General features: G+C 73.1%; 97 protein-coding genes and 1 tRNA gene (1 of these 98 running past the window's edge). 16 read left to right on the top strand and 82 right to left on the bottom strand.

The window, feature by feature from the left end; genetic code table 11:
• A protein-coding gene (locus tag HGA03_RS15585) for a hypothetical protein (RefSeq protein WP_168631210.1) crosses the window boundary here: on the top strand, nt 1-649 show its final stretch. It extends 1,751 nt beyond the left edge of the window; the window shows 649 of its 2,400 coding nt (coding positions 1,752-2,400); its start codon lies off the left edge, out of view; its stop codon occupies nt 647-649.
• Complete coding sequence (locus tag HGA03_RS15580; RefSeq protein WP_168631209.1) at nt 646-1,068, top strand: hypothetical protein; 423 nt, start codon at nt 646-648, stop codon at nt 1,066-1,068. Before HGA03_RS15585 ends, HGA03_RS15580 begins: the two co-directional genes overlap by 4 nt.
• 11 nt (nt 1,069-1,079) lie before the next feature.
• Here HGA03_RS15580 and HGA03_RS15575 read toward each other — a convergent pair whose 3' ends face one another.
• The 4 genes from HGA03_RS15575 to HGA03_RS15560 form a co-directional block, all read right to left on the bottom strand.
• Nucleotides 1,080-1,844 carry an alpha/beta fold hydrolase gene (locus HGA03_RS15575; protein WP_168631208.1) on the bottom strand — a complete coding sequence of 255 codons (765 nt, stop codon included), beginning with the start codon at nt 1,842-1,844 and terminating at the stop codon, nt 1,080-1,082.
• Nucleotides 1,841-2,620: an alpha/beta hydrolase gene (locus tag HGA03_RS15570; protein ID WP_168631207.1), complete on the bottom strand. Its 780-nt coding sequence runs from the start codon at nt 2,618-2,620 to the stop codon at nt 1,841-1,843. The genes HGA03_RS15575 and HGA03_RS15570 overlap by 4 nt, the downstream gene beginning before the upstream one ends.
• 40 nt (nt 2,621-2,660) lie before the next feature.
• Nucleotides 2,661-2,969, bottom strand: a complete 309-nt coding sequence (locus HGA03_RS15565) for a hypothetical protein (RefSeq protein ID WP_168631206.1) — start codon at nt 2,967-2,969, stop codon at nt 2,661-2,663.
• An 82-nt stretch (nt 2,970-3,051) separates the two neighbouring features.
• The gene (locus tag HGA03_RS15560) at nt 3,052-4,506 is read right to left on the bottom strand and encodes a GH1 family beta-glucosidase (protein WP_168631205.1); all 1,455 of its coding nucleotides are present in this window, start codon (nt 4,504-4,506) and stop codon (nt 3,052-3,054) included.
• Nucleotides 4,507-4,745: 239 nt separating this feature from the next.
• On the opposite strand from HGA03_RS15560, the gene HGA03_RS15555 reads away from it, so the two are divergent.
• Entirely contained in the window at nt 4,746-5,750 is a 1,005-nt protein-coding gene (locus HGA03_RS15555) for a LacI family DNA-binding transcriptional regulator (protein ID WP_168631204.1), read from the top strand.
• Between the two features lie 98 nt (nt 5,751-5,848).
• Here the strand turns inward: HGA03_RS15555 and yicI are convergent, their stop codons facing one another.
• The 29 genes from yicI to rpmE all read right to left on the bottom strand — a co-directional run bounded on the left by yicI (nt 5,849) and on the right by rpmE (nt 37,961).
• Entirely contained in the window at nt 5,849-8,092 is a 2,244-nt protein-coding gene (yicI, locus tag HGA03_RS15550) for an alpha-xylosidase (RefSeq protein WP_168631203.1), read from the bottom strand.
• Entirely contained in the window at nt 8,089-10,146 is a 2,058-nt protein-coding gene (locus tag HGA03_RS15545; RefSeq protein WP_168631202.1) for a beta-galactosidase, read from the bottom strand. The genes yicI and HGA03_RS15545 overlap by 4 nt, the downstream gene beginning before the upstream one ends.
• 135 nt (nt 10,147-10,281) lie before the next feature.
• Nucleotides 10,282-12,636, bottom strand: coding sequence for a glycosyl hydrolase family 95 catalytic domain-containing protein (locus tag HGA03_RS15540; protein WP_168631201.1), 2,355 nt, complete (start codon nt 12,634-12,636; stop codon nt 10,282-10,284).
• A gap of 1 nt (nt 12,637) precedes the next feature.
• Nucleotides 12,638-13,564 carry a carbohydrate ABC transporter permease gene (locus tag HGA03_RS15535; RefSeq protein ID WP_168631200.1) on the bottom strand — a complete coding sequence of 309 codons (927 nt, stop codon included), beginning with the start codon at nt 13,562-13,564 and terminating at the stop codon, nt 12,638-12,640.
• Entirely contained in the window at nt 13,561-14,508 is a 948-nt protein-coding gene (locus HGA03_RS19645; RefSeq protein WP_168631199.1) for a carbohydrate ABC transporter permease, read from the bottom strand. The genes HGA03_RS15535 and HGA03_RS19645 overlap by 4 nt, the downstream gene beginning before the upstream one ends.
• On the bottom strand, nt 14,505-15,809 hold the full coding sequence (locus HGA03_RS19130) for an ABC transporter substrate-binding protein (RefSeq protein WP_168631198.1): 1,305 nt from the start codon (nt 15,807-15,809) through the stop codon (nt 14,505-14,507). The genes HGA03_RS19645 and HGA03_RS19130 overlap by 4 nt, the downstream gene beginning before the upstream one ends.
• Before the next feature lie 377 nt (nt 15,810-16,186).
• A complete protein-coding gene (locus tag HGA03_RS15520; protein WP_168631197.1) occupies nt 16,187-18,382 on the bottom strand; it encodes a putative Ig domain-containing protein in 2,196 nt (731 codons plus the stop codon).
• Nucleotides 18,383-18,591: 209 nt separating this feature from the next.
• A complete protein-coding gene (locus HGA03_RS15515) occupies nt 18,592-19,509 on the bottom strand; it encodes a carbohydrate ABC transporter permease (RefSeq protein ID WP_168631196.1) in 918 nt (305 codons plus the stop codon).
• Nucleotides 19,509-20,453, bottom strand: coding sequence for a carbohydrate ABC transporter permease (locus HGA03_RS15510; RefSeq protein WP_168631195.1), 945 nt, complete (start codon nt 20,451-20,453; stop codon nt 19,509-19,511). The genes HGA03_RS15515 and HGA03_RS15510 overlap by 1 nt, the downstream gene beginning before the upstream one ends.
• Before the next feature lie 93 nt (nt 20,454-20,546).
• On the bottom strand, nt 20,547-21,860 hold the full coding sequence (locus tag HGA03_RS15505; RefSeq protein WP_239073689.1) for an ABC transporter substrate-binding protein: 1,314 nt from the start codon (nt 21,858-21,860) through the stop codon (nt 20,547-20,549).
• 79 nt (nt 21,861-21,939) lie between these two features.
• Nucleotides 21,940-22,956 (bottom strand): LacI family DNA-binding transcriptional regulator, encoded by a 1,017-nt coding sequence (locus tag HGA03_RS15500; RefSeq protein ID WP_239073692.1) that lies wholly within the window; start codon nt 22,954-22,956, stop codon nt 21,940-21,942.
• 330 nt (nt 22,957-23,286) lie between these two features.
• The gene (locus tag HGA03_RS15495) at nt 23,287-23,571 is read right to left on the bottom strand and encodes a hypothetical protein (protein WP_168631193.1); all 285 of its coding nucleotides are present in this window, start codon (nt 23,569-23,571) and stop codon (nt 23,287-23,289) included.
• A gap of 158 nt (nt 23,572-23,729) precedes the next feature.
• Nucleotides 23,730-25,010: an N-acetylglucosamine-6-phosphate deacetylase gene (locus tag HGA03_RS15490; RefSeq protein ID WP_168631192.1), complete on the bottom strand. Its 1,281-nt coding sequence runs from the start codon at nt 25,008-25,010 to the stop codon at nt 23,730-23,732.
• Between the two features lie 61 nt (nt 25,011-25,071).
• Nucleotides 25,072-25,767 (bottom strand): endonuclease NucS, encoded by a 696-nt coding sequence (gene nucS, locus HGA03_RS15485; RefSeq protein ID WP_168631191.1) that lies wholly within the window; start codon nt 25,765-25,767, stop codon nt 25,072-25,074.
• A gap of 13 nt (nt 25,768-25,780) precedes the next feature.
• Complete coding sequence (locus tag HGA03_RS15480) at nt 25,781-26,209, bottom strand: DUF2550 family protein (protein ID WP_168631190.1); 429 nt, start codon at nt 26,207-26,209, stop codon at nt 25,781-25,783.
• A 7-nt stretch (nt 26,210-26,216) separates the two neighbouring features.
• Nucleotides 26,217-26,495 carry a F0F1 ATP synthase subunit epsilon gene (locus HGA03_RS15475; protein WP_168631189.1) on the bottom strand — a complete coding sequence of 93 codons (279 nt, stop codon included), beginning with the start codon at nt 26,493-26,495 and terminating at the stop codon, nt 26,217-26,219.
• Nucleotides 26,495-27,976 (bottom strand): F0F1 ATP synthase subunit beta, encoded by a 1,482-nt coding sequence (gene atpD / locus HGA03_RS15470; protein WP_168631188.1) that lies wholly within the window; start codon nt 27,974-27,976, stop codon nt 26,495-26,497. Before atpD ends, HGA03_RS15475 begins: the two co-directional genes overlap by 1 nt.
• A 61-nt stretch (nt 27,977-28,037) precedes the next feature.
• Nucleotides 28,038-28,931: a F0F1 ATP synthase subunit gamma gene (locus HGA03_RS15465; protein ID WP_168631187.1), complete on the bottom strand. Its 894-nt coding sequence runs from the start codon at nt 28,929-28,931 to the stop codon at nt 28,038-28,040.
• A gap of 2 nt (nt 28,932-28,933) precedes the next feature.
• Nucleotides 28,934-30,562 (bottom strand): F0F1 ATP synthase subunit alpha, encoded by a 1,629-nt coding sequence (gene atpA, locus HGA03_RS15460; RefSeq protein ID WP_168631186.1) that lies wholly within the window; start codon nt 30,560-30,562, stop codon nt 28,934-28,936.
• 57 nt (nt 30,563-30,619) lie between these two features.
• Nucleotides 30,620-31,435 carry a F0F1 ATP synthase subunit delta gene (locus HGA03_RS15455; RefSeq protein WP_168631185.1) on the bottom strand — a complete coding sequence of 272 codons (816 nt, stop codon included), beginning with the start codon at nt 31,433-31,435 and terminating at the stop codon, nt 30,620-30,622.
• Nucleotides 31,435-31,998 carry a F0F1 ATP synthase subunit B gene (locus HGA03_RS15450; RefSeq protein WP_168631184.1) on the bottom strand — a complete coding sequence of 188 codons (564 nt, stop codon included), beginning with the start codon at nt 31,996-31,998 and terminating at the stop codon, nt 31,435-31,437. The genes HGA03_RS15455 and HGA03_RS15450 overlap by 1 nt, the downstream gene beginning before the upstream one ends.
• 4 nt (nt 31,999-32,002) lie before the next feature.
• Complete coding sequence (gene atpE / locus HGA03_RS15445) at nt 32,003-32,218, bottom strand: ATP synthase F0 subunit C (RefSeq protein WP_203767609.1); 216 nt, start codon at nt 32,216-32,218, stop codon at nt 32,003-32,005.
• Nucleotides 32,219-32,306: 88 nt separating this feature from the next.
• Nucleotides 32,307-33,116, bottom strand: a complete 810-nt coding sequence (gene atpB, locus HGA03_RS15440; RefSeq protein ID WP_239073690.1) for a F0F1 ATP synthase subunit A — start codon at nt 33,114-33,116, stop codon at nt 32,307-32,309.
• Between the two features lie 90 nt (nt 33,117-33,206).
• Entirely contained in the window at nt 33,207-33,716 is a 510-nt protein-coding gene (locus HGA03_RS15435) for a Cg1360 family ATP-synthase-associated protein (RefSeq protein WP_168631183.1), read from the bottom strand.
• A 51-nt stretch (nt 33,717-33,767) separates the two neighbouring features.
• Nucleotides 33,768-35,003 (bottom strand): glycosyltransferase family 4 protein, encoded by a 1,236-nt coding sequence (locus HGA03_RS15430; protein WP_168631182.1) that lies wholly within the window; start codon nt 35,001-35,003, stop codon nt 33,768-33,770.
• Nucleotides 35,000-35,656: an L-threonylcarbamoyladenylate synthase gene (locus HGA03_RS15425; RefSeq protein WP_168631181.1), complete on the bottom strand. Its 657-nt coding sequence runs from the start codon at nt 35,654-35,656 to the stop codon at nt 35,000-35,002. The genes HGA03_RS15430 and HGA03_RS15425 overlap by 4 nt, the downstream gene beginning before the upstream one ends.
• Before the next feature lie 14 nt (nt 35,657-35,670).
• Complete coding sequence (gene prmC, locus HGA03_RS15420) at nt 35,671-36,579, bottom strand: peptide chain release factor N(5)-glutamine methyltransferase (RefSeq protein ID WP_168631180.1); 909 nt, start codon at nt 36,577-36,579, stop codon at nt 35,671-35,673.
• Nucleotides 36,576-37,670, bottom strand: coding sequence for a peptide chain release factor 1 (gene prfA, locus HGA03_RS15415; RefSeq protein WP_168631179.1), 1,095 nt, complete (start codon nt 37,668-37,670; stop codon nt 36,576-36,578). Before prfA ends, prmC begins: the two co-directional genes overlap by 4 nt.
• A 78-nt stretch (nt 37,671-37,748) precedes the next feature.
• A complete protein-coding gene (rpmE, locus tag HGA03_RS15410; protein WP_168631178.1) occupies nt 37,749-37,961 on the bottom strand; it encodes a 50S ribosomal protein L31 in 213 nt (70 codons plus the stop codon).
• Between the two features lie 149 nt (nt 37,962-38,110).
• Here rpmE and HGA03_RS15405 point away from each other — a divergent pair, with 149 nt between their 5' ends.
• A complete protein-coding gene (locus HGA03_RS15405) occupies nt 38,111-38,851 on the top strand; it encodes a hypothetical protein (protein WP_168631177.1) in 741 nt (246 codons plus the stop codon).
• Between the two features lie 25 nt (nt 38,852-38,876).
• The gene (locus tag HGA03_RS15400) at nt 38,877-39,995 is read left to right on the top strand and encodes a glycosyltransferase family 4 protein (protein WP_168631176.1); all 1,119 of its coding nucleotides are present in this window, start codon (nt 38,877-38,879) and stop codon (nt 39,993-39,995) included.
• 110 nt (nt 39,996-40,105) lie between these two features.
• Here HGA03_RS15400 and rho read toward each other — a convergent pair whose 3' ends face one another.
• From rho to HGA03_RS15350, 9 genes are all read right to left on the bottom strand, one after another.
• On the bottom strand, nt 40,106-42,109 hold the full coding sequence (rho, locus tag HGA03_RS15395) for a transcription termination factor Rho (RefSeq protein ID WP_247602198.1): 2,004 nt from the start codon (nt 42,107-42,109) through the stop codon (nt 40,106-40,108).
• 311 nt (nt 42,110-42,420) lie between these two features.
• Complete coding sequence (gene thrB, locus HGA03_RS15390; protein WP_168631174.1) at nt 42,421-43,374, bottom strand: homoserine kinase; 954 nt, start codon at nt 43,372-43,374, stop codon at nt 42,421-42,423.
• Between the two features lie 8 nt (nt 43,375-43,382).
• Entirely contained in the window at nt 43,383-44,474 is a 1,092-nt protein-coding gene (gene thrC, locus HGA03_RS15385; RefSeq protein ID WP_168631173.1) for a threonine synthase, read from the bottom strand.
• Nucleotides 44,474-45,808: a homoserine dehydrogenase gene (locus tag HGA03_RS15380; protein WP_168631172.1), complete on the bottom strand. Its 1,335-nt coding sequence runs from the start codon at nt 45,806-45,808 to the stop codon at nt 44,474-44,476. The genes thrC and HGA03_RS15380 overlap by 1 nt, the downstream gene beginning before the upstream one ends.
• Before the next feature lie 139 nt (nt 45,809-45,947).
• Nucleotides 45,948-46,301: a HepT-like ribonuclease domain-containing protein gene (locus tag HGA03_RS15375; RefSeq protein WP_168631171.1), complete on the bottom strand. Its 354-nt coding sequence runs from the start codon at nt 46,299-46,301 to the stop codon at nt 45,948-45,950.
• Nucleotides 46,298-46,972 (bottom strand): nucleotidyltransferase family protein, encoded by a 675-nt coding sequence (locus HGA03_RS18510; protein WP_203767615.1) that lies wholly within the window; start codon nt 46,970-46,972, stop codon nt 46,298-46,300. Before HGA03_RS18510 ends, HGA03_RS15375 begins: the two co-directional genes overlap by 4 nt.
• A 27-nt stretch (nt 46,973-46,999) precedes the next feature.
• Nucleotides 47,000-48,334 (bottom strand): diaminopimelate decarboxylase, encoded by a 1,335-nt coding sequence (lysA, locus tag HGA03_RS15360; protein ID WP_203767618.1) that lies wholly within the window; start codon nt 48,332-48,334, stop codon nt 47,000-47,002.
• Nucleotides 48,331-50,013: an arginine--tRNA ligase gene (gene argS, locus HGA03_RS15355; RefSeq protein WP_168631169.1), complete on the bottom strand. Its 1,683-nt coding sequence runs from the start codon at nt 50,011-50,013 to the stop codon at nt 48,331-48,333. The genes lysA and argS overlap by 4 nt, the downstream gene beginning before the upstream one ends.
• A 21-nt stretch (nt 50,014-50,034) precedes the next feature.
• A complete protein-coding gene (locus tag HGA03_RS15350; RefSeq protein ID WP_168631168.1) occupies nt 50,035-51,309 on the bottom strand; it encodes a CynX/NimT family MFS transporter in 1,275 nt (424 codons plus the stop codon).
• A gap of 111 nt (nt 51,310-51,420) precedes the next feature.
• On the opposite strand from HGA03_RS15350, the gene HGA03_RS15345 reads away from it, so the two are divergent.
• From HGA03_RS15345 to HGA03_RS15335, 3 genes are all read left to right on the top strand, one after another.
• The gene (locus HGA03_RS15345) at nt 51,421-52,074 is read left to right on the top strand and encodes a FadR/GntR family transcriptional regulator (RefSeq protein WP_168631167.1); all 654 of its coding nucleotides are present in this window, start codon (nt 51,421-51,423) and stop codon (nt 52,072-52,074) included.
• Nucleotides 52,075-52,136: 62 nt separating this feature from the next.
• Nucleotides 52,137-52,209, top strand: a tRNA-Arg gene (locus HGA03_RS15340).
• A 90-nt stretch (nt 52,210-52,299) separates the two neighbouring features.
• Entirely contained in the window at nt 52,300-52,971 is a 672-nt protein-coding gene (locus tag HGA03_RS15335; protein WP_168631166.1) for a haloacid dehalogenase type II, read from the top strand.
• A gap of 10 nt (nt 52,972-52,981) precedes the next feature.
• Here the strand turns inward: HGA03_RS15335 and HGA03_RS15330 are convergent, their stop codons facing one another.
• A complete protein-coding gene (locus tag HGA03_RS15330) occupies nt 52,982-53,839 on the bottom strand; it encodes an AraC family transcriptional regulator (protein ID WP_203767621.1) in 858 nt (285 codons plus the stop codon).
• A gap of 176 nt (nt 53,840-54,015) precedes the next feature.
• Between HGA03_RS15330 and HGA03_RS15325 the strand changes: the two genes are divergently transcribed.
• The 4 genes from HGA03_RS15325 to HGA03_RS15310 all read left to right on the top strand — a co-directional run bounded on the left by HGA03_RS15325 (nt 54,016) and on the right by HGA03_RS15310 (nt 58,361).
• Nucleotides 54,016-55,071 (top strand): zinc-dependent alcohol dehydrogenase, encoded by a 1,056-nt coding sequence (locus HGA03_RS15325; RefSeq protein ID WP_168631165.1) that lies wholly within the window; start codon nt 54,016-54,018, stop codon nt 55,069-55,071.
• 73 nt (nt 55,072-55,144) lie between these two features.
• Nucleotides 55,145-55,750 (top strand): hypothetical protein, encoded by a 606-nt coding sequence (locus HGA03_RS15320; protein WP_168631164.1) that lies wholly within the window; start codon nt 55,145-55,147, stop codon nt 55,748-55,750.
• Nucleotides 55,751-55,773: 23 nt separating this feature from the next.
• On the top strand, nt 55,774-58,131 hold the full coding sequence (locus HGA03_RS15315; RefSeq protein ID WP_239073691.1) for an HAD-IC family P-type ATPase: 2,358 nt from the start codon (nt 55,774-55,776) through the stop codon (nt 58,129-58,131).
• A 32-nt stretch (nt 58,132-58,163) separates the two neighbouring features.
• The gene (locus HGA03_RS15310; RefSeq protein WP_168631163.1) at nt 58,164-58,361 is read left to right on the top strand and encodes a hypothetical protein; all 198 of its coding nucleotides are present in this window, start codon (nt 58,164-58,166) and stop codon (nt 58,359-58,361) included.
• 132 nt (nt 58,362-58,493) lie between these two features.
• Here HGA03_RS15310 and HGA03_RS15305 read toward each other — a convergent pair whose 3' ends face one another.
• The 7 genes from HGA03_RS15305 to HGA03_RS15275 all read right to left on the bottom strand — a co-directional run bounded on the left by HGA03_RS15305 (nt 58,494) and on the right by HGA03_RS15275 (nt 68,424).
• The gene (locus HGA03_RS15305; protein WP_168631162.1) at nt 58,494-60,206 is read right to left on the bottom strand and encodes a carboxypeptidase-like regulatory domain-containing protein; all 1,713 of its coding nucleotides are present in this window, start codon (nt 60,204-60,206) and stop codon (nt 58,494-58,496) included.
• 132 nt (nt 60,207-60,338) lie between these two features.
• The gene (locus HGA03_RS15300) at nt 60,339-61,193 is read right to left on the bottom strand and encodes an HAD hydrolase family protein (RefSeq protein WP_168631161.1); all 855 of its coding nucleotides are present in this window, start codon (nt 61,191-61,193) and stop codon (nt 60,339-60,341) included.
• A 33-nt stretch (nt 61,194-61,226) separates the two neighbouring features.
• Nucleotides 61,227-62,729 carry a glycoside hydrolase family 43 protein gene (locus HGA03_RS15295; RefSeq protein ID WP_168631160.1) on the bottom strand — a complete coding sequence of 501 codons (1,503 nt, stop codon included), beginning with the start codon at nt 62,727-62,729 and terminating at the stop codon, nt 61,227-61,229.
• Nucleotides 62,726-65,104, bottom strand: a complete 2,379-nt coding sequence (locus tag HGA03_RS15290; protein WP_203767624.1) for a beta-xylosidase/alpha-l-arabinosidase — start codon at nt 65,102-65,104, stop codon at nt 62,726-62,728. Before HGA03_RS15290 ends, HGA03_RS15295 begins: the two co-directional genes overlap by 4 nt.
• A gap of 101 nt (nt 65,105-65,205) precedes the next feature.
• Nucleotides 65,206-66,069: a carbohydrate ABC transporter permease gene (locus HGA03_RS15285; RefSeq protein ID WP_239073693.1), complete on the bottom strand. Its 864-nt coding sequence runs from the start codon at nt 66,067-66,069 to the stop codon at nt 65,206-65,208.
• Between the two features lie 26 nt (nt 66,070-66,095).
• Complete coding sequence (locus tag HGA03_RS15280; protein WP_168631159.1) at nt 66,096-67,130, bottom strand: carbohydrate ABC transporter permease; 1,035 nt, start codon at nt 67,128-67,130, stop codon at nt 66,096-66,098.
• A gap of 4 nt (nt 67,131-67,134) precedes the next feature.
• Nucleotides 67,135-68,424 (bottom strand): ABC transporter substrate-binding protein, encoded by a 1,290-nt coding sequence (locus HGA03_RS15275; RefSeq protein WP_168631158.1) that lies wholly within the window; start codon nt 68,422-68,424, stop codon nt 67,135-67,137.
• Nucleotides 68,425-68,631: 207 nt separating this feature from the next.
• Here HGA03_RS15275 and HGA03_RS15270 point away from each other — a divergent pair, with 207 nt between their 5' ends.
• A complete protein-coding gene (locus tag HGA03_RS15270) occupies nt 68,632-69,627 on the top strand; it encodes a LacI family DNA-binding transcriptional regulator (RefSeq protein WP_168631157.1) in 996 nt (331 codons plus the stop codon).
• A 10-nt stretch (nt 69,628-69,637) separates the two neighbouring features.
• Nucleotides 69,638-70,387, top strand: coding sequence for an ABC transporter permease (locus HGA03_RS15265; RefSeq protein ID WP_168631156.1), 750 nt, complete (start codon nt 69,638-69,640; stop codon nt 70,385-70,387).
• Between the two features lie 503 nt (nt 70,388-70,890).
• On the opposite strand, the gene HGA03_RS15260 is transcribed toward HGA03_RS15265, so the two are convergent.
• The 19 genes from HGA03_RS15260 to HGA03_RS15170 all read right to left on the bottom strand — a co-directional run bounded on the left by HGA03_RS15260 (nt 70,891) and on the right by HGA03_RS15170 (nt 96,780).
• Entirely contained in the window at nt 70,891-71,487 is a 597-nt protein-coding gene (locus HGA03_RS15260) for a hypothetical protein (RefSeq protein WP_168631155.1), read from the bottom strand.
• Nucleotides 71,477-71,755, bottom strand: a complete 279-nt coding sequence (locus HGA03_RS15255) for a hypothetical protein (RefSeq protein ID WP_168631154.1) — start codon at nt 71,753-71,755, stop codon at nt 71,477-71,479. Before HGA03_RS15255 ends, HGA03_RS15260 begins: the two co-directional genes overlap by 11 nt.
• A gap of 281 nt (nt 71,756-72,036) precedes the next feature.
• On the bottom strand, nt 72,037-75,858 hold the full coding sequence (gene pulA, locus HGA03_RS15250; RefSeq protein WP_239073802.1) for a pullulanase-type alpha-1,6-glucosidase: 3,822 nt from the start codon (nt 75,856-75,858) through the stop codon (nt 72,037-72,039).
• A 197-nt stretch (nt 75,859-76,055) separates the two neighbouring features.
• Nucleotides 76,056-77,462 carry an alkaline phosphatase family protein gene (locus tag HGA03_RS15245; RefSeq protein WP_168631153.1) on the bottom strand — a complete coding sequence of 469 codons (1,407 nt, stop codon included), beginning with the start codon at nt 77,460-77,462 and terminating at the stop codon, nt 76,056-76,058.
• Nucleotides 77,459-78,664, bottom strand: coding sequence for a metabolite traffic protein EboE (gene eboE / locus HGA03_RS15240; RefSeq protein WP_239073803.1), 1,206 nt, complete (start codon nt 78,662-78,664; stop codon nt 77,459-77,461). The genes HGA03_RS15245 and eboE overlap by 4 nt, the downstream gene beginning before the upstream one ends.
• Entirely contained in the window at nt 78,661-79,530 is an 870-nt protein-coding gene (locus tag HGA03_RS15235; RefSeq protein WP_168631152.1) for a TatD family hydrolase, read from the bottom strand. Before HGA03_RS15235 ends, eboE begins: the two co-directional genes overlap by 4 nt.
• On the bottom strand, nt 79,530-80,396 hold the full coding sequence (locus HGA03_RS19455; protein WP_168631151.1) for an EboA domain-containing protein: 867 nt from the start codon (nt 80,394-80,396) through the stop codon (nt 79,530-79,532). Before HGA03_RS19455 ends, HGA03_RS15235 begins: the two co-directional genes overlap by 1 nt.
• A gap of 47 nt (nt 80,397-80,443) precedes the next feature.
• Nucleotides 80,444-81,340 (bottom strand): sugar phosphate isomerase/epimerase family protein, encoded by an 897-nt coding sequence (locus HGA03_RS15225; RefSeq protein WP_168631150.1) that lies wholly within the window; start codon nt 81,338-81,340, stop codon nt 80,444-80,446.
• Nucleotides 81,337-82,362 carry an SCO3242 family prenyltransferase gene (locus HGA03_RS15220; RefSeq protein ID WP_239073781.1) on the bottom strand — a complete coding sequence of 342 codons (1,026 nt, stop codon included), beginning with the start codon at nt 82,360-82,362 and terminating at the stop codon, nt 81,337-81,339. Before HGA03_RS15220 ends, HGA03_RS15225 begins: the two co-directional genes overlap by 4 nt.
• Nucleotides 82,359-83,477, bottom strand: coding sequence for an inositol-3-phosphate synthase (locus tag HGA03_RS15215; RefSeq protein WP_239073780.1), 1,119 nt, complete (start codon nt 83,475-83,477; stop codon nt 82,359-82,361). Before HGA03_RS15215 ends, HGA03_RS15220 begins: the two co-directional genes overlap by 4 nt.
• Complete coding sequence (locus HGA03_RS15210) at nt 83,474-84,481, bottom strand: sugar phosphate isomerase/epimerase family protein (protein WP_168631149.1); 1,008 nt, start codon at nt 84,479-84,481, stop codon at nt 83,474-83,476. Before HGA03_RS15210 ends, HGA03_RS15215 begins: the two co-directional genes overlap by 4 nt.
• 89 nt (nt 84,482-84,570) lie before the next feature.
• Nucleotides 84,571-85,734: a WxL protein peptidoglycan domain-containing protein gene (locus HGA03_RS15205; protein ID WP_168631148.1), complete on the bottom strand. Its 1,164-nt coding sequence runs from the start codon at nt 85,732-85,734 to the stop codon at nt 84,571-84,573.
• Between the two features lie 88 nt (nt 85,735-85,822).
• Nucleotides 85,823-87,100 carry an autotransporter outer membrane beta-barrel domain-containing protein gene (locus tag HGA03_RS15200; RefSeq protein ID WP_168631147.1) on the bottom strand — a complete coding sequence of 426 codons (1,278 nt, stop codon included), beginning with the start codon at nt 87,098-87,100 and terminating at the stop codon, nt 85,823-85,825.
• Between the two features lie 17 nt (nt 87,101-87,117).
• Nucleotides 87,118-88,083 carry a sugar phosphate isomerase/epimerase family protein gene (locus HGA03_RS15195; RefSeq protein ID WP_168631146.1) on the bottom strand — a complete coding sequence of 322 codons (966 nt, stop codon included), beginning with the start codon at nt 88,081-88,083 and terminating at the stop codon, nt 87,118-87,120.
• A 96-nt stretch (nt 88,084-88,179) separates the two neighbouring features.
• Nucleotides 88,180-91,617 (bottom strand): PQQ-dependent sugar dehydrogenase, encoded by a 3,438-nt coding sequence (locus HGA03_RS15190; RefSeq protein WP_168631145.1) that lies wholly within the window; start codon nt 91,615-91,617, stop codon nt 88,180-88,182.
• A gap of 165 nt (nt 91,618-91,782) precedes the next feature.
• The gene (locus HGA03_RS15185; RefSeq protein ID WP_239073778.1) at nt 91,783-92,964 is read right to left on the bottom strand and encodes a Gfo/Idh/MocA family protein; all 1,182 of its coding nucleotides are present in this window, start codon (nt 92,962-92,964) and stop codon (nt 91,783-91,785) included.
• A gap of 61 nt (nt 92,965-93,025) precedes the next feature.
• On the bottom strand, nt 93,026-94,066 hold the full coding sequence (locus HGA03_RS15180; RefSeq protein ID WP_168631144.1) for a substrate-binding domain-containing protein: 1,041 nt from the start codon (nt 94,064-94,066) through the stop codon (nt 93,026-93,028).
• Between the two features lie 156 nt (nt 94,067-94,222).
• The gene (locus tag HGA03_RS15175) at nt 94,223-95,257 is read right to left on the bottom strand and encodes an ABC transporter permease (RefSeq protein ID WP_373307739.1); all 1,035 of its coding nucleotides are present in this window, start codon (nt 95,255-95,257) and stop codon (nt 94,223-94,225) included.
• Complete coding sequence (locus HGA03_RS15170) at nt 95,254-96,780, bottom strand: sugar ABC transporter ATP-binding protein (RefSeq protein ID WP_168631143.1); 1,527 nt, start codon at nt 96,778-96,780, stop codon at nt 95,254-95,256. The genes HGA03_RS15175 and HGA03_RS15170 overlap by 4 nt, the downstream gene beginning before the upstream one ends.
• 303 nt (nt 96,781-97,083) lie before the next feature.
• Here HGA03_RS15170 and HGA03_RS15165 point away from each other — a divergent pair, with 303 nt between their 5' ends.
• Entirely contained in the window at nt 97,084-98,253 is a 1,170-nt protein-coding gene (locus HGA03_RS15165; protein ID WP_239073776.1) for an ROK family transcriptional regulator, read from the top strand.
• A gap of 37 nt (nt 98,254-98,290) precedes the next feature.
• Here HGA03_RS15165 and HGA03_RS15160 read toward each other — a convergent pair whose 3' ends face one another.
• The 13 genes from HGA03_RS15160 to HGA03_RS15100 all read right to left on the bottom strand — a co-directional run bounded on the left by HGA03_RS15160 (nt 98,291) and on the right by HGA03_RS15100 (nt 114,152).
• Nucleotides 98,291-98,539, bottom strand: coding sequence for a hypothetical protein (locus HGA03_RS15160; protein ID WP_373307740.1), 249 nt, complete (start codon nt 98,537-98,539; stop codon nt 98,291-98,293).
• The gene (locus tag HGA03_RS15155) at nt 98,527-99,105 is read right to left on the bottom strand and encodes a hypothetical protein (protein ID WP_168631140.1); all 579 of its coding nucleotides are present in this window, start codon (nt 99,103-99,105) and stop codon (nt 98,527-98,529) included. Before HGA03_RS15155 ends, HGA03_RS15160 begins: the two co-directional genes overlap by 13 nt.
• A 118-nt stretch (nt 99,106-99,223) precedes the next feature.
• A complete protein-coding gene (locus HGA03_RS15150; RefSeq protein WP_168631139.1) occupies nt 99,224-100,444 on the bottom strand; it encodes an Ig-like domain-containing protein in 1,221 nt (406 codons plus the stop codon).
• A 617-nt stretch (nt 100,445-101,061) separates the two neighbouring features.
• A complete protein-coding gene (locus HGA03_RS15145) occupies nt 101,062-101,859 on the bottom strand; it encodes a hypothetical protein (RefSeq protein ID WP_168631138.1) in 798 nt (265 codons plus the stop codon).
• A gap of 13 nt (nt 101,860-101,872) precedes the next feature.
• Nucleotides 101,873-103,972 (bottom strand): beta-galactosidase, encoded by a 2,100-nt coding sequence (locus tag HGA03_RS15140; RefSeq protein WP_203767751.1) that lies wholly within the window; start codon nt 103,970-103,972, stop codon nt 101,873-101,875.
• Between the two features lie 35 nt (nt 103,973-104,007).
• Nucleotides 104,008-104,991 (bottom strand): ABC transporter permease, encoded by a 984-nt coding sequence (locus tag HGA03_RS15135; protein WP_168631136.1) that lies wholly within the window; start codon nt 104,989-104,991, stop codon nt 104,008-104,010.
• Entirely contained in the window at nt 104,988-106,538 is a 1,551-nt protein-coding gene (locus tag HGA03_RS15130) for a sugar ABC transporter ATP-binding protein (protein ID WP_203767748.1), read from the bottom strand. The genes HGA03_RS15135 and HGA03_RS15130 overlap by 4 nt, the downstream gene beginning before the upstream one ends.
• Before the next feature lie 34 nt (nt 106,539-106,572).
• Nucleotides 106,573-107,727 carry a substrate-binding domain-containing protein gene (locus tag HGA03_RS15125; protein ID WP_239073773.1) on the bottom strand — a complete coding sequence of 385 codons (1,155 nt, stop codon included), beginning with the start codon at nt 107,725-107,727 and terminating at the stop codon, nt 106,573-106,575.
• A gap of 364 nt (nt 107,728-108,091) precedes the next feature.
• Nucleotides 108,092-109,108, bottom strand: coding sequence for a LacI family DNA-binding transcriptional regulator (locus HGA03_RS15120; protein WP_168631134.1), 1,017 nt, complete (start codon nt 109,106-109,108; stop codon nt 108,092-108,094).
• Between the two features lie 87 nt (nt 109,109-109,195).
• Nucleotides 109,196-110,761, bottom strand: a complete 1,566-nt coding sequence (gene nikE / locus HGA03_RS15115) for a nickel ABC transporter ATP-binding protein NikE (RefSeq protein ID WP_168631133.1) — start codon at nt 110,759-110,761, stop codon at nt 109,196-109,198.
• Nucleotides 110,758-111,552 (bottom strand): ABC transporter permease, encoded by a 795-nt coding sequence (locus HGA03_RS15110; RefSeq protein ID WP_168631132.1) that lies wholly within the window; start codon nt 111,550-111,552, stop codon nt 110,758-110,760. Before HGA03_RS15110 ends, nikE begins: the two co-directional genes overlap by 4 nt.
• The gene (locus HGA03_RS15105) at nt 111,549-112,523 is read right to left on the bottom strand and encodes an ABC transporter permease (RefSeq protein ID WP_168631131.1); all 975 of its coding nucleotides are present in this window, start codon (nt 112,521-112,523) and stop codon (nt 111,549-111,551) included. The genes HGA03_RS15110 and HGA03_RS15105 overlap by 4 nt, the downstream gene beginning before the upstream one ends.
• A gap of 3 nt (nt 112,524-112,526) precedes the next feature.
• Entirely contained in the window at nt 112,527-114,152 is a 1,626-nt protein-coding gene (locus HGA03_RS15100; protein ID WP_168631130.1) for an ABC transporter substrate-binding protein, read from the bottom strand.
• A gap of 88 nt (nt 114,153-114,240) precedes the next feature.
• Between HGA03_RS15100 and HGA03_RS15095 the strand changes: the two genes are divergently transcribed.
• Nucleotides 114,241-114,810, top strand: a complete 570-nt coding sequence (locus tag HGA03_RS15095; protein ID WP_239073782.1) for a TetR/AcrR family transcriptional regulator — start codon at nt 114,241-114,243, stop codon at nt 114,808-114,810.
• Nucleotides 114,811-115,343: the final 533 nt, after the last annotated feature.

The raw sequence follows: 115,343 nt of genomic DNA, 5'->3' as shown, positions 1-115,343 counted from the left end.
GTCGGAGTCGATGAGCGAGGCCGAGCGCGAGCGGACCACCGCCCAGCGCCAGGTCGAGGACCTCAACCGCCAGCGCGAGTCGATCACGACCTACCTGGACGAGCTGCGCAACCTGCTTGGCGCCGACCCGGTGCCGAACCGGCAGACGCTGGAGCGCGCGGACCGGGCGCAGGCCAAGTTCGAGCGGGAGGCCACCGCGCCCGCGGCGGCCAAGTCGGCCAAGTCGCCCGCCAAGGCGAAGGCTCGCCCGGCACCGGTGTCGGCCGCCGGGCCGAAGCCCACCGGCGAGGCCACTGCGGCCACCGGCACGGAGGCCGCGGCCCCCGAGTCCGAGACGCCGGCGAGCGAGGCTGGTGCGGCGGGTCAGAAGGATGGGTCGCAGAGCCAGGAGGCCGCCGCGCCGAGTCAGGACGCCGGGTCGCCGGCCGGTGAGCCGGGCAGCGACGCCGGGTCCGCCGGGCACAACGGGGCTCAGGACGCCGACTCCGCCAACGCGGTCGCCGGCCAGGACGCCCCCGACCAGGCCGCCGGGGAGAACACCGCGGCGGCCGAGGACGCGCCGACCGGTGACGCCCAGCCCGACGCCGATGCCGCGACCGAGCCCGCAAAGGCAGACGCCGCGACCGAGCAGCCGGCCGAGCAGAAGTGACCGGGTCCGCGGCCGCCGACTGGCGGGATCAGCGCCGGGAGGCGGCCGCGGCGCACGAGGCCGCGTTGCTGGCGCGGCAGCGGGCCGAGTCGGCGAAGGCCCGGCAGCTGATCCAGGAGTTCCTGGTGCGGGCCCGTGAGCGCGGGATCGCCCCGGAGCCGCTGCGGGCGCAGGGCTATGGCGGTCGCGGCTCGTTCCGGACCGGCATCGAGGGCTGGTACCTGCGCCGGGACCGGACCGTGGCGGTGGGCAGCGACGGGGAGTTCTACGTGCTGACCGTGCCCGGGTCGCTGGCGGCGCGGTGGCGTGGCGTCGAGCTGACCCCGCAGGACCCGCCGCTGGTGATCGGCGCCGGGGGCAAGGACGGCGAGTCGCTGGACCTGCCGATCGCGCTGGCCCGGGTGCTCGGCGAGGAGTAGACCGGCCCGGCTCAGACCCGGGCGATCAGGGCGTTCAGCGCGTCGGCGACGGCGGGGGGCTGCTCGACGGCGGTGAGATGACCCGCCGCGGGGACCACCACCGGCTCGATGCCGAGCTCCCCGGCCATCGCGGCGGCCTGCTCCGGCGGGGTCGGTCCGTCCTCCGCGCCGACCAGGACCAGCACCGGGGCGGACCAGCCCCGCAGCACCGCGGTCCGGTCCGGGCGGCCGGCCATCGCGCGCTGGGACCAGGCGATCCCGGCCGGGGACTGGGCGTCGATCCACTCGGCCAGCTGTTCGACCAGCTCGGGCCGGGTGTGGCGGGTGGTCTCACCCAGCAGGGCATCGGCCATCGGGCGGACCGGGTCGACCGTGCCGCCCTGCTCGGCCTGGTCGGCGATCCGGCGGCGGTTCGCGGCGGCCTCGTCGGTGTCGGCGACCGCCTTGGTGTCGAGCAGGCCGAGGGCGCGCACCAGCTCGGGTCGCCGCTCGGCGAGGGCCAGTGCCACGTAGCCGCCCATCGACAGCCCGGCGATCACCGCGGGGCCGGGCAGCACGGCGGCGACCGCATCGGCGGCGGCCTCGATCGAGGGCTCCGCGTCCGGCAGCGGCGCGGTGCCCATCCCGGGCAGGTCGACCGCGAGCACCGGGGTACCGGCGGTGATCAGCGGCGCGACCGCCGTCCACATCCGGGAGTCGACCGGGAACGCGTGCAGCAGCACCAGCGGGGTGCGGCCGTCGTCGCCGGGACGCAGGGTGTGCAGATCGACGCTCATCGGTCCTCCTCGGTGGCCGGGGCGGCCTGCTCGGCGGGGCCGTCCCAGGTGGTGGGCAGCGGCAACGGGAACCCGGGCCGGACGTGGCCGACGATCTCGTCCAGCACCCGGCGGACGTAGCCCTCCCCCACCCACAGGTGCTTGGCGCCCTCGACGGCGATCACCTCCGCCTGGTGCACCCGGGCGAACCGGCGGCGGGCCTCCTCGGGGCGCAGGAAGTCGTCGTGCTCGGGGACCAGGGCGACCAGCGGCCGGCCGTCGGCGTCCCAGGCGTCCAGGTCGTCGTCGGTGGCGCGGTGCAACGGCGGCGAGAGCAGCACGGCCCCCTCGATCAGCGGGTCCAGGCCGTGCATCAGGGTGAGCTCGGTGCCGAAGGACCAGCCGACCAGCCACGGGTGCGGCAGGTCGTGGAACTCGGCGAACTCGATCGCGGCGTGCACGTCGAAGCGCTCGGAGCGGCCCTCGTCGAAGCTGCCCTCGCTGGTGCCGCGCGGGCTGCTGGTGCCCCGGGTGTTGAACCGCAGCACCGCGAGGTCGGCCAGCGCCGGCAGCCGCCAGGACGCCTTGCGCAGCACGTGGGAGTCCATGTAGCCGCCGTGGGTGGGCAGCGGGTGCAGGGTGACCAGGGTCGCGGCGGGGGTGCGCGGGGTGCCGTCGGCGTCGACCGGGAGTGCCAGCTCGCCGACCAGGGTCAGGCCGTCGGCGGTGTGCAGCTCGATGTCCTCCCGGTGGGCGGGCAGGACGGTCAGGGATCGGATCGGGGTCTGGGTGCTCATCGGGTCCGAGCGTAGTTCGCCCGGCGGCGCGATGACCTGCTCAGCGGGTGGGCCGGCGACGCAGCCGGGCCTGCCAGCAGGAGGTGTGCCAGTGCCGCCGGTTCTCCAGCGCGGCGGTCTCGCCCAGGATGCTGTCCGCCTGCCAGGCGACCACGTGCGGGGTGCCGGTGGCGATCAGCTGGTCGCAGCCCGGGCAGCGGAAGGTGCGGTCGGAGCCGCGGACCTGCTGGGTGGTCCACTCGCCGTCCGGACCGGATTCCCAGCGTCGGATGCCGCCGAGCCGGTCCCGGTCGAGCGGCACGTGCTCGGCGCCGTAGGGGCGCTTGCCGGAGCGACGGGAACGGGGCACGGGTCCATCCTCTCCGATCTCAGACGGTGCCCGCGCGCCGCCCGCCCGGTCGATGCTGCGGGGCGGGCGGCGCGGGGGTGGGTCAGCCCAGGTCGGCGGCGGTCTCGGCCGGGGCGATGGTGCGGGTGCGGATCAGGTCGGCGTACCAGTACGCCGAGTCCTTCCAGATCCGCTCCAGGGTGTCGTAGTCGACCCGGACGATGCCGAACCGGCGGTCGTAGCCGTAGGCCCACTCGAAGTTGTCGAACAGCGACCAGACGAAGTAGCCGCGCACGTCGGCACCCCGGTCCATCGCCTCCCCGACCGCGTCGATGTGGTCGTGCAGGTAGCTGACCCGGTCCAGGTCGTGCACCCGGCCGTCGCCGGAGACCTGGTCGGCGAAGGCGGCGCCGTTCTCGGTGATCGCCAGCGGCAGGTCCGGGTAGCGCTGGTGCAGCGAGACCAGCAGGTCGACCAGGCCCTGCGGCTCCTGGTTCCAGCCCATCGCGGTGTGCGGGCCCGGCTGCGGCAGCCACTCCACGTCCTCGGCGCCGATCCAGGTGCTGACCTTCGACGACTTGTGACCGTCGACGCCCGGGCTGCCGTCGCCGACCTGCGGCTCGCCCTGCAGCCGGCGCACCCGGCCGGTGGAGTAGTAGTTGACGCCGAGCAGGCTGAGCGGCTGGTGGATCAACTCCAGGTCACCGTCCTGGACGAAGGACCAGTCGGAGATGGCGGCGGTCTGGGCGGCGATCTCGGCCGGGTAGTGGCCCTCCAGGATCGGCTGCAGGAAGACCTCGTTGGCGATCAGGTCGATCTTCCGCCGGGCGGCCAGATCCTCCTCGGACTCGCTGTCGGCCCGGGTGACGTGCAGGTTGAGGGTGATCGAGACGGTGGTGTCCTCGCCCAGCACCTCCCGGATGGCGGTGGACGCGAGGCCGTGGGCCAGGTTGAGGTGGTGCACGGCGGCGAGCGCGGCGGCCTGGTCCTGGCGGCCCGGGGCGTGCACCCCCGAGGCGTAGCCCAGGTAGGCCGAGCACCAGGGCTCGTTCAGGGTGGTCCAGATCTCGATCTTGTCGCCCAGGACCTCGGCCATCTTCCGGGCGTAGTCGGCGAACAGGTAGGCGGTCCGGCGGTTGGCCCAGCCGCCCTCGTCCTCCAGCGGCTGCGGCAGGTCCCAGTGGTACAGCGTGACCACGGGGTTGATCCCGGCGGCGAGCAGACGGTCGACCAGGTCGGTGTAGAAGGCGATGCCCTCCTCGTTCCACTCCCCCGAACCGTCGGGCTGGACCCGCGGCCAGGAGATGGAGAACCGGTAGGCCTCCAGCCCGAGCTGCTGCATCAGGGCGACATCCTCGGGCACCCGGTGGTAGTGGTCGTCGGCGACCAGGCCGGTGTCGCCGTTCAGCACGGCGCCGGGGACGGTGGCGAAGGTGTCCCAGATCGACGGGCCGCGACCACCCTCGGCGGCGGCGCCCTCGATCTGGTAGGCGGCGGTGGCCGATCCCCACACGAAGTCGGCGGGGAACTGGCGGCCGGACGGGCGAGTGGTGCTCATGCGGGTCCTTCGGATCGGTCGGGAACCGGCCGGCGGCTGGGTGCGGGGCTGGCCCGGGCAGACGGCGGTGTCGGCGGTTGTCGAAACGATACGATACCGCGGTGGGAACGCTCCCGCGACCCCCTGTTCCGGGCGGTTCGATGGGATTTCGATGTGTTCGGGTGACCTGGGCGGCTGTGCCGCGCGATCACCGGCCTCCGCGGATCGAACCGCTTCCCCGGCCGACTAGGGTGAGCGCCATGGCGACGATCGACGATGTGGCGAAGGCGGCCGGGGTCTCGGCCTCCACCGTCAGCTACGTGCTCAGCGGCAAGCGGCCGATCTCGCCGCGGACCCGGGAGCGGGTGGAACGCACCATCCGCGACCTCGGCTACCGCCCGCACGCCGGTGCCCGCGCGCTCGCCTCCAGCCGCAGCAACGTGATCGCCCTGATGGTGCCGTTCCGGCCCGGGATCAACGTGCAGATCATCATGCAGTTCGTCGCCGGGGTGGTGTCCGCGGCCCGGGCGCACGACCACGACGTGCTGCTGCTCACCCAGGACGACAGCTCCGGGGTGGACCGGGTGGCGTCGTCCTCGATGGCGGACGCGATCATCGTGATGGACATCGAGGCCGAGGACGAGCGACTGCCCGCGCTGCGCTCGCTCAAGCAGCCCTCGGTGCTGATCGGCGTCCCCTCCGACCCCAGCGGACTGTCCTGTGTGGACCTGGACTTCACCGCGGCCGGACGGCTGGCGGTGCGCACGCTCACCGACGCCGGGCATCGCCGGCTGGCCCTGATCGGCGCCTCCCAGGAACGCTTCGACCGGCGGGCCAACTACGCGGTCCGGATGCGGGCCGGTGCCACCGAGGAGGCCGAACTGCGCGGCGCGGACTGTGCGGTCCTGCCCTGTGAGCCGAACTTCGCCGGGGGCACCGCCGCGCTGGAGCGGGTGCTGGACGAGATGCCCGGCGTCACCGGCCTGGTGGTGCACAACGAGCTCGCGCTGCCCGGGGTGATGTCGGCGCTGGAACGGCGTGGAGTCCGGGTGCCGGAGGACATCTCGGTGGTGGCGATCGGCGCCGCGGACACCGGGACCGCACTGGCCCGGGAGCTGACCGGGATCGACGTGCCCGGCGAGGACATCGGCCGGGTGGCGGTGGAGATGGTGATGGCCCAGCTCGACGGCGAGGCGCTCTCCAGCACCCGGCTCGTCTCCCCCGACGTCACCCCCCGCGGCTCGGTCGCCGCCCCCGCCGTCTGACCCCTCCCGATCCCGGCCGGGGGTGCCGAGAGTGCACGAATGCAGGCCTCCGGGCGTGGGAGGGCTGCATCCGTGCACTCTCGGCGAGTGCGACCCGGTCAGAGGGTGATCGTCGCGCGGTCGCCCTCGGCGGAGACGACCTGGTCGCCGAGCTGGAGCGACCAGGGGGCGATGGCGCCGGTGGCGACCGCCGTGACGGTGTCGCCGGAGCGGGTCACCCGGAAGCTCACCTCGCCGACCCGGGTGGTGGAGTCGTGACCGTCGGCCGGCTCGAACACCCGCAGCGTGACGCCGTCGGCGTGGTCGTAGTCCGGGCGGTCGGTGCGGGCACCCACCGGCAGCACGCTGTCCGGGCGGGCGAGCAGCGGCACGGACAGGAAGTCGTGCTGCTGGCGGTGCCAGCGCGGGCCGGTGACCGTCGAGCCGTCGATCAGGCTGGTCCAGGTGCCCTCGGGCACGTAGACGTCGACCTCCCCGTCGGCGGAGAACACCGGTGCGACCAGCAGGTTCTCGCCCAGCATGTACTGGGTGTCGACGGTGGCGGCGGCGGGGTCGGCGGGGAACTCCAGCACCATCGGGCGCATCACCGGCAGGCCCTCGGTGTGGGCGGTGCGCCCGACCCGGGACAGGTACGGCATCAGCGACAGCTTCAGCTCGGTGAACCGGCGGGTAACCTCGACGGCCTCCTGGTCGAAGGCCCACGGCACCCGGTAGGAGTCCGACCCGTGCAGCCGGGAGTGGCTGGACAGCAGGCCGAAGGCCAGCCAGCGCTTGAACACCGCCGGGTCCGGGGTGCCCTCGAAGCCGCCGATGTCGTGCGACCAGTAGCCGAAGCCGCTCATCGACAGCGACAGCCCACCGCGCAGCGACTCGGCCATCGACACGAAGGTCGACTCGCAGTCGCCGCCCCAGTGCACCGGGAACTGCTGGCCACCGGCGGTCGCGGACCGGGCGAACAGCACCGCCTCGCCCTCGCCGCGCTCGGCGACCAGCAGGTCGAAGACCGCCTTGTTGTACAGGTGCGTGTAGTAGTTGTGCATCGCCTGCGGGTCCGACCCGTCGTGCCAGACCACGTCGGTGGGGATCCGCTCGCCGAAGTCGGTCTTGAAGCAGTCGACGCCCATGTCCAGCAGCGCGCGCAGCTTGCCCTGGAACCAGGCGACCGCGTCCGGGTTGGTGAAGTCGACCAGGCCCATGCCGGCCTGCCACAGGTCCCACTGCCAGACCGAGCCGTCCGGGTTCGTGACCAGGTAGCCGAGCTCGCGGCCCTCGTCGAACAGGTAGCTGCGCTGGGCGATGTACGGGTTGATCCAGACGCAGACCTTGAGGTCGCGCTCGTGCAACCGGCGCAGCAGGCCCTCCGGGTCCGGGAAGGTCGCCGGGTCCCAGACGAAGTCGCTCCAGTGGAACTGCCGCATCCAGAAGCAGTCGAAGTGGAAGACGCTCAGCGGCAGGCCGCGCTCCGCCATCCCGTCGATGAAGGACAGCACGGTGTCCTCGTCGTAGGAGGTGGTGAAGGAGGTGGACAGCCACAGGCCGTAGGACCAGTCCGGCACCGCGGCGGGCCGACCGGTCAGCGCGGTGTAGCGGCGCAACACGTCCTTGGGGTCCGGACCGGCGATCACGTAGTAGCGCAGCCGCTGACCGGGCACGCTGAACTGGGTCCGGGACACCGCCTCGGAGCCGATCTCGAACGAGACGTGCTCCGGGTGGTCGACGAACACGCCGTAGCCCTTGTCGGACAGCAGGAACGGCACGTTCTTGTACGCCTGCTCCGAGGAGGTGCCGCCGTCGGCGTTCCAGACATCGACGGTCTGGGAGTTCTTCACGAAGGCGGTGAACCGCTCGCCCAGGCCGTAGACGTGCTCGCGGACGCCCAGGTCGAGCTGCTCGCGGACGTAGGCGGTGCCGTTGTCGTCGACCAGGGCCAGGCCGCGGGCGTCGGAGCCGGTCACCCGGCGGCCGTCGACGGCGATGTCCAGCGACCAGCCGCCCTCGGCGGCGACGGTGGCGGTGAGGTTGCCGGTGGTCAGGGTGGCCGGTCCGCCCTGCGGGGCCTCGACCTTGGCGACCGGGTGGCCGGCGCCGGTCAGCTCGAAGTGCGGCCCGCGATCCAGGGCGCCGCGGAAGTGCTCCACGGTCACGCCCAGCACGCCCTCGGCCGGCGAGTCCAGGGTGATGGTCACCAGCGGGCGGTTCAGGGTGTCGCCGCGCTTGGTCAGCTTGGCGGTGGCGGCATAGACGGTGAGCGAGCCGTCGCCCGCCACCACCTCGTCGACGCCGACCGGCCGGAGCAGGCTCACTCCGGGTCGGGTCATCCAGTAGCCGTCGGTGAACTTCATCGATCCTCCTCGATCAGGGCAACGGCGGACTCGGCAGGCAGCTCGAGGTCGCCGGTGGTGTGGGAGCCGCCGATCAGGTCGGTGGCGGGAAAGGGCAGCGCGACCGTGCGGGTCTCGGTGCCGTGGTTCAGCAGGAAGAGCACGTCGCCGCGACGGATCGCCTCGACCCCGGGCGGGACGGCGAGCGGGCCGCGCAGCCCGGCGGCGCCGGCGCACTCGCGCACGATCCGGGCGAGCGTGGCGGCGGGCGGGACGGTGGACAGGTACCAGGCCTGGCCACCGGCGGCGGTCTGGCGGCGGGTGAGCGCCGGCCGCCCGTCGAGCCCCGCACCGGCGTAGGCGGCGAGCACCTCGGCGTCGTCGGCGCGCAGCAGCTCCGACCACGTGCCGGCGGTGAATTCGCCGAAGCTGTCGCTGACCACCGGCGCCCCAGCCTCCGGCAGCGGGCGGTGCTGCTCGCCGCTGACCCCGAGCACCCCGGCCCACGGGCCGGGGAATCGGCCGGCCCGGATGTGCGCGTCCGGGTCGGCCACCGCGGAGAACGGCCCGACCAGCAGCACTCCCCCGCGCTCGGGCACCCGGGCCAGTCCCGCCGCGTCCTGGTCCGACACCAGGTACAGGCTCGGGACGACGACCAGGTCATACCGGTCCAGCTCGTCACCGGGATGCACCACGTCGACCGCGATGCCCTCCCGCCACAGCGGCTCGTAGGCGTTCAGCAGCAGCTCGACGGCGTCCATCCGGTCGCTCGGGCTGCCCGGTGCACCGGCCGCCCACCAGGAGTTCCAGTCGAAGACCAGGGCGGCCCGGGCCTCGACCCGGCTACCGGCGACCCGGCGCAGGCGGGACAGCACGGCGCCCTGCTCGACCACACTGCGGTGCAGATCGGTGTCCGGCCCGGCGTGCGGCAGCATCGCGGAGTGGAACCGCTCGGCGCCGGCCAGCGAGGCCCGCCACTGGAAGTAGCAGATCGCGTCGGCCCCGTGCGCGACCGCGCGTAGGGAGTCGACCAGCATGGTGCCGGCCGAGCGCGGCAGGTTGTGCGGGCGCCAGTTCACCGCGCTGGTCGCCTGCTCCATCAGCACCCAGGGCCGGCCGTCGCCGAGCGAGCGCATCAGGTCGTGGGTGAGGGCGGCGCGGGCGGGGCTGCGCGGGTCGGCGGGGTCGGAGTACCAGTCGTCGGCCACCACATCCAGGTCCTCGGCCCAGCTGCGGTAGTCGACCAGCGGGAAGAAGCCCATGAAGTTGGTGGTCACCGGGATACCGGGGGTCAGCTCGCGCAGCAGCGCGGCCTGCACCCGGTACAGGTCCCGCAACTGGTCGGAGGCGAACCGCCGGTAGTCCAGCTCCTGGGTGGGGTTGTGCAGATAGGGCGCGGTGCGGGGCGGGATCACCTCGGACCAGCGGCCGTGGTGCTGGGACCAGAACGCGGTGCCCCAGGCCCGGTTCAGCTCGTCCAGCGTGCCGTAGCGGTGCCGCAGCCAGCCGCGGAACGCCTCGGCGCACAGGTCGCAGTAGCAGATCTGGCCGAACTCGTTCCCGACGTGCCACATCGCCAGCGCCGGGTGGTCGCCGTAGCGCTCGGCCAGCACCCGGGTGATCCGCAGCACGTGCTCGCGGTACACCGGGGAGGTCGGGCAGAAGTGGTTGCGCGAGCCGTGGCTCATCCGGACGCCGTCGGCGTTCACCGCGGAGGTCTCCGGGTGGTCGATCGCCAGCCAGGGCGGTGCGGAGGCGGACGGGGTGGCCAGGTCCACCGCGATCCCGGCGTCGGCGAGCAGGTCCAGCACCCGATCCAGCCAGTCCAGCGACCACCGGCCGGACTGCGGTTCCAGCATCCCCCAGGAGAACACCCCGACCGTGACCAGGTTGACCCCCGCCGCGGACATCAGCGCGACGTCCTGCGGCCAGACCTCGGCCGGCCACTGCTCGGGGTTGTAGTCGCCGCCGTAGAGCAGTCCGCGCTCCTCGACCAGGGCGGTGAAGGCCGCCCGGCCGGCGGCGCGCTGCGCGGGGTCGGGGGGTGGGGCGTGGGGGTTGAGCTCAGGCTGCACCGTGCGTCATTGCCTCGGGGTCGGGGCTTCTGTGTCGAAGCGCTTCGATTACGGTAGGGCGACTCTAGCAACGGAAGGGAAACGTTGTCGAGAACCGGGGCGGAGGGCTGGCAGGGCGACGCGATTCGACGACGCTCAGCAGTCCAGCAGCACCGGCTCCCCGGCCGGCAGCACCACCCGCCACACCCGGTCGCGCCAGCGCACCTCCCGCGGGCCGGCCGAGCGTGGCGACCGGGCGGTCAGGGCGACCCGGACCGGCACGCCGTCGCGCCATTGCAGGTCCACCGCGACGCCGGGCCGGACGATCAACCCGGTCACCGCGCCGCGTCCGGCCAGCGCGGAGGGCAGCGCCGGGAACAGCCGGATCGTGCCGTCCACCTCGCCGGCCAGCAGCTCGGCCACCGCCCCGACCAGACCGAGGTTGCCGTCGATCTGGAACGGCGGATGCGCGGCGAACAGGTTGCGATACACCCCGCCGGCGTGCGGCCCCCGCGACCGGCCGTCCCAGACGGGGCGCAGCGCGAGCCCGAGCACCCGGCCGGCCCGCTCACCGTCCCCCAGCCGGGCCCACAGGGCGGCCTTCCACGCCACCGACCAGCCGGTCGAGTCGTCGCCCCGGCGGTCCAGCGTCGCCGCCACGGCCGCGTGCCGCCCGCCGGGCCCGGAACCGGGATAGGCGAACACCAGGTGCGAGACGTGCCGGTGCTGCGGCTCGGTCTCCGGGCGGGGCAGGTCCCACTCCTGGAGCGTGCCGTCCGGGGCGGTCACCGGTCCGGGCACCCGGGGCAGCGCGGCCTCCAGCTCCGCCAGCACCGGGTGCCACAGCCCCAGCCGCGCGGCCAAGCCGTGCACGGTGCCGCCCAGCTCGTGCAGCAGCGCCCGGTCCATCCCGGAACCCCGGGTCAGCGCCGCCGGCCCGTCGCCGGTGTGGAACCGGTTCTCCGGGGAGGTGGAGGGCCAGGTCGCCAGGGTGCCGTCCGGGCGTTCGGCCAGCAGGTCCAGCGCGAATTCCGCGGCACCCACCGCCACCGGCCACAACCGCCGGCACCAGGGGTCGTCCACCAGGTCGCAGCGGCGCAGCTCGTCCAGTTGGCGCACCAGCCACACCCCGCCCATCGGCCACTGCGCCCAGGAGGCGTCCCCCGCGGTCGGGGCGGTGTACGCCCAGGCGTCGGTGTTGTGGTGCGCCACCCAGCCGCGAGCGCCGTACAGCCGGCGGGCGGTGTCCGCACCCCGCTCCGCCAGCGCCTCGGCCAGGTCGAGCAGCGGCTCGGCGGTCGGGGCCAGGCCGGTCGGAGCGGCCGGCCAGTAGTTCATCTCGGTGTTGATGTTCAGGGTGTAGGCCGCGGACCACGGCGGGCGCAGGTCGTCGTTCCACAGCCCCTGGAGCCCGGCGGGCAGTCCCCCCGGACGGGAGGCGGCGATCAGCAGGTAGCGGCCGTAGTCGGTGAGCAGGGCGAGCAGGCCCGGGTCGGCGGCGAGCGGACCGCCGGGGTGGGCGGCGGCGCGCAGCACCCGGGTGTCGGTGTCGGGTGCGCCGGGGCCGGGGTCCCCCAGGTCCCCCAGGTCCCCCAGGTCCCCCAGGTCCAGGGTGAACCGGTCCATCAGCCCGCGATGGTCGGCCCGGTGCCGGTCGCGCAGCTCCGCCCAGGTGGCGTGCGCCGCGGCCGCCAGGATCGCGGTCGCCCGGTCCGCCGCCACCCCGCTGGGCGCAGCGCCGATCCGGTCGAAGGTGGTGGCGGTGACCAGCCGGAGCTCCAGCTCCCGCACCCCGGTCAGCCGTACCCCGGCGGGGGTGTCGGCACGGGTGCCGTCATGCGCCCAGGCCACCGCGAGCGCCGCGGTCAGCGGGCTCACCCCCTCCACCTGCCAGCGCAGCGGCGGTTCGCCGGGTTCGTGGCCGGGGGCGACGTCGGCCGGCAGGGTCATCCGCAGCACGGCGCCGTCCGGGAGCCGGGTCAGTGCGGGTTCGCCGAGCCGGGTGGCCAGCTCCAGGTCGACGTCGATCGGCCGGTCGGCGGTGAGCCGGTGCACCAGCACCCGGTCGACGGCGCTGACGAAGGTGGTCTGCCGCACCCCGGCAGCCAGCACCCGGTGTTCGCCGTCCCGCAGCGACAGGGCGCGCACCAGGGAGGCGCCGGGGTCCACCCCCAGCCGGAGCACCAGGTCGGCCAGCGACAGGAACGACTGCACGTAGTCCTGCTGGAGCACGGCGAGCGCGCGTTCGGCCTCGACGATCCGGCCCTGGTCCCACAGCCGGCCGGCCTCCGCCCGGGCGTGGGCCGCCTGCTCCGCGGTGACCGTCCCGCGCCGGGCGGCCGAGCCCGGGCCGCCCGACCAGGCGGTGGTGTCGTTCAGGGCCAGCCGGAGCCGGTCCGGGGCGGCCAGCACCATCGCCCCGGTCCGGCCGTTCCCGAGCGGGAGCCCGTCCAGCCAGCCTTCACTCGGCCGGCTGAACCGCAGCTCCCGCCCGGGGTGGTCGCCGGTCATCTCAGAACCGCACCCCGCCCGCGGCCAGGCCGGAACGCCAGAATCGCTGCAGGGAGATGAAGATGACGATGATCGGGATGATCGACACCAGCGCCCCGATGATCACCAGGGTCTGCAGGCCCGGGATGGTGATCGCGGCCTGGCTCCAGCCGGACAGCCCGACCGTGACCGGCTGCAACCGGGTGTCGGTGAGCACCAGCAGCGGGAGCATGTAGCTGTTCCAGGAGCCGATGAACGCGAACAGCAGGATGGTCACCGACCCGGAGCTGAGCAGCCGGGAGGAGATCGAGCGGAAGATCCGCCACTCGCTCGCCCCGTCCAGCCGCGCCGCCTCCAGGATCTCCCCCGGCACCGCGGACCCGGCGAAGACGAAACCGAGCATCACGCCGAACGGGTAGACCAGCTGCGGCAGCAGCACCCCGAGCATGGTGTTGTTCAGCCCGATCTCGACCAGCAGGACGTAGATCGGCTGGGCCAGCACGGTCTGCGGGATCAGCATCGAGCCGAGCACCGCGCCCAGCACGACCGAGCGGCCCTTGAACCGATAGACCGCCAGCGCGTACCCGGTGATCACGCTGATGAAGGTCATCAGGATCGAGCCGAGCCCGGAGTAGATCACCGAGTTGCCCAGCCAGCGCCAGAAGATGCCGCCGTCCCGCGCGGTCAGGTCGGACAGGTTCTGGAACAGGTTGAAGTCGGCGAACCAGAACCCCGGGGTGGAGAACAGGTCGCCGGTGCTCTTGGTCGAGGCGACGATCAGCCAGTACACCGGCACCAGGAAGTAGATCGCCGTGACGATCATGACCGCCCAGCCGATCACCCGGGCGGCGCGGCTGGGCCGTTCGCCCTCGGCGGTGGTACGCGGCTTCGGCGGACGGCCCGGGGTGGTGGCTGCCGGACGGCCGCTGACGATGGTCGGGGCGGTCATCGCGCACCGCCCTTCCTGCGGTTGGAGGCGGCGGACAGCGCGATCGACAGGATCATCGTCACGATGCCGAGGAGCACGGCCATCGCGGAGCCGAGGTTGAGATTCCCGCCCAGGGTAGTGGTCTGGTAGATCGCCATGTTCGGCGTGTAGGACCCGGAGATGTTCGAGGTGATCGAGCGCAGGGTCATCGGCTCGTTGAACAGCTGCAGGGTGCCGATGATCGAGAACAGCGTGGTCAGCAGCACCGCGGGCATGATCATCGGGATCTTGATCTGCAGCGCCAGCCGCAGCTCGCTCGCCCCGTCGATCCGGGCGGCCTCGTACATTTCCCGCGGCACGGTCTGCAACGAGCTGAAGATGATGATCATGTTGACCCCGGTGACCGACCAGATCACCACGTTGACCAGTGACCACATCACGGTGCCCGGCGCCAGGAACTGCGGGTCGACGCCGAGGTCCTGCAGCACCGACACGATCGGGCTGACCTTCGGCTGGTACAGGAAGCCCCAGATCAGGGCGGCGACCACCGACGGGACCGCGTAGGGCAGGAACACCGAGAGCTGGAAGAACTTCTTGCCGCGGACCATCGCCGAGTCGAACAGCAGCGCCAGGGCCAGGGCGATCAGCAGCATCACCGGGACCTGGACCACGCCGAACAGCAGCACCCGGCCGAAGGCGCGCAGGAACTCGGAGTTCCCGAACGCCTGGACGTAGTTGTCGAAGCCGACGAAGGCCTCCTCGCCGCCGCCGAAGCCCAGCCCGGACCGCTGCACCGCGAAGAAGCTCTTGTAGACCGCGATCACGATCGGCAGCACCAGGAAGACCACGAACAGCGCGGCGAAGGGCGCGATGAACACGTAGGGAGCGGCCCGCAGCCCCCCGCTCCCGGCACCACGACGGCGCCGGGAGCGGGGGGCCACGGTGGCCGGGGAGGCCGAGGTCACTCCTGCACCTCGAGGCCCATGTCCTGCAGGTCCTTCACGGTCTTGGCCTGGACCTGGTCCAGTGCCTCGGCGAAGGTGAGCTGGCCGTTGGCGACCTGGGCGAAGGCGTCCTTCAGCGCGTCCTGGGTCAGGTCGAAGGTCGGCCCGTCCACCCAGGTGTCCGGCACGGTGGCCGCGGCGTCGGCGAAGACCTGGTTGGCGACCTGCCCGCCGAAGTACTCGTCCTCGACCAGCAGGGCGTCGTTCTCCTGACCGACGTAGGCCGACGGGAAGACCCCGCCCTCGATCAGGTGGGTGGTGCCCTCCTCGCTGGCGTTCAGCCAGCTGATGAACTCCACCGCCTGCTCGACGTGTTCGGTGCCGCGGGGCACCACGTTCACCGAACCGCCGGACTCACCGGCGGACTCGGAGCCGGCGAAGGTCGGGGTCGGGGCGATCCCCCACTTCCCGGACAGGTCCGCAGCGCTCTCCTTGAGCAACGCGGGGAACCAGGCGCCGTAGTTGATGGTGGCGATCGTCCCGTCGTTCACCTCGGCCCAGTACTCCGGGGTCCACATCTCGACGACCTTGACCAGGTCCTCGTCCAGCAGGGTCTGCCAGACCTCGGCCACGTCCTTGCTGGCCTCGTCGTTGACGCTGACCTGCCAGGAGTCGCCGTCGATGCCGTACCAGGAGCCGGAGTTCTGCCACACCGACTGGATCCAGAACCCGGCCTCGTTCGGGGAGAACTGGGCGATGTACACCTCGGGGTTCGCGGCGTGCAGCGCTCGGGCGGCGTCCAGGTACTCGTCCCAGGTGGTCGGCACCTCGATGCCGTACTGGGCGAACAGGTCGGTCCGGTAGAGCAGCCCGGACGGGCCGGAGTCCTGCGGGACCGCGTACACCTTGTCGTCGAAGACCACGGTGCCCCAGGACGACGGGGTGAACTCGTCCTGCAGGTCGGCGGCGTACTCGGTGATGTCGGTGAGCCGGTCGTTGATGATGTGGCCCGGCAGCGAGTGGCTGGACATCTGCACGATGTCCGGGGCGGTGCCGGCGTCGATGGCGGCCGGGATCTTGTCGCCGTCGTCGCCGGTCATCCGGAAGAAGTCGATCTGGATGTCGGGGTTGGCGGCGTTCCACTCGGCCACGGTGTCCTCCAGGCCGGGGACCCAGCCCCAGAACTCGAGGGTGACCGGCTCGCCGTCGCCGCTGGACCCGCTGCCGCCGTCGCCGCCGCCCGAGCAGGCCGTCACGGCCAGGCTCAGCACTCCGACGGTCGCCGCGGCCGCGAGCAGCCGCTTCTTGCTCCCACTAGCCATCGTTGGCGTTCCTCTCTGAAGCCACCACGCGGGTGGACCCGGTGGGCAGCCGGGGCGCTGCTCACCTCCGCGATCGGTTGAAGCGCTTCGACCCTGGAGAGGGCGGCTGCCACCGGGGTGGCATGTGCGGAAATGTGCGACTCCGAGCGCCGGTTCGTGAGGGCCGCCGGACGGTGCCGACGGGGCGTGCGCAGCGGAACTGCGCCTTCTCAGGTCTCCGTTGCCCTTCGTTGCGCAAGCGCTTCGACGGTCTCGCAGGGGCGACCTTACGGGCAGCACAGGCCGGATGACAAGTCCCGGCGATCAACCCCGGACAGGATCGCGCAACACCGGACACGGCGCCGCTACGCCGGAGACGGCGTGAACTGCGGGAACGGTCAGCGCCGACGGCGGCGCAAGGCCAGGATCGCGGCGCCTGCGACCACCAGGGCGGCGGCCGACACCACGACCACACCCACCTGCGTCCCGGTGACCGCCAGGCCGGCCGGCGCCGGGACGACGGTCGCAGCGATCACCGTGAAGCCCGCTCTCGCCGTCCCCGAGGTGGCGGTCGCGGTCACGGTGTGGGCACCCGGTGCGACGTCGGCGGGCACGGTGAAGGTGAGGGTGAACCCGCCGGCCTGATCCGCGATCACGGTGCCGAGGCCGACCGGCGAGGAGGTGAGCACCAGCTGGACCGGCTCCCCGGGGACGAAGCCGCTGCCGACCGCGGTCTGCGATTGCCCCGCCATCCGGATCGGGTACCGCACGGTCAGCCCGGGCACGGCGGCCGGCTGGACGGTGATCGTGACGGTGCGCTCGGCGGTCCCGTGCAGGTTCGTCGCGGTGACGTCGATCGTGACCGTGCCGGCCGCGGTGGGCGTGCCGCTGACCCGGCCGGTCGCCGGGTCGAGGGTCAGACCGGCGGGCAGCGGCCCACGGGCGACCGCGGTCACGGTCGGAGCCGGGTCGCCGGTCACCGCAGGGGTGAAGTCGAACGGGGTGCCGACGGTGCCGGTCGCCGGGCTCCCGGCGACCGTGGGTGCCTGGCCGGCGGCGACGGTCCAGGTGAAGGCGCTGGTGTCGGTGAGTGTGCCGGCACCGGTGGGCGAGGTGGCGGTGACCGTGACCGGGTAGTCCCCCGGGGTGGTCGGCGTGCCGGTGATCCGGCCGGTTGCCGGGTCGAAGCTCAGGCCGTCGGGGAGCCCGGTGACCGCGAAGCTCACCGCGAGGCCGGGGGTGGCGACGCCGCCGGGGGTGACCGGGCCCAGGGCGACGCCCACCGGATCGGTGCGGGAGCCGGTGGCGTCGATGCCGAGGCTGGACTCGTCGATGTCCAGGCTCACCGGGGTGATCCGGGTCAGGTCGTCGGGTGTGCCGGCGTCCCCGTTCAGCGCCGTGAAGGCGCCGCCGACCAGGAGGGCACCGTCGGAGGTCTCGGCCAGGGCGGACACCGAGCCGTTGAACCCGGTGCCCAGGGCGTCGTTGACGTCGTCGTCCAGCGAGCCGTCCGGGGCGAACCGGACCAGGGAGTTGGGCACCACGCCCGCTCCGGAGTAGTTGCCGCCGACCAGCACACCGCCGTCGGCGCTCACCAGCACGGTCGCGACCACGGCACGGCCGAAGGTGGCCGCGGTCGCGTTGAACGACGTGCTGGTGTCCCGGACCCCGTCACCGTCCACGCGCAGCAGTCCGGCGGGGGTCGCATCCCCGTCGATCGCCGAGAACGTGCCGCCCAGGATCACCCCGCCGTCCGCGGTCGTGGCGATCGTGTACACCACGCCGGACACCCCGGAGCCGACCGCCGCGTTGAAGCCGGTGTCACGGTCGGGGCTGCCGTCCGCGTTCAACCTCGCCAGCCGGGCGGGGATCGAGTTCTGCAGGTTCAGGGTCTGGAAGACACCACCGACCAGCAGGTCGCCGTCGGGAAGCGCGGCGACCGTGTCGACCCGGTCACTGAAGCCCTGCGCCAGGCTCGCGGCCAGCGCGGTGTCGAGGCTGCCGTCCGCCCGCAGCCGGATCAGGCCGCGCGGCACCCGCGAGCCGTCGAGGAAGGCGAAGTCGCCCACCACCAGCAGATCGCCGGTGACCTCCCAGGCCAGATCGGTGACCGGGCCCTCCAGCCCGGAGCCGAGCGCGGTGACCCAGGCCGGATCGGGCACGCCGCCGGCCGGGTCGAGTCGCACCAGTCGCTGCGGGATCGTGGCGGCGCCGTCCATCGTGGTGAAGTCACCGCCGATCACGATCTGGCCGTCATCGGCGAGCAGCCCGGTCCGCACCCGGGCGTCCAACCCGGTGCCGAGGGCGGCGTTGAACCCGGTGTCGGTGTCCGGCGAACCGTCGGCGTTCAACCGCACCAGATGATCGGGGATCGACCCGTCGCCGTTCAGGCTGGTGAAGTCACCGCCGACGATCAGATCGCCGCTGCCGTCGGCCAGCGGCAGCACCACCTGCACGGCCGCGTCGAAGCCGGCGCCCAGACCGGGCATGCCCGGGAGGGCCGCCCACCCCGTGACCAGTGCCTGGGCGGTGCCGAGCGGCAGGACGACCAGAGCGGCGGCCAGCGTGCTGGCGGCGACACGGCGCAGCGACATGACGGGTCCTCGGGGCGAGACGGCGGGTGCCGGGCGCACCGTCGCCCGGCACCACTGACACCCGAGTGTCTCGCGCCGCGTGGGTACCGCAAGTCCCCCGTGCACACCGGGTGGGTGGTGACGCGGTACGGGGCGGACGCGCCGACCGCGCATCCGCCCCGTACCCCGCCGGCCGTCCCCCGACCCGCCGGTTCGCCCCCGCGCTCAGCTCACTTGACCGCACCCGCCGTGATGCCACGGGTCAGGGTGCGCTGGAACATGATGAAGAAGATGATCGCCGGGATCATCGACACCAGGGCGCCGGCGTTGGTGGTCGGCGCATCCATCATCCGGTCGCCCTGCAGCGAGGCCAGCGCCACCGGGATGGTCTGGGTCGCGTTGGTGGTCAGCATGACCAGCGGGATGAAGAACTCGTTCCAGGTCCAGATGAAGAAGAAGATCACCAGCACGGACATGGTCGGCCGCACCACCGGGAAGACGACGCTCCACAGCGTGCGCCACTTGCCCGCCCCGTCCAGCGCCGACGCCTCCAGCAGCGCCTTCGGGAAGGTGCCGAGCACCGAGGACAGCAGGTAGGTGCCGAACGCCGCCTGGATCACGGTGAAGATCAGGATGATCGACCACTGGTTGTTGCTCAGCCCGACCTTCTGCGCCATCTGGAACAGCGGGTAGACCAGCACCTCCTGCGGCAGCATGTTGGCCAGCAGGAACAGGGTCACGATCGACATCCGGCCCTTGATCCGGCCGACGCCCAGCGCATAGGCGCTCAGCAGGGACACCACCACGGCGAAGATCGCCACGAAGCTGGAGATCCACACCGAGTTGAGCAGCTTCTCCGGGAAGTTGACCCGCTCCCAGAAGTTGACCAGGCCGTCGGTGTAGAGCTCCTGCGGGATGCTCAGCGGCCCGTTCGTGGAGTAGTCCGCCGGGGACTTGAAGGCGTTCAGCACCATGATGACGAACGGGATCATCATCAGCACCGCGACGATGATCGCGGCGGCGAGCACGAACCAGCGGGCCACGCCCCGGCGGTGCCGTCGATCGGTGTCGGTGGCCTTGGAGCGGCGCGGTCGCCGGCCGGCGCCGACCCCCGCCGAGCCGGGCAGGGTCTCGATCTGCGTGGCCATCAGTGCCCCTCCTCCTCACGACGGGCACTGCGGGCCTGCAGCACCATGATGACGACCGCGACCACGATGATCAGCAGCGTCAGGACGTTGGCGATCGCGGCGCCGTAGCCGACCTTCGACTTGTCGAAGAAGTTCAGGTACGAGTAGTAGCTCGGCACCAGCGTCGAACTCTCCGGGCCACCGCGGGTCAGCACGTAGATCGGTCCGAAGACCTTCAGCGCGGCGACCGTGCAGGTCAGCGTGATGACGAACGTCTCCGGCTTGATCTGCGGCAGCGTGATCGCCTTGAACCGGTGCCACCAGCCCGCGCCGTCCAGCTCGGCCGCCTCGTACAGCTCGGGGTCGACCCGCTGCAGCGCGGACATGAAGATGACCACCGGGTAGCCGATCTGGATCCAGATCAGCACCAGCATCACGCTGGGCAGGGCGGTGTCGGTGGAGCCCAGCCAGTTCGGCGGGTTGTCGATCCCGATCCCGCGCAGGATCACGTTCACCGCGCCGGTCTGGGAGTTCAGGATCCAGTTCCACAGCACACCGGCCACGGCGACCGGCAGGATCTGCGGCAGGTAGTACAGCGCGCGCAGGGTGGAGGCGACCCGGGGGCCGAACCGCTTGCCCAGCACGTCGAACAGCACGGTGGCGAGCAGCAGGCCGATCACGGTCGGGATGATCACCATCGCGCCGATCATCGCGATCGAGTTCTTGAACGAGGTCCAGAACTGCTCGTCCTGCATCAGGTCGGCGTAGTTGCCCAGGCCGTACCACCGCATCGGGGCGTTGCCGCCCTTCCACTTGTGCAGGGAGTAGTAGATGTTCATCCCGAACGGGATCAGGATGATGACGGTGAAGCCGATCAGGCCCGGCAGCAGGTAGGGCACATAGCCCCACTTGCCGCGGTTCTTGCGTCGGCGCGACGGGGTGGTCGCAGTGGTGGTCGTGGACATCAGGGGGCCGTTCTCCTCGCAGGTCTCCGCTGGATTCGGGGGATGGGAGGCGCGCCGGTCCCGTCACCGTGGCGACGGGACCGGCGCGGAGGATCAGCCCTCGAGCAGGTCGGTCTTGCCGTCCTCATAGGCGCTGGACAGCGAGTCCAGCACCTCGTCCGGGGTCTTGGACTGGTTGATCAGCGACTGCATCTCGGACACGATCACGTCGTAGAACCCGGCCACCGGCCAGTCGGGGTAGAACGCCAGGCCGTCCTCGTCCAGGACGGTGTTGAAGTTCTCGGTCATCTCCCGGGTCTTCTCGTCCGTGATGCCCGAGGCGTCGGTGGACGCGACCGGCAGGCCACCCGCCTGGCCGAGGATCTCCTGCACCTCATCGCTCAGCGTGATGTCGATGAAGTCGTAGGCCAGGTCCTTGTTCGCCGCGTTCTCCGGGACCACCCACAGGTTGCCGGAGGAGCCCGGGTGCAGGTCGTTGCCCGGGAACAGGCCCTGGCTCCACTGGAACGGGATCTCCTCGTTCAGCCGGCCGAACCACCACGAGCCGGAGACCATGATCGGGTAGGTGCCGTTGATGAAGGACACGCCCATGTCCTCGGCGGTCAGCGCGGCGGAGTCGGAGGCGATGTAGCCGGCCTTGATCCACTCGTCGAGCTTGTTGGTCGCCTGGGTGAAGGCGTCGTCGTGGAAGTCCACGTCGCCCTTGAACAGCTGGTAGTCGTCGACCAGCGACCGGTCGCCGTAGTGCAGCACCAGCTCGTACCAGAGCTGACCCATCGGGTACTCCGACCCGGCCTCGGCCAGCGGGGTGATGCCCTTCTCCTTGAACGCCGCGAGCGCCGCCTCGAACTCCTCGAAGGTGGTCGGGATCGCGATCCCGTTCGCGGTGAACATGTCGTCGTTGTAGTAGTTGCCGACGAACTCGCCATAGTTGGCCACGCCGTACCAGTCGCCGGAGCCCATCAGGCCCTGCTCGTCGTACATGCCGGTGGTCTGGATCGAGGCGGGCAGGATGTCGCCCCAGCCACGGGACTCGGCCTCGTCGGTCAGCGGGGTGATCAGGCCCTGCGAGGCCAGCTGGCCCGCGGTGGCGTTGCCCTTGTTGTACTCCATCACGTCCGGCACGTCGTCGCCGGTCAGGAAGATGGAGGCGTTCTTCTGGATCTGCTCGAAGGTCTGGTTCTCGACCTTCACCGTGACGTCGGGGTGCTCGTCCTCGAAGATCTCGATCGCGCGGGCCCAGGCCTGGCCCATCGCCGACTCGTCGTTCTCGTAGTGCCAGACGGTCAGGGTGTTGGCGTCGGAGCCCCCGCCTCCTCCGCCGTTGTCCCCACCGCAGGCCGCCAGGGCCAGGGGCAGGGCGAGCGCCATCGCGCCCGCCACGTACCTGGTGCGCTGAGCCTTCACGTCGTTCCTCCTCGTCGAGTTACTGCCGGGTCGTACAGGTCTTCCTGCGCCGGTGAACGCCGGTGCAGGGTCGGGGGGTCTAGGGGTGCGGGCCGCCGCGGGGCGCCGGGCCGGTGCTGCCCAGGTCGACGAGTCCGCAGCCGATCAGCGTCGGCGCGGGCACCTCGCCGGTGCCGAGCACGCTGAGCAGCAGGTCCACCCCGGCGCGGCCGAGGGCGACCCCCGGGGCGTGCCAGGTGGTCAGCGGCGGCACGGTCTGCCCGGCCACCGCCGGGGTGGACACCACCGCGGCGACCGAGACATCACCGGGGATCGCGACCCCGCGGGCGGCGAACTCGGCGACCAGCCCGAAGGCGGCCTCCTCGTTCATCACCAGCACCGCGGTCGGTGGCTGCGGTGCGTCGAGCAGCTGCGCGGCCACCACCCGCCCGCCGGCCACCGACTCCTCGGCGAACACCTCCTGGGCGGGCAGTCCGAGGCCGGCCACGATCCGCCGGTAGGCCTCGCCGGCCCGCACGGTCGGTCCGTGGCCCTCGGTGACCCGGTGCTCGGCGTGGTTCACGAACGCGATCCGGCGGTGTCCCAGTCCGGACAGGTGCTGCACCGCCGCCACCACGGTCGCGTCGAAGTCGATGTCCACCACCGGCAGGCCGTCGTCGCCGGTCCGCCCGATCAGCGCCTGCGGGATCCCGGCCTCGGCCAGCGCGCGGACCCGGGCGTCGCCGGTGCCGACCTCCATCAGCAGCACCCCGTCGGCCAGCCCCTGCCGGGCGACGTCCAGCAGCCCGGCGGCGTCATCGGTGGCGAACGGCCAGAGCACCAGCTGGTAGCCACGGTCCTGGGCGGCCTCGGTGGCGCCGATCACGAACTCGGCGGAGGTGCGGGAGAGACCGGCCGGGCCCATCGGGAAGGCCAGCGCGAGCACGTGGCTCCGCTTGCTCGCCAGTCCGCGGGCCAGCGCGTTGGGCCGGTAGCCGAGTTCGGTCATCGACGCCTCGACTCGGGCCCGGGTGCCGGCGGACACCGGCCGCGCGGCGGTCAGGGTGGCGGAGACCGTCGACAGCGCCACCCCGGCATGCCGGGCGACGTCCTGCATGGTCACCACCACTCCACTGCCCTCTTCCTCGACGGCACGGCTCTACCTCACTGCAGAGTCGAAGCGCTTCGCGTGGCCGTAACTCTAGCCACCGAACTAATCGAAGGTCCAGCTGGGCGCGGAAGCGTTTCGATACCGTGATCATCGGATGATCAGGCGGTCAGGGCGATCCCTGGGACGAATCGGTTCGACACACGGCGACGACGACGGCGCGGGACGGGCGGGCAGCCGGGCGGCTGGGCGCGGCGGGCAGGTCGGCGCGGGCCCGGCGGGCACGAGGGTGGGCGCGCGGGGCCGGACACCGACACGGTCGCGCGCCGCCCGCCGCCGCTAGGACTCCCCCGCGCCCCGGCGGGACGACGCCAGCAGCGAGCCCACCAGCAGCAGTGCCACGAAGCCGCACAGGATCGTGATCGGCCACTGCCCGAACCCCGCCGCGGCGCGCTGGTACCAGGCCCGGCGGCCGGCGCGTTCCGGACCGGCCAACTGGTTCCAGACCGGGGGAACGTGCACCACCACTCCAACCATCAGGCACCCGGCCGCGGCGAGGAACGCGGGGCGCGGCCGGCCGGTACCGACGGAGGGCCGGGTGGCATGGCGGGCGGGGCTGGTCACGGCGGGTCCTCGGGCTCGAACGGGCGGACCACCGCAGGCTAGGGCCGGGGCGCGGGCGTGCGACCCGGGGTAAGTGGCGGAGGGCGAGGTCCTGGGTGGACCGCCCCGGCCCCCCACGTCACGGACCCTGGGTCGACCCGCGCCCTCGGCGGGAGAGTTCAGTCCTCGATCAGGACGCCCGCCCGGTACACCGCCACCGGCGCGAGCTCGTGGTCGGTGACCAGGACGTCCGCCCGGCGACCGGCGACCAGGGCACCGAGGTCCTCCCGGCCCAGCACGTGGGCGGGGGTGGTGGCCGCGGAGCGCACCGCCGCGACCATCGGCACTCCGGCGGCGACGGTCGCCCGCACCACGTCCAGCAGGTGCGCGGTGCCACCGGCGATCGCGCCGGAGCTGCCGTCGTCGGCGATCAGCCGGGCCACGCCCTCTCCGACCCGGACCGCCATCGGCCCGAGCCGGTAGTCGCCGTCCGGCATCCCGGCCGCGGCCATCGCGTCGGTGACCAGCATGATCGACTCCGCGCCGACCAGGTCGAAGATGCTGCGCACGGTGGCCGGGTCCAGGTGGGTGCCGTCGGCGACCAGTTCAACCACCAGCTCGCCCCGGGCGGCGGCGGCCAGGCAGGCGGCGATCGGGCCCGGGTCGCGGTGGTGCAGGGGGCGCATGCCGTTGAACAGGTGGGTGGCGGTCAGCCGCGGCGACCGGCCGGGCAGGAGTCCGCCGCCGACCGCCTCGGCCCGCTCGCCACCGGCCAGCAGGGCCCGGCCGCGCTGCACCGCCGCCTCGACAGTCGGGGCGTGGGCGTCGGTGTGCCCAATGGACGGCAACGCCCCGGCCTGCACCAGGGCGGACATCGCATCCGGCCGGCCGGGACCGCCGTCGGCGACACCGGGCACCTCGGGGGCGATGGTCATGGTCACCAGGTGGCCGCGGGCGGCGGCGGCGAGCTCGGCCACCAGCACCGGGTCCCCGCCCAGCATGTCGCCGGGGTTCTGGGCGCCGCAGCGATCGGCGGACAGGAACGGGCCCTCGGAGTGGATGCCGATCAGCTCACCGGCGTCGACCAGGTCGGCCAGCAGGGCGGCCCGGGCGAGCAGCACCTCGCGAGGGGCGGTGACCAGGGAGGCGACCAGGCCGGTGGTGCCGTGCCGCAGGTGCTCCCGGGCGGCGGTCCGGGCCTGGTCGGCGGTGGTGGCGTCCGGGAAGGACTCCCCGCCGCCGCCGTGGTCGTGGATGTCGATCAGGCCGGGCAGCACTGTGGTGCCGGGGGCCGGCTCGGCGGGCAGCTCGTCGCGCCACTCGGCGGGCAGCTGCTCCACCGGCCCCACCCAGGCGATCCGGTCGCCGCTGAGCACGACGACCCCGTCGGGCTCGATCTGGGTGGGGGTGACGACCTCGCCACGCAGCAGGGTCGGGGCGTCGGTGCGGTACGTGCTCACCCGCCCATTGTGGACCTGGCCACGGTCCCGGGGCCACGGCCCGGGGTCCCGCGTGTGCAGCTCAGAACAGCCGGGAGTCCACGTCGTCGACCCCGCGCATGGCGTCGTAGTCCAGCACCAGGCAGGTGATGCCGCGGTCGGTGGCCAGCACCCGGGCCTGCGGCTTGATCTCCTGGGCGGCGAACACCCCGCGCACCGGCGCCAGCAGCGGGTCGCGGTTCAGCAGTTCCAGGTAGCGGGTGAGCTGCTCGACGCCGTCGATGTCGCCGCGCCGCTTGATCTCGACCGCGACCGTGCCACCGCCGGGGCCCTTGGCCAGGATGTCCACCGGGCCGATCGCGGTCGGGTACTCCCGGCGGACCAGGGTGTGCCCGCTGCCGAGCACCTCGATCTGGGCCGCCATCAGCTCCTGCAGATGTGCCTCGACCCCGTCCTTGACCAGACCCGGGTCGACGCCCAGATCGTGCTCGGAGTCGTGCAGCACCTCGTGGATCTCGATCACCAGCAGGTCGTCGCTCTTGGTGTGCTGCACGGTCCACACCTGCTCGACGCCGCGCTCGGCCGCCTCGCCCTCGGCGGGTGCGGTGCGCAGCGTGCACGGCGGGCTCATCCAGTTCAGCGGCTTGTACGAGCCGCCGTCGGAGTGCAGCAGCACCGACCCATCGGACTTCACCACCACCAGGCGAGTGGCCAGCGGCAGGTGGGCGTTCAGGCGGCCGCTATACCGGGCGGCGCAACGGGCGACGAGCAGGCGCATGTGTGTGTCTTCCTCAGATCACCAGGTAGGAGGCGGTCGGTCCGGCCTCCAGCCAGGACGTCAGGCCGGCGTAGGCCTCGCGGGACATCACCAGCTCGACCTGTTCCTCCAGGCCGACCGGACCGCCGGCGACCCGGCAGCGCACCACCAGCGGTCCGCCGGGACGCCCCTCGTGCAGCGGGGCCCGTTCCAGCACGCTCAGCCCGGACCGGGACCAGGTGCGGGTGGCCCGGAAGGACAGCGACCGCAGCTTGAACCAGTACAGGCTGTGCGCCCCGTAATGCGCGACGCCGGGGACCTGACGGCCCCCGGCGCGCACGGCACAGGAGAAGGAGCCCACCCGACGGGTCAGGGTGTGCCACCGGGACAGTGCGACCCCGCCCACGGCCAGCACGACGACCACGACGAACAGCGCGATCAGCGCGACGTGGACCTCGTGCACGGGTGGGTCAGGCAGCCGGGGTGGCGGTCTCGTCGAGGCCGTCCACCACCACCGTGACCTGGTCGTCGTCGACGGAGAGGAACCCCCCGTGCACGACCCACTGCTGCTTGGCGCCGCCCTCGGTCTCGATCCGCACCCGGCCGTGGCCGAGCACGGACAGCACCGGGGTGTGACCGGGCAGGATGCCGATCTCGCCGTCGGAGGCGGGGGCGCTCAGCGACCGGGCGGCACCGGACCAGATGGTGCCGTCGGTGCCGACCAGGTCGACCTCGAGCTTGCCGGGCATCAGACCCCGTACTCCTTCTGGATCCGGGCCCAGTTGCGCTCCAGGTCCTCCAGGCCACCGATGTTGAAGAACGCCTGCTCGGCGATGTGGTCGAACTCGCCGGCCGCGATCCGCTTGAACGCCTCGACGGTCTCGGCCACCGGCACGGTCGAGCCGACCACGCCGGTGAACTTCTCCGCCATGTAGGTGTTCTGGGAGAGGAACTGCTGGATCCGGCGGGCGCGGGCCACGACGGTCTTGTCCTCCTCCGAGAGCTCGTCCACACCGAGGATGGCGATGATGTCCTGCAGCTCCTTGTTGCGCTGCAGGATCGACTTCACCTGGGTCGCCACGTCGTAGTGCTCCTGGCCGACGTACCGCGGGTCGAGGATCCGGCTGGTCGAGGCCAGCGGGTCCACGGCCGGGTACAGACCGCGGGAAGCGATCTCACGGGAGAGCTCGGTGGTCGCGTCCAGGTGGGCGAAGGTGGTCGCCGGCGCCGGGTCGGTGTAGTCGTCCGCGGGGACGTAGATCGCCTGCAGCGAGGTGATCGAGTGACCGCGGGTGGAGGTGATCCGCTCCTGGAGCTGACCCATCTCGTCCGCCAGGTTGGGCTGGTAGCCCACCGCCGACGGCATCCGGCCCAGCAGGGTGGACACCTCGGAGCCGGCCTGGGTGAACCGGAAGATGTTGTCGATGAACAGCAGCACGTCCTGCTTCTGCACGTCGCGGAAGTACTCCGCCATCGTCAGCGCGGACAGCGCCACCCGCAGTCGGGTGCCCGGCGGCTCGTCCATCTGGCCGAAGACCAGGGCGGTCTTGTCGAAGACCCCGGCCTCCTCCATCTCACCGATCAGGTCGTTGCCCTCACGGGTGCGCTCGCCGACACCGGCGAACACCGACACACCACCGTGGTCCTGGGCGACGCGCTGGATCATCTCCTGGATCAGCACGGTCTTGCCGACACCGGCACCGCCGAACAGGCCGATCTTGCCACCCTGCACGTACGGGGTGAGCAGGTCGATCACCTTGATGCCGGTCTCGAACATGGTGGTCTTCGACTCGAGCTGGTCGAAGGCCGGCGGCTTGCGGTGGATCGGCCAGCGCTCGGTGATCTCGAGCTTCTCGCCCTCGGCCAGGTTCAGCACCTCACCGGTCACGTTGAACACGTGGCCCTTGGTGATGTCGCCGACCGGCACCGAGATCGGCGCCCCGGTGTCGGTGACCTTGGCACCGCGGACCAGGCCGTCGGTCGGCTTGAGCGCGATGGCGCGGATCAGGGAGTCACCCAGGTGCTGGGCGACCTCCAGCGTCATGGTGAAGCCGCCCTGGGTCTCGCCCTCGCCCTGACCGGACAGGTCGATGTCGACGGTCAGTGCGTTGTACATCTCCGGGATCTGGTCCGCAGGGAACTCGATGTCCACGACGGGCCCGATCACGCGCGCGACGCGGCCCACGCCCGGCGTGGCCGTGTCCTTCGCGTCGACGGTGGTGGCGGTCATGTCTGCCTCACTTCGTGTTGCCGCCGCTGCGGCGGCGTGGGGGTTCTGGTCTGCGGGTGGTTCAGGAAGCCAGCGCGTCGGCGCCCGACACGATCTCGCTGATCTCCTGGGTGATCTCGGCCTGGCGGGCCTGGTTGGCCAGCCGGGTGTAGGTGCGGATGAGGTCCTCGGCGTTCTCGGTCGCGGTGTGCATCGCGCGCTGGCGGGAGGCCAGCTCGGAGGCCGCGGCGTGCAGCAGGCAGGAGTAGATCCGGGTCCGGACGTACCGCGGCAGCAGCGCGTCCAGCACCTCCTCCACGCTGGGCTCGAACTCGTAGAGCGGCAGCACCTCGTCCGAGCCGTGCTCGACGACGCCGTCCACGACCTCCAGCGGCAGCATCCGGATCACCTGGGGACGCTGGGTCACCATGTTCTGGAACCGGGTGCTGACGATGTGCAGCTCGCCCACCCCGCCGTCCTCGGCCGGTGCCGCGAAGTCGGCCAGCAGGCGGCCGGCGATCTCGTCGGCGAGCTCGGCGGTCGGGGCGTCGGACTGGCCGGTCCAGGACGCGGCCAGCTCCCGGTGCCGGAAGGTGTAGAAGGCCTCCGCCCGGCGTCCGGCGACGTAGAGCGCGACCTCCTTGCCCTCGCCGCGCAGCCGCTCGATCAGTGCCTCTGCCTCCCGGATCACACTGGCCGAGTAGGCGCCGGCCATGCCGCGGTCCGAGGCGATCAGGAGCACGGCGACCCGGTTGGTGTCCTCCCGGTCGGCCAGCAGCGGGTGCCGCACGTCCGAGTGGGTGGCCACCGCGGACACGGCCTTGGTGATCGCCGTGGCGTAGGGGCTGGCCGCCGCCATCCGGTCCCGGGCGCGACCGATCCGCGAGGCGGCGATCAGCTCCTGGGCACGGAACATCTTCTTGAGCGACTGGGTCGACCTGATCCGCTGGCGGTAGACCCGCTGCTGTCCGGCCATGCTCAGGCCTTCTTCTGCCGGACGATCTGCTCCTGCTCGACCGGGGTCTCGGACTCCTCCTCGGCGCCACCCACCAGCGGGGTGCCGTCGCCCTTGAGGAAGCCGGTCCGGAACTCCTCCACCGCGGCGGCCAGCGCCTCCTCGGTGTCCTCCTCCAGCTTGCCGGTGGAGATGATCGTGCTGAGCACGTCGGTGTTCCGGCGCAGGTGGTCCAGCAGCTCGGCCTCGAACCGGGCCACGTCCTCGACCGGGACGTCGTCCAGCTTGCCCTTGGTGCCGGCCCACACCGAGGCGACCTGCTCCTCGGCCGGGTACGGCGAGTACTGCGGCTGCTTGAGCAGCTCCATCAGCCGGGCGCCACGGGTCAGCTGGGCACGGGAGGCCGCGTCCAGGTCGGAGGCGAACATGGCGAACGCCTCCAGCGACCGGTACTGGGCCAGGTCCAGCTTCAGCGTGCCGGAGACCTTCTTCATCGCCTTGATCTGCGCGTCACCACCGACGCGGGAGACCGAGATACCGACGTCGACCGCCGGGCGCTGGTCCGCGTTGAACAGGTCGGACTGCAGGAAGATCTGGCCGTCGGTGATGGAGATGACGTTGGTCGGGATGTACGCCGACACGTCGTTCGCCTTGGTCTCGATCACCGGCAGGCCGGTCATCGAGCCCGCGCCCAGCTCGTCGGAGAGCTTGGCGCAACGCTCCAGCAGACGGGAGTGCAGGTAGAACACGTCACCGGGGTACGCCTCACGGCCCGGCGGGCGGCGCAGCAGCAGCGACACGGCGCGGTAGGCCTCGGCCTGCTTGGACAGGTCGTCGAAGATGATCAGGACGTGCTTGCCCTCGTACATCCAGTGCTGGCCGATCGCCGAGCCGGTGTACGGGGCCAGGTACTTGAAGCCCGCGGGGTCGGAGGCGGGAGCGGCCACGATGGTGGTGTACTCCAGCGCACCGGCCTCCTCCAGGGCGCCGCGCACCGAGGCGATGGTGGAGCCCTTCTGGCCGACCGCGACGTAGATGCAGCGCACCTGCTGGGCCGGGTCGCCGGTCTCCCAGTTCGCCTTCTGGTTGATGATCGTGTCGATCGCGATCGCGGTCTTGCCGGTCTGGCGGTCGCCGATGATCAGCTGACGCTGGCCGCGGCCGATCGGGATCATGGTGTCGATCGCCTTGATGCCGGTCTGCAGCGGCTCGTGCACCGACTTGCGGGCCATCACGCCGGGGGCCTGCAGCTCCAGGGCGCGGCGGGCGTCCGCGGTGATCTCGCCCAGGCCGTCGATCGGCTGACCCAGCGGGTCGACCACGCGGCCGAGGAAGTCGTCGCCCACGGGGACCGAGAGCACCTCACCGGTGCGGCGGACCTCCTGGCCCTCCTCGATCCCGGAGAACTCGCCCAGGACGATGACGCCGATCTCGCGGACGTCCAGGTTCAGCGCCAGGCCGAGCGTGCCGTCCTCGAACTTGAGCAGCTCGTTGGCCATCGCACCCGGCAGGCCCTCGACCTGCGCGATGCCGTCCGCGGCCAGGGTCACGCGGCCGACCTCCTCGGAGGCGGCGGCGGTGGGCTCGTAGGACTTCACGAAGCTGTCGAGCGCAGCCTTGATCTGGTCCGGCCCGATGGTCAGCTCAGCCATTGTTCTCTCCTGTCGAGACCGGCCCGTGCGGGCCGGTCAAGTTCTGGTTGCGCCGGGTCATCCGGCCAGACGGCGGCGGGCGTCGGCGACCCGCGCCGACACGGTGCCGTCGATGACGTCCGGACCGACCTGGACACGCATCCCGCCGAGGACCGCGGGGTCCACGGTGACGTTCAGCTGCACCTGGCGGCCGTAGGCACGGGCGAGGCCGGACCGCAGACGGTCCTCCTGCTCCCGTGTGAGGGCGGTGGCACTGGTGACCACCGCGACGGTGCGGGACCGGCGCTCGGCCGCGGCATCCGCCAGCGCGGACACGGCCGAGACGCTGCCCACGGTCTCGGACTGGTACGGGATCCGCTCCAGCAGGGTCAGCGTCCGCGGGTTCACCACGGGGCCGAACAGCTGCCGGATCAGCTCCTGCCGTGCCTGCTGCGAGGTGTTCCGGGTGGCCAGTGCCTCCCGGACGTCCCGCTCGGCGACCAGGAAGCGCTGGGTGCGGAACAGGTCCTCCTCGACGGTGTCGAGCACGCCCTCCGCCTCGGCACCGGCCAGCACGGCCTGGTGTCCGAGTCGTTCCAGGGCGGCCGGCAGGTCGGACTCGTGCGACCACCGCGAGCGGACCACGCCGCCGAGCAGATCGACGACCCGCTCGTCGGCCGACGAGCCGAGCACCCCCGCGACCAGTGCGGCCTTGGCCTCACCGGGCGCGGCCGGGTCGGTGAGCGCGCGCCGGAGCTGGCCGGAACCACGGACCACGTCCGCGAAGGCCAGCACCTGCTCGCCCAGCGCGGCCGCTTCCGCGCCGACCTGCTGCCAGAGCGTCTCGAAACGCTCGGCAGCCGCCGTCAGGGACGCCTGGCTCGCCGCGCGCATCAGCGCTCGCCCGCCGGGGTCGACGCGGCCGTCGCGGACTCGGACTCCAGCTCCTCGAGGAAGCGGTCGACCACCCGGGACTGCCGGGCCTGGTCGGACAGCGACTCACCGACGATCCGCGAGGCCAGCTCGACGGCGAGCTCGCCGACGTCCTGGCGCAGCGACTCGGCGGCCTGCTGGCGCTCGGCGGCGATCTGCCGCTGGGCGGTCTCCACGATCCGGGCGGCGTCGGCCTGGGCCTTCTGCCGCAGCTCGGCCACGATGGCCGCGCCCTCGGTCCGGGCGTCGTCCCGGATCCGGGCCGCCTCGGCACGGGCCTCGGCGAGCTGCTGCTTGTACTCCTCCAGCAGCTCCTGCGCCTCGGCCTGCGCCTCTTCCGCGTGCTCCAGGCCGCCCTCGATCTTCGCGGTGCGCTCGTCGAGCACCTTGAGGAACTTCGGCAGGACCTTGATGAAGACCGCGGCGATGATCGCCGTGACCACCAGGGACCAGACGATGTCGTAGGTCGCCGGGAGCAGGACGCTCTGCGTCGACTCCTCGGCGGCTGTGACGAAGGCGTGCATCAGATCAGAAGACGAAGCCGGCGACGAAGCCGATCAGGGCCAGCGCCTCGATGGCACCGAGCGCGATGAACATGTTGGTGCGCAGCAGACCCGCGATCTCGGGCTGGCGAGCGGTCGCCTCCTGGGTCTTGGCGACCATGATGCCCAGACCGATGCCGGGGCCGATGGCAGCCAGGCCGTAGCCGATGGTGGCGAGGTCTCCGGTGATCTCCACGATCATGTTTCCTTCCGTTGACGTCCCGGCGTTCGGGACGGGAACCGCTGGACCGGCCGGGGCCGGTTGTCCTCGGGGGTGAGGTGCCGTCGGGTCAGTGGTGCTGCTCCGACAGCTGGATGTAGACCGCGCTCAGCAGGGTGAAGATGTACGCCTGCAGCGCGGCGATGAAGATCTCGAACAGCGTGAACGCGAAGCCGGCGGCGAAGGTCACCACGCCGACCGCCTTGAGCGCGGCGGCCGCCTCGAAGAACAGGAAGTGGGTCGCCGCGAAGCACAGGACCAGCAGCAGGTGGCCGGAGATCATGTTGACCAGCAGACGGATGGTCAGCGTGGCCGGCCGCAGGATGAAGGTCGAGATCAGCTCGATCGGCGTCAGGATGATGTACACCGGCCACGGCACACCGGCCGGGAACAGCGACTCCTTGAGGTAGCCGGTCACGCCGTGGGCACGGATACCGGCGATGATGAAGGCGATCCAGCTGATGATCGCGAGCACCAGCGGCAGGCCGATCACCGAGGTCCCGGCGATGTTCAGCCCGGGGATCACCCCGGTGATGTTCATCGCGAACACGGTGAAGAACAGGATGGTCAGCAGCGACAGGTACTTGCGCCCGCCCTGCTTGCCGAGGATCTCCTCGGCGATCTGGACGCGGACGAAGTCGAGGGCCATCTCGGCGATGTTCTGGCCACGGCCCGGCACCAGGCGGACCCGGCGGGCGGCGAGCAGGAACAGCCCGCACAGCACGATGGTCGCGATGATCCGGACCAGCATGATCCGGTTGAGCTCGAAGGGGGTCCCCTCGAACAGGATCGCGTCGGGGAAGAACTCACCGATCGTGGGCACGTGGAAGCCGGACTCGTCCCCCGCGGCGGACATCATCGAAGGCACGAGGTTGAACAACAGTTCAGGCTCCTGGGGTCAAAGGGGCGCAGCCGGCACCGTGGTGGCTGTCGGACGGTGTGCAGCCTAACTCACAGGATGACTCGTTGATCACATCTGTTCAGAGTTGGGCGAATCGGGCGTGATGTACGGAACCCGATGGCGCACGACTGCACGGTAATCGAGAAGAGCCGAGGCGGCTACACCCACCAGCAGGACGATGCCGAACACGCGCTGGTCGTAGAAGTCGAGGCCGCGCAGCACCACCAGCACGGCGATCACCACCACCACCTTGGCCAGCCAGGTCACCATCACCACCGCGGTCATCCGCTGCACGGTGGAACTCGCGGTGAGCAGCATGGACAGCGGCGTCGCGCCGGAGAACACCAGGGCGAGCGCGGCGCCGATCAGCGCACCCCACAGGCCGGGCAGCCCGGCGACCGCCAGCCCGATCCCGCCGCCCAGCACCACCAGCGCGGCGGTCAGCAGCAGGGTGGCGCGCAGGGCGGTGCGGAACACCGGGGCGGTCTGCGGCGCGGCGGTGGCGGCGAGGATCTCCCGTTCCCGGGCTCGACGGGCCTGCTCCGCGGACGGCGGGGTCTCGGGCTGCTCGGTGCTCACGTCGGGTTCCTCGGGGCTGGGTGGTCGGTGGTCACGGGTGGGGGGCGGCGCTCAGGCCCCGGACGGCGTCGTGGGCCCGGGCAACGTCGTGGGTCCTGGCACCGTCGTGGGCCCGGGCAGCGCGGTCCGGGCCAGCGGGGCGGGACGGTCCGGGCCATCGGGTCCCCGGTCGCCGGCGGCCGGGTCGGCGTCGTCCGGGCGGCCGTTCGAGCCGCGCAGCGGGCCCAGGGTCAGCAGCAGGGCGACCACCACCCCCAGCGCGGTGCCGATCAGCACCGCGGTGGTGGAGAACCAGACCAGGGCGACGGCGGTGCCGGTGAACACCGCGGTCCACACGTACAGGATCACCACGGCGCGGCGGTGGCTGTGGCCCAGGGCGAGCATCCGGTGGTGCAGGTGCATCCGGTCCGGGTGGAACGGCGACTTGCCCGAACCCAGTCGCCGGATCACCGCCATCCCCATGTCCAGCAGCGGCAGCAGCAGCACCGCCACCGGCAGCAGGATCGGCAGGAACGCCGGGAAGGACTGCCGGGGCAGGGTGCCGGTGTCGATCTGCCCGGTGACCCGGATCGAGGCGGCGGCGATCATCAGGCCGATCAGCATCGACCCGGAGTCGCCCATGAAGATCCGGGCCGGGTGGAAGTTGTGCGGCAGGAAGCCGATGCACGCGCCGACCAGCAACGCCATGATCAGCGTCGCCAGGCTCGCGTAGCTGGTGGACCCGGCGTTCACGGTCAGCCAGTAGGAGTACAGGAAGAACCCGGCGCCGCCGATCGCGATCAGCCCGGCCGCCAGGCCGTCCAGCCCGTCGACGAAGTTGACCGCGTTCATCGCGACCACCACCGTCAGCACGGTCAGCACCAGCCAGATCCGGCTGGACCCGAGCACCACGCCACCGATCGGCAGTTGGTAGAGCTGCAGGCCCTGGGAGGCCATCATCAGCGCGGCGAGCACCTGGCCGACCAGCTTGGTCATCCAGTCCAGGTCCCAGATGTCGTCGGCGATCCCGAGCAGGCAGACCATCACCGCCGCGGCCACCACCCCCAGCACCGGCCGCGGATTGATGAACACGTCCGCGAGGAACCGCATCTGGGTGGCGAAGGCCAGCGCGACCAGCATCCCGGCCAGCATCGCCATCCCGCCCAGCCGCGGGGTCGGGATGGTGTGCACGTCACGGGACCGCACCGCGGTGATCGCCCCCCAGCGCAGCGCGCACCAGCGGGCCAGCGGCGTCAGCAGGTAGGTGGACGCCGCCGCGACCAGCAGGAGGAGGACGTAGACCCTCACCGGCCGGCGTCGCCTTCCACCGGGGCCACCGCCCGGAGGTCCTCCATGCTGATCGCACCCTCGCGGACCACCCGCAGGTCGTCGCCGGTCGCGTCCACGATGGTCGAGGCCACCCCGCCGGGGGTCGGTCCGCCGTCCAGGTAGACCTGCACCGCGGCACCGAGCTGCTCGTGCGCCTCGGTCACGTCCAGGGCGGAGGGCTGCCCGGTCTTGTTGGCCGAGGACACCGCGAGCGGACCGGTGCGGCGCAGCAGTGCCAGCGACACCGGGTGGTCGGGCACCCGCAGGGCGACCGTGCCGTGGGTCTCGCCCAGGTCCCAGACCAGCGACGGCTGGGCCCGCACGATGATGGTGAGGCCACCGGGCCAGAACGCGGCGGCCAGGTCACGCACGGCCGGCGGCACCGAGGTGGCCAGCCCGTCCAGGGTGGCGACCTCGGGCATCAGCACCGGCGGCGGCTGCTGGCGTCCGCGCCCCTTGGCGGCCAACAGGGCGGCCACCGCCTCCGGGGTGAAGGCGTCGGCACCGATGCCGTACACCGTGTCGGTGGGGAGCACGATCAGCCCGCCGCGGGACACGGTGTGCACCGCCGCGTCGATGGCCGGGCCCCAGCTGGCGGGGTCGGTGGCGTCCAGGACCGGGTCGGCAGTCACGGGACGTGAGTCTGTCACGTCCGGCTGTGTGCCGGGGACGGCGCGCCCACCGGGGCCGAGCGCCGGGCCACCAGCATCCGCGGCCGGCCGGTCAGGTCCGGGTCGGTGCGCACCTCGACGAACGCACCGGTCGCCACCGCCGCCGCGCGGGCCCGGGCGTCCTGCACCTCGGCGTGTTCCATCACCAGCAGCCCACCGGGGGCGAGCAGCCGGACCGCGGCATCGATCACCGCCCGGGGCACGTCCAGCCCGTCCGCCCCGCCGCCGTACAGCGCCAGGTCGGGGTCGTGGTCACGGACCTCCGGGTCGACCGGGACCGCGTCCGGCGGGATGTACGGCGGGTTCGACACCAGCACGTCTACCCGGCCGGCCAGGTCGGCCAGCAGGGTGCGGTCGCGCACGTCGCCGGTCAGCACGGTGAGGTCGGCGCCGGCCAGCCGGGCGTTCTCGGTGCTGAGCGCCACCGCGTCCAGGGAGGCGTCCACCGCGGTCACCCGGGTGCCGGACACCTCGGTGGCCACCGACAGTGCGATCCCCCCGGCGCCGCAGCACAGGTCCAGCACCACCGGCTCCTGGCCCAGGCCGGCCAGCCGGGCCGCCTCGTCCACCGCCACCTGGGCCACCTGCTCGGTCTCCGGCCGGGGCACGAACACCCCGGGCCGCACCCGCATGGTCAGGTAGCGGAACACCGTGCTGCCGACGATGTGCTGCAGCGGCTCGCGCCGGCACCGGCGGTCCACCAGCTCGGCATAGGCGGCGGCGAAGCCCTCGGGCACCGGCGGCGGCAGCACCAGGTCGACCCGGGGCAGGTCCAGCGCGTGGGCGGCCAGCGCCAGGGCGTCGTGCCGGGGCGATCCGACCCCGGCGTCGGCGAGCAGCCGGGTGGCGCCGTCGACCATAGCCCGCAGCGCCGGCGCGGTCATGCCTCCTCCGCGGCGGCGGCCAGCCGGGCTGCCTCGTCGGCGTCGATCGCGGACTGGATCACCGGGCCCAGGTCACCGTCCAGCACCGCGTCCAGGTTGTAGGCCTTGTACCCGGTGCGGTGGTCGGCGATCCGGTTCTCCGGGAAGTTGTAGGTCCGGATCCGCTCCGAGCGGTCCACGGTGCGGACCTGGGAGCGCCGCGCCGCACTGGCAGCGGCGGCGGCGGCCTCCTGCCGGGCGGCCAGCAACCGGGCACGCAGCACCCGCATCGCCTGCTCCCGGTTCTGCAGCTGCGACTTCTCGTTCTGCATCGACACCACGATGCCGGTGGGCAGGTGGGTGATCCGGACCGCCGAGTCCGTGGTGTTCACCGACTGCCCGCCCGGCCCGGAGGACCGGTAGACGTCGATCCGCAGGTCGTTCGGGTCGATCTCGACCTCACCCGGGTCGTCGACCTCGGGGAAGACCAGCACCCCGGCGGCTGAGGTGTGGATCCGGCCCTGGGACTCGGTGACCGGCACCCGCTGCACCCGGTGCACGCCGCCCTCGTACTTCAGCGCCGCCCAGACCCCCTCGGCCGGGTCGGTGACCGAGCCGCGGGCCTTCACCGCGACCTGCACGTCCTTGTAGCCGCCCAGGTCGGATCCGGTGGACTCCAGCACCTCGGTCCGCCAGCCGCGCTGCTCGGCGTAGCGCAGGTACATCCGCAGCAGATCGCCGGCGAACAGGGCGGACTCCTCGCCGCCCTCCCCCGCCTTGATCTCCAGGATCACGTCCCGGGCGTCGTCGGGGTCCCGCGGGATCAGCACCCGGCGCAACCGGTCGGCGGCCTGCTCGGCGGCGTCGGTCAGCGCGGGCAGCTCGGCGGCGAAAGCCGGGTCGGACTCGGCCAGCTCGGTGGCGTCGGCGCGGTCCTGCTCGGCGGCCTCCCACTCGCGGTAGGCGGCGGTCACCCGGCCCAGCTCGGCGTAGCGGCGGCCCAGGCGGCGGGCCTCGGTCGCGTCCGCGTGCACCGACGGGTCGGCGAGCTGCTGCTCGATCCGGGCGTGTTCGGCCAGCAGCGGTCGTGCCGCCGCGAAGGACTCACTCATCGCCACTCCCCGTCCCGGACATGACAAGCGCCGGTGACCGCGAGCTCGTCGAGCCCGCCGTCACCGGCGCCAGGGTCGTCAGTTGCCGCGCTTGCCGTAGCGCGCCTCGAACCGGGCCACGCGGCCACCGGTGTCCAGGATCTTCTGCTTGCCCGTGTAGAACGGGTGGCAGGCGCTGCAGACGTCGGCGCGGATCTCGCCGGAGGTCTCGGTGGACCGGGTGGTGAAGGTGTTCCCACAGGTGCAGGTCACCGTGGTCACCACGTACTCGGGGTGGATACCAGACTTCATGGGGTGCTCTCCTAGTCAGAGTGTCTCCGGGTCGTGCGCGGGGGTGCGCACGTGAACCGCAGACCGACGGAACATTGTGCCAGAACAGGCTGGGTGGACGAAATCTTCCCGCCGGGCGCGATCGGTTCCGCCGTCCTAGCGTCGAGGTCATGAGCCGCCCGCGCGTCCTGCCCGTCCTCGCCCTCGCCGTCCTCGCCCTGCTCAGCTCCTGCTCCGGCGGCGGCGACACTCCCCTGCCGACCGCGACCGTCACCGCACCGGCGGCCACCGTCACCGCCGAACCGACCGCCGCCCCCACCTCGGCCGGCTGCGTCCCCGCCGGCGACGGGGTACCGGGCGGCGCCCAGTCGATCACCACCCTGGACCTGGACGGCGACGGCGGCGACGACCAGCTGTGGATCGCCGACGACGGCGCCGACCGCACGCTCGGGGTGACCACCGCCTCCGGCGCGACCTTCACCCATCCGATCGACCTGGCCGGACCCGCCGGGGCCACCGCCTTCGCCCTGCGCCCCGCCCCCGGCGACCCCGGGCTGGTGCTGCTGTCGGACAACCGGGTGGCCGACCTGCTGATGGTGCAGGGCTGCGCGCTGGTGGCGGTCACCGACGCCGAGGGCCGCCCGTGGCAGTTCGACCTCGGCTTCGCCGGGAACGGCACCGGCGTGGGCTGCGTGGACCTGACCGGCGACGGGCAGCCCGACCTGGCCGGGCTGAACGCCGACCCGGACACCGGCACCGTCGAGCGCACCCAGATCACGCTGACCGGCACCGTCGCCGCCGCCGGGACCCGGGACCAGGTCACCCCCGGCGCCCAGGACGACACCGCGCACGCGATCACCTGCGGCGACCGCACGATGGACGCCGACGGGGTGCGCGAGGCACAGGGCTGAGCCGGAACGCCCCTACGATGGCGCCATGCTGCGGATCGGCCTGGCCATCGACGACGGGCTCGACCGGCCGGACGGCGTGCAGCAGATCATCCTCACCCTCGGTCGCCGCCTGACCGCGCTCGGCCACGAGGTGCACTACCTGACCTCGGCCACCGAGCGCACCGACCTGCCGCACCTGCACGTGCTGTCCCGCACGGTGAGCGTGAAGTTCAACGGCAACCGCCTGGGCACCCCGCTGCCGCTGCGACGCTCGGCCGCCCGGGCGCTGCTGACCCGGCTCGACCTGGACGTGCTGCACGTCGCGATGCCCTACAGCCCGTTCCTGGCCGGGCAGCTGGTGTCGGCCGCCGGGCCGCGGACCGCGGTGACCGGGTCGTTCATGATCTACCCGCAGGACGCGCTCACCCGGTGGGGCATCCGGGCCCTCGGCACGCTGGAACGGCGGCGGCTGCGGCGGTTCGACGCGCTGTCCGCACTCTCCGAGGCCGCGCAGGAGTCCGCCGAGGGCGCCTACCACCGCCCCGTGCCGGTGATCGGCGCCCCGGTCGAGTTGCCCGCACCGGTCTCCGCGACCCACGACGGCCCGCCCCGGATCGTGTTCCTCGGCCGGCTGGTCGAGCGCAAGGGGCCCCGGGAGCTGATCGCCGCCGCCGGGGCCCTGCACCGCGCCGACCCGGATCGCCGCTGGACGCTCACCCTGGCCGGTCGCGGTCCGCTGCTGGACGAGCTGCGGTCCGCCGCCGACCGGGAGGGACTCGGCGAGCGGGTGGACTTCCCCGGCTTCGTCGCCGAGGAGGACAAGACCGCCCTGCTGGCCGGCGCCGACCTGGTGGTGCTGCCCTCCCTGGGCGGCGAGAGCTTCGGCATCTCCGTGGTGGAGGCCCAGGCGGTCGCCACCGGCGTGGTGCTGGCCGGGGACAACCCGGGCTACCGCACCACGATGGCCGGGCTGGAGGCGCAGCTGGTCGACCCCCGGGACACCGCCGGCTTCGCCCGGCTGCTCGCCCGCTGGCTGGACGACCCGGACGGCCGGGCCGCCGTGGTGCCCGCCCAGCGCCGGGCCGCACAACGGTTCGAGGCCGGGGCGATCACCGAGCAGACCCTGGCCTGGTACGACCGGGCCCTGGCGCGGCGGCGCGGCTGACCCTGGCCTGGTACGACCGGGCCCTGGCGCGGCGGCGCGGCTGACCCACCCGGGACGACGAACGGCGGCGACCCCCGCAGGGATCGCCGCCGTCCGGCCGGGCCGAGGGCTCAGTCGTCGGACTTGCCGCCCGCACCCGGGGTGGTCTTCTGCACCTGGAGCAGGAACTCCACGTTGGACTTGGTCTCCCGCAGCTTGCCCAGCAGCAGCTCGATCGCCTGCTGCTGGTCCAGGGCGCCCATCACGCGGCGCAGCTTCCAGACGATCTTGAGCTCGTCCGGGGAGATCAGGATCTCCTCGCGGCGGGTACCGGAGGCGTTGACGTCCACCGCCGGGAAGATCCGCTTGTCCGCCAGCGAGCGGGACAGGCGCAGCTCCATGTTCCCGGTGCCCTTGAACTCCTCGAAGATGACCTCGTCCATCTTGGAACCGGTCTCCACCAGGGCGGAGGCCAGGATGGTCAGCGAGCCACCGTTCTCGATGTTGCGGGCCGCACCGAAGAACCGCTTCGGCGGGTAGAGCGCCGAGGCGTCCACACCACCGGACAGGATCCGCCCGGAGGCCGGGGCCGCCAGGTTGTACGCCCGGGACAGCCGGGTCAGCGAGTCGAGCAGCACCACGACGTCCTGGCCCAGCTCGACCAGGCGCTTGGCCCGCTCGATCGCCAGCTCGGCGACCATGGTGTGGTCCGAGGCCGGGCGGTCGAAGGTGGAGGCGATGACCTCACCCTTCACCGTCCGCTCCATGTCGGTGACCTCCTCGGGGCGCTCGTCGACGAGCACGACCATGAGGTGGACCTCGGGGTTGTTCGCGGTGATCGCGTTGGCGATCTGCTGCATGATGATCGTCTTACCGGCCTTGGGCGGCGCGACGATCAGACCGCGCTGGCCCTTGCCGATCGGGGCGACGATGTCGATCACCCGCGGGGTGATGTGGCTGGCGTCGTGCTCCAGCCGCAACCGGTCCTGCGGGTACAGCGGGGTCAGCTTGCTGAAGTCCGGGCGCTGCCGGGCCTGCTCGGGGGACATCCCGTTGACGGTGTCCAGCCGGACCAGGGCGTTCGCCTTGTTCGGCCGGTTGCCCTGCTGCTGCGGGGGCTGCTCGCCCTCCCGCGGCGCCCGGACCGCACCGGTGATCGCGTCACCGCGGCGCAGACCGGCCTTGCGGACCTGGCCGAGCGGCAGGTACACGTCCCCGGCACCCGGCAGGTAGCCGCTGGTGCGGACGAAGGCGTAGCTGTCCAGCACGTCCAGGATGCCGGCGACCGGCACCAGCACGTCGTCCTCGGAGATCTCGATCTCCTCGTAGGGCGCGTCCTGGCCGCCGCCACCGCCGCGGCGGTTGCGCTTGTTGCGGTCCCGGTCGCGGTAGCGGTCCCGCGAGCGGCGACGGCGACCGCCGCGCTCGTCGTCGTCGTCCCGGCCGCCCTGCTGGTTGCCCTGACCGTTCTGGTTCTGGCCACCCTGGTTCTGGTTGCCCTGGTTGCCGCCCTGGCGCTGGTCGCGCTGGCGCTGGCCCCGCTGCTCGCCGTCCTGGCCGCCGCGGTCCTGGCGCTCACGGCGCTCGCCGCCGGTCGGGCCCTCGGGCAGGGTCACGTCGATCACCGGGGCACCGGCGTTGCGGCCGGCCCGCCGGGAGCGGCGCTCACCGGAGTCGTTGCCGTTCTGGGCGTGGCCGCCCTGCTGGCGGTCCAGTGCGGCCTCCAGGCCGGCCAGCGCGTCCTGCTTGCTGCCGCCCTGGGCACCCGCGTCCCGGGTGCCGGCGTCCTGGGTCGCGCCCTGGTTGCCGGAGCCCTGGTTGCCGGAGCCCTGGTTGCCGGAACCCTGGGCGCCGGCGTCCTTGCGGTCGGAGTTCCTGGCGCCGGAGCCGGTGCGACCGGCGTCCTGCGTCGTGGCCGCGTCGGCCGTGGGGGCCTCGGCGGCCCGGGTGGCGCGGCGGCTGCGGGACGGGGCGCTGTCGCCCGCCGGCTGCTCCGCGGACTTCTTCTTGGTGCTCCGGGCCGGGGCACCGTCACCGCCGGAGCGGGACTGGATGGCCTCGACCAGGTCGCTCTTGCGCATCCGGGACGTGCCCTTGACGCCGAGCTCGGCGGCCAGCGCCTGCAGCTCGGGCATGCGGAGAGCGGAGATGGAGCCGCCCGAGCGTGTGCTCGGCGCGGACTCGATGGTGTCTGTCACGAAGGACCCTTCCCCCTCGTCGGGGACCGTCGCCCACCCACGGGGCACGGTCGGCGTCCGCCTCGCTCCGGGCGGATCGCAACGGAGGCCGCACAACTCACGTCTGTCGGACATGGCATGTGGGGCTGGATGTTCCCGGCCGTAGCACGTGGTGTCCCACCCCTCCTGCGGCAGCAGATGCCGGGAGACTCATGCGGTGGGGTCCGTCGGACGATGTCCGGGGAACGGCGCCAGCATAGCACCGGCACTCAGGGCAGTCGACGCCAGAGCGCTCCGTCCTCGCTCAGCCCCAACCGCTGGATCCGCCAGCCGCCCATCGCGCCGCCGAAGACCGCGTCCAGCGCCCGGTCCGCGTCGGTCTCCCGGTGGTCCATCGGGCGGTCGTCCCCGTCGGCGGTCCGGCCGAAGGCCAGCACGGTCGGTCCGGCACCGGAGACCACCGCCGGGACCCCGTGCGCACGCAGGGCGTCCACCAGGGCCAGCGACTCCGGCATCACCGACCGGCGCTGCTCCTGGTGCAACCGGTCGCCGGTGGCGTCGAACAGCAGATCCGGCCGGTGGCCGAGCGCCTCGACCAGCAGGGCCGCCCGCCCCGCCTGCCAGGCCGCATCGGCGTGCGACACCTGCTCCGGCAACACCCCGCGGGCGTGCCGGGTGGACAGCCGGGTCCGCGGGACCACGGCGATCGGCAGCACCGTCGGGTGCACCGGGATCCGCACCGCCCGCACGTCCGGTCCCTCGCACCAGGCCAGGGTGGCGCCGCCGAGCAGTGCCGGTGCGGCATTGTCCGGGTGACCCTCCAGGTCGGTGGCCAGCCGGAGCACCACGTCGTCGCCCAGCGACTCCGGCTCGGCGACCAGCGCCCGGGCCGCCAGCAGCCCGGCCACCACCGCCGCGGCGGAGGAGCCCAGCCCGCGGCCGTGCGGGATCCGGTTCCGGCACACCAGGTGCACCCCGGTCTGCGGCGCGCCGACATGGTCCAGCGCGTGCCGCATCGCCCGCACCACCAGGTGGTCCTCGCCGGAGGGCAGCTCGTCGGCGCCCTCCCCCACGACGTCCACCCGCACATCCGCGACGCCCAGCGCCCGGACCTCCACGTCGTCGTAGAGCCCCAGCGCCAGCCCCGCGGTGTCGAAGCCCGGCCCGAGGTTCGCGCTCGTGGCGGGCACCCGCACCCGGGCCCGATCCGCTCCCAGTCGCACGGCGTGCCTCAGCCGAGATCCAGGGCGGCGGCGATCTCCATCACGTCCGGGCGGACCCGCACGGTCTCGACCTCGCCACCGTCGGCGGTGCGCAGCGCCCACTGCGGGTCCTTGAGCCCGTGCCCGGTGACCGTGATGACGATCCGCGCCCCGGCCGGCACCCGGCCCTGCTCCGCGGCGGCCAGCACCCCGGCGACCCCGGCGGCGGAGGCCGGCTCGACGAACACCCCCACCTGCGAGGACAGGATCCGGTGCGCGTGCAGGATCTGCTCGTCGGTGACCGCCTCGATCACCCCGCCGGAGACGTCCCGTGCCTGCTCGGCCTGCGACCAGGACGCCGGGTTGCCGATCCGGATCGCGGTGGCGATGGTCTCCGGCTCGGTGATCGGGTGACCGGCCACGATCGGCGCGGCACCCGCCGCCTGGAAGCCCCACATCTGCGGGGTGCGGGTCGCCACCGCCGGCAGCGCTGCACCGGCGTCCAGACCCGCGTACTCGCGGTAGCCCTTCCAGTAGGCGGTGATGTTCCCGGCATTGCCCACCGGCAGCGCGTGGATGTCCGGCGCGTCGCCCAGCGCGTCCACCACCTCGAACGCGCCGGTCTTCTGACCCTCGATCCGGTCCGGGTTCACCGAGTTCACCAGCTCCACCGGGTAGGACTCGGCGAGCTTGCGGGCCGCGATCAGGCAGTCGTCGAAGTTGCCGTCCACCTGCAGCAGCCGGGCGCCGTGCGCGACCGCCTGGCTCAGCTTGCCCATCGCGATCTTGCCGTCCGGCACCAGCACCGCGCACAGCATCCCGGCGTGGGTGGCGTAGGCGGCCGCGGAGGCGGAGGTGTTGCCGGTGGACGCACAGACCACGGCCTTCGCTCCCCGGCCGGCGGCGGCCGAGATCGCGGTGGTCATCCCCCGGTCCTTGAACGAGCCGGTCGGGTTCATCCCCTCGACCTTGACCCACACCTCGGCGCCGGTCAGCGCCGACAGCGCCGGGGCGGCGACCAGCGGGGTGCCGCCCTCACCGAGGGTGATCACCCGCTCGTGGACGTGTGCGGGCAGCCGGTCGGCGTACTCCGCGATCACACCGCGCCACTGCTGTGCCATCAGACTCCCTCAACCCTCAGGACGGACACGACCTCACGGACGGAGTCGTGCTCGGCGATCGCGGCCACCGTGGCGGACAGTGCCGCCTCGGTCGCCTCGTGCGTGGTGATCACCAGCCGGGCGACCGCCTCGGCCGGCTGCACCGACTGGCGGACCGCCTCGATCGACACCCCGTGCTCGGCCAGGACGGTGGCGACCTGGGCCAGCACCCCCGGCCGGTCGGTGACGTCGAGCCGGATCTGGTACCGGGTGCGGGCGGCCCGGGCGGGCAGCACCGGCAGCGCGGCGTAGAACGACTCGGCCGGGCCGCGGCCACCGTGCACCCGGTGCCGGGCCGCCGAGACCAGGTCGCCCAGCACCGCCGACGCGGTGGGCGCGCCCCCGGCGCCACGGCCGTAGAACATCAGCTCCCCGGCGGCCTCCGCCTCGACGAAGACCGCGTTGAACGCACCCCGGACCCCGGCCAGCGGGTGATCCTGCGGCACGAGTGCGGGGTGCACCCGGACCTGCACCCCCTCCGGGCCGTCCTGGTCGGCCGGGCGGTGCTCGGCGATGGCGAGCAGCTTGACCACGTGACCGGTGCGGGCCGCCCAGGCAACGTCCTCGGCGGTGACCCCGGTGATGCCCTGCCGGTCGACGTCGGCCAGCGACACCCGGGTGTGGAAGGCCAGCGACGCCAGGATCGCCGCCTTCGCCGCCGCGTCGTAGCCCTCGACGTCCGCGGTCGGGTCCGCCTCGGCGTAGCCCAGCTCCTGCGCCTCGGCGACCGCCGCGTCCAGGTCCAGCCCGTCGGTCGCCATCCGGTCCAGCACGAAGTTGGTGGTGCCGTTGACGATGCCCAGCACCCGGCGCACCCGGTCCCCAGTCAGCGACTCGCGCACCGGCCGGACCAGCGGGATCGCCCCGGCGACCGCCGCCTCGAAGTAGATGTCCACCCCGGCGGCGTCCGCGGCGGCGTACAGCGTCGGACCGTCCTCGGCCAGCAGCGCCTTGTTCGCGGTCACCACCGACGCCCCGCCGCGCAGCGCCCGCAGCAGCAGGGTCCGGGCCGGCTCGATCCCGCCGACCACCTCGACCACGATGTCCGCCCGGTCCACCAGTACCTCGGCGTCGTCGGTCAGCAGTGCCGGGTCCACCACCGGGTCGCGCGGGGTCGCCAGGTTGCGCACCGCCACCCCGACCAGCTCCAGCGGCGCGCCGACCCGGGCCGCCAGGTCGGCGGTCTGCGTGGTCAGCAGGCGCACCACCTCGGTGCCGACCACCCCGCAGCCGAGCACGGCCACCCGCACCGGGGCGTTCTGGGGCGTGACGTCGGGCGTGCTCTGCGCAGTCACCGGGTCTCCGTTCGCATCGGGCCGAACCGTGACCGGGCGCGTCGCAGCGAATGCCGTCCGAGGGGTCCGCGCGCGGTCACGGCCCAGGATAGGGGCGTGGCAGGGGCCGGCCGGCGGGTATCCACTGCGTGGGCGGGCATCACGGGAGTTCGGGTTCCAGACCGGGGGCGTGCCGGTCGATCATGCGGCGGACGCCGGCGGTGAGCTCGATCAGTTCGCGATCCACCACGTCCCGGATTACTTGCTCCTCGATCTGGTCGTACACATGGGCGATCACGTTCCGGGTGGCCCTGATCTGCGGCCACCGCTCGCCGAACGCCTCGTCGAGCCAGTCCCGGGGAACGTTGGACAGCGCCTCGATCGCCGACGACAGCCGCATGCACACCGCATCGAAGACCACCGGCATGGCGAGGTCACCCACCGTGCGGTGCCGCTCCATGAGCGCGAGGTGGTCGAGGGCGACGCCGAGAGCGTCGATCGGGTCGCGGCTCACAGCGGCACCGCCTCCGGGAGTGCCTTGCGGGCGATTCTCGGCCACAGCGACCTCGCATTGGCCACGTCGACCGGGCGACGCAACGCCTCCTCGAGTTCGACCTGCAGACCGGCCATGTCGAACAGCCCGGTGTCCTCGGCGTAGTCCACCAGGAAGTCGATGTCCGAGTGCTCGTCGTCCTCGCCGCGGGCCACCGACCCGAACACCCGCACGTGGCTCGCCCCGTTCGCGGCCGCGATCCGGACGATCTCCTCGCGCTTGTCCCGCAGCACCCAGGTCAAGGTGCTCGACCCGTGGCCCGGCCGCGTCGGCGCTGCGTCGGCGGGCTGCGCCTCTGCCCCCGGGGCGGTTTCGCTCGCCGGCTGTGGCTCGTGCTGCGCCGGTCCCTCCGGGCTGCCGGCGCCATCCCCGCCGCCCGCCTCGGCCGGCATCGCCACCGCGTACTCCACCACCGGCGTCCGGGTCGCACGCAACAGCCGGGCCACCTCGGGCTGGCTGCGGCCGATCGCGGCGGCGATCCGGCGTTGACTCCAGCCGAAGTCGGCGGCCTGGCGCACGGCGCGGGTCAGCGCCCGGGATGCCTCCGCGCGGAGCCGGTCGGCGTACTCGTCGACGTCGTCCAGGTAGTGCAGCAGTGCCCGATCGACCGCGGTGAGTTCGTCCTCGCTCATGGTCGCACCTCCTGATAGGAGATGCTATCAGCCCAGGTCGAGGGCCAACAGGTCGTCCTCGGTCTCCCGGCGGACCAGCACCCGGGCCTCGCCGTCGCGCACGGCCACCACCGGCGGCCGGGGCAGGTGGTTGTAGTTGGAGGCCATCGAGCGTCCGTAGGCGCCGGTGGCGGCGACCGCGAGCAGGTCCCCGGCGGTGGTGTCGGCGGGCAGCTGCACCTCGTGCACGACGATGTCGCCGCTCTCGCAGTGCTTGCCGACCACCCGGGCCAGCACGGTCCGCTCGGCACCGGCCCGGTTCATCAGCGCGGCGGTGTAGTGCGCGCCGTACAGCGCGGGGCGGATGTTGTCGCTCATCCCGCCGTCCACCGACACGTAGGTGCGGACCCGGCCGTCGTCGAGCCGGACCGGCTTGACCGTGCCCACCCGGTACAGGGTGAGCGTGGTGGGGCCGACGATGGTGCGGCCGGGCTCGAAGGACAGCCGCGGGGCGGGCGTGCCCAGGTCGGCGCAGGCGCCGGTGACCGCGGCGGCGATGTCCTTGGCCATCCGCTCCGGGTCCAGCGGCACGTCGCCGGGCAGGTAGGCGATCCCGAAGCCGCCGCCCAGGTCGACCTCCGGCACCAGGACCCCGGTGCGGGCGGCCAGCTCGGCGCGCAGGGCCAGCACGGCCCGGGCGGAGACGGTGAAGCCCTCCGGGTCCAGGATCTGCGAGCCGATGTGCGAATGGATGCCGAGCAGCCGCAGCTCGGGCAGTTCCACCGCCCGCAGCAGCGCCGTCATCGCCGGGGAGTCCTCCCCCGCGATCGACAGGCCGAACTTCTGGTCCTCGTGCGCGGTGGAGATGTACTCGTGCCCACCGGCGTGCACCCCGGTGGTGACCCGGATCATCACCGGTGCCGGGTCGCCGCCGCGCTCGCGCACCAGGGCGGCGATCCGGTCCAGTTCGGGCAGCGAGTCGGCGATGATCCGGCCGACCCCGGCGTCCAGGGCGCGGCGGAGCTCGTCGTCGGACTTGTTGTTGCCGTGCAGGCCGATCGCAGGCCCGGGCACCCCGGCGCGCAGGGCGACCGCGAGTTCGCCGCCGGTGGCGGTGTCCACCCGCAGGCCCTCCTCGTGCGCCCACCGGGCGACCGCCACCGACAGGAACGCCTTGCCGGCGTAGTAGATGTCGACCTCGCCGAAGGCGGCCTCGAAGGCGGTGCGCAGCGTGCGGGCCCGGTCCCGGAAGTCCGCCTCGTCCAGCAGATAGGCCGGGGTGCCATACGTGGTGGCCAGCTCGCGCAGGTCGAGACCGGCCAGTCGCACCGCCCCGTCCTCGCCACGGACCGCGTGCGCGGGCCAGGGCAGGCCGAGGTTCACATCCGCTCCGGCGCGGAGACGCCGAGCAGGTCGAGGCCGTTGGCCAGCACCTGGCGGGTGGCGTCGTTCAGCCACAGCCGGGTGCGGTGGGCGTCGGAGACCTGCTCCTCGCCGAAGGGCACCACCCGGCGCTTCTGGTCGTACCACTTGTGGTAGCCACCGGCGACGGTCTCCAGGTAGCGGGCCACCCGGTGCGGCTCGCGCAGCTCGGCGGCCTGGGCGACCACCCGGGGGAACTCGGCGAGCAGCCCGAGCAGGGTCGACTCGGCCGGGTGGTCCAGCAGTGCGGCGTCGAAGCCGTCCTCCCGGCGCACCCCGGCCTCGGCGGCGTTCCGGGCCACGCTGACCGTGCGCGAGTGGGCGTACTGGACGTAGAACACCGGGTTCTCGTTGGTGGCGGTGGTGAGCAGGTCCAGGTCCAGGTCGATGCTGGAGTCCACCGACGACCGGGCCAGCGAGTACCGGGCGGCGTCCACCCCGACCGCCTCGACCAGATCGTCCAGGGTGACCACGGTGCCGGCCCGCTTGGACATCCGGACCGGCTCGCCGTCCTTGACCAGGTTGACCATCTGGCCGATCAGGATCTCCAGGTTGACCCCGGGCACGTCTCCGAAGGCGGCGCACGCGGCCATCATCCGGCCGATGTAGCCGTGGTGGTCGGCGCCGAGCATCATGATCGCCCGGTCGAAGCCGCGCTCGCGCTTGTCCAGGTAGTAGGCCAGGTCACCGGCGATGTAGGCGGCCTCGCCGTCGGACTTGATGATCACCCGGTCCTTGTCGTCGCCGAAGTCGGTGGTCCGCAGCCAGACCGCGCCGTCGGACTCGAAGATGTGGCCGAGCTCGCGCAGCCGGGCCACCGCCCGGTCCACCGCGCCCGACTCGTGCAGCGAGTCCTCGTGGAAGTACACGTCGAAGTCGACGCCGAAGTCGTGCAGCGCCTGCTTGATCTCGTCGAACATCAGGTCGACGCCCCGTGCGCGGAACACCTCCTGCGCCTGCTCGTCCGGCAGCTCACGGGGGTCGGTCTCCCCGGCGGCGACGGCGTCGGCGATCACCCGGTCCGCGATGTCCTGGATGTACTGGCCGCCGTAGCCGTCCTCCGGCGCCTCCAGCCCGCGGGCCCGGGCCAGCAGCGACCGGGCGAACCGGTCGATCTGGGCGCCGTGGTCGTTGAAGTAGTACTCGCGGGTCACGTCGGCCCCGGCGGCGGACAGAATCCGGGCCAGGCTGTCGCCGACCGCGGCCCAGCGTGCGCCGCCGATGTGGATCGGGCCGGTCGGGTTGGCCGAGACGAACTCCAGGTTCACCGACTGCCCGCGCTGGCTCTCGCCCCGGCCGTAGCCCGCCCCGGTGTCGACGATCGACCGGGCGAGCTCGCCGGCGGCCGCCGCGTCCAGGGTGATGTTGAGGAAGCCGGGGCCCGCGATGTCGACCTTCGCGATGCCGGGCACATCGGCCAGCCGCCGGGTCAGCTCCTCGGCGAAGGCGCGCGGATTGGTGCCGGCCTTCTTCGCCAGCTGCAGGGCGACGTTGGTCGCCCAGTCGCCGTGCTCGCGCTGGCGGGGCCGCTCCACGTGCACGGTGTCGGGCAGGTCGTCGGCGGCCAGGGCGAAGGTGCCGTCGGCCACCGCCGCGGTCAGGGCGGCATGCAGGGAGGCGGAAAGCTCAGCGGGAGTCACCGGAGCAGGATATCCGCCCGGTCAGGACTCCCGATGACCCCGCGGCAGCCACGAGTCCTCCAGGAACACCGGGCGGCAGGCGACCACCGCGCCGGTCATCAGGACCGCCAGGGTGCCGATCAGGAACAGCAGCGGCCAGGTCCAGTCCGCGGTGGCGTCGTACAGCACCCCGATCAGCAGCGGGCCGACCGCGGCGATCGCGTAGCCGATGCCCTGGGTGAAGCCGGACAGAGAGGCGGCACCGGCCGAGGTGCGGGTGCGCAGGTTGATCAGTGCCAGCAGCAGCGGGAACGCGCCCGGCCCGAGCCCGCCGACCAGCACCCACAGCCAGACCGGCCCGGACGGGTGCAGCAGCAGCCCGAGGTAGCTGAACAGCCAGCACGCGACGAAGAAGATCACCAGGCCGATCGGGTTGCGCATCCGCGAGGCGGCGATCGGGGCGATCAGCGCCGGCGGCAGGCCGAGGATCGCGTAGACGCTCAGCCAGGTGCCGGCCGAGTGCGGCGAGGTCCCGGAGTCGATCAGGATCTGCGGCAGCCAGGCGAACATCGCGTAGGACCCGAGCGAGTTCATCGCGAAGGTCACCGCCATCCCCCAGGCCAGCGGACTGCGGTACACCCGGCCGCCCGACCGGTGCCGGCTGGTCAGGGCCGGAGTGGTCGCCGGGCCACGGCGCAGCAGACCGGACAGTTCGGCCCGGGCCGCCGCCGACCGGATCACCACCACCAGCCAGGGCAGCGCGGCCAGGATCCCGACCACCGCCCAGATCGACAGCGCCGGCCGCCAGCCCACCCGGTCCGCCACCGGCACCACCACCGCGGCGGGCAGGGCGGTGCTCACGCTCAGCGTCACCGAGTAGGCCGCGGTCACCACGCCGACCCGGTCCGGGAAGTACCGCTTGACCAGCGGCGGCAGCAGCACGTTCCCCATGCCCATCCCGGCCAGGGCGACCACGGTCCAGACCAGGAACCCGGTGGACGAGTGCATGGTGGACCGGATGATCTCCCCGGCGGCGGACAACGCCATCGCCGCGATCAGCAGCGGTTCCAGCCCCACCCGGCGCGCCAGCACCGGCGTCAGCGCCCCGAACACCGCGAACGAGGCCACCGGGATCGTCCCCAGCAACCCGGCCTGGGTCGGCGACAGCGCGACATCCGCGCGCACCAGGTCCAGAATCGGCGACACCGAGGCCACCGCGATCCGCAGGTTCAGCGCGACCAGCAGCACCCCGGCCAGCACCACGAACCGGCCGCGCCACGGGCGCAGTTCGGGGGTGACATGGTCGGGCGCAGGCATGGGTACTCCAGGAATCATGGGAGGGTGGCGTCGGCGGCGGGCGGTGTGGCTGGCGGACGAAGCGGACCGTCGTGTTGAATCGCCGCACACCTGACCTGGGAGAGTACCCGCATGATGCGACGCACCGGTTTGATCGACTCGACGGTGGCCCAGCTCCGGGAGCGGATCTCCTCCGGCGAGTGGCCGGTGGGCACCCGGATCCCCGCCGAGCCGGCCCTGGTCGAACTGCTCGGAGTGGGCCGCAACACCGTGCGCGAGGCGGTGCAGTCGCTGGTGCACTCCGGCCTGGTCGAACGCCGCCAGGGATCGGGCACCTACGTGCTCAGCGCCTCCGAGCTGGCGGTGACGTTCTCCCGGCAGATCGCCGACGCCCGCCAGCGCGACGTGGTCGAGGTGCGGCGCTCGCTGGAGGTCGAGGCCGCCCGACTGGCCGCCCGCCGCCGCACCACCTCCGACGTCGCCTCGATCACCGCCCTGCGGGACGCCCGGGCCGAGGCCTACGCCGCCCACGCCCTGGACCGGATGGTGGCCGCCGACCTGGCGCTGCACCGCGCGATCGCCCGGGCCGCCCGCAACCCGGTGCTGCTGTCGCTGTACGAGAGCCTGATCGACGCCATCACCGAGAACATCCGGTTCAACTTCGCCCAGGTGCTGCAGGACGGGGACAACCACGACGGCCTGGTGGACGCCATCGTCCGCGGTGACGTGGCCGGTGCGGTGGAGGAGACCTCGGACTACCTGTCCGGCCTGCTCGGCGAGGACTGACGCAGCCACCCCCGAGGGGCTGGTAGTGTCATGCCTCGTTCCGATCGCGGTCGGGACGAGATGCCCTCGTAGCTCAGTGGATAGAGCGTCTGCCTCCGGAGCAGAAGGTCGTAGGTTCGAATCCTATCGAGGGCACATCCGAAGGCCCGGTTCCCCGGTGGGGGCCGGGCCCTCGTCGTGTCTGAGTGGTGGTGTGCGTCCGCCGCGCGGGTGGAGGCTGTCGCCATGAGCGGCACGGTGGTCCTGGACGTGAACGAGACCCTGTTGGACCTGGACGCGCTGCGGCCGTTCTTTGCCCGGCACCTGCACGACCCCGGGGTGCTGCGGCAGTGGTTCGCCGAGCAGATCCTGTACTCCGGCACCCTGACGCTCACCGGTGGCTACACCGACTTCGCGACGCTGGCGGTGGCCACGCTGCGGATGGTCGCGCAGACCCATGGCGTCACGCTGTCCGAACAGGCGGTGGACGAGTTCCGGAGCGCGCTGTCCAGGCTGCCCGCGCACGAGGATGTGGTCCCGGCGCTCAGCCTGCTGCGCGATGCCGGGCTGCGGGTGGTGGCGCTGACCAACTCGGCGGCACCGGCGGCGCGGGCGGGCCTGGCCACCGCCGGGATCCTGGACTTCTTCACCGACGTGGTGTCGGTGGACGCGGTGCGGCGGGCCAAGCCGGCGCCGGAGGTGTACGCCCATGCCGCCCGGCACCTGGGCGCCCGGCCGCGGGAGCTCCGCCTGGTGGCGTGCCACACCTGGGACGTGATCGGTGCACTGGCCTGCGGCTGGTCGGCGGCGCTGGTCGCCCGGCCCGGGAACGCGCCGCTGCCGCTCGGGGTGCAGCCGGACATCGTGGCACCCGATCTGGTCGAGGTGGCGCGGCAGATCGTGGCGGCAGACGGCTGATCCGCGACGGTCAGGACGGCGCGACTCCGTTCCCGGCCCGCGCGGTCCGCCGGTACTCCCGCGGCGTGGTGCCGGTCTCGGCCCGGAACTGGCGGTTGAAGTTGGACAGGTTGCCGAAGCCGGCCGCGAAGCAGACCTCCGCCACCGGCATCGTGGTCTCGGCCAGCAGGGCGCAGGCCCGGATCACCCGCAGCCGGCGGATCGTCTCGGCGAAGCCGCGCCCGGCCGCGCGCCGGAAGAACCGGGAGAAGGCCGGCGGGGTCATGCCGACCAGCGCGGCGACCTCCGGCAACCGGAGCTGCCCGGTCAGGTGCTCGGTGAGGTGGTCGAGCACCAGGTCGATCCGGTCCTGTGCCGCCGCGTCGCCAGCCGAACCCGGGCGCCCGGACAGGACCCGGCGGTCCGCCCCGGGAGCGTGGATCAGGTGGTCGAGCAGGTCGAGGAACGCGCGCAGCCGGGTGATTCCCGTGCTGTGGCCGACCGTCTCCAGTGCCTGCGCCGCGGCCATCGCGGTGGGGCCGCCGTATTCGATGCCGCGCGCCGCGTCGTCCAGCAGCCGGACCGCCGCCGACATCTCCGGGGCGACCCGGGCCAGGGCGCGCATCCGGTCGGGGTGCACCTGGAGCACCACGTCCCGGTCCTCGATCACCTCCCCGGGGCCGAGGTCGCTGATCCAGTTGTGCGGCAGGTGGGCGCCGACCAGCACCAGGTGCCCGGGCGCGAACCGTCCGACGTGGTCGCCGACGAACGCCAGTCCGGTGCCGGAGCGGATCAGGTGGATCTCGGCCTCGGGGTGGGTGTGCCAGCGGGCCAGCGGGTGCGGGTAGGAGTGGGTGTGCCACCGGATCGTGCTGTCCACGTCGGGCACGACGAGTTCGCGGGCCGGTGGGCGGTGGCCGGGTCGGAGCGGCGCGGAGGGCTGCACAATCCCGCATGATGCCGTACGCCTGGGGCAGTCGAGCGGGCCGACGGAGCAATTTCGTATCAGTCGACGGTGCGTGAGGCCGCTAGATCGGACGGCGGGCGGCACCGACGATGACGGGCATGACGACCATCCCCTCCCCCGCCGTCACCATGCGCCGCGCCCTGGCCGAACCGCGGGGCGCCGTGCGCCTGGAGAACCAGCCGGTGCCGGAGCCGGCCGCCGGCCAGGTCCAGGTCGCCGGCACGCTGGTCGGCATCTGCGGCTCCGACACCCACGCCCTGGCCGGGGCACACCCGTTCCTGACCGGCCCCTACGTCCCCGGGCACGAGGCGGTCGGCGTGGTGACCGCGCTGGGTCCGGGGGTGGACGGTCCGGCAGTGGGCACCCGGGTGCTGCTGAAGCCGAATGTCGCCTGCGGGTCCTGTGTGAACTGCGCCGCCGGGCGGACGAACGCCTGCGAGCGCCTGAGCTGGATCGGCTGCGACCCGTCCCGGCACTGGGCCGGGGCGATGGCGGACCGCTTCGTCGCACCCCGGGAGAACCTGTTCCCGGTGCCGGACGCGGTCGACGACCGGACCGCGGCGCTGGTGGAGTGCCTGGCCACCCCGGTGCACGCGGTGCGGATCGCGGGCGACCTGACCGGTGCCCGGGTGGTGGTGCTCGGCGCCGGGACGATCGGCGTGCTGACCGCGGTGGCCGCGCGGCGGGCCGGGGCTGCCACGGTGGTGATGACGGACAACGACCCGGGCAAGCTGGCCCGTGCGACCCGGATCGGCGCCGATGCGGCCGTGCCCGCCACCGCCGGTGACGCCGACGAGCGGGTGCGCGACGCGCTGGGCGGATCGGCCGACGCGGTGTTCGACTGCGTCGCCTCCGAGCGGTCGCTGCGGCAGGCGATCGGGCTGCTGCGCCGCGCCGGGTCGCTGCTGGTGGTCGGTGTGCCCGCCCGGGCGGCGAGCCTGCCGATGCCGGAGATCCAGGACTGGGAGCTGCGGATCCAGGGTTGTGCGGCCTACACCGAGGTCGATGTGGTTACTGCGCTGCGGATCGCCGGTGAGGGGCTGATCCCGGTCGAGGAACTGGTGTCGGCGGTGTACCCGCTGGACGGCGTGGCCGCCGCCTTCGCCGCTGCCGCGGAGGACTCCTCCGGCAAGGTGCTGGTCGCCCCGCACTGACGGCGCCGGTTGCGGGCATGCGGGTCCTCGATACGTTCGAGGGGAGCCGTCAGCCGATGGAGGGATCCCCGCCATGACCACGACCGCCCGCCGCACCGTCACCCTGTTCGCCGCGGGGGTGATCGCCGTCGCGGTGCCGGCCTGCACGGCGGACCCCGAGCCGACCGCCGCCGGCAGCACCCCGGCGCAGCAGGACACCCCGGACACTCCCGATACCCCGGACGCCCCGGACACCCCGGCCGGCGGTGGGAACGCCCTGCTCGACGGCAGCACCCTGGTGGACATCGGGACCTACGAGGGCACCTGGCTGGTGACCACCGTGGAGGGTGCGGTCACCACCATCGACGACCCGGCCGGCTCCGAGCTGCCCAGCACCTGGGTGATCGAACCTGCGGGCTCCACCGGGATGGTGCAGGTGCGGTCCAGCGCCACCACCGACGACCGGGAACAGTGCCTGGCCCTGCCCGGCGACGACGTGGTGAGTGTCGCCACCTGCGACGACACCGACCCCGCGCAGCAGTTCGAGGTCACCGCACTCGACCGGCCCGAGCAGGTGAACATCTCCAACGCCAACGGCTACCTGGTCTCCGACCCGGAGGGCGGCGTGGCGGTCGAACCCGACCCGGCCAGCCCGGCGAGCGTGTTCACCCTGACCGAGCGGGGCGCCGCCGCGGGCTGATCGGCGTTGTCTACCCTGGTCGCGTGCAGCCACTGACCAGCAGCGAAGTCGCCGACCGGGTCTCACGTGGCCAGGTGAACCAGGTCGAACGGGTGACCAGCCGCAGCGCCCGGGACATCGTGGTCGCGAACGTCTTCACCCGGGTCAACGCGATCTACTTCGTGCTGTTCTGCGTGGTGGCGTCCACCGGCGCCTGGTTCGACGGGCTGTTCGGCCTGCTGATCGTGGTGAACAGCGCGGTCGGCATGGTGCAGGAGATCCGGGCCAAGCGGACCCTGGACCGGCTGGCGATCCTGAACGCCAGCACGGTGACCGTGATCCGGGCGGACGGGCCGCTGGCGCTCGACCCGGCCGAGATCGTGCTGGACGACGTGGTCGAGGTCTCGGCGGGCGACCAGGTGCCGGTGGACGGCGACCTGCTCGCCACCACCGGGCTGGAGGTGGACGAGTCGCTGCTGACCGGCGAGTCCGAGGCGCTGGCGCCGGCGGTCGGGGCGCCGCTGCTGTCCGGCAGCGTGGTGGTCGCGGGCAGCGGCCGGCTGCGGGCCACCCGGGTCGGCGAGCAGGCCTATGCGGCGAAGCTGGCCCGGGAGGCGTCCGCGTACTCGGCGCCGTCCTCCGGGCTGCGGGCCGGGATCGACACCATCCTGCGCTACCTGACCTGGGTGCTGATCCCGGTCGGCGCGCTGATGATCTGGAACCAGCTCACCCAGACCGACCTGCCGCTGAGCGACGCCCTGCGCGGGATGGTGGCCGCCCTGGTGCCGATGGTGCCGGAGGGCCTGGTGCTGATGACCAGCGTCGCGATGGCGGTCGGCGTGATCCGGCTCGGCCGGCGGCAGTGCCTGGTGCAGGACCTGCCCGCGATGGAGGCGCTGGCCCGGGTGGACGTGGTCTGCTTCGACAAGACCGGGACGCTGACCGAGGACGGGATGCGGGTCCGCGAGCTGGTGCTGCTGGACGGCGACGACGACCTGGCCCGCACCGCCCTGGCGACGATCGGTGCGGGCGAGAGCCGGCCCAACGCCAGCATGCAGGCGATCCTGGAGGGCACCGCCGGAGCGGTCGCCGCCGAGGCCGAGGCCCGGGTGCCGTTCTCCTCCGCCCGCCGCTGGGCCGCCGCCCGCACCGCCGGCACCACCTGGCTGGTCGGCGCACCGGATGTGCTGCTGCCCGGTGACCCGGTGCTGGCCCGGGCGAGCGCGGAGTCCGGGCAGGGCCGCCGGGTGCTCGCGCTGGCCCGCACCGCCGCGCCGCTGGACGGTCACGCCCTGCCCGGCGGGATCGCACCGGTCGCCCTGGTGGTGCTGGACCAGCGGGTGCGGCCCGAGGCGGCGGACACGCTGCGGTTCTTCGAGGACCAGGGCGTCACGCTCAAGGTGATCTCCGGCGACGCACCGGTGGCGGTGGGCGCGGTGGCCGGCCAGGTCGGGCTGCCACACGCCGACGCCACGGTGGACGGCCGGGAGCTGCCCACCGACCCGGAGGAGCTGGGCCGGGTCGCCGAGGCGTCCAGCGTCTTCGGCCGGGTCCGCCCGGACCAGAAGCGCGAGCTCGTCCGGGCGCTGAGCTCCCGCGGCCGGACCGTGGCGATGACCGGCGACGGGGTGAACGACGTGCTCGCGATGAAGGAGGCCGACGTCGGGGTCGCGATGGGCAGCGGCAGCCCGGCGGCCCGGGCGGTCGCCCGGCTGGTGCTGCTGGACTCGTCCTTCGCCACCCTGCCGTACGTGGTCGCCGAGGGGCGCCGGGTGGTGGCGAACATCGAGCGGGTGGCCACGCTCTTCCTGTCCAAGACGGTGTACTCGGTGCTGCTGGCCCTGGTGGTCGCGCTGACCGCGCTGCCGTTCCCGCTGCTGCCCCGGCACATCACGCTGATCGCCTGGTTCACCATCGGCATCCCGGCGGCGGTGCTCGCGCTGGCACCGAACAAGGAGCCGGCCCGGGACGGGTTCGTCGGCCGGGTGCTGACCGCCGCGCTGCCGGGCGGCCTGGCGGTGGCGGTGGCCGCCTACGGGGCGTACGCGGTGGCGCGGTCGGTGATCGGCACCGGATCGGCGGACACCGTGCTGACCTCCACCGCGGCGTTCCTGGCGCTGGTGGTGGTGGCCTTCGACATCCTGATCGACGTGGCGCGGCCGCTGCGGCCGTGGAAGGTCGCGCTGCTGGCCGCCATGATCGGGGCGATGACGGCGGTGGTGGCGATCCCGCTCGGCCGGCGGCTGTTCCTGCTGGAGCCCGGCGACGGACGGGTGCTGCTGATCGCGGCCGGCGCGGCGGCGGTCGGGCTGGTGCTGCGCCGGGTGGCCCGGTGGGCGGTCCGGCGGTTCGTCGCGCGACGGGTGGCTCGCACGGACCGCCGGGTGGCGTCCGCGGCCTAGACTCGTCCGGACGACGGCGAGGGAGGCAGGACATGGGCGTGATCGGCCAGGCCGAGGACGGCACCACCCGGGCGCTGCTGAGCGTGTTCGGCCCGGCGCAGATCGGCGACCCGCTCGCGCCGGACCGGGACATCCCGGCCGAGGACCGTGAGCGCGACCAGGCGTTGCAGGACGGGTTCGTCCGGGTGGTCGGCGCGGACGGCCGGTCGTACCTGGTGCCCCGCGGCTGACTGCCCTCTCCCTGGCCCGCACCCGCCCCCGGCGCCCACGGCGCCCTCCCGGCCCGGGACGGCGACAGGACGACGACGGGGCGGCAGGTGACCGGGACCCGGCCACCCACCGCCCCGCGGTGAGACCCTCGATCAGCGCGTGATCTCGACCACGAGCCGGTCGCCGCGGTAGACCCCGGCCGACCAATCGATGGTGACCACGTTGGCCCCCGGCACCAGGCCGGTGAGCGTCACGGTCCGGGTGCCCGCGCTGGTCAGCAGCGTCTTGGCCGGGACCGTGCTCGCGATCGGTGCCGCATCGTTCACCGCGTACTCCACCGCGAGAACCGCCGAACTCTTGTTGGACAGGGTCAGGGTCGCCGACCCGGTGGCGTCCACGGTGCCGACGGTGGCGGTGGGGGCGGTGAGCGTCGCCAGGCCGATGTTCTGGCTGATCGCGCTCACGTCGCCGTCGTCGGCCAGGTGGTACCTGCCGATCAGGGTCAGGCCGGCGAGCGCGGGCGGCACCTCACCGTCCCAGCGCACCGAGGGCGACTTGGTGGTGCCGCTCAGCGCCAGGTAGATGTCGGTGTCGTAGGGCAGGTTCCGCAGGGTGTACGAGCCGGCCAGCGACGGGGTGGTGGTGCTGCTCAGCACCGTGCCGTCCGCGGCGTAGGCGGTCAGGGTGACGGACTCGGCCAGGTCGAGGGTGTCCTTGGTGCCATTGGCGTTGGAGTCGTTGAACACCGACCCGGTGATGGTGACCGGCTTGCGGACGCCGAACTCGTAGCTGGTGGTGCGCTTGACCCGCAGGTTGGTCAGCTGCCAGCCGCCGCCCCAGCGGTCCACGGCGACGAAGTGCGTGGCCGGCAGCGCGGCGATCAGGTTGGCGACCTGGGCGACCGTGCCGGTGACCTTGCTGACCTGGTCGGACAGCTCGGTGCCGAGCAGCTTCTCGGTGTCGGCCTCGTCGACCACCCGCACCGCCGACGACAACGCGGAGGCGAGCTGCTGGAGGTACTCGTTGCGCGGGGTGGTGCTGATGTCGCCGGTGCTCAGCAGTGCGGGGTCCATCGCCAGCAGCGCCGTGGCGTCGCCGGAGGACAGCAGGTCGATGAAGGCGGTGATCCGGGAGATGTCGCCGAGCAGGTCGGTCAGGGTGAGGTTGAACGGCGAGCGCATGATCACGTAGGCGCCGGAGGGCACGTCCTGGTAGGTGATCGGCTGCCCGCCGGAGGTGGTGCGGAACTGGATCGCACCGCCCAGGTCGACGGTGCCGCCGATCGCCCCGAGGATCGCCGAGCCGATGTCGATGCTGCCCAGCGACCCGTCGGCGATCGCCTGCTGGGTGCGGAGCACGTCGATGAAGATCAGGGTCTTGCCGTCGACCGCGGTCTCCTGGGCGTCCCAGGTGCCGTTGCCGTTCGCGTCGTCGAACACCGAGGCGGACAGCGTGGTCTGCGGGGTGGCGGGCACGTCCGCGATGCCGAGCGGCTTGGTCAGGCTGACCTTGACGGCGGCCGGCTCCTGCGGGAAGCGGTACCCGTCCGCGCGGACCGCGGTGTAGTAGGTCCCGGCGGTCAGCTGGCTCGCGGCATAGGTGCCGAGCCGGCCGGTGGTCAGCGTCCGCACCGGGTCGGCGCCGGTCGCGGCGCCCTCGGCGGAGGTGAACAGCTCCACGCTGGCGCCGGACAGCGGGAGGTCGCCCACCGAGTAGGTGCCGTCGGCGTCGGCATCGATGTAGACCGTGCCGCTGACCGTGTAGATCGCGGCGGCGGCGGAGGCGGGTGGGGCTGCGCTGATCACCAGTGCGGCGGACAGGGCCGCGGCGGTGGGCAGCGCGAGGAGTCGGGTCGGGTTGCGCATGCGCGGCAAGCTAACGAGCGCCGAGGCGGCTCACAGCGCGTTCACCGACGCCGCGGGCGACGGGGTGTCCCGATGCGGGCGCCGCGACCCGCGACCGTGCAGGCCGGTCACCCGCGGGCGGGTCCGGGCCGATCAGAGCCCGTCGATCAGTCCCAGGTCACGGAAGGCGGTCACCAGGTCCTCGGCGCTCGGCGGCGGGGCGGTGCGGTCGGCCACCGCGATCACCGCCGGGTCGCCGTCCTCGATCGCCACCCCGATCCCGGCGAACTCCAGCATCTCCAGGTCGTTCAGTCCGTCGCCGACCGCGATGGTGTCCTCCCGGGGCACGCCGAGGTGGGCGATCACGTCCCGGATGCCGATCGATTTGTCCACCGCGGCGACGTAGATCTCCCCGGCCCGCTCGCCCAGGCCCGGGATCGAACTGGGCAGCGCGGCGATCTCCGGCCCCATCTCCCGGGCGAGCTGGGTGACCGGCACCGCGCAGTCGAAGCAGGTGATCTTCGCGAACGAGACCGTGGACAGGTCGGCGTCGGCGATCAGGCCGTCCAGGATGTCCAGCGGTCCCTCGTGCCGGGACTCCTCCGGGTCGGCCTGCATCCGCGCGGTCCACGCCGCGCGCAGCCGCTCGCGGACGTCCGGCGGGCCGTAGAGCGCGTCCGGGGCCTCCAGCACGTAGGCGGCGTCGTGCCGGTGCAGCACCTCCACCGCGCGGGCGGCGATCTCCGGCGGGAACCGGCGGTCGGCCAGCAGGGTCCCGTCGACCTCGACGTAGCCGCCGGCACTGGCCACGATGCCGTCGAAGCCCGCCGCCAGGATCCGCTCCGGGAGCATCGACTTGGGCCGGCCGGTGCACAGCAGCACCCGGTGCCCGGCGCTGCGGGCGGCCCGGACCGCGGCCACGTGACCCGGGGGCACGTCGCCGTGGTCGGCGAAGGTGCCGTCCACATCGAGGAAGATGATCCGGCGGTGTGCGGGGTTCCCAGTCATCGCCCCCGACCCTATCGTGCCGCCGGTGAATCCCTACCGGTCGGTCGCCAGTGGCCGGTACCCCAGCGTGAGCCGGGTGGCCCCGCCGTCGCCGGTGGCGTACACCCCGATCCACAGGCCGAGGAACCCGCCCGCGCTGACCGAGTCCAGGCTCCGGCCGTCCGCCACCGCGACCTCGGTCAGGTGATCGGTGTCCGGCCCGGCCAGCAGGGCGTAGTCCTGCCCGCTGGTGCGCAGCACGCAGACCGTGGCACCGGCGGGCAACTCGCCCAGCGCGAGCTCCCGGCCGGCCCGGCGCAGCACCGCCCGGGTGCGGGACCCGTCGGTGAGCAGGGTCAGGTGGTCCGACTCGGACTGCCGCACCGCCAGCCCGGCCCAGGTGCCAGGCGCCGGGGTCGAGTCGAGGGTGACGACCACCTCGCAGTCCCGGTGCCGCTGGCGGACGCCCAGGAAGGACGTCGGAGCGGTGTCCGCCAGGGTGGCCGGGCGGGCCGGGAGCAGCCAGCCGTCGCCATCGGGGGTGGCCAGGTCGGTGGGCAGGTGGCGCGGCGCGCACCAGGCCGGGTCGCCGGGCGGCACGAGTCCGGTCGCCGACGGGACGGGTCCGGCGGTGGGCGACGGGTCCGGCCCGGCGAAAGGCACCTCGACCTGCGCCGGCACCCGGCCCTCCCCCGGGGCGAACACCGGCCAGCCGTCCTCCCAGACCACCGGCACCAGGAACGTCTCCCGGCCCAGGTTGTGGTGGAAGCCGCCGTAGGGCCGCACGCCGAGCAGCAGTGCCCACCAGGACCCGTCCGGCGCCTGCACCAGGTCGGCGTGGCCGGCGGCGGCGATCGGGGCGTCCCGGCCCAGGTGACGGTGGGTGAGCACCGGGTTCGCCGGGTTGCCGGTGTACGGGCCGGTGACCCGGTCCGCCCGGGCGACCGCCACGGCGTGATGGAACTCGGTGCCGCCCTCGGCGGTGATCAGGTAGTAGTGGTCGCCGACCCGGTACAGGTGCGGCCCCTCGGACCAGACCGCGCCGCGCACCGCCCCGGTCCACAGCACGTGCTCCGGGCCGGTCAGCTCCCCGTCGACCAGCTCCCGGAGCCAGATCCCGGTCTGTCCCGGCCACTCCGGCTCCGCGGCCGGGCGGGTGGCATGGAACCAGACCCGGCCGTCGTCGTCGACGAACAGCGACGGGTCGATCCCCTCACCGGCGAGCCAGACCGGGTCGGACCAGGGACCCGCCGGGTCCTCGGCGGTCAACAGCAGGTGCCCGCCGCCGCCGACCACGGTGCACACCAGCCAGAACCGGCCGGCGTGGTGCCGCAGGGTCGGCGCGTACAGCCCCTGGGAGGACGCCAGCCCGGCCAGGTCGAGTTGCCCGGTCACCGCGTGCCCCACCGGCTCCCAGTGCACCAGGTCGCGGCTGCGGTGCACCGGGAGGCCGGGCAGGTACTCGAAGGTCGAGTTCACCAGGTAGAACCACTCCCCGACCCGGCACACGCTCGGGTCGGGGAAGCAGCCCGGCAGCACCGGGTTGGTGGCTCTCATGCGTGCTGGGGCACCCCCACGCGCTCCACCCGGACCAGGCGGCCGTCGGCGGCGGTCACCCGGTGGACGTCACCGGTCACGCTCAGCGTGGCCCGCTCGGTCGCCGTGCCGGGCACCTCCCGGACCTGCGCCGAGCGGTGGTTGGTGATCGTGCCGGAGGTGGAGGTCCGGGCGCCGTCGGTGCCGGCGGACGAGGCGGCAGCGTGGTCGCCGACCCAGATCTGCACCTCGCCGGGCTCGACGATCCGGGTCAACGACCGGTCGCTGAACGCCAGCCGCGCGGTGGGCACCACGAACCGGAGCCGTGCCGACTCCCCCGGCGCCAACTCCACCCGGTGGTAGCCGAGCAGCTGGGCCACCGGCCGCACCACCGTGCCCTGCACGTCGTGGCCGTACAGCTGGACCACGTCCGCACCCGCCCGGTCGCCGGTGTTGGTGACGGTGACCTCGGCGGTGAACTCGCCGCCCGCGGCGACCGTGTCGTCCACCACCAGCTCGGTGTGGCTGAAGCTGGTGTAGGACAGGCCGAAGCCGAACGGCCGCACCGGGGTCGAGTCGGCGGAGGTCACGTCCGACGGACCGCCGAGCACCGGGGTGAGGTACCGGTACGGCTGCGCACCGGCGGACCGGGGCAGGCTGACCGGCAGCCGGCCGGAGGGGTTGGCCGCGCCGGTCAGGATGTCAGCGATCGCCGTGCCGCCCTCCTCACCCGGGAAGAACGCTTGCAGCACCGCGGCCGGCCGCGGCCCGTCGCCGAGCGCCCAGTCGAGCACGTAGGGGCGGCCGGTCAGCACCACCAGCACCACCGGGGTGCCGGTGGCGACCAGCTCCTCGACCAGACGGCGCTGCACCCCCGGCAGGTCCAGCGACTCGGCGTCGTTGCCCTCCCCGACGGTGCCCCGGCCGAACAGCCCGGCCTGGTCACCGACCACCACCACCGCGACCTCGGCGGCCCGGGCGGCGTCCACCGCCTCGGCGAAGCCGCTGGTGTCCTCCCCCTCGACCGCGCAGCCGGCCACGACGGTCAGGTCGAGCCCGGCCGCACGCAGCGCCTCGGCGACGGTCGGCACCTCGATGCCCATCGGCACCTCGGGGTGGGACGGCAGCACGTGGTTGGCGAAGGCGTAGCAGCCCATCAGTGCCTCGGCCCGGTCGGCGTTCGGCCCGATGACGGCGACCTTGCGTGCGGCCAGTGGCAGCACGCCGTCGTTGCTGAGCAGCACCACCGACTCCTGCGCCAGCAGCCGGGCCAGCGCCCGGTGTTCGACCGGGTCCAGATCCAGCTCCGTGGGCGGCTCGCCGGCGTAGGCCTCCGGGTCGAGCAGGCCGAGCTCCTCCTTCTGCGCCAGCACCCGCAGCACGGCCCGGTCGACGATCGCCTCGTCGGTCAGGCCGGCCCGGATCCGCTCCGCCAGCGGCGCGAGGTAGGCGTCACCGGTGGGCAGCTCGACGTCGATCCCGGCGGTCAGCGCCAACTCGGCCGCCTCGCCGCGGTCGCCGGCCACCCGGTGCATCACCTCCAGGAAGGCCACCGCGAAGTAGTCGGCGACCACCACCCCGTCGAAGCCCCACTCCTCGTGCAGCAGCCGGGTCAGGTACTCCTCCGAGGCAGCCATCGGCACGCCGTCCAGGTCGACGTAGGCGTTCATCACCGACTTGGCCCCGCCGTCGCGCACCGCCATCTCGAACGGCGGCAGCAGCACGTCCGCCACCTCGCGCGGGCCGATGCTGACCGGGGCGTGGTTGCGCCCCGCCCGCGACACCGAGTACCCGACGAAGTGCTTCAGCGTGGCGTGCACCCCGGCGTCCTGGAGGCCGCGCACGTAGGCGGTGCCGACCGTGCCGACCAGGTACGGGTCCTCGCCGATGCACTCGTCGACCCGGCCCCAGCGGGCGTCGCCGATCACGTCCAGCACCGGGGCCAGGCCCTGGTGCACGCCGAGCCGGCGCATCGAGTCGCCGATCGCCCGCCCGGCTTGCTCGACCAGCTCCGGGTCGAAGGCCGCACCCCAGGCCAGCGGGGTCGGGAAGGTGGCGGCCCGCCAGGCGGCCAGTCCGGTCAGGCACTCCTCGTGCACCAGCGCCGGGATGCCCAGCCGGGTCTCCCGCTGCAGGCGCCGCTGCTCGTCCCACAGCCAGGCGGCGCGCTCCGCCGGGTCGACCGGCCGGGTGCCGTACACCCGGGTGTAGTGGCCGATGCCGTGCCGGGTGATGTCGGTCAGCTCGCTCGACGCCTGCTGGCCGGCAGCCATCTCGGACTGCATCGGGGCGACGGTCCCGTGCTGGTCGATCCAGTAGCCCACGATCTGGGCCAGTTTCTCCTCGAGGGTCATCTCCGAGTGCAGCGCGCGCACGCGTTCGGAGACCTTGGGCATAGCAGGGACGTCGGACACGGGGGCCCTTCTCCTTCGTCATGACGCGCGAGTGTCTGCGGCTCCACGCGCGTCGAACGCGGAGCCCAGGTTGTGCAGCTGGGTCAGCCCTTGACGGCTCCGGTGAGCCCGCCGACGATCCGCCGCTCGAACAGCGAGAAGAAGATCAGTGCCGGGATCATCGACAGCGACGTGAAGGCCAGGACCTTGGCCGTGTCCACCGAGTACTGCGAGGCGAAGTTCGCCACCCCGAGCGGCAGGGTGAACGTGTTCGGGTCGGACAGGATGAACAGCGGGAGCATGTAGCCGTTCCACGCCCCGACGAACGCCAGGATCCCGGTGGTGATCACACCGGGCAGCGAGAGCGGGATGACCATCCGCCAGAAGAACCCGAGCCGGCTGGCCCCGTCGATCGAGGCCGCCTCCTCCAGTTCCATCGGGATCGCCCGCAGGAACGGCACCAGGATGATGATCGTCACCGGTAGGGCGAAGGCGATCTGCGGCAGGATGATCCCGGCCAGCGAGTTCGTCAGCCCCAGGGTGCGCACCATCAGGTACAGCGGGGTGATGGCCACGGTCATCGGGAACATCAGACCGGCGGCGAACAGGGAGTACATGACGCCCTTGCCGGCGAAGTTGTACCGGGCGATGACGTAGGACGCCATCACGCCGAGGATGACCACGCCTACGGTGGTGCCCAGCGCCGAGATCGCGGAGTTGCCCATCGCGGTCCAGAACGACTTGGACTGGAGCACCTCGACGTAGTTGCTGATCACCCAGGGCGACGGCAGCCCGGCGGGGTCCTGCGTGATCTGGGAGTTCGTCCGGAAGCCGCCGACGACGATGAAGGCGACCGGCGCGATACACGCCGTGATCAGCACCATCGCGATCAGGTAGGTCACCGGGCTGCCCCAGGAGAACTTCTTGGTCGGGCGCAGGTCGTAGGTCCCCGGAGCAGCCTCCGGCAGCCGGGACCGCCCGGTCGTCGCGACGCTCACTTCTTCCTCCCCTTCCTACCCGAGGGGCCGGTCAGGGCGCCCTGGGTGTCCCGCCGCAGCACGAACCGCTGGTAGAACAGCGCGACGACGAGCGAGATCAAGAACAGCACGACCGCGACCGCGTTGCCGTACCCGTAGTTCCCGGCCATGTGACCGTTGAGGTACATGTACGTCGCCATCGTGGAGGTGCCCGCGGTGGCCGCCACGTACTGGCCCCAGATGATGTTGACCAGGTCGAACAGCTGCAGCGCGCCGATGATGGACAGGAACGCCCAGATCCGGATCGTCGGGCCGAGCAGGGGCAGCGTGATCCGGAACTGCTGCTGCCAGAAGCTGGCCCCGTCGATCGAGGCCGCCTCGTACAGCTCCTCCGGGATGGACTGCAGGCCGGCCAGCATCAGGATGACCGCGAACCCGACGTACTTCCAGGTCAGGATCACCATCAGGGTGCCCATCGCGAAGTTGGGATCCGCGAGCCACGACTGCTGCAGGTTCTCCAGGCCGATCCTGGCGAGCAGGGAGTTCACCGCTCCGGTGTCGGCCATCATCAGCGACCAGCCGGTCCCGACGATGACCTCGGAGATCACGTAGGGGACGAAGATCAGCACCCGGATCACGGACCGGCCGCGGATCTTCTGGTTCATCAGCAGGGCGAACAGGATCGCGATCGGACCCTGCAGCACCAGGGACAGGATCGCGATGACGAAGTTGTGCCCCACGGCCGCCCGGAACGTCGGGTCGGTCAGGATCGTGACGTAGTTGTCGAGCCCGGCGAAGTCCGTCGGCGGGCCGAAGCCCTTCCACTTGAAGAAGCCGTAGTAGGCCGCCATCAGGATCGGGGCGATCACGAACGTCAGGAACATGAGGATCGCCGGGCCGGACAGCACGGTGATCTCTGCGCGCTTGCGCCAGTCTCCTCCGCGGCGGCGCGACGCCCTGCGCGCCGTCGGGGGCGGCGTGTGGCCGCCCCCGACGGTGCTCGAGGCGTCCGGCACCACGGATTCTGAGCGCAGAACCGAGGAGTCGGACATCACGTCACTCTCGCGCTGCTGCGGAGTTCATCGCTGCGACGATGGAGTCCGCGTCGCCCTTGCCGGCGAGCATGTCGACCACGCCGGTGTTCAGGGAGTTGCCCACGTTCTGGCCCAGGACGGTGTCCAGCCAGGTGATGACGTACGCCGCGTCGTTGTACGCCGTCATGATCGGCTCCAGCGCCGGGTCGGCCACGGCCCCCTGGGCCTCCTGGTTCGCCGGGATCGTCTGGTACGCCTCGGCGTACGCCTCCTGCTGGTCCTTCGTGGCGATGAAGTTCAGGAAGTCCTCGCAGGCACTCGGCGCATCCGCCGCACAGGAGAACCCGTCGACACCGCCCATCATGGCGGTCGGGTCACCGTCGCCACCGTCCACCTCGGGGAACGGGAACCAGCCCAGGTCGGGCAGCGGCTGCTCGTCCGGGGTCAGGGACGCGATCACGCCCACGTTCCAGCCACCCATCAGCTCCATCGCGGCCTGGTGGTTGGCGATCAGGCCCGCCGAGGAGCCCGCACCCTCCTGGGCCGGAGTGGTCAGGAAGCCCTGGTTGAACGGGTTGGTGCCGGCGAACTCCTCCAGCTCCTCACCGGCGGTCTGCCAGCACGGGTCGTCGAACTCCTTGGCGTCCGCCGCCTTGCTGATCGTCTCCTGCGAGCAGGACCGCAGCGCGAAGAAGTAGTACCAGTGCGCGGCCGGCCAGGCGTCCTTGGCACCCAGCGCGATCGGCTGGATCCCCGCGGCCTTGAGCTTGTCGACGGCGGCGTTCAGGTCGTCCATCGTCTTCGGCTCTTCGGTGATCCCGGCCTGCGCGAACAGGTCCTTGGAGTAGAAGATCCCGCCGGGGAGCACGGCCGTGGGCACCGCGTAGTTCTTGCCGTCGACCTCGAAGGCCGACAGGGCCGCACCCATCGACGACTTGGCGTCGTCGCTGATGGAGTCGGTCAGGTCCTTGACCTTGCCGGTGGCCACGATGTCGGCGAGCTTCTGGCCGCCGCGCGCCATGAAGATGTCGGGCAGATCGCCGGAGTTCACCGCCGTCTGCAGCTTGCCGTCCATGTCCTCGTTCTGGATCGTCTGGATGTCGAACGAGACATCGGGGTTGTCCGCCGTGAACGCCTCGGTCGCGTCCACCCAGTACTGCTTGCCGGGGCCCGTGGTCGAGTTGTGCCAGATCGTGAGCGTGACCGGCCCGTCCTCGTCGCCGCCGCCCGAACCGCCGCTGCCGCAGGCGCTGAGCCCCAGGATGCCGGCCATCAGGGCGGCCGAGGCCACGAGCATCTTCCTTGTCTTCATGAAATCTGTCCTCTTCGTTGAGTTGAACAGAAGCGTTGAGGCCCACTCCCCCGTGCGGCCGACCCGTGATGGGTCGCGCCCGCCGTCAGACCTCGCCCTTGCGAAACCCGTCATCGTCAACCGGCTCGTGGGGCCCACCCTCCCTAACGATCCGAGGGTGTGTCAACCGTTATCGATAACGTTTTCGCAACCGGGTAAGCTCCTCGCATGTCTCGTCGAGTGACGATCACGGATGTGGCCCGGGCCGCCGATGTCTCGGTGGCGACCGTGTCCAAGGTGATCAACGGCCGGTACGGCGTGGCCCAGGCCACCTCAGCCCGGGTCCAGCAGGTGATCGACGACCTCGGCTTCGAGTCGAGCCTGGTCGCCCGCTCGCTGCGGTCGCACCGCACGCAGGTGATCGGGATCCTGGTCGCCGAGTTCGAACCGTTCAGCACCGAGATCCTCAAGGGCGCCGCCGCCGCGGTCGCCGACGCCGGGTACGAGCTGCTCGCCTACACCGGCGCGATGAGCGGACCGGGCTGGGAGCGGCGGTACCTGTCCCGGCTCAGCGGCACCCTGATCGACGGCGCGGTGCTGGTCACCCCCTCGGTGGTCGAGGCCGAGGCCCAGGTCCCGGTGGTCGCCGTCGACCCGCACACCGGGCCCACCGGCTTCCCCACCGTCGACTCGGACAACCTCACCGGCGGACGCCTGGCCACCGAACACCTGCTCGCCCTCGGCCACCGCCGGATCGCCTTCCTGGCCGGGCGGCCGGACCTGGAGTCCTCCCACCTGCGCGAGTCCGGGTACCGCCAGGCGATGGCGGCGGCCGGGATCGACGTGGACGAGTCGCTGATCCGGATCGGCGACTACCGCTCCGAACCCGCACGCGGCCCGATGTCCGAACTGTTGGCACTGGACGAGCGGCCGACCGCGGTCTTCGCCGCCAACGACATCTCCGCCATCGCCGCGATGGAGGTCGCCCAGGCCGCCGGCCTCCGGGTGCCGGAGGATCTGTCCGTCGTCGGCTTCGACGACGTGCCCGAGGCCGCCGGCGCCACCCCGCCCCTGACCACCGTGCGGCAACCGATCCAGCGGCTCGGCGCCGAGGCGGTCACGATGCTGCTCACCCTGCTGCGCGGGGACCAGCCCGGCGCGATGCACGTCCGCCTGGACACCACCCTGGTGCGGCGCGGGTCGACCGCGGAGCTCGCCCGCTAACCTGCTCGGCGTGACCTGGCCCGAGGTGCTGCGCACCGCGCTCGCGGTGACCGTGCTGATCGGGATCGCCCTGGCCGTGACCCGCGCCGGGCGGGTGCCGGTCGGCCGGGACACCCTCTGGGCGGTCGGTCGCGGGGCGGTGCAGCTGATGCTGGTCGCACTGGTGATCGCCTGGGTGTTCCGGCACCCGGCCGGCATCGCGGTCTACCTGCCGGTGATGGTGGTCGCCGCCGCGTTCACCGCGACCCGCCGGATCGGGCTCGGCCGCGCGGTCACCGGGCACCTGGTGCTGGCGATCACCGCCGGGTCCGCCGTGGCCGCCGGGGCCGTGCTGGCCAGCGGAGCCCTCGCGACCGAGCCGGAGACCGTGCTGCCGTTCGCGGCGCAGATGATCGGCGGGGCGATGACCGCTGCTGCCGTCAGCGGTGGCCGGCTCCGGGAGGACGCCCGGACCCAGTGGGCCGAGGTCGAGGGCTGGATCGCGCTCGGCGCCCGGCCCGGGCAGGCGGTCGCCGAACAGGCCCGGCACGCCGTCCGCTGGGCGCTGGTGCCGGGCATCGACCAGACCCGCAGCGCCGGACTTGTCACGCTGCCGGGCGCGTTCGTCGGCCTGCTGCTCGGCGGGGCCTCCTCCGCGCTGGCCGCCCAGGTGCAGCTCCTGGTGCTGGCCGGGCTGCTCGCCGCCCAGGCGGTGTCCGGCGTCCTGACCGTCCGGCTGCTCGGCCCCCGGGTCGGCGCCCTGCGGCCCGCGGACACCTGACCGTCGGGGCCGGGTAGCCCGCGGGTGCGCCAGCGTCCGCCGCAGTCTGTCCCCGTCTCGCCTCCTGCCCGCCCCCGCCTCGCGCCTCCCGCCCGTCCCCGCCTCACCTCACCTCGCCTCCCGCCTCCCCCGCCTCGCCTCCCCTCGCCTCCCCTCCCCTCGCCTCGCCTCCCCTCCCCTCGCCTCGCCTCCCCTCGCCTCGCCTCGCCTCGCCTCGCCGAGAGTGCACGAATGCACGCCTCCCAGCCCCCGGAGGCGTGCATTCGTGCACTCTCGAGGAGGAAGTCGGGCCCGAGGGGCGGGTCGAGCACGGGGGGCGGGTCGAGCACGGGTGGGCCGGGTCGAGCACGGGCGAGCCGGGTCGAGCACGGGCGAGCCGGGTCGAGCACGGGTGAGCCGGGTCGAGCACGGGTGAGCCGGGTCGAGCACGGGTGAGCCGGGCCGAGCAGGACTCGGCCGGGTCGGTCAGTACTCGCCGGGTCGAGCAGGACTCGCGGGGTCGGTCAGGACTCGGCCGGGCGGCCGGTGGGGCGGGCGTAGTACGACCAGGGGAACCAGCCGCCGCCGACGACCCGCCAGCCGTCCGCCTCGAGCCGGGCGCGTCCGGGGCCGAGGACCGACACCCGGCGGTGCTCCCAGGCGACCGAGTCCTTGACCAGGTCGTGGAACAGGATTCCGTAGCCGACCGAGTGCCAGCCCTGCCGGCCGTAGTGGTCGAGCTGCTCCATCTCGTCGAAGGCGGTCACCGGGGACAGCCGCCACACCTCGCCGACGGCGGCCCGGGCGGGGTCGGACACCCGGTCGTGGTGGTCGGGGCCGGGGTCGCCGAAGCGTTGCTGGGCGGCCTGGCGCGACATGCCGAGCCGGTCGCCGATCTGGGCCCAACTGGTCTTCTGGTGCCGGGCCGAGGCGACCGCGTCGTCGCGCATGGTGGCGGCCTCCTCGGACAGCACCTGGGTGAAGGCGACCAGGTCGAGGCCCGCGTCGCGGTCGCCCGAGTCCTGGGCCCGGACCAGCTCCGGCCGGACCCGGGCGACCAGGTCGTGCAGGGCATCGCGGGCGGCGGTCCGGTCGTCGCCGGTGTTCCGGTCAGCGGGCATCGTCGTGACCGCCCTTCGGCAGCAGGCGGGGGCCGGTGGGCGCCGAGGTGGCGACCGCGAGGCCGAGCAGGGCACCTGCGGCGGCCAGGCAGACCAGGGCCACGACGGTCGCCACCGCCCGGACCCAGCCCGGACCGGTGCCGAGCGCGAGCGGGACGACCAGGGTCATCACGCCGGAGAGGGCGATCAGGGCGGCGGTAGCCGGGAGTGGGCGGCCAGCCGGGGCGGCGTCGCCCAGCGGGCGGAGGGCAGGCTTCCGGGTGCTCATGACGTCAAGGATCGCTTGACGCTCCGGTGATGTCAATACGGGATTGACATCACGGGAACAGCACCCGGGCCGGGCCGGTCGTGCTGACCGGCCCGGCCCGGGTGGCCGTGCGCCGTGCGGCCCGGGCGCGATGCCCGGGGCCGGGGTCGGCGACGCCCGGCGTGGGTCCCACCCGGCGTGGGCGAGACCCCGGTGCGGGTGACGCCCCGTGCGAGGCGACCCCCGGCGTGGGTCCCACCCGGCGTGGGCGAGAGCCCGGTCCGGGAGACGCCCGGTGTGGGCTACGCCCGGCGCTGCTGAGCGCGGCGGGCGAGCACGCCCGCGGTGATCAGTCCCGCGGCCAGGAGCAGCAGTCCGGCGATCCCGGCGCCGGTGACCGCCAGCCGCGTCGGCGTGGTGCCGTCGCCCGTGCCGCCCGTGCCGCCCGTGCCGGTCGTGCCGTCGCCGCTGCCGCCCGGGTCGCCCACCGCGGCGAGCACGGTCAGCGGCGCCTCCGCCACCACCGCCCCGGCGACCGCCCGGAGGGTGTGGGCGCCGGCCTCGGTGCTCGCCGGGACCGTCACGGTCGCGGCGAACGTGCCGTCGGCGGCGGTGGTGACCGTGCCGAGCTGCACCGGGTCGGAGTGCAGCCAGAGCTCGACCTCGGCGCCGGCCGCGAAGTCCGCACCGGTGACGGTGACCTGCTCGCCGGCGCGCACCTGGCCGGCGGACAGCGTGATCGAGGCGGACGCGACCGGGTCGACCGGCGCGGTGCCCTGGGCCTCGGTCAGCACAGCCACCGTGCGGGCCGGGACGGTCACGGTGCCGGTCTCCTGGTCGAAGGTGGTGGATCGCACCACGTCGTCCGCCCCCTCGGCCTGGACCGCGGACAGGGCCAGATCGTGCCCGGCCAGCCCGTCGACCGTCTCGGTGATCGGCTCACCGGTGGTGTTGAACACCACCAGCAGGCCGTCCAGCTCGGGATCGGCTTCCTCGCCGACCGTGTCGTCCACCCGCATCACGATCACGCCGGGGGCGGCGTCCGGGCCGGAACCGGGGAAGGTCAGCTTGGCCTGGATCTGGTCGGCGTCACCGAGCCGGAACAACGGGGTGGAGCTGCGCAGCCGCAGCAGGTCCTGGGCGGCCTCGGAGGCGGTGGCGATGTCCTCGGCGCCGGGCTTGAGGTTCGCGTCGGCCAGCAGCGGGCCCTGCACGTCCCAGTAGTCGCCGTTCTTCTCCTCCGGGGGCAGCCCGACCCCGAAGTTGTTGGTCTGCCCGGTCCAGTCGAGCAGGTTGAAGTGGTCGCCGGAGTTATAGGAGTCGCGGTCCAGCGACTTGCTGCGCAGCAGGTCGGTCCCGGCGTGCCAGAACGTGACCGACTGGGACAGGGTCGCGGTAGCCAGGGACAGGGTGTTCATCCGCACCCGGTCGGACATGTCCATGTCCGCGGGCAGCTTGGTGGTGAGCACGTCGAACAGCGTCTCGTTGTCGTGGGCGTCCACGTAGGAGACCACTTCCTCCGGGGACGTCGCGTACCCGGCCGGCGAGCCGTTGTAGTCGATCTGGTCGCCGGTGCGCACGGTGCCGTCGGAGGTGAGGAAGCTGTAGTCCCGCAGGTTGCCGGTCAGGCCGAGCCGCACCAGGTCGGTGGCGTGGGCCAGGTCGGCGTACTCCTGCTCCGACCCGGTGTTCACGGTGCCCGCGTCGCCGAGCTGGGCCTCCCGGCCGTTCGGTTCGACGGCCAGGCCGGTGCCGAAGCCCTGCTCGAACAGCGAGCCGCCGTTCACCGGGCTGCCGCCGCGCACGGCGTCGCGCAGCCGGTCGGAGAAGGTGCCGATCCCGGTGCCGTCGAGCTGGCCCTGGGTGGCCTGGGTGAACAGCGCGTTGCCGGACACCTCGCCGAAGTCCCAGCCCTCGCCGTAGAGGTAGATCGCGGAACCGTCGACGCCGTCCTTCTCCAGGGTGAGCTCGTCCAGGGCGGCACGGATCGCCTCCATGTTCTCCCGGGAGTGGTGGCCCATCAGGTCGAAGCGGAAGCCGTCGACCCGGTAGTCCTTGGCCCAGGTGACGACCGAGTCGACCATCAGGCGCTGCGCCATCGCGTTCTCGGTGGCGACGTTCTGGCAGCAGGTCGAGGTCTCGATGCTGCCGGCGGAGGTCAGGCGGTGGTAGTAGCCGGGCACGATCTTGTCCAGCACGGACTTGTCGTCCTGTCCGGCGGCGGCGGTGTGGTTGAACACCTGGTCCAGCACCACCTGCAGGCCGGCCTCGTGCAGGCCGCCGACCATGGAGCGGAACTCGGCCACCCGGGCGCCGCCGTCCTGGTTGCCGGTGGTCGCGTAGGAACCCTCGGGGGCGAAGAAGTGGTACGGGTCGTAGCCCCAGTTGAAGGCGTCCTGGTCCTTGATCGCGTTCACCGCGTCCTGCTGCTCGCGCGAGTCGGCGGCGAAGCCGGACAGGTCACCGGTGGTCTGCTGCTGAGAGCGGTCCTCCTCGATCGAGGCGATGTCGAAGGTCGGCAGCAGGTGCACGGTGGTCAGCCCCGCGTCGGCCAGCTCACGCAGGTGGGTCATGCCGTCCGAGTCCTGCCGGGTGAAGGCCAGATAGGTGCCGCGCTCGGCCTCCGGGACGGTGCTGTCGCTGATCGAGAAGTCCCGCACGTGCAGCTCGTAGATGGTGTGGTCGACCGCGTTCTCCACCACCGGGGCGGCGTTGTCGGTCCAGATCGTGGGCTGGAACGCCGGGTCGTCCAGGTCGATCAGCACCGAGTGGGTCGAGTTGAGCGTCAGGGCGACCGAGTACGGGTCGGTGACCGAGTTGGTCACCACACCGGTGCCCGGGACGTAGACCTCGACGTCGTAGCGGTAGCTCATCCCGTTCCAGGACGGGTCGCCGGTGACCGACCAGGTGCCGTCGTCGGCGCGGGTCATCGGCACCGATCCGCCCGCCAGGTCCAGGGCGACCTGCTTGGCGGTGGGCGCCCACACCCGCAGGGTCGGGGCACCGCCGGACCAGGTCACGCCCAGCGGGGTGTCGTCGTCGACGGTGTACAGCGCGTCGATCACCCCGGCGGTCTGCACGCCGGTGGAGTAGTCCACGGTGCCCGCGCCGGTGAGGGTCACCCGGAGTTCACCGCTGAGCAGGGCGGCGGCGTCGATGCCGTCGGGCAGGGTGAGCGCACGGTAGCCGCGGACCCGGGGCTGGGCCTCGGCCAGCTCGGCGGAGACGGTGCCGGCGTCGGTCAGCGCGATGGTCTGCCCGTCGCCGGGCAGCGTGACCCCGGAGTCGGCGACCTGGATGCCGCCGTTCGGGGCGGCCTGCAACGCCCAGTCGCCCGACCCGGCGGAGGCGGGCACCGCCAGAGTGCGGGCGTCCAGCCAATAGGCGGTGGAGCCCGATCCGGGCACGGCGCCGTCCACGTCCACGATGACCTCCCCGGTTCCGAGATCGAGGGTGATGACCACCTCGGCGCCGTCCCGCGGCACCTCGAAGGTCACATTGCTGGCAGGGTAGGACCGGTCCCAGTTGCTCTCGACCACGGCCTTCGTCTCGTAGCTCCCGGCGGTGAGCCGGTCCGTGCGCAGCTCGTACACCGTGCCACCGATCGGGGCCATCCAGCTCCCCAGGCAGCCCGGGTCCCAGGTCCCGCCGCAGCCGAGCTGGTCCTGGAAGCTGCCCGCGGCGACCACGCTGACCCCGGTGCTGCCGTCGGCGGCCAGCTGTCCGACCGCGTGCGAGCCGTCGTCGTAGCGGAAGGTGACCTGCTGTTCGGTGTCCAGCGTGAAGGCGACGTTCTGGCCGCCGGTGCCGTAGGACTCGGCCCAGCTGTGGTCGATCGCGACCTTGTACTCGTAGTCACCGGCGGGCAGCGTGAACGTGCCGGAGTACACCGATCCGGTGCGCGCGGTCAGTTCCGCGGCGGTGCACGTGACGTCCCATTCCCCGCAGCCGATCGCCGGGCCGAGGGTGCCGGCCAGGGAGACGGTGACGTCCCGCGGCGGGGCGGCCGCGGCGGGGGTCGCGGTGGCGGTGGGCAGGACGATCCCGACCCCGATCAGGGCCAGGGCGGCCAGCAGTGCCGGTATCCGGCGGGTCCAGGGGGGTGGGCTCGGGCGGTGCGCCACGTCGACTCCTTCGTCGCAGAGAGGGCCCCGGGAACATGGATGACGACCGGGGATTTCGGCGACGCTAGCGACGGCGGGAACGCGGCCACAAGGGCTCTTACATCATCGGATGAATCGGGACGAAATGATGGGCAAATTCGGGCGAATCGGCACTTTTCTGTTGCAGGGTTCCGGCGCCCGGCGGCCCCGGAACGGCCTCAGCCGACCCGCGTCCCGAGCCCCTGCAGCTCCAGCACGGCAGCCTTCACCGCCGCCGCCGGCACCCCGCCGGAGGACAGCCGGCCGGCCACCACCGGGGGCACGTCAGCCTGCGAGCACAGGATCACCGGGGCGTCCGCGTCGGAGGCCGGCAGCCGCCCGTGGGTGCCGCGGACACAGCTCGGATCGAGCGGTGTCGTGGACATCGCGTAGCGCAGGCCGAGCCTCTTGCGCACCAGGTTGAGTCCGGCCCGGGCCTTCGCCAGCCGGTCGCCCGGATCGAAGAACAGCTCCGCCGGGTCGTAGCCGGGCTTGCGGTGGATGTCCACGCCGCGGGCGTAGTCGGGTGCCCGGTCGTCGTCCAGCCAGAAGTAGTAGGTGAACCAGGCACCGGGCTCGGCAACCAGCACCAGCTCGCCGGCATTCGGGTGGTCCAGGCCGAACCCGGCCTGCGCCGCCCGGTCCAGCACCAGGTCCACCCCGGGCAGTCCGCGCAACAGGGCGCTCACCCGGGGCAGGTCGCCGGGGTCGCGGACGTAGACGTGGGCCACCTGATGGTCGGCCACCGCGAACGCCCGCGAGGTCCACGGGTCCAGCTGCTCACGCCCGTCCTGGACGTACACCTCCAGCAGCCCGGCCGACCGCAGCAACCGGTTCACGTCCACCGGGGTGGTCGCCGGCTCGATGCCGTACTCGGAGACCACCAGCACCGTGATCCCGCGGGCCTCGGCGTCGTCCAGCAGCGGGGCCAGGGCGGTGTCCAGCTCGGCGGCGGCGGCATCGGCCCGGGGGTCCAGCGGACCGAAGCGCTGCAGGTCGTAGTCCAGGTGCGGCAGGTAGGCCATGGTCAGCGCGTCGTCCCGGGTGGCCAGCAGGTGCCGGGTCGCGGCCACGATCCATCGGGTGGAGACGATCGAGGCGGTCGGGCCCCAGTACTGGAACAGCGGGAAGTCGCCGAACCGCCCGGTCAGCTCGTCGTGCAGTGCCTGGGGGCGGACGTAGGCGTCCGGCGACTTGCGGCCGTCCGCGTGGTAGACCGGCCGCGGGGTGACCGTGACGTCGGTGGACATCCCCATCGCGTACCACCAGCACACGTTGGCCGCGGTGTAGCCCGGGTCGGCGCGGCGGGCGGTCTCCCACAGTTTCTCCCCGGTGACCAACCGGTTGTGCTGCCGCCACAGGTGCACCTCCCCCAGCTCCCGGAAGTACCAGCCGTTGCCGACCGCGCCGTGCTGCGCCGGGGCCAGGCCGGTCAGCATCGTCGACTGCACCGAGCAGGTGACCGCCGGCAGCACGGTGTCCAGCCGGGACTGCCAGCCGCCGGAGGCCAGCCGGCTCAGCCGGGGCATGTGCGCCAGCGCGCGCGGGGTCAGCCCGACCACGTCGAGCAGCAGCACCGGTCTCATGCCGACCTCCTGACCTTCGAGGCACCGGGTTCGGGCACCGGCACCGGGCGGACCGGCCGGTCGGCGGCCCACAGGTCGGCGGGCAGCAGGTGCTCGGTCGCCCAGCGCAGCTCGGCCGCGATCCCGGCCACCAGGTCGGACTCCGCACGCGCCGCCAGCTCCGGGGGCAGCACCGACCAGGTGTAGGTCTCCACGTCCAGATGCGCCTCGTCGCCGTGCGGGGTCCGGGCCACCGCGCCGACCGCGGTGCGCAACACATCGGTGGTGGCGGACAGGGGCGCGGCGGGCCGGGCGTGCAACGGCACGTGCACATGCACCCGCCACGGTCCGGCGGCGGGCAGGGTGTCCAGCGCCTGCGGCAGGTCGTCCACCCGGAGCACGCCGTCCGCCCCCTGCTCCCGGGTCTGGTGCAGGTAGCGCGGCTCGGCGAACCGGGCCACCGCTGCCCGGGCCGCCGGGTCCGACGGGTCGTCCACCTGCAATGCCGCCGACGCCTGGACCTTCACCACCCGCAGCCCGGCGTCCCGGATCCGGCGCACCGCCTGCACCGGATCGGCGAAGGAGGTCGCCAGGTGGCAGGTGTCCAGGCAGATCCCGACCAGCTCGGGGTCGATCCGGTCGGTGCGGGCCGCGAGCCAGTCGACCACGTCGTCCACCGTGTCCAGGATGCAGCCCGGCTCCGGCTCGATCGCCAGCCGCACGGTCCGCGGCAGCGCGCGCAGCTCGGCGGACACCCGGGCCAGCGCGGCGGTGGCGGCCTGGTCGTCCTGCGCCGTCCAGCCCTCGCGCCAGCCCAGCGGCAGGGTGGAGATCGACCCGGCGGCCCCCTCGGGCAGCAGGTCGGCCAGCACCCGGGCACAGGCCAGGGTGTACTCCGCCCGCACCGGATCCGCCCAGGTCGGCTGGTAGACCGCCAGCTTCACCACGTCGGCGTGGAAGCCGCCGTACGGGAAGGCGTTCAGGGTGTGCACGGTCAGCCGGTGCTCGGCCAGCGCATCGCGCAACCGGTCCCGGTCGGCGGCCGACCCGTCCAGCCGGTGCGCCAGCTCGGCCGGCAGCCACAGCCCGACGCCCAGGGTGTCCAGCCCCGCAGCCCGGCGGACCGGCCCGGCATAGGCCGCCAGCTGGGCGATCACCCCGTCCAGGTCCTCGGCCGGGTGCACGTTGGTGCAGTAGGACAGCAACATCCCGCGCCCCCTCATGCCCGCACGCCGCGCAGCACGGAGGAGCCCTCGAACTCGGCCGGCGCCGGTACCTGCCCGGCGACGAACCCCGGCACCGGCTCCAGGATCAGGTTCGCCCCGAAGAACTCCACCGGGTTGCGCCACAACACCCGGTCCACGTCGTCCTCGGTGAAGCCCGCCTCCAGCATCGTCATCCCGGTGCGCCAGGTCTTCAGCGGATCCGACCGCCCCCAGTCGGCGGCCGAGTTCACGATCATCCGGTCCAGCCCGTACTCGCGCAGGATCGCCACCATCCGGACCTCGTCCATCTTGGTGTCCGGGTAGATCGAGAAGCCCGCCCACGCCCCGGCTTCCCGGACCAGGCCGACCGTGGTCTCGTTCAGGTGGTCCACCAGCACCCGGTCCGGGGTCAGCCCGGCCTCCCGGACCACGTCCAGGGTGCGGCGGGTGCCGGCCAGCTTGTCCCGGTGCGGGGTGTGCACCAGCGCGGGCAGGTCCGCGTCCAGCGCCATCGCGAGCTGCGCGGCGAAGACCTCGTCCTCCTCCGGCGTCATCGCGTCGTAGCCCAGCTCCCCCACCGCGACCACGCCCTCCTTGGTCAGGTAGCGCGGGATCACCTCCAGCACCTCCCGGCAGCGCGGGTCGTTCGCCTCCTTGGGGTTCAGCCCGATGGTGGCGTGGTGCCGGATCCCGAACTGAGCGGCCCGGAACCGCTCCCAGCCGATCAGTGCGTCGAAGTAGTCCACGAACGAGCCCACCGAGGTCCGCGGCTGGCCCAGCCAGAACGCCGGTTCCACCACCGCCCGGACCCCGGCGGCGTACAGCGCCTCGTAGTCGTCGGTGGTGCGGCTGGTCATGTGCAGGTGCGGGTCGAGGATGCGCATCAGGACTCCTGGTTCCGGGGCCCGGCGATCCGGGCGAGGTCATCGGGGACGGTGCGCCCGGCGGCGCGGCGCTCGGCGGCCAGATCGCCGGCCATCCGGGCCAGCTCGGCATCGGCGCGTTCGGTCAGGCCCGCCACCGCGTCCAGGCTGACCTGCTGGAACACCAGCTTCACCACCGCGTGCCGCCAGGTGTGCTGATCCAGGTGGGCGGCGGCGAACGGCCCGGTGGCGGCGGCGACCAGCGACGGGTCGTTGGTGCGCAGCGCGTCGGCGGCCAGCTCCCGGCCGGCGGCGACCAGCTCCGGCGGCAGCGGGCCGCGCACGGTCAGGGCGTCCAGCCCGCGCAGCACCCCACGGCGCTCGCCGGAGTCGCCCTCGCGGTACCGGTCGCGCAGCTCGCCGGCCAACGCGGCGGGGTCCAGGCCGGAGTCGAAGGCGGCGACCACCAGGGCGGCCCGGGCGGCGTCGGCCACCGTGCCGTGCACCGTCCCACCGGGGTCGGTCGCGGGGCGCAGGGCCTCCCGCGAGGTGCGCCGGGCGGCCCAGGCGAGGTGGGTGGCCAGGGTGCTCGGGTCCCGGCGCACCGCGGCCACGGCCTCGGCGGCCCAGCCGGCCGGCGGGGCGAGGGCGGCGGTCACCACGGGCGGCGCGGCGGCGGTCGGGGGCTGGGGCGGGTCTGCCGCGGGGATGACTCGGGCGGTGGCCTGGGTGGGGCGTGGGCCGGGCATCGCGGCGGCGGTTCCGGCCCGGGCGGTGGCCTGGGTGGGGCGTGGGCCGGGCATCGCGGCGGCGGTTCCGGCCGCCGGGCCGCCGGGGGCGTCGGGGTCGTGGTCGGTGCGGGCCGGGGACGGCGTCGTCGGCGTCATGGCTGCTCCTGGGGTGTCGGAGGGAGTGGGCGGTTGGGCGTCCCGGATCAGGGCGGCGCGGGCGCGGGCGCGATCGGACCGGCCGACGCGGTGGCGTCGGGTGGCACTGCAAGGGTGGGCGCGGTGGCGGCGCGGATGGCGTCGCGGCTGTGCTGCAGCAGGCGGGGGGCGTCCCAGGAGTGCCGGGGCAGTTCGACCGAGACGACGTCGGTGTAGCCGGTGCGGTCCAAGGTCGCGAGCGCCGCGGCCAGGTCCAGGTCGCCCTCGCCGAACGGGCGGTGCTCGTGGTGGGTGCGGGGCATGTCGTCGATCTGGACGTGGGCGAGCGCCGGGGCGGCGGCGGCCAGGGCGCCCGCTACTCCCCCGGGCTCGACCACCAGGCAGTGGCCGATGTCGACGGTCAGGCCGAGCGCGGGTGGATCGCCGAGGGCGCCGCGCAGGGCCAGGGCGTCGCCGACGGTCTGCACCACCATGCCGGGTTCGGGTTCCAGGGCGAGCCGGATGCCCTGTTCGGCCGCAGCGCGCGCCAGCCCATCGACCCGGTGCCGCAGCCGGTCGTGGGCGGCCGCGGGGTCGTCGCCAGGGCCGAGCACGCCGGAGAAGAACTGCACCGTGGTGGCACCGAGCTGCCCCGCGACCCGGATCGCCTGGCGCAGGTAGTCGATCCGGGCGTCCGCGTCCTCGTCCACCAGGGCCGGCGCGTGCTTGCGGCGCGGGTCGAGCAGGAACCGGGTGCCGGTTTCCACCACCACCCGCAGGCCGAGCGCGTCCAGCCGACGGCGCAGCCGGTCCAGGTCGCCGGGTGGCGCCCACGGGTCCAGGTGCGGGAAGCCGAGGGTGAGCGCGACCGCGCCATAGCCCTTGTCGGCGATCAGGTCCAGCGCCTGGGGCAGCGGGTGGTCGCCGAGGCCGTTGGTGCCGTAGCCGAGGGTCCAGGCGGTCATGTCTCGCTCACCGCCCGGGTGCCGCGGCGAAGCAGGACACCCGCGGCACCGGCCACGCCGATCACCGCGGCGGCGGCCGGGGAACCGGACCGGGCGGCCCAGGCGGCCTGGAGCGGGATCATCGCGCGGATGCCGGCACCGGTCGCGGCCCGGGCCAGGTCGGCGGTCGGTCGCCGAGCGGCGGCGAGCTGCGGCGGGAGCACCGCGGCGGCGTAGGCGACCGTGGCGGCCAGCGCCCCGGCCCGGGCGGCGGTGCGAACGGGGCGACGACCGGCCACGGCGGGCCGGGAGCCGAGTGCCGATGCGACGGACCCGGCGACGGCCGTGCGCCCCGTGCCGGCCGTACGCCCAGCGGCGCGCACGCTGCCGAGCGCGGCCAGGGCGGTCGCCACCGTGACACCCGCGCTGACCGCCGCCACCGCGCGGGCGTCCCGGACCGTGCTGCCGTGCACCTCGCCGCGGGACAGCCAGGTGACCCCGGCGGTGTGCGCGGCGACGGTGAAGGCGGCGGGGGCGGCGGCGCGCAACCGGCCGGCACCGGCGCCCATCAGCACGTCCAGCCCTCGGCAGGTGGCCATCGTGGCGGGACCGGCGGGACCGTCCTTGAGCACGGCGTCGTACAGCCACACCCCGGTGGCCAGCGGCACCGCCATCGCCAGCGACCGGACGCCACCGCCGACCGCGGCCAGCGCGATCCCGGCCGCACCCAACCCGGTGGCCACGGTCAGCGCGCGCCGCGGGGTGACCCGGCCGGAGGGGATCGGGCGTTCCGGGCGCTCGGTGGCGTCCAGCTCCCGGTCGGCCCAGTCGTTGAGGGCCATCCCGCCGGAGTACAGGCAGGCCGAGGCCAGCGGCAGGGCGGCCCGGCGCACGGTCCACGGGTGCCCGGCGGCGGCGGAACCGGCGAGGGTGTCGCCCAGGACGGTCAGCACGGCGGGGGCCCGGACCAGCTCCAGGTGGTCGGCCAGAGTGGGCGCCGGGCGGTAGCGGGCCGGGTCGCCGTACAGCAGCGGTCCGGTCACAGGGCGGCCGCCGTCCGCTCCGCCCAGTCCCGCAGCGCCGCCGCCTGATCGGCCGCCCGGTGCTGGTCGCTGGCCCAGGGGTCCTTGAAGAAGAAGCCCAGCTCCGGCACCACCCCGGCCAGTCCGGCCCGGTCGGCCAGGTCGAGCAGCCGGGCCAGGTCGAGCACCATCGGGGCGGCCAGCATCGAGTCGTAGGCGCTCCAGGTGGTCTGCAGGGTGATCCGGGAGCCGAGGAAGCCCTGCACGTGCACGTGGTCCCAGGCGACCTTGACGTCGCCGAGGTCGGGCACGTTGTCGATGTGCAGCGGGGTGACGTCGGTGCCGGTGAGGTCGCGCAGGCCGCGGGTCTTGGAGGCCAGCTTGGACCGGACCGCCTCCGGGTCGGCCAGGGTGGCACCGTCGCCGCCGCCGAGCAGGTTCGCACCGGCCCAGGACAGCACCCGCAACCCCCGGTCGGTGAAGGCCGGGGCCAGCACGGTGCGCAGCCAGGTCTGCCCGGTCTTGCCGTCCTGCCCGGCGACCGGTACCCCGGACTCCCGGGCCAGGTCGAGCAGCGGGACCATGCCGGTGGACGGGGTGAAGCAGGCGTACGGGCTGCCCGCCAGCAGGGCCGCCCAGGCGGCGACCGAGGACGGCGGCAGCACCACCCGGTCCGGTTCGGTCAGTGCCTCGACGGTGAAGCCGGTGGTGTCGTGCGGCGGCTCGGTGGAGGACAGGTCGATCACCACCACCCGGGCCAGGCCGTGCCGGTCGCGGAAGGCGGCGAGGTCGGCGGCCAGGCGTTCGGCCTCCTGCTGCTGCGACCGGCCGGGCGGCAGGGTGGCGTAGCCGGGCCGGACCTCGGCGTCGGCCAGCTCCAGGTCGTCCCGGGCGGCGGTCAGCAGGGCGGCCGGGATCATCCCGGCGTCCACCAGGGTCTCGGCGCGCTTGACCAGCGACACGTGGCTGACGTCGTGCCCGCCGACCACGATCCGGTCCCAGTCGGTCAGCCCGGGCCAGCCGGCGGTGACGCAGCCCTCCGGCCCGGCGTTTCCCCGGGCCAGGGCGGCCAGGCCGAGCACGGCGGTGGTGGCGACCGAGCCGCGGGCGCCGATCAGCCACAGGCCGGTGCTCACGCCTCCTCCCGGGTGGAGAACGCCGAGTCGAAGGCCGCGTCGGGGGCGTCGAAGGCCAGTGACCGGACGAACTCCAGCGCCTGCGGGGCACCGAGCAGCCGGTCCATCCCGGCGTCCTCCCACTCCACCGAGATCGGGCCGGCGTAGCCGATCGTGTTCAGCGTCCGGAAGGCGTCCTCCCAGGGGACATCGCCGTGGCCGGTGGAGATGAAGTCCCAGCCCCGGCGCGGGTCCGCCCAGGGCAGGTGCGAGCCGAGCCGCCCATTGCGGCCGTTGCGCATCCGCTTGCGGGTGTCCTTGCAGTCCACGTGGTAGATCCGGTCCTGGAAGTCCCACAGGAAGCCGATCGGGTCCAGGTCCTGCCACACCATGTGGCTGGGGTCCCAGTTCAGGCCGAAGGCCGGGCGGTGGCCGATCGCCTCCAGGGTGCGCACGGTGGTCCAGTAGTCGTAGGCGATCTCGCTGGGGTGCACCTCGTGCGCGAAGCGGACACCCACCTCGTCGAAGACGTCCAGGATCGGGTTCCACCGGTCCGCGAAGTCCTGGTAGCCGGCCTCGATCGTCTCGGCGCGCACCGGCGGGAACATCGCCACGTACTTCCAGATCGCGGAGCCGGTGAAGCCGACCACGGTGTCGACGCCGAGCTTGGCGGCCAGCCGGGCGGTGTGCTGCATCTCCTCGGCGGCCCGGCGGCGCACCCCCTCCGGGTCGCCGTCACCCCAGACCCGCGGCGAGAGCATGTCCTGGTGGCGCTGGTCGATCGGGTCGTCGCAGACTGCCTGGCCCTTCAGGTGGTTGGAGATCGCCCAGACCTTCAGGCCGTACCGGTCCAGGATCTCCCGCCGGGAGTCGAGGTAGTCGTCGTCGTCCCAGCGCCACGGGTCCAGGTGGTCGCCCCAGCAGGCGATCTCCAGGCCGTCGTAGCCCCAGCCGGCGGCCAGCTCGGCCACCTTCTCGAACGGCAGGTCGGCCCACTGGCCGGTGAACAGGGTGATCGGTCGCATGTCTTCTCCTTCGAAGCGGGCACGGGGCGCGCGGTGGGTGCGGCGGAGCCCCGGGACGGGACGGGAGCCGGCGAGGTCCGGCATCGGGGTCAGGCGGTGCGGGGCGGCAGCACGCCACCGGGCGGCCCGGACCCGCCCAGTGCCGCCGCGACGGCGGCGTCCACCGCGCGCTGCTGTGCAGCCTTCCGGCGCCGGCCGGCCCCGGTGCGCCAGACGATCAGGGCGACCAGCAGCAGCAGGGCCGCGATCCAGGTCCACGGGATCGCCCAGGCCCTGGCCGAGGCGGTGGCGGTGGGCACGGCGACGTCCTCGGCGGAGGCGTCGGCGCCGGTGGACATCGGGACCACGGTGCCGCCCACGCTGACCTCCGCGCTGGCCAGCAGCAGCGGCCAGACGTCCTCCAGGGTGGCGGTGCGCTGCACGGTGGCACCGGGGATCAGCTCGGGCAGGTCCACCTGGGCGGCCGGGGTGCTGCCCCAGCCGAACGGGCCGCCGACCGTGACCGACTCCCCCGGTGCGATCCGGGCGTTGCCGGTGTTCGTGACCGTGAAGCTGACCGTGGCGGTGCCGGGGGCGAGCGGGTTCGCACCGGCGCCCAGGTAGCTGATCTGCACGTCGTCGACGGTGAGCGCGGGCGTCAGGGCGCCGGTGACCCGCAGGTGCACCCGGGAGCCGAGCCGCCGGTCGACGGTGACACCCTCGGCGTTCTCCACCCGGAGCGTGGACACCACACCCCCGGCGTAGTCCCCGGGCTGGATGTCCGCCGGGACGGTCAGGGTGAAGGGCACCTCCACCGACTCCCCGGCCGGCACCGTCACCGGGCTCCCGGCGACCGCGGTCCAGGCGCCCAGTGCCTCGGACTCCTCACCGGCGGGCAGCAGGTCCAGCGTGCCGTCCGAGGTGAGGAAGCCGTCGGCGGCGTACACGTCCAGGGTCAGCGGCTCGGCGCCCCGGTTGGTGACGACGATCGCGTCGGTGAGGGTGCCGCCGGGCGGCAGGCGGTAGGCGAAGTTGGGCCGGTCGGTGCCGTGCACGGTGTTCGCCGGGCGCACGCCCCAGGAGACCTGGGAGGCCGGGTCCGCCGGGGTGTCGGTGGGCGTCGCCGCGCCGGAGCGGGGGGCGAAGGCGAACAGCCCGGCCAGCGCGAGGGTCAGGGTGAGGATGACCACCCGGAGCACGACGCGCAGGGCGGTGCTCGACGGGCGGGCGGCGAGGTCGTCGTGGCCGTTCGTTCGGGTAGGGCTGGTGAACATGGGGACCGCCTGGATGAGGGAGTGGGCGGGGCTGGGGGTGCCGCCGTCCCACCCGGACCGGTGCCCGGGCGGGACGGCGGCGTGCCGGTCAGCTCAGCGCGGTCAGCGTGAGCGTCGCGGTGTAGGTGCCCGACGGGGAGTCGAGCGGGAGCTGCAGGTCGAGGTCGGCGCCGACCAGCGCGGAGCCACGGGCGTGACCCTCCTCGGCCGAGGCCAGGGTCCGGGCCACCGACAGGCCCTCGCCGCCGTCCTCGAACCCGCTGGCCACCGGCGGACCCGCCACCGCATCGCCCTCGTTCTCCAACACCTCGGGCGTCCAGCCCAGGTACTCCGAGGACAGCGACTCGCCGCCCGCGGCGAAGTCGGACACCTGCGCGGTGACCGACCAGACCGGGTCACCGGCCCGGGTGTCCTGCACCCGCACCGGCACGATCTCCCCGGTGGCCTGGTAGCGGTCCTGGAGCTCCTCGGCGACGCCCAGGTTCACCAGGCCGTTGCCACCCTCCAGGGACCAGATCAGCTCGCCGGCCCGCTGGTCCGGCACGGTGACCGCGATCGCCTGGTCGCCGGCGACGGCCTCGCCCGGCTGCTCGCCGGTGAAGTCGCCCTCCACCGACCCGGCGCTCACCCCGGGACCGAAGGCGGCCGCCGGGTCGTTGCCGTCCAGCCGGATGGCCCCCAGGACGGTGGTCTGGGCGACCCGCAGGTTCGCGGTGTTGCCGCTCAGCACCAGGTCCTTGCCGATCGTGTTGCCCCAGGCCCCGGCGGTGCCGTCGGCGTTCGCACCAATCAGCACGTCCCGGGACGACCCGGTGACCGACACCGTGCCGCCGACCACCGCACCGGAGACCAGCGCCCCGAAGTCGGCGTCCTCGACGGTCACGTCGCCGTCCACCCCGGTGCGCACCAGGTCGAGGTAGGTCGGCGCCTGGGCCAGCACGCCGCCGGTGATCCGGGAGTCGGTGATCTCCACGTCGACCCCGCCGGTGGCGACCGAACCGCCCACGGCCAGGTCGTTCAGGTACAGGAACCCGACCCGGGTGTCCGCGGCGTACACGCTGATGTCGCCGCCGACGCTGGTGCCGTCGATCAGCACGCCGTACGGGTCGGTGGCGACCACGTCGCCGGTGATGGTGGCCGAGGTGGCGTCCAGCCAGCCGTCCGCCTCGACGATCACCGAGCCCTCGACGGTCGCGCCGCCGAGCACGCAGTCCGCGCCCGCCGGGACCACCAGGTCGCCGGTGATCGTCTGGTCGCCCAGGTCGGTGCTGCAGTCGGTGCCGGCCGCCTGGGCCACCGGGACCGCCACCGCGGTGAGGGCGAACGTCCCGACCAGCACGGCCGGGATCTTCCACATGCGCTTCATGGTTTCCTCTCCCCGCCTCAGCCGCGCAGACCGGCGATGGCGTCGTAGCTCCGGTCGGCGTTGCCGAAGGAGTCGAGCGGGTGCGGCGGGACGGCGGTGGTGGCCGCGTTGTCCTGCTCGTAGAGGCCGAAGTGCTGGCCCCGGGTGCGCAACTGGGACAGGAAGGACTGGTAGGGCAGGTCACCGGCGCCGAACTCGATGATGTCGTAGCCGTTGGCGCTGGCCTCGTTGGCCTTGCCGTCCTTCAGGTGCAGCAGCGGGTAGCGCCGCGGGTTGCGCAGGATGTAGTCGATCGGCTCGAAGCCGGGGTACTTGTGCTGCCCGACGTAGGCCCAGTAGATGTCCATCTCCAGGTAGACCAGGTCGGGGTCCGTGTTGTCGTAGAACACGTCGTAGAGCCGGACCGACGGGTCGACCGGGTCGAAGCGGAACTCCCCGTCGTGGTTGTGCTGGTAGATCTTCATCCCGGCGGCCTTGACCTGTTCGCCCCAGCCGTTCCACTCCTCGGCGGCGGCCAGGTAGCCCTCCTTGGTGGCGGTGTTGGTCGGGGCGTTCCCGGTGCCCAGGTGCGGCAGGCCGAGGATGTGCGCGATCTCGATCTGGTTGGCCAGGTCGGTGCGGAACAGGCTGGTGCTGACGTGGGTGCCGACGGCGCGCAGCCCGTTGTCGTCCAGCAGGGTGCGGATCTCCTGCGGGGTGATCGCCCCGACGTTCCCCTGGGTGTACCCGGCGAACTCGATCTCCGAGTAGCCCATCGCGGCGAGCTCCTCGAACACGACGCGGAAGCCGACCGAGGACACCTTGTCGCGCAGGGTGTAGAGCTGGATGCCGATCCGGTTGGCCGGGACCAGCTTCTGCCCGCCACGGCCGGGCGCCGCGGCGGTGGGTGTGAGCGCTCCGGCCGTCTGGACGCCGAGCGCGGTGCCCACACCGACGGCCACCGTGGAGGCGGCCAGGGCCTTCATCACCGAGCGACGGCTCATGGGCCGGGCCGGGATTGTCTCGTGCTGGTGCATGTCTCTCCTTCGAGACTCGCGGGGTCCCGCGGGGCCGGACGGATGCCCGGCCCCGCGCGACCACTAGCTGCGGACGGTGAGGGTGGTGCTGGTGCTGCTCGGTGCGATACCGGCCGAGCCGCCGTAGGCGACCTGGACCTGGTACGTGCCCGCGGCGAGCTTGCCGAGGGTGACGACGCTCGCGCCGGTGGCGTCGAGGGTCCCGGTGACCGTCGCCACCGTGGCGTTGTTGCGCTTGACGGTGACCGTGACGTCGCCGGCCGGGACGATCCCGGTCGCCGACTGCACCTGCACCGAGACCTTCGCGGCGACGGCAGGCTTCACCTGCGGCGCCGTGGCGGTGACGGTGGAGGTGGTGCGGGCGACGGTCAGGCGGACGGTCGCCTCGGACGGCTTGAACACCTCGCCGCCGGCGTAGACCACCCGCAGGGTGTGGCTGCCCACCGCCAGATCCGCGGCGAGCGGCACGTCGGCGGTGCCCGCCTCGGTCAGCGGGGCACGGCCCACCTCGGTGTCGCCGAGCAGAACCGCCACCTCGCCATCGGCGGTGCCCTCGTCTGCGGCGACCGCGACCGTGACCACGCCCGGGTCGCCGTAGCCGACCCGGCCCGCGGCGACGGTCGCCGTCAGACTGGTGTCGACGGTCGGCTCCTGCGGCGCGTCCAGGTCCACGGTGAAGGCGACCTGGCCGATCTCGGAGACGTTGCCGGCGGTGTCGGTGGCCCGGTACCGCAGGTCGTACACCCCGTTCTCACCGAAGGTCACCCCGTACTGCTGGTTCGCGGCCAGGGTGATCCAGGTGGCACCGCCGTCCCGGCTGTACTGCACCGAGCGGAGCGCACCGTCGTCGGTGGGCTGCACGGTGAACCGGACCGGCTCGGTGAACACGCCGCCCACACCGGTCGGCTCGGCCGGGGTGAGGGTGTGCGCCACGGTGGGGGCGGTGACGTCCGCGACGCCCGCGCCGACCATGGTGATCGAGTCCAGCGCCAGATCGTCGCCGCTGGTGATCACCAGATCGCCGGTGCCCTCCGGTGCGGTGAACGCGATCTCCACGTCCTTCCATCCGGCACCGGCCGGGATGGTGGCGGTGGCGAAGGGCTGGGCGTCGGCCCCACCCCAGCGCAGCTGGATCTGCCCGCCGCCGTTGGCCCGGACCACCGCACCGGTGATGCCGGTGAAGTTGACCGGGCGGAAGGTCAGCGTGTCCCCGGTGCCCAGGCCGCGCACAGCGTTCCCGCCGGAGGCAGACTCGTCGGCGTAGACCGTGACGCCCTGGCGTGCGGCGTGCTCGGCCTGCTGGGTCTTCGGGTTCAGCCGGGCGGTGACCTCACCGCGGGCGGCCGGGACACCGTTGGCACCGGCGTCGGTGTAGTTGACCACCACGGCGCCGTACAGCAGCGCGCCGGGCCCGTGCTCCGGGGAGTTCGGGTCGGTGGCGAAGGCACCCTGGCAGCCGGTGCCGGAGCTCTCCGGGTGGGCGTGCTCGTCGTGGCCCAGACCGTAGGTCCAGGACACCCGGCTGCACACCGTCTCGGTGCCGTCCTCGGCGTCGGCGGTGGTCACCTTGAACGGCACCGCCTGGCCCCAGTCGAAGAACCCGCCGTCGGCCGGGTACTGCAGCGTGACCTCGGGCGCCTGGTTGCCGACCGAGATCGGGTGGCTGGTCAGGGTGAACTTGCCCTGCGGGTCGGTCACCCGCAGCCGGGCGGTGTACAGGCCCAGCTCGGTGTAGGTGTACGACGCGGTGACGCCCTCGGCGTCCCAGGTCCCGTTCCCGTCGAAGTCCCACTGGTAGGTCAGTGCGGCCCCCTCCGGGTCGGCGGAGTCCGCGGCGTCGAACGCGACCTCCAGCGGTGCGGCGGAGGACGAGGCCGGGGTGGCGGTGAACTCCGCCCGCGGCGACTTGTTCCCCTCCGCGTAGGAGATCCGGTACAGCCCGGCGTCCGGGTTGGCCCGGAAGAAGCCGTCGCCGTAGTCCAGGACGTACATCGACCCGTCCGGCCCGAACTCGATGTCCATCGGGTTGTCGATCGGCGGGAAGTCCTCCGAACCGATCACCGCATTCGGCGTGACGTCCTCGATGTGGGTGACCTCGAAGGTGTCCCAGTCGACGGTGAAGGCGGCGATGTAGTCCTGGGAGAACTCGCCGAAGAACGCCTTGGAGTCCCAGTACTCCGGCCACGCACTGTCCCCCGATTCGGGGTCGTAGTGGTAGACCGGACCACCCATCGGGCCCTGGCCGTTCCCGGTGCCGAAGTTCACCAGCTCGTCCCACGGCTGGTCGCCGGGGCTGTCGCCGTAGTAGAGCGTGGCCGGCTTGGCCGGGGGCAGCTCGGTCAGGCCGGTGTTCCAGCGCGAGTCGTTGACCAGGTTCTCCGGGTCGAAGAACGCCCCCGGGGTCGCGGTGGCGAAGTCCCAGTCGTTGTAGGCGAAGTTGTCACCGGTGACATACGGCCAGCCCGCGTTGTGCGGGTCGTCCAGGCTGGTGACGTTCCACTCCACCAGGCCCATCGGGCCCCGGCCCGCGGAGTCGGCGACCGCCTTGGTGGCATCCGGGCCGTAGTCGCCCCAGGACAGCGAGTTCGTCTCCGGGTCGACGTCGAGCTTGAACGGGTTGCGCACGCCCATCACGAAGATCTCCGGGCGGGTGCCCTCGGTGCCCTCCGGGAAGAGGTTGCCCTCCGGGATGGTGTAGCTGCCGTCCTCCTCGACGTGGATCCGCAGGATCTTGCCGCGCAGGTCGTTGGTGTTGCCCGCACCCCGGCGGGAGTCGAAGCCCGGGTTCATCCCCGGCGCGTCGTTGTTGGGGGCGAAGCCGTTGGCGCCCGGGGTGCTCGCCGGGGTGTTGTCCCCGGTGCCCAGGTAGAGGTTGCCGTCGGCGTCCCAGTCGAAGTCGGCGCCGACGTGGCAGCACTGACCGCGCTGCACCTCGACGTCCAGGATCTTCTGCTCACTGGCCAGGTCCAGCGCATCACCGGTCCACTGGAAGCGGGACAGCCGGTTCACGCCGACCCACTGGTCCCAGTAGGACTCGTCCGCGCCGGCCGGCAGGGTGTTCGGGGCGTTCCCGGCCGGGGTGTTCCCGGGCGGGGCGTACACCAAGTACACCCAGCCGTTCTCCTCGAAGTCCGGGTCGATGCCGATGGACTGCAGGCCGTCCTCGGAGTTCGCGTACACCGGGATCGAGTTCGCGATGCTGGTGACGCCGGTGGCCGGGTCGGTCAGCCGGACGTCGCCGTTGCGGGCGGTGTGCAGCACCCGCCCGTCGGGCAGCACCGCCAGGTCGATCGGCTCCCCGACGTCCTTGGTCAGGGTGACCTTCTCGTAGTTGCTCCAATCGAGTGCCGCCTCGGCACCCGGTTCGGCCTCGTGGTCGACGCCGTCGTGGGCCTGGGCGGGTGCTCCGATCAGCGCGAACGCCGTTCCCGCCAGGACCGTCGCCAGGATGGCGGCGATCGGCCGTCGGCCGCGATGAGCTCGCGGCTGGATATCCTTCATGGGTGATGCAGCTCCTCAGGGGGTCTGGTCGCCGGGGTCGGGTCCGGGTCGTGCAGCGGCAACGGCACCCGACCTCGTCATGACAGGGGCCACCGGCTCCGTCGCCGGCGGGGTCGCACACCTGCTCCTTCCACGTCGTTGTGGGCTCGGGACTGACGGACGTACTCAGCCGACCGCCGTCCAGCGGCTGTCGTCGGCGGCCGAACGCTCCACGGCGTCCAGCACCCGCTGCACCGCCAGCCCGTCCGCGAAGGACGGTGCCGGGTCGGTGCCCGCGGCGATCGCGCCCACCAGGTCGACCACCTGGTGGGTGAAGGCGTGCTCGTAGCCCAGGCCGTGACCGGCGGGCCACCAGGCGGCGATGTACGGGTGCTGCGGCTCGGTGACCAGCACCCGCCGGAAACCCTGCACGTCGTCCTGCCCGTCGAAGAACTGCAGCACGTTCATGTCCTCGAAGTCGAAGGCCAGCGACCCCGCCGACCCGCTCACCTCGATCCGCAGCGCGTTCTTGCGCCCGGTGGCGAACCGGGTGGCCTCGAACACCCCCAGTCCCCCGCCGGACAGCCGGGCCAGGAACACCGCGGCATCGTCGACCGTGACCGGCCCGGTGGTGTCGCCGGGCGCGGCCACCAGCCCACCGGTGGGACCGCCGGCCGGGTAGGGCCGCTCGGTGACGAAGGTCTCCAGCGCGGCGGCCACCCCGGTCAGCGCCTGCCCGGTGACGAACTGGGCCAGGTCCACCGCGTGCGACCCGATGTCGCCCAGGGCACCGGAGCCGGCCAGCTGCTTGTCCAGCCGCCAGGTCAACGGCGCCTGCGGGTCGACCAGCCAGTCCTGCAGGTACTGCACCCGCACGTGCCGGATCTCGCCTAGCCGCCCGTCCGCCACCAGCTGGCGGGCCAGCTGCACCGCGGGCACCCGGCGGTAGGTGAAGCCCACCATCGAGCGCACCCCGCGGGCGGCGGCACGCTCGGCGGCGGCCACCATCGCCTCCGCCTCGGCCAGGGTGTTGGCCAACGGCTTCTCGCACAGCACGTGCTTGCCCGCGTCCAGGGCGGCGATCGCGATCTCCGCGTGGGTGTGGCCCGGGGTGCAGATGTCCACCAGGTCCACGTCGTCGCGGTCCAGCAGCTCGGGCCAGCCCGTGACGGTCTGCTCCCAGCCGAGCCGTTCCGCCGCGGCCTTCACCGCGCCGGGGTCCCGGCCGGCCAGCACCCGCATCCGCGGGGCCAGCGGCAGGTCGAAGAACCGGGGTGCGGTCCGCCAGGCCTGGGAGTGCGCCGCGCCCATGAAGGCGTAGCCGACCATCCCGACGCCGAGCGTGCGGCCGCCGTGTGCCTCGTCCATCGACGGGCTCCTTCCGTGGTCGGTGCCCCGGGCCGGTCCCTCCCCGGCCCGGGGCACCAGCTCAGGACTCGAAGGCCGAGTCGATGTACTCGTCGACGTTCTCCTCGGTGACCACCGGGGCGTACAGCTGCACGGTGCGCGGCACGCTGAACGAGGCCAGGTCGCTGAGCGAACGGTCGCCGTGCGCCACCAGCCGGGCGAGCTTGATGCCGTCGGCGGCCTGGGTGGACGGGTAGATGACCGTGGCCTTGACCACCGACTCCGGGTCCTGGATCTCGCGCATCATGTTCGCCGAGCCCGCGCCACCGACCAGGAAGAACTCGTCCCGGCCGGCGTTCTCGATCGCGGCCAGCACGCCGACACCCTGGTCGTCGTCGTGGTTCCAGATCGCGTCGATCTCCGGGGCGGCCTGCAGCAGGTTCGCCGCCGCCTGTTCCCCGCCCTGGACGGTGAAGTCGGCGGCCACCCGGTTGGCGACCTCCAGCCCGCAACCGTCCAGCGCGTCGGCGAAGCCCTGCGACCGGTCCTGGGTCAGCGGCAGCGAGTCGATGCCGGCGATCTCGGCCACCACCGCGTCCGGCTGGTCGCCGAGCTGCTCGCAGATGTAGGTCCCGGCCGAGACGCCCATGCCGTAGTTGTCGCCCAGCACCGTGGTGCGGGAGGCGAACGGGCTGGAGAACTCCCGGTCGACGTTGATCACCGGGATGCCGGCGTCCATCGCCTTGGTGGCGACGTCGGTCAGGGCGCCCCCGTCGAAGGGCAGCAGCACGATGGCGTCGACGTCGTCGTTGATGAACTGCTCGATCTGGCTGATCTGCAGGTTCACGTCGTTGGTGCCCTCGGCGACCCGGAGCTCGACGTCCTCGTACGTGTCGGCCTCGGCCTGGGCGGCGGTGGTGATCGCGCCCATCCAGCCGTGGTCGGCGGCCGGGGCGGAGAAGCCGATCACGACGGTGTCGCCGGGTTCGTCGTTGTCGGAGACGGCCTGGTTCACCGCCCCGCCACCGGTGTCGTCGGTGTCCTCGGCGGGGGTGTTCGACGTGCAGCCGACCAGGACAAGCCCGGCCACGGCGGCCAGGGGGATCAAACGGCGGACGGACATGACGATCTCCTTCGATGGATGTCCGGAATGCGGGCAGGGGTGGGTAGGGACGTGTCGGGGCGGTGCGACCTCGGTGCTCCGGCCACGAGGTCGGTGGCGCGGGTACCGAAGCCGGAGCGGGAGTACCGAACTCGGCGAAGCAGGGGCGGGCGCGCGTCAGCCGGGGGTGCGGGAGACGAAGCGCTGTTGCAGCAGGACGGCGGCGATGATGATCGCGCCCTTGGCGACGGCCTGGACCGAGGAGTCCAGGTTGTTCTGGATGAACAGGTTGGTCAGGGTGGCGAAGATCAGCACCCCCAGCACCGTGCCGACGATCGTGCCGCGGCCACCGGCCAGCAGGGTGCCGCCGACCACCACCGCGGCGATGGCGTCCAGCTCGTACAGCTGGCCGTTGGTGGAGGAACCGGCGCCGGTGCGGGCCAGCATCATCACCGCGGCGATGCCGGCGGCCAGACCGGCGAGCGCGTACAGCAGCATCGTGTGCCGCTTGACCGGGATGCCGGCCAACCGGGCGGCCTCCGGGTTGCCACCCACGGCCACGGTCCGGCGGCCGAAGGTGGTGCGGTTGAGCAGGAACCAGCCGGCGACCGCGACCAGCGCGAAGATCCAGACGATCTTCGGCACCCCGAGCAGGTCGCCCTTGAAGGTGGACTCGAAGCTGTCGACGGTGACCAGCTGGGTGCGGCGCTGGGCGATCAGCTCGGCCAGGCCGCGGGCGGCGACCAGCATGGCCAGGGTGGCGATGAAGGCGACCACCTTGCCGTAGGCGATCAGCACCCCGTTGATCAGGCCGGCGACCACACCGACCGCCAGCGCGCAGCCGACCATCACGATCCAGCCGTACTGGTCGGCCATGGTCTGGGTGGCCAGCGTGGTCGCCCACACCGAGGCCAGTCCGAGCACCGACCCCACCGACAGGTCGATCCCCCCGGCGGTGATCACGAAGGTCATCCCGATGCTCAGCACCCCGATGATCGATGCGGTGGACACGATCACCGTCAGGTTGTCCAGGCTGGCGAACCGGGTGCCGGAGGTGGCGTACCCGATCACCCCGAGCACCACCAGGGCGATGATCAGCCCGATGTTGCGCATCCCGGCCCCGCCGAAGCTGAACCGCTGGTGCGGGGCCGCCTGCTTCTCCACCCGGGCCTGCTCGGCCGCCGGGGGCGCCGCCGCTGTCTGACCGCTCACGCCGCACTTCCTTCCATCACCATGTCGAGCACGGCGTGCTCGTCGATCTGATCGGCGGGCCCGGTGTGCACCACCCGGCCCTCGGACACCACCAGCACCCGGTCGGCCAGACCGAGCACCTCGGGGATCTCGCTGGACACCACCACCACGGCGGCGCCGGAGTCCGCCAGCCGCCGGATCAGGGCGTAGATCTCGGCCCGGGCCCCGACGTCCACCCCGCGGGTCGGCTCGTCCAGCAGCAGCACCCGGCAGCCGTGCACCAGCCAGCGGGCGAGCATCGCCTTCTGCTGGTTGCCGCCGGACAAGGTGCGGATCGGCCGGTCCACCCCGGCCGGGCGCAGGTCGAGCGACCGGGCCTGCTCGGTGGCGGCGGCGCGTTCGGCGCGCTCGTTCAGCAGTCCCCCGCTGGCGAACCGGCCGAAGCTGGCGAGGGTGATGTTGCGGTAGACCGGCTCGTCGAGCAGCAGCCCCTGGCTCTTGCGCTCCTCGGGGGCCAGCCCGATCCCGGCCCGGACCGCCGCGTCCACCGACCCGGGCCGGAGCCGGCGCTCGCCGACCCGGACGGTCCCGGCGGTGGCCCGGCGGGCACCGTAGACGGTCTCCAGGATCTCCGAGCGGCCGGAGCCGACCAGGCCGGCCAGCCCGACGATCTCCCCGGCGCGGACCTGGAAGCCGACGTCCCGGAACACGCCGCGCAGGGCCAGCCCCTCGACGTCGAGCACCACCGGCGCCGCAGCGCCCTCGGTGTCGCGCGCGACACGGGCCGGGAAGGCGTACTCCACGTTCCGGCCGGTCATCAGCTTGATCAGGTCGGCAGTGGGGGTGTCCGCCACCGGCAGGTTCGCGGCGACGGTGCGGCCGTCCTTCAACACGGTGATCCGGTCGCCGATCGCCCGGATCTCCTCCATCCGGTGCGAGATGTAGACGATGGCGACCCCGGACGCGGTGAGCTCGCGCACCACCCGGAACAGGTTCTGCACCTCGTCGGAGTCCAGCACCGCGGAGGGCTCGTCCATGATGATCACCCGCGCGTCGTGGGACAGCGCCCGGGCCATCGACACCACCTGCTGGGCGGCGGCGGACAGCGTGCCGACCTCCCGGTTGGGTGACAGTTCGGCGTGGCCGAGGCGGCGCAGCAGCTCCCGGGTGTGCCGGCGGGCCTCGCGGCGGTGCTGGACACCGGCGGTGGCGAGCTCGTGGCCGAGGTAGACGTTCTCCGCGACGGTGAGCCCGCCGACCACGTCCAGCTCCTGGTACATGGTGGCGATGCCGAGCTTGAGCGCGGCGACCGGGGTGGCGATGGTGACCGGGCGGCCGTCGACCAGGACGGTGCCCTCGGTGGGCTGGTGCGCCCCGGCCAGGATCTTGATCAGGGTGGACTTGCCGGCGCCGTTCTGCCCGAGCAGGCAGTGCACCTCGCCGGGCAGGACCTCCAGGTCCACTCCGTCGAGCGCCCGGGCACCCGGGAACTCCTTCACGATGCCGCGCATCTGGAGCAGCGGCTGGGGGTCGTCGTTGACCATGTGGCGATCCTCACCAGAGTTTCGTCGGCTGTCAATCAAAAGTCAGGAGTTCGTCGGCGCGTTATGTGATCGTGACCGACAGAAGTGAGGGACAGCGCACCCCAGGTCATGGGGTGGGCTTGGTCCGGCTTGCGGGCGGGGCGCGTCATCGCGGCCCTGACAAACTGTCGAACTCGGACGAGTCGGACAAGCAGGACGGTACGGGACCTTTTGCCGCTTGCCAAGCACAAGTGCCGCACAGCTTGGACGAAAGCGGCCGACGCGGACGTCACTTCGTGGTTCACTGACGGGGTGCAGGACGTCGTGAAGCTCCCCCAGCGGCACACCGGTGCCGGCGAGCTGTTCCAGCTGCTCCGGGACGGTCGGCCCCGGACCCGGGCCGACCTGGCCGCAGCCACCGGACAGGCCCGCTCCACCATCGCCGCCCGGGTCGACATGCTGATGGCCGCCGGCCTGATCTCCCCCGCCGGGGAGGCCACCTCCACCGGCGGGCGGCCACCGACCACCTTCGCGTTCTGCCCCAGCGCCAAGGTCGTGCTCGCCGTCGAGCTCGGCGCCACCCACGCCCGCGCCGCGATCACCGACCTGGGCAGCACCGTCCTGGCCGAGACCGAGTCACCGCTCGCCATCGCCGAGGGCCCCCAGGTCGTCCTGGACTGGGTGGTCACCGCCGCCCGCACCCTGCTCGCCGAGCACGGCCGCGACCTCGGCGACCTGGCCGGCGTCGGCGTCGGCCTGCCCGGACCGGTCGAGCACTCCACCGGCCGCCCGATCAACCCGCCGATCATGCCCGCCTGGGACGACGTCGACGTGCCCGGCATCCTGGCCGCCCAGCTGCACGCCCCGGTGCTGGTCGACAACGACGTGAACCTGATGGCCCTCGGCGAGCACCGCACCGCCTGGCCGGACGTGGACGACCTGCTGTTCGTCAAGGTCGCCACCGGCATCGGCTCCGGCGTGATCTGCGACGGCGACCTGCGCCGCGGCGCCCAGGGCACCGCCGGGGACATCGGCCACATCGCCGTCCCGGGCGCCGAGGGCGTGCCCTGCCGGTGCGGCAACGTCGGCTGCCTGGAGGCCGTCGCCTCCGGCCACGCGGTCGCTGCCGCCCTCACCCGCCAGGGTCTGACCGCCGCCACCGGCGCCGACGTGGTCGCCCTGGTCCGCTCCGGCGACCTCGCCGCCAGCCGCGCCGTGCGCCAGGCCGGGCGGGAGATCGGCGCCGTGCTCGCCGCCTGCGTCAGCCTGCTCAACCCGTCGATGATCGTGATCGGCGGCATCCTGGCCGAGGCCGGCGAACACCTGATCGCCGGCATCCGTGAGGTGGTCTACTCCCGCACCCTCCCGCTGGCCACCCAGCACCTGCGGATCGTCACCTCGCAGGCCCGATCCCAGGTCGGCATCCTCGGCGCCAGCGCGATGGCGGTCGACCACGTGCTCAGCCCGGAGGCGGTGGACGCGCTCATCGCGTGACCACCGCCGCCGGGCTGCCGGGGCTCAGGTCCGGGGCTCAGGCCCGGCGCTGCAGCCGGTGACGCAGCAGCAGGGCACCCGCCCCGGCGAGCAGCGTGGCACCCGCCGTGGCCAGCCCGGCCGGCACCCCCGCACCGGTGGCGGCCAGCACCGTGGTGGTCGGCGGTGCCGTGGTCGTCGGCGGGACCTCGCCGGCCGGGGGCACCACCGTGGGATCCGTCACCGTGACCCTGACCTCGACCTCCACCACCTGTCCTGCGTAGTCCCGCACCGTCACCGAGAACACGTCCGTGCCCACGAAGTCCGCGGCCGGGACGTAGCGCAGCGTCCCGTTGGCCAGGGACCGCCGACGGTGCCGCCGTTCGCCGTGTAGCTCGCGGACTGCTGCCCCGCCCACTCGTCCTGGCCGGACGCGGGCAGCGCCGACCGGTAGTCCACCACCGTGGGAGCGCCCGCCGCCACCAGCAGGTCGAGCGAGGCCGACTCGGCCACGGCCGCCGGTGCGAGTCCCAGATCGGTGTCCGCTGCCGGAGCCGGAGCCTGCGGCGGGGCGGCGCCGGGCTCCGGTGCCGGCGACTCCGCCACGACATCACCGTCCGGGCCGGCGGGATCCGGCAGGACGGTCTCCCCCTCGTCGATCGGGCCGGGCTCGGTCACCTCCGCCGGATCGGTCGCCCCCACCCCGGCATCCGGGTCCGGCACCGAGCCGGGATCCGGTTCCGCGAGGGGCTGCTCGGCGGTCACCTCCGGCACCGGCGGTGTGGGCTCGGCCGCTACGGCCGACACCGCGCCGGTCCCGATCACCATGACTCCGGCCACCGCGACCACCCGCAGCCCTCGTCCTGCCCTCATCCACCCGTCCATGGCCGTTCCCCTCGTCGGCGCCGGTGCGGCATCCCGGCGGTTTGGTCCGCGGCAGCGTGTGGACCGCGGTACTCAGATGACGTACAGGGAGGCGGAAAGGTTGGGTTCAGCGCTGCAGGGCCCGGTGGCGCAGGAGCACCAGCCCGGCACCGGCCAGGACGGCCGCCCCGGCGACGGCCAGCCCCGCCCCGACCTGGACACCGGTGGCCGGCAGCACGCCGACGTCGACCGTCACCGTGACCCGGACGTTCTGCCCAGCAGGATCGGTCACGGTCACCACGAACGTGTCCTGACCGGTGAACCCGGTGGCCGGGGTGTACGTCAGGTCGTGCGGCGCCGGTGGTGCGCTCAGCGTGCCGTGCCCGGGGTCGGTCCAGGTGGACCCGACGGCCACGCCGTTGCCCCCGGCGGCCGCAGCGGGGTGGACGACCACGGCGGTGTCCACCGGGGTAGCCACGCGCACGGCGGCGTCGGCCAGCCGTGGCAGGACGTCGACCTGGACCGTGCCGGTGGCCTCGCCACCCACGCCCGTCACCGTGTAGGGGAACTGGACGGCGCCGATGTGGCCCGCCGCTGGGGTGAAGGTGACCTGCCCGGTGGCCGCGTCCAGTGCTGCCGAGCCGTGGGCCGGATCGACCGGGCCGATGGCCGTGATGCGATCGAGCGCAGCACTGGCCAGCGGAACCGCGGCTCGGGTCTCCGCCGCGTCCGCTCCGGCCGCCGGAACCGGCTCGGTCTGAGCGGCTCCGTCCGGACTCCGCTCGGGTGCGACGTAACCGAAGGTGACAGGCACCTCGGCCGGCGTGTACCGCTGGATCGGAACCCCGATCGTCTCGTGATGGACCGTCACCAGGAACAGGACCTGATACTCGGTCCCGCCGGCGAGCACCGTCACCGTGAGCGGGTCGTCGGTGCCCGGCGTCTCGTCCGGAGCGACGTACTCGATCGTGCCGGCGGAGAGGTCCACCGACGCCGTGCCGAAGGTCGGGCCGCTGACACCGACCAGGGTGACCTCCCCTGCGTCTGGGTAGAGCTGCGCGAAGGTCTCGGCCCACGGCACCATCTGCGTGCGGCCCCGCACGGCCGTGAGCCACGTGACCGCGGTCTCTTCGGTGACGGCAGGCTGGGACGGGTCGTCGGTGGCGGTCACGGCCGGAGTGGCGGGCTCTGCCTCCTCGGCGGGGACCGTGCCGGCATCCGGTGCGAGGGACTCCTCCGGCTCGGGGGCAGGCTCGGAGGTCGGCTGGACCACCGGTTCCGTCGCAGGCGACCCCTCGGCGGCCACGGTGGTGGCGACCCCCGATCCGAGCAGCAACACGCCGGTCACGGCGGCGACCCGCGCGCCTCGTCCGGCACTGACCCATCCACGCATGGAGCTTCCCCCTGTTTCGCGTCGTCGACGACGCCTCGAGGCGCGGAGGAGTAACCGCGCGGACCCGATGGTGCCGGTCGGGAAGCCCTCGGTGGCGGATCTGAGTGGTGATGGTGGACGAGTTGAGGGGAGGGCGCCACTCGTTCCTGGTCGCTACCCAGGGGCGACGGCTCGCGCCGCCGACTCGATCAGCGCCGCAGGGCCCGCCGCCGCATCACCAGCAGCACCCAGCCCGCCAGCACGCTCGCCACGGCGGCTATCAGTGCCGTCCGGGCCGGGACGCCGGTCGCCGCCAGCGTGGTCACCGGCTTCACCTCGGCGACTGACCTGCACTGGGCATCCCACCCATGTCCCGTTCCCCTCGTTCGCGCACGACGGTGTGCCGCGCGCGGCCGACCTTGCTGTCCGGGAGGTGGCAGGTCCGGGCCGCTGGGTGCCGGCTGTGCACGGAATGAGGGTGTCGGAAGGGGGGATGGGGTGGTGGGTGTCCGCGCACGCCACACCCCGGACGCACGCCCCCGGGGTGTGGCACGAGCCCTCCCGCTCGCACCACACCCCCGAGGACCGCCAGGTCAGCCGCGCGCCGCGCCCTCCCGGATCGACGCGGTGCCCGAACTCAGGGCGCCGGTCAGCACGGCCGCCTTGTCCACCCCGGTGGCCGCCAGGAACTCCTCGGCCACCGCCCGGTCGAGCAGCAGCGCGTAGGACACCTCCCGCCCCCGGTCGCGCTGCCAGGTCACCAGCCGGTCCAGCACCTCGTCCCGCGGCCCGGCGATGTCGACCAGCGACGGGTCGGCGGTGGTGACCGAGGTGACCTTCCACTCCTCGTCCAGGTCGAGGACCAGGGAGGTCCACAGCGCCCCAGCGTCGTACACGCCGAGCACCGCCGTCGTGCCGGGTGCCACGTGGGCGCGGGCGGCGGCCTCCACCTCCTGGAGCGAGGCGCCGATCCGCCACTGCAGGCCGAGCTGCGACCGGGCCGGGCCGGGGTGGGTCACGATGCCGGCCGGGAAGCTGTCGATCGTGGCGTAGGTGTTCTGGACGAAGGCGTCCAGGTCGGCGTCGATGTCCCAGGCGTCCTGGATCGAGGCGAAGTAGGCGTCGACGTCGTCGCGGTCGAGCACCACCACCAGGTCGGTGGTGTCCGCGTTGGCCCGGTACAGCTCCCGGGCGACCCCGGCCGGGTCGTCGACCGTCGTCACCGTGCCCGCCACCGGGATCCCGTCGGTGTGCCGGAGCTTGAGCACCCGCCCGGCCTCATGGATGACCACGATCCGCCGGGCGGCCTTCGCCGAGCGTAGGAGGAGGGACTGGGCGTTGCGCCACTGGTCGACGTCGATGTCGGCCATGAGGACGTCCTTGTGCAGCATTGACCTTGTCCTTTCAGGCGGTGACGGTGCACCGGTAGACGTGGATGGAGTAGGGCGGCAGCGTGTCCGTGATCGCGCCGTCCTCGACGGGCACCGTGCGGCCGGACCACAGTTCGGTGACCGTGCCGGTGACGGTGCCCGGGCGGACGGTGGCCGCGATCTCCCGGTCGGTCGGGTTCGCCACGTACACCACCTTCGCCGCCGGGTCCTCGGGGGTGCCGTGGATGGCGACGTCCAGCGCCGGGTCGTTGGCGGTCCAGGCGGTGACCCCGGCGTCCCGTCCTTCGGCGGCGACCACCTCGGGCACCCGGTCGAGATCCCGGACCAGCACGAGCCGACCGGTGCCGACGGTGGCCCGCCGGACGCCGTCGGTCTCCGTGCCGGCGGCGAGGGCGTCGGCCAGGATCGTGCACGGTCGCATCGTCTGGTCCAGCGCGGGCGCCTTCGGTCCCATCACGACGGTGTTCCCGGCCTCGGCGTGCCGCAGCAGCGACTGCTGCAGGCCGGCGTCCAGGTAGTCGAGGGTGGTGACCACCACCAGCTTGCGACCGGCCCAGCGGTCGGGCGCCAGGGCGGTGTCCGACAGCAGGTAGCCCAGCCCGGAGCCGGCCATCGCCTGCGAGAACGCGGTGAACCAGGTGCCCTTGGCCAGCTGCACCGGCTGGTCGAAGCCGAGCGGCTCCTCGCTGACCGTCAGCGGCCCCGCGTACTCCGAGAAGCCGGAGGGCGTCTCCAGGAAGTCCCCGGGGAAGGACACCAGCACCGCAGCCGCCTCCAGCCGGTCGTAGTCGCGGTTGGCGAGCAGCAGCGCGTCCGCCTCACGCGAGTACCGGTCCAGGCCGTTCTCGCTGAGCAGGGCGTTGACGTGCCCGAACATCTCGACCTTGTCCGCCCGCTCGCGGCCGTCGCGCCGGATCGGGGAGTCAAGCCACCGGTCCCGCTCGACCAGCATGTAGCGGCTGAAGCCCTTGATGCCGTGCATCAGCGCCGCCTTGGTGACGAACTCCTCGTCGGACAGGTCGCCCGGGTTGAGGTACCAGGGCCAGACGCCCGCGATGAACTCGGGGATGTACGGGTACCGGCTGGACCCGACCACGTAGGACACGACGGTCTTGACGTGCGAGTACAGCTCCTTGCGGGCGTAGATGTCGAAGCCGACGAAGTCCAGCTTCTCCTCCAGGCCCATCAGGTTGAACGGCGTGGTGAAGCCGGAGGCCGCGCCGCCCGGGCCGAGCGGGTGGGGGTAGTTGTGGAACAGGGCGATCCCGCCGAGGCCGCGCTCGCGCATCATGCCGCCGAGCCGGTCCATCGAGGTCACCAGGTACCGCTCCCGGTACTCCGCCCAATCGGTGTACCAGGGGATGTCCTGGCGCTCGGTGCCGGCGAACCGACGCGGCGGGTCGAGCTGGGCCGGATCGGTGTACGCCCGGCCGTAGACCGCGGCGACGGTGGCGAGGTCGCCGTACTTGTCCAGCACGAACTGCCGGTAGCCCGCGATGGACTCCTCGGAGAAGTCGGCCGCGTAGGCGTTGACGTTGAAGAAGTAGGCCATCTCGTTGTCGACCTGGGCGGCGACGATCCCACCGTGCGGGTAGGCGTGCTTGGCCAGGATCGCGCAGATCGCGTCGTACCAGAGCGCGGTCTCCTCGAAGAACTCCTCGCTGGCGTAGTTCAGCGCCGGGATCGGCTTGGGCACCTGGGTCAGGATCACCTTGGAGCCGCGGGCGCTGCGGGCGTGCAGGCGCTCGTTGGCCAGGATCCTTTTCGGGTAGCCGAACCAGGTGAGCTCGGAGTTGATCTGCGGGCCGGGCCGCACGACGACCGAGAACCCCTTGCGCTCGCACAGCGTGAGGAAGGCATCGATGTCGTTCGAGGGGTTGATCTGCCCGAAGTCGAACTGGCCCCGGGAGATCTCGTGCACCTCCCACGGGATGTAGATCGAGATCATCGTGAAGCCCATCGCCGCGACCGAGTCGAGGATGGGTTCCCATCGGTCACGGTCCAGGCGCCAGTAGTGCACGGCGCCGCCGTAGAGCGCGGTCGGTTCGCCATGGAGGGCGAGACGGTGGTCGGAAATGGTGACAGGGCGCTGCGCACCGCTGCTGTGGGGCACGGCTCTTCCTTTCATCGAGGGGATTGGTGCTGACGTCACTTCTTGCGGGCGAGCGCCACCGCGAGCACGATGATCACGCCCCGCACGACCTGCTGCTGGCTGGAATCGAGGCCCGCCAGGATCAGCCCGTTGCTGATCAGGGCCATGAGCAGGGCGCCGAACAGGGTGCCGATCACCGAGCCCTTGCCGCCGGAGAGCGCGGTGCCGCCGAGGATCACCGCGGCGATCGCGTTCATCTCGTCGCCCGAGCCCCACTGGAACCGGCCGGAGTGCAGCCGGCCGGCGTAGAGCATCCCGGCGAGGGCGGCGGTCATCGAGCAGATGAGCATCACCCGGAAGGTGATCCGGGCGGTGTTGACGCCGGAGTACTCGGCGGCCACCCGGTTGGCGCCGGTCGCCAGCACCCGCCGGCCGAACCGGGTCTTGCGCAGCACCACGGCGCCGATCGCGACGACGATGGCCATCCAGACCACCAGACCCGGCAGCGGGCCGATGTTGCCCGAGCCGAACACCGTGTTGAAGGTGCTGTCCAGGATCGGTTGGGGTGCGGAGGCCGTCACCCACTGGGCGACCCCGACCGCGATGCCCAGCATGGCCAGTGTGACCAGGAAGGACGGGATCCGGACGTAGGCCACCAGGGCACCGTTGATCGCGCCGACCAGCAGGCCGACCGCCAACCCGGCCACGATGCCCGGCACCAGTCCGGCGTGCGAGATCGTGATCGCCGTGGTGATCGAGGACAGGCCGGCCACCGACCCGACGGACAGATCGATCTCCGCGGCGGCGATCACGAAGGTCATGCCGACCGCCATGATCGCCACGATCGCGGTCTGGCGCAGGATGTTCAGCAGGTTGGTCGAGCTGAGGAACCCCTGGTCGCCCAGGAGCAGCGCGAAGACGCAGAACACCAGCACGAACCCGACGTAGATGATGTCCCGGCGCCAGTCGATCCGGGCGGCGATCGCGCGCCAGCCGCTCGGTGCGACCACCTCGCCGGTCAGGGCGGCGGGGGCGGTCATGCGGCCAGCCCCTGCACCGCGAGCTCCAGCTCGACCTCCGAGGCGACCTCGGCGGCGTCGAGGCTGTCGACCACCACCCCGTCGCGCATGATCAGGAACCGGTCGCACATGGCGATCAGCTCGGGGAACTCGGACGAGATCACGACAACTCCCTTCCCGTCCCGCGCGAGCTCGCGCACGATCCGGACGATCTCCGACTTGGTGCCGACGTCCACGCCGGCGGTGGGTTCGTCCATCACGAGGACGTCGGGAGCCGTCCCGAGCCACTTCGCGATGACGATCTTCTGCTGGTTGCCGCCGGACAGGAGGCGGGCCGGGGCGTCCGGCCGTGCCACGGCGATCGAGAACCGCTGGATCAGTTCGTCCGAGAGCCGCCGGACCTGGTCGACGGCGACCAGCCCCCGGCGCAGCACCCGGTGCAGCAGCGGCAGGACCAGGTTGGAGCGGACCGAGTGGTCCAGCACCAGGCCCTGCAACCGCCGGTCCTCCGGCACGAGCACGATGCCGGCGGCGATCGCGTCCCGCGGCGAGCCGATCCGCAGCGGCTGACCGTCGCGGGTGACCGTCCCGGCAGTGATCGGGTTCACCCCGAACAGGGCGCCCGCCAGCTCGGTCCGGCCCGAGCCCATCAGGCCCGCGATGCCGAGCACCTCCCCCGCGTGCAGCCGCAGGTCGGCGCCGTGTACCCCGCGGGCGTGCAGGTCGCGCACCTCCAGCAGCACCGGGGCGTCGGCCGGGACACCGCCGACCGCCCGGCCCGCCGCGGCGAGCTCCCGCCCGGCGATCCCCGCGACGATCTCCTGCGGGGTGATGTCCGCCAGCCGTGCGGTCAGCAGGTGCCGCCCGCCCTGCAGGATGGTGATCCGGTCGGCGATCCGGTCGACCTCGTCCATCCGGTGCGAGATGTAGATGATCGCGATGCCCTGGGCCTTCAGGCGGCCGATCAGCTCGAACAGGGCGTCGACCTCGTGCTTGGCCAGGGACGCAGTGGGTTCGTCCATGATCAGCACCCGGGCGTCCCGGCTGAGCGCCTTGGCGATCTCGGTGAGCTGCCACTGGGCGGTCGGCAGGCCACCCACCTCCGCACCGGGGTCGATGTCGACCTCGATCCGGCGCAGCAGCGCGGCGGCCTCCCGGCGCATCCGGGCGTCGTCGATCAGTCCGCGGCGACGGGGCTCGTCGTCCAGGAAGATGTTCTGGGCGACGGTGAGGGTGCTGACCAGGGAGAACTCCTGGAAGACCATCCCGATCCCGGCGGCCTTGGCCTCCTGGATCGAGCTGGCCCGCAGGTCGGTGCCGAAGACCTCGACGGTCCCGGCATCCCGCTGGTAGACGCCCTGCAGGATCTTCATCAGTGTCGACTTGCCGGCGCCGTTGCCGCCGGCCAGCGCGTGCACCTCACCGGGCAGGACCTCGAAGGACACGTCCCGCAGGACCGGTACGCCGTCGAAGGCCTTGTCGATCGCCCGCATCCGGACCGCGGGCACCGTGCCCGGGCCGGTGGTGTGGTCGCCATGCCCGGTGCGGGGCGCAGCAGGGGAAGGCATCTCCACCTCCTCGGTGGTCGTGGGGGGCGGACGGTCAGTCGGTGAAGGCGTTGGCCAGGTCGCTCGGCGGGTCCTGGTTGTAGACCGTGGACCAGGCCTCCAGCACGTTGTCGTGCGTGACCGGGAGCGCCGGGAGTGCCACGAACGCCGGTGCCTCGCGGCCGAGCAGCGCACCCGCGGCGAGGTTCGCCTCGGTCACACCCTGCTCGTAGGGCCGCTGGGCGCCCAGGCCGATCACCATGTCGTCCTGCGCCAGGGCGATGGCGACGTTGGTGCCCAGGTCCTGGGTGGCGATCTTCAGGTCATTGCGGCCCGCGGACCGGGCTGCGGCCATCACGCCCTCGGCCGGCACGTCCCAGACGGCCCAGATGCCGTCCAGGTCGGCGTTCTGGGTGAGCAGGGCGTCGGCGACCTTCTGCGCGTCACCGGCGAAGTCCGGACCGGCGATGCCCCGCTCGGTGACGACCTCGATGTCGGGGTACTGCTCCTCGATCGTGGTCATGAACCCGTCGTAGCGCTGCTGGGTCACGAAGAAGTCCGCCTCGTGGTAGATCACCGCGATCTTCCCGGCGCCGCCGAGGGACTTGGCCATCAGGTGCGCCGAGACGACGCCGTTGCCGTAGTTGTCGGCCGAGACCATCGACACGTAGTCCGTGCCGGCCTCCAGGCCGTCGGGCACGTTGTCCATGAACACGAGCTTGATGCCGGCGTCGGCCGCCGCCTGATAGGCCGCGGCGGTCGCCACCGGGTCGGTCGGGATCGAGACGATGATGTCCGGGTTCTTGGCCATCACGGTCTCGATGTCGGACACCTGCTGCCCGGGGTCAAAGTTCGCGTCCGTGACGGCGACCACCTCGATGCCCAGCTCGGCGAAGCGGGTCTTCAGGCCGTCGATCTGAGCATTGGCCCAGTCATTGCCGCCGTAGTGCATCACGATCGCTGCCGTGGCCCCGAGGTCGGCCACCTGAGCCACCTCCTCGTCGCTGAGGTCGGCCACCTCCGCCGGTGACGGTTCCTCCCCGTGCGGGCCGGTGGCCAGCACCTGGTCCGCCAGCTCGGCGAGCGCCGCGTCGGCTTGGGCGGAGACGCCCGAGTCGTCCGCGGCGGTGTCATCCGCCTCCGACGAGCAGGCCGCCAGAGCCAGCGCGGCCACGGCGACCGGGGCCGCCCACTTCCACGTGCGCAACATCATCAATCTCCCTTGATCGGTGAAGCTGGATGGTCCGGCCGGGCGACCCACCCCCGGAGGTCCGGCCCGGTCATCGCCTCCGCGTCGAGGCCGATGACTACGCCAGTGTGAACGTTCGCCCTATCGCCGTCAAGGATCTAGGCGAACGTTCGCCCAAACATGGGACGAGCGACGGCCGGGGAGGGGGCAGCGGGATGGGTGGAGCGGGGACCCAGCGGGACGGTGGGCCCGCGGGACGGGTGGGCGGCGCGACGGGTGGGCCGCGGGACGGGTGGGCCCACGGGACGGGTGGGCCCAGCGCGAAGTGTGGATCGGAGACGGGCCGGCGAGGGCGGTGGACCGAGGGGCGGGCGGGGCGGCGGTGTCAGCGGGGCGGAGCCGTGGAGGCCCGCACGATCAGCTCGGGCTGGGCCGGGGTGGTGTCGGCCGGCTCACCGTCGATCAGGCGCAGCAGGATCTCCATGCACCTGGTCCCGACCGTGACGAACGACTGCCGCACGGTGGTCAGCGGCGGGAAGACCTGCGAGGCGAACTCGTTGTCGTCAAAGCCGACCACCGAGATGTCGTCGGGTACCCGCACCCCGTGCTCGTACATCGCCCGCAGGAAGCCGAGCGCCATCAGGTCCGAGGCGATGAAGATCGAGCCGGGCAGACCGTCCGCGATCATCCGCTGCCCGATCCGGTACGCACTGTCCCCGGTCCAGTCGCCGTACCGCACCGGCAGGGCGGGGATCCGGGCATCCCGCAGCTCGCCGAGCCAGCCGCGCAGCCGCACCTGGCCGTCCAGCCAGTCCTGGCTCCCGGCCAGATGCGCGATCTCCCGGTGCCCGAGCTCGATCAGGTGCCGGGTCGCCAGGCGGGCACCGAGCTCCTGGTCCTCGTAGAACACGGTCAGCTTCGGGGTGCTGGTCTCGCCGGGGGCCAACAGCACCACCGGCACCGGGATGGTGATCTCCTGGGTGACCTTGTCCAGCGGCATCCGTGGCGCTATCACCACGATCCCCTCCACCCCCCGTTCGATGAACGAGGAGAACGCCCGGACCGCGATCTGCCAGTCCGGCGCGCGCAGCGTGGTCACCACGGCGGTGTAGCCCGCCTCCCGCGCCGCCGCCTCGACCGCCGCCAGCGTGCTGACCGGGCCGTATCGCGGCGAGGCGTCGGCGATGATCCCGATCGTCCGGGACCGGCTGGTCACCAGCGCACGGGCGGTGTCGTTGCGGTGGTACCCGAGGCGGGCGATCACGTCCTGGACCCGCGACCGGGTCTCCTGGGAGACCCGCGGGCCGCCGTTCACCACCCGGGAGACGGTCTGGTACGACACCCCCGCCTCGCGGGCGACATCCTTCAGCGAGGGGCGGCGCGGCTCGCCACCTGCTGCCATACCGCGACCCCTTAGCGACCGATCCAGAACAACCGGTTCCATCATCGCTGCTCAACCGGCCGCACGGAGGTCAACGCGCCGCACCCGTCATCCGGTCGGCATCGCCCGGGCCGCCAGCAACTCGCGGGTCACCGGATGCCGCGGCGCGGCGAACACCTCCGCCACCGCCCCCTGCTCGACCACCCGCCCCCCGCTCATCACCAGCACCCGGTCGCACACCCGCCGGATCACCCCGAGGTCGTGCGAGACCAGGACCAGTGACAGCCCGGCGGATCGCCGCAGCTCCACCAGCAGCTCGAGCACCGCGGCCTGCACCTGAACGTCGAGGGCGGAGACCGGCTCGTCCAGCACCAGCACCCGGGGATCGCTCGCCAGCGCCCGGGCGATCGCGACCCGCTGCCGCTGCCCGCCGGAGAGGGTGCGTGGGCGGCGGGCGGCGAGTTCGGGCGGCAGATGCACGGCGGCCAGCAGCTGCTCGACCGTGGGCGAGGAGTCGCCGGTCCGGGCCTGGCGGAGCACGGCGCCGACGGTCAGCCGGGGGTCCATCGAGCCGAGCGGGTCCTGCGGCACCCACCGGATCGCTCCCCGCTGCGCACGACGGCGGGACTCGGGCAGCGCCGACCACGGGCCACCGTCCAGTTCCACCGTTCCGGCGCCCGGGGTGTCGGCGGCCAGCAGCAGGCGGGCCAGCGTGGTCTTGCCGGAGCCGGACTCACCGACCAGCCCGATCGCCTCGCCGGCGCGCAGCTGCACGTCCACCCCGTCCACCGCGGGCAGGTGCAGGCCACCGGGCAGCGGGAACACCCGGCGCAGTCCGCGTCCGGTCAGCACCGGGTCGCCGGGTGCGGGCATCGGGCCGGGTCCGTCCGGCAGCCGGGCGGCGGCGACCAGTCGCCGGGTGACCGCGTGCCGGGGCGCGCCGACCACCTCGGCGACCGGGCCGGACTCCACCACCCGGCCGTCGTCAATCACCAGCACCCGGTCGGCGACCCGGGACACCGCGGCCAGGTCGTGGGTGATCAGCAGCACGGCGGTGCCGGCGTCGCGCAGGTCGGCGAGCAGGTCCAGCACCCGCGCTGCGACGGTGGCGTCCAGCGCGGTGGTCGGCTCGTCGGCGATCAGCAGCGGCGGATCGGCGGCCAGGGCGGCGGCGATCAGCGCGCGTTGCCGCATCCCGCCGGAGAGCTGGCCGGAACGCTGCCGGGCGCGCAGCTCCGGTTCGGGCAGCCCGGCCCGGGCCAGCAGCTCGTGCACCCGGGCCGGGCGGGCGGCGCGGGGCAGCCGGGGGGCCGGGCGGCCGGAGTCGTCGCGCGGGCGCCGGATCGCCAGGGTCTCGGCCACCTCGGCGCCCACCGTGCGCAGCGGGTCCAGCGAGCCGAGGGCGTCCTGGAGCACCAGTCCGACGTCCCGGCCCCGGGCCGCCCGCCACTGCCGCGGCCCGAAGGCACGGGCGTCCCGGCCGAGCAGGGAGAAGGTGTCCGCCGTGGACGGTTCCAGACCGACCAGCGCCCGGGCCAGCACCGACTTGCCGGCCCCGGAGCCACCGACCACGGCCAGGCACTCCCCCGGGTCGATCCGCAGGTCGATCCCGTGCAGCACCGGGCGGCCGAAGGCCACCCGCAGCCCGGCGACGTCGAGCACCGGCGCGGTCATGTCGCCACCCGGCCGATCCGGCGGCCCAGCACGGTCAGCGCCGCTGCGGTCAGGGTGATCGCGGTGCCCGGCATCACGGTCAGCCACCAGGCCGAGTCCAGGTAGAGCCGGCCGGCGTTCAGCATCGCGCCCCATTCCGGCGACGGGGGCAGGGCGCCGAGGCCGAGGAAGCTCAGCGCGCACACCCAGACCACCGCCTGCCCGATCCCGAGCGTGGCCACCGACACCAGCGGCCACAGCGTGTTCGGCAGCAGGTGCCGGCCGAGCACCCGCACCGGCCCATGTCCCTCCAGCCGGGCCGCCTCCACATAGCCGGAGGCCGCCACCGTACGGACCCGGGCGCGCAGGATCCGGGCGTAGCCGGGGGCGGTCGCCACCCCGACCGCCAGCACCGAGGACCGCACCCCGGCGCCCTGCACCGCGACCAGCAGCAGCGCCAGCACCAGGGTGGGCAGCGCGAACAGCACCTCCAGCACCCGGCCGACCGCGGCGTCCAGCCAGCGCGGACCGAGTCCGGCGGCCAGCCCGAGCACCAGTCCGGCCCCGACCCCGATCGCGGTGGCCGCCGCCCCGATGCCCACCGAGGCGCGCGCGCCGTGCACCACCCGGGTCCACAGGTCGCGCCCGGACTCGTCGGTGCCGAGCCAGTGACCGGGCCCGGGCGGCAGGAAGCTGTGCAACGGGTCGATCGCGGTGGGGTCGCCCGGGGCCAGCAGGCCGGGCCAGACCACGGCGACCGCGATCAGGCCCACCACGACCGCGGCGAGCACGGTGGCGACCCGGCCGGTCATGCCACCACCTCCGGCACCACCGCGGTGACCGGGGCGGTCCGCGGGTCGAGCAGGCGTTCGATCAGGTCGACCACCGTCATCACGACCACATAGGCCAGCGCCACCACCAGCACCGCACCGATCACCACCGGCACATCCCGGCTCAGGGTGGCGTCCAGCAGCAACCGGCCCAGACCCGGCCGCCCGAACAACGTCTCCACCACCACCGCCCCGGACAGCAACGAACCGAAGGCCCAGCCGGACAGCGACACCGCGGGCAGCACACCGTGCCGCAGGCTGTGCCGCCAGAGCACCCCGACCGCCGAGCCGCCGCGCGCCCGGGCGGTGACCGCGAACGGCGCCGCCTCCGCCTCGGCGACCGAGTCCCGGATCAGCTGGCCGAGGAACCCGGCGACCGGCACCGCCAGCGTGACGGTGGGCAACACCAGTGAGGCCGGGTCGTCGCCGGCACTGGTCGCCGGGAACCAGCCCAGGGCGGTGGAGAACACGCCGATCAAGACCGCGCCCAACCAGAAGTGCGGCACCACGGCGGCGACCACCTCGGCGCCGCGCAGCACCGCCGCACAGGCCCGGCCCACCGGCCCGTGCGCCCGGGTCGCGGCGGTGGCGACCGCGAGCGCCAGCACCCAGGCCAGCACCAACGCCAGCACCGCCAGCAGGAAGGTGCCGGGCAGCTGTGCGGCCAGCAGCTCGCTCACCGGCATCCGGCGGGCGTAGGAGTCGCCGAGGTCCAGGGTGACCACCCGCCACAACTGGGTCAGGTACTGCACCACCAGCGGCCGGTCCAGCCCGTACTGCTCCCGGGCCGCCGCCACCGCCTCCGGTCCGGCCTGCGAGCCCGGTCCGCCGAGGATCGCCTCGGTCGGGTCACCACCGGCCGCGCGCAGGGCGAAGAACACCGCGGTGGCGACCACCCAGGCCACCAGCAGCGCCGAGCCGATCCGGCCCAGCAGCCACCGCCACCAGACCACGGGTCAGGAAACCAGGCGGGCGTCGAGGAAGGTCGGCGTCGCCACGGTGTTCAGGGTGCGCACGCCCTCGGCGCCGCTGACCAGGAACCGGTTCAGCTGGTCGTACAGCGGCAGCACGGTGTAGCTGTCCAGGATGATCTGCTGCGCCTGCTGGTAGAGGCCGGCGCGCTCGTCCGGGTCGGCGGTGGCCACGGCGCGGTCCAGCAGGTCGTCCAGTGCGGGGTCCTTGAGCTGGGCGTGGTTGGCGAAGTACCCGCTGGGCGCCGGGATCGTGCCGTCGGAGTGGTAGAGGATCCGCAGCACGTCCGGGCCGACCTTGGTGTAGGGCGCGCTGACCGCCTCGTACTCGTTCGCCCCGAGCGCGGTGTACCAGCCGGACAGGTCCAGCGGGGTCAGCACCACGTCGAAGCCGGCCTGCTTGGCCCCGGCCTGGATCTGCTCGAACAGCGACTGCTCCGCGGCGACCGACTGGTTGGTGCTGACCGGGAAACGCACGGTCAGCCGCTCACCGTCCCGGGTGCGGTAGCCGTCGGCGTCGCGCTCGGTCCAGCCCGCCTGGTCCAGCAGCTCGTTCGCCCGGTCCAGGTCGGCCCCGAACAGGCCGGGGTCGGAAAGCACATCGGGCTCGACGCTGGACAGCACCGAGGTGGAGCGCTCGACCGTCCCGGCGAACAGGGTCTCGATCCCGGCATCCACGTCGGCCGCCCGGATGAAGGCCTCCCGGACCCGGATGTCGTCGAAGGGCGCCTGGGCGGAGTTCAGCTCGATCCGGTTGGAGGCGCCGGGGCGCGGGGCGTCGATCAGCGTGATGTCCCCACCGGCGGCGGCCACCGCATCCGGCTGCGGGTTGTCGATCACCTGCACCTCACCGGAGCGCAGCGCGGCGTAGCGGGTGGCGGCATCCGGGATGAACCGCCAGGTCAGGCCGTCCAGGTGCGCGGTGCCGTCGTGCCCGGCCTCGGGGTCCAGCCCGGCGTAGTCGTCGTTGCGGACCAGGTCGACCTGCTGCTGCGGGATCCAGCGCTCCACGATGAACGGTCCGGTGCCGACCGGTGCGGCGCAGTTCTCCTCCATCCCGCGCGCGATGCCGGCCGGGGACTGCATCGCGGTCCACTGCTGGCTGAGCGACTCCAGCAGCGCCGAGTCCGGCTCGGTCAGGTGGAACCGGGCGTGGGTGGCGTCGACCGCCTCCACCGAGGCCACCTTCTGCACCGCCAGGTAGCCGGTGGACGATCCGGTGTCCGGGTCCTGCAGGTGCTCGATGTTGGCCCGGACCGCCTCGGCGTCGAAGGGCGTCCCGTCGGTGAACTCGATCCCGTCGGCGAGGGTGAAGTCCCAGGTCAGACCGTCATCGCTGGTCTGCCAGTCGGTGGCGAGCCAGGGCAGGATCGTGCCGTCCTCGGCCCGGCCGACCAGCGGCTCCAGGTACTGGGTGCTGATCAGCGCCTGCGGGTAGTTGCCGCCGACGTGCGGGTCCAGGCAGGTCGGTTCGGCGTCGCCGCTGGCGTACACCAGGGTGCCGCCGTCCTGCGCGGTGGGGGTGGCGGTGCTGCCGCCACCACCGGTGCACGCGGCGACCAGCAGCACCGGCAGGGCGGCGGCGAGGACCAGGACGGACTGACGGGCCACGGGGGCTCCACCTTCGACTCGGGATTGTTGAACCGGATCCAAGAATAAGGGGGACCTTCGGCCCGGCACCTACCATGAGCACGTGACCATGCCCACACGCCGCGGACGCCCCCGCGCCTCGTCCCGGGCCATGCTGGAGGAGGCCGCCGGGGAACTGTTCCTGGAGCGGGGCTACGACGCCACCTCGGTCGCGGACATCACCCAGCGCGCCGGGGTCAGCCGGTCCAGCTTCTTCAACTACTTCGACCAGAAGTCCGACCTGCTGTGGGCCGGGTTCGACGACCTGGTCACCCGGCTGCGCGCCGACCTGGCCGCCCCGACGGCCGGCGCCGGGAGCTCGGCGGCCCGCACCGCCCTGCTCCGACTGGCCGGCGACCTGCCCGCCGACCACGTCGCACTCGCCTTCACCCAGTCCGACGCGATGGGGCTCGGCGAGGACCTGCACCTGGCCGCCGCCCGCCGCACCCTCGCCGTCGCGGACGCCCTGCTGCCCGCCGCCGCCGGCCTGGACCCGCTGCACGCCCGGGTCGCCGCCACCGCCTGGTCCGGCGCGCTGATCGCCGCGGTGCAGGAGTGGTCCCGCGCCGGGGCCGACCGCACCAGCCTCCCGAACCTGCTCACCCGCGCCCTGGCCCCGGTCGCGGGCGCCTTCGACTGACCCCGCACCGGCCCGCCGGGCGAGGGCACCGCGCCCCCGCGCTGGCTCCCCCGCGCTCACTCCCCCGCGCTCGCCCCCGGCGGACTGCGTTACCTGGCTCCACCTCGCCTCACTGCCTGCCTCGCCTCACCGCCCACCCAGGCTCACCGCCCACCCAGGCTCACCCCCGCAGCGCCGAGTTCGGCACTCCCGCTCCGACTTCGGTACCCGCGCCGCCGACCTCGCGGCCGGAGCACCGAAGTCGCACCATCCCACCTCACCGCCGCGCCGCCTCCTCCGCGCCTTATCGCCGCACCGCCCCGCCGCGCCTCACCCCGCACCACCCCCTCCGCACCGCCCCCTCCGCGCCGCCTCGTCCGCGCCGCCGCGCACCGCCTCACCCCGCACCGCCTCGCCCGCACCGCCTCGCCCGCTGGTGCCCGCCCCGGCGCAGGCGCTGGACAAGCACGTGGTCTTCGTCCCGGTGGAGCAGGCCGGGGCCCTGGTCGACGCGCTGGCCGCCGCCGGTGCCGGGGCGATCGGCGAGTACCGGC

Origin of the sequence: Cellulomonas denverensis, from assembly GCF_012396125.1 — a bacterium.
Taxonomy (GTDB): domain Bacteria; phylum Actinomycetota; class Actinomycetes; order Actinomycetales; family Cellulomonadaceae; genus Cellulomonas; species Cellulomonas denverensis.
Note: the sequence above shows the minus strand (reverse complement) of the source record. Positions and strands in the feature narration are given on the sequence as shown.

What these genes read in the sequence shown, in the direction of transcription:
- HGA03_RS15575 (WP_168631208.1), bottom strand. Translation starts at nt 1,844, where the DNA reads ATGAGCGTCGATCTGCACACCCTGCGTCCCGGCGACGACGGCCGCACC.
- HGA03_RS15570 (WP_168631207.1), bottom strand. Translation starts at nt 2,620, where the DNA reads ATGAGCACCCAGACCCCGATCCGATCCCTGACCGTCCTGCCCGCCCAC.
- HGA03_RS15560 (WP_168631205.1), bottom strand. Translation starts at nt 4,506, where the DNA reads ATGAGCACCACTCGCCCGTCCGGCCGCCAGTTCCCCGCCGACTTCGTG.
- HGA03_RS15555 (WP_168631204.1), top strand. Translation starts at nt 4,746, where the DNA reads ATGGCGACGATCGACGATGTGGCGAAGGCGGCCGGGGTCTCGGCCTCC.
- yicI (WP_168631203.1), bottom strand. Translation starts at nt 8,092, where the DNA reads ATGAAGTTCACCGACGGCTACTGGATGACCCGACCCGGAGTGAGCCTG.
- HGA03_RS15540 (WP_168631201.1), bottom strand. Translation starts at nt 12,636, where the DNA reads ATGACCGGCGACCACCCCGGGCGGGAGCTGCGGTTCAGCCGGCCGAGT.
- HGA03_RS15535 (WP_168631200.1), bottom strand. Translation starts at nt 13,564, where the DNA reads ATGACCGCCCCGACCATCGTCAGCGGCCGTCCGGCAGCCACCACCCCG.
- HGA03_RS19130 (WP_168631198.1), bottom strand. Translation starts at nt 15,809, where the DNA reads ATGGCTAGTGGGAGCAAGAAGCGGCTGCTCGCGGCCGCGGCGACCGTC.
- HGA03_RS15520 (WP_168631197.1), bottom strand. Translation starts at nt 18,382, where the DNA reads ATGTCGCTGCGCCGTGTCGCCGCCAGCACGCTGGCCGCCGCTCTGGTC.
- HGA03_RS15515 (WP_168631196.1), bottom strand. Translation starts at nt 19,509, where the DNA reads ATGGCCACGCAGATCGAGACCCTGCCCGGCTCGGCGGGGGTCGGCGCC.
- HGA03_RS15510 (WP_168631195.1), bottom strand. Translation starts at nt 20,453, where the DNA reads ATGTCCACGACCACCACTGCGACCACCCCGTCGCGCCGACGCAAGAAC.
- HGA03_RS15500 (WP_239073692.1), bottom strand. Translation starts at nt 22,956, where the DNA reads ATGCAGGACGTCGCCCGGCATGCCGGGGTGGCGCTGTCGACGGTCTCC.
- nucS (WP_168631191.1), bottom strand. Translation starts at nt 25,767, where the DNA reads ATGCGCCTGCTCGTCGCCCGTTGCGCCGCCCGGTATAGCGGCCGCCTG.
- HGA03_RS15475 (WP_168631189.1), bottom strand. Translation starts at nt 26,495, where the DNA reads ATGCCCGGCAAGCTCGAGGTCGACCTGGTCGGCACCGACGGCACCATC.
- atpD (WP_168631188.1), bottom strand. Translation starts at nt 27,976, where the DNA reads ATGACCGCCACCACCGTCGACGCGAAGGACACGGCCACGCCGGGCGTG.
- HGA03_RS15465 (WP_168631187.1), bottom strand. Translation starts at nt 28,931, where the DNA reads ATGGCCGGACAGCAGCGGGTCTACCGCCAGCGGATCAGGTCGACCCAG.
- atpA (WP_168631186.1), bottom strand. Translation starts at nt 30,562, where the DNA reads ATGGCTGAGCTGACCATCGGGCCGGACCAGATCAAGGCTGCGCTCGAC.
- HGA03_RS15455 (WP_168631185.1), bottom strand. Translation starts at nt 31,435, where the DNA reads ATGCGCGCGGCGAGCCAGGCGTCCCTGACGGCGGCTGCCGAGCGTTTC.
- HGA03_RS15450 (WP_168631184.1), bottom strand. Translation starts at nt 31,998, where the DNA reads ATGCACGCCTTCGTCACAGCCGCCGAGGAGTCGACGCAGAGCGTCCTG.
- atpE (WP_203767609.1), bottom strand. Translation starts at nt 32,218, where the DNA reads ATGATCGTGGAGATCACCGGAGACCTCGCCACCATCGGCTACGGCCTG.
- prmC (WP_168631180.1), bottom strand. Translation starts at nt 36,579, where the DNA reads ATGACCGCGCCGGCGCTGCGGGCTATGGTCGACGGCGCCACCCGGCTG.
- prfA (WP_168631179.1), bottom strand. Translation starts at nt 37,670, where the DNA reads ATGAGTGAGTCCTTCGCGGCGGCACGACCGCTGCTGGCCGAACACGCC.
- rpmE (WP_168631178.1), bottom strand. Translation starts at nt 37,961, where the DNA reads ATGAAGTCTGGTATCCACCCCGAGTACGTGGTGACCACGGTGACCTGC.
- HGA03_RS15405 (WP_168631177.1), top strand. Translation starts at nt 38,111, where the DNA reads ATGAGCCGCCCGCGCGTCCTGCCCGTCCTCGCCCTCGCCGTCCTCGCC.
- HGA03_RS15400 (WP_168631176.1), top strand. Translation starts at nt 38,877, where the DNA reads ATGCTGCGGATCGGCCTGGCCATCGACGACGGGCTCGACCGGCCGGAC.
- rho (WP_247602198.1), bottom strand. Translation starts at nt 42,109, where the DNA reads ATGCCCGAGCTGCAGGCGCTGGCCGCCGAGCTCGGCGTCAAGGGCACG.
- thrC (WP_168631173.1), bottom strand. Translation starts at nt 44,474, where the DNA reads ATGGCACAGCAGTGGCGCGGTGTGATCGCGGAGTACGCCGACCGGCTG.
- HGA03_RS18510 (WP_203767615.1), bottom strand. Translation starts at nt 46,972, where the DNA reads ATGAGCGAGGACGAACTCACCGCGGTCGATCGGGCACTGCTGCACTAC.
- HGA03_RS15350 (WP_168631168.1), bottom strand. Translation starts at nt 51,309, where the DNA reads ATGCCTGCGCCCGACCATGTCACCCCCGAACTGCGCCCGTGGCGCGGC.
- HGA03_RS15345 (WP_168631167.1), top strand. Translation starts at nt 51,421, where the DNA reads ATGATGCGACGCACCGGTTTGATCGACTCGACGGTGGCCCAGCTCCGG.
- HGA03_RS15335 (WP_168631166.1), top strand. Translation starts at nt 52,300, where the DNA reads ATGAGCGGCACGGTGGTCCTGGACGTGAACGAGACCCTGTTGGACCTG.
- HGA03_RS15325 (WP_168631165.1), top strand. Translation starts at nt 54,016, where the DNA reads ATGACGACCATCCCCTCCCCCGCCGTCACCATGCGCCGCGCCCTGGCC.
- HGA03_RS15320 (WP_168631164.1), top strand. Translation starts at nt 55,145, where the DNA reads ATGACCACGACCGCCCGCCGCACCGTCACCCTGTTCGCCGCGGGGGTG.
- HGA03_RS15310 (WP_168631163.1), top strand. Translation starts at nt 58,164, where the DNA reads ATGGGCGTGATCGGCCAGGCCGAGGACGGCACCACCCGGGCGCTGCTG.
- HGA03_RS15305 (WP_168631162.1), bottom strand. Translation starts at nt 60,206, where the DNA reads ATGCGCAACCCGACCCGACTCCTCGCGCTGCCCACCGCCGCGGCCCTG.
- HGA03_RS15300 (WP_168631161.1), bottom strand. Translation starts at nt 61,193, where the DNA reads ATGACTGGGAACCCCGCACACCGCCGGATCATCTTCCTCGATGTGGAC.
- HGA03_RS15295 (WP_168631160.1), bottom strand. Translation starts at nt 62,729, where the DNA reads ATGAGAGCCACCAACCCGGTGCTGCCGGGCTGCTTCCCCGACCCGAGC.
- HGA03_RS15290 (WP_203767624.1), bottom strand. Translation starts at nt 65,104, where the DNA reads ATGCCCAAGGTCTCCGAACGCGTGCGCGCGCTGCACTCGGAGATGACC.
- HGA03_RS15280 (WP_168631159.1), bottom strand. Translation starts at nt 67,130, where the DNA reads ATGTCCGACTCCTCGGTTCTGCGCTCAGAATCCGTGGTGCCGGACGCC.
- HGA03_RS15275 (WP_168631158.1), bottom strand. Translation starts at nt 68,424, where the DNA reads ATGAAGACAAGGAAGATGCTCGTGGCCTCGGCCGCCCTGATGGCCGGC.
- HGA03_RS15270 (WP_168631157.1), top strand. Translation starts at nt 68,632, where the DNA reads ATGTCTCGTCGAGTGACGATCACGGATGTGGCCCGGGCCGCCGATGTC.
- HGA03_RS15260 (WP_168631155.1), bottom strand. Translation starts at nt 71,487, where the DNA reads ATGCCCGCTGACCGGAACACCGGCGACGACCGGACCGCCGCCCGCGAT.
- HGA03_RS15255 (WP_168631154.1), bottom strand. Translation starts at nt 71,755, where the DNA reads ATGAGCACCCGGAAGCCTGCCCTCCGCCCGCTGGGCGACGCCGCCCCG.
- HGA03_RS15245 (WP_168631153.1), bottom strand. Translation starts at nt 77,462, where the DNA reads ATGAGACCGGTGCTGCTGCTCGACGTGGTCGGGCTGACCCCGCGCGCG.
- eboE (WP_239073803.1), bottom strand. Translation starts at nt 78,664, where the DNA reads ATGAGGGGGCGCGGGATGTTGCTGTCCTACTGCACCAACGTGCACCCG.
- HGA03_RS15235 (WP_168631152.1), bottom strand. Translation starts at nt 79,530, where the DNA reads ATGCGCATCCTCGACCCGCACCTGCACATGACCAGCCGCACCACCGAC.
- HGA03_RS19455 (WP_168631151.1), bottom strand. Translation starts at nt 80,396, where the DNA reads ATGACGCCGACGACGCCGTCCCCGGCCCGCACCGACCACGACCCCGAC.
- HGA03_RS15225 (WP_168631150.1), bottom strand. Translation starts at nt 81,340, where the DNA reads ATGACCGCCTGGACCCTCGGCTACGGCACCAACGGCCTCGGCGACCAC.
- HGA03_RS15210 (WP_168631149.1), bottom strand. Translation starts at nt 84,481, where the DNA reads ATGCGACCGATCACCCTGTTCACCGGCCAGTGGGCCGACCTGCCGTTC.
- HGA03_RS15205 (WP_168631148.1), bottom strand. Translation starts at nt 85,734, where the DNA reads ATGTTCACCAGCCCTACCCGAACGAACGGCCACGACGACCTCGCCGCC.
- HGA03_RS15200 (WP_168631147.1), bottom strand. Translation starts at nt 87,100, where the DNA reads ATGAAGCGCATGTGGAAGATCCCGGCCGTGCTGGTCGGGACGTTCGCC.
- HGA03_RS15195 (WP_168631146.1), bottom strand. Translation starts at nt 88,083, where the DNA reads ATGAGCCGTCGCTCGGTGATGAAGGCCCTGGCCGCCTCCACGGTGGCC.
- HGA03_RS15190 (WP_168631145.1), bottom strand. Translation starts at nt 91,617, where the DNA reads ATGAAGGATATCCAGCCGCGAGCTCATCGCGGCCGACGGCCGATCGCC.
- HGA03_RS15185 (WP_239073778.1), bottom strand. Translation starts at nt 92,964, where the DNA reads ATGGACGAGGCACACGGCGGCCGCACGCTCGGCGTCGGGATGGTCGGC.
- HGA03_RS15180 (WP_168631144.1), bottom strand. Translation starts at nt 94,066, where the DNA reads ATGTCCGTCCGCCGTTTGATCCCCCTGGCCGCCGTGGCCGGGCTTGTC.
- HGA03_RS15170 (WP_168631143.1), bottom strand. Translation starts at nt 96,780, where the DNA reads ATGGTCAACGACGACCCCCAGCCGCTGCTCCAGATGCGCGGCATCGTG.
- HGA03_RS15155 (WP_168631140.1), bottom strand. Translation starts at nt 99,105, where the DNA reads ATGAGGGCAGGACGAGGGCTGCGGGTGGTCGCGGTGGCCGGAGTCATG.
- HGA03_RS15145 (WP_168631138.1), bottom strand. Translation starts at nt 101,859, where the DNA reads ATGCTGCACAAGGACGTCCTCATGGCCGACATCGACGTCGACCAGTGG.
- HGA03_RS15135 (WP_168631136.1), bottom strand. Translation starts at nt 104,991, where the DNA reads ATGACCGCCCCCGCCGCCCTGACCGGCGAGGTGGTCGCACCGAGCGGC.
- HGA03_RS15130 (WP_203767748.1), bottom strand. Translation starts at nt 106,538, where the DNA reads ATGCCTTCCCCTGCTGCGCCCCGCACCGGGCATGGCGACCACACCACC.
- HGA03_RS15125 (WP_239073773.1), bottom strand. Translation starts at nt 107,727, where the DNA reads ATGTTGCGCACGTGGAAGTGGGCGGCCCCGGTCGCCGTGGCCGCGCTG.
- HGA03_RS15120 (WP_168631134.1), bottom strand. Translation starts at nt 109,108, where the DNA reads ATGGCAGCAGGTGGCGAGCCGCGCCGCCCCTCGCTGAAGGATGTCGCC.
- nikE (WP_168631133.1), bottom strand. Translation starts at nt 110,761, where the DNA reads ATGACCGCGCCGGTGCTCGACGTCGCCGGGCTGCGGGTGGCCTTCGGC.
- HGA03_RS15110 (WP_168631132.1), bottom strand. Translation starts at nt 111,552, where the DNA reads ATGACCGGCCGGGTCGCCACCGTGCTCGCCGCGGTCGTGGTGGGCCTG.
- HGA03_RS15095 (WP_239073782.1), top strand. Translation starts at nt 114,241, where the DNA reads ATGCCCACACGCCGCGGACGCCCCCGCGCCTCGTCCCGGGCCATGCTG.